The sequence below is a fragment of the Streptomyces glaucosporus genome, from assembly GCF_039533345.1.
GTDB lineage: Bacteria > Actinomycetota > Actinomycetes > Streptomycetales > Streptomycetaceae > Streptomyces > Streptomyces glaucosporus.
Genome location: NZ_BAAATJ010000016.1, coordinates 55,976 through 151,263, shown reverse-complemented (window position 1 = coordinate 151,263; position 95,288 = coordinate 55,976). Strand labels below are relative to the sequence as shown.

85 protein-coding genes and 6 pseudogenes (1 of these 91 cut by a window edge) are annotated in these 95,288 nt (G+C 73.8%); 47 read left to right on the top strand and 44 right to left on the bottom strand.

The features are described from left to right. Positions 1-47: 47 nt before the first annotated feature. The 3 genes from ABD358_RS17985 to ABD358_RS17975 all read right to left on the bottom strand — a co-directional run bounded on the left by ABD358_RS17985 (position 48) and on the right by ABD358_RS17975 (position 4,249). A complete protein-coding gene (locus ABD358_RS17985; RefSeq protein ID WP_344632066.1) occupies positions 48-1,421 on the bottom strand; it encodes an MFS transporter in 1,374 nt (457 codons plus the stop codon). A gap of 55 nt (positions 1,422-1,476) precedes the next feature. Next, positions 1,477-2,937, bottom strand: coding sequence for an aldehyde dehydrogenase family protein (locus ABD358_RS17980; RefSeq protein WP_344632065.1), 1,461 nt, complete (start codon positions 2,935-2,937; stop codon positions 1,477-1,479). Positions 2,938-3,232: 295 nt separating this feature from the next. Further along, positions 3,233-4,249: a LacI family DNA-binding transcriptional regulator gene (locus tag ABD358_RS17975; protein ID WP_344632078.1), complete on the bottom strand. Its 1,017-nt coding sequence runs from the start codon at positions 4,247-4,249 to the stop codon at positions 3,233-3,235. 286 nt (positions 4,250-4,535) lie between these two features. On the opposite strand from ABD358_RS17975, the gene ABD358_RS17970 reads away from it, so the two are divergent. The 4 genes from ABD358_RS17970 (at position 4,536) to ABD358_RS17955 (ending at position 9,433) form a co-directional block, all read left to right on the top strand. After that, entirely contained in the window at positions 4,536-5,840 is a 1,305-nt protein-coding gene (locus ABD358_RS17970) for an ABC transporter substrate-binding protein (RefSeq protein ID WP_344632064.1), read from the top strand. Positions 5,841-5,938: 98 nt separating this feature from the next. Next, positions 5,939-6,955 (top strand): carbohydrate ABC transporter permease, encoded by a 1,017-nt coding sequence (locus tag ABD358_RS17965; RefSeq protein WP_344632063.1) that lies wholly within the window; start codon positions 5,939-5,941, stop codon positions 6,953-6,955. A gap of 18 nt (positions 6,956-6,973) precedes the next feature. Further along, positions 6,974-7,900 (top strand): carbohydrate ABC transporter permease, encoded by a 927-nt coding sequence (locus tag ABD358_RS17960; RefSeq protein ID WP_344632062.1) that lies wholly within the window; start codon positions 6,974-6,976, stop codon positions 7,898-7,900. Positions 7,901-7,978: 78 nt separating this feature from the next. Further along, a complete protein-coding gene (locus ABD358_RS17955) occupies positions 7,979-9,433 on the top strand; it encodes a GH1 family beta-glucosidase (RefSeq protein ID WP_344632061.1) in 1,455 nt (484 codons plus the stop codon). Between the two features lie 612 nt (positions 9,434-10,045). Here the strand turns inward: ABD358_RS17955 and ABD358_RS17950 are convergent. Then, a pseudogene (locus tag ABD358_RS17950) lies at positions 10,046-10,438 on the bottom strand (DnaJ family domain-containing protein); the annotation flags it as partial. 200 nt (positions 10,439-10,638) lie between these two features. Here ABD358_RS17950 and ABD358_RS17945 point away from each other — a divergent pair. Together ABD358_RS17945 and ABD358_RS17940 are read left to right on the top strand one after the other, a co-directional pair. Continuing rightward, positions 10,639-11,253: a dihydrofolate reductase family protein gene (locus ABD358_RS17945; RefSeq protein WP_344632060.1), complete on the top strand. Its 615-nt coding sequence runs from the start codon at positions 10,639-10,641 to the stop codon at positions 11,251-11,253. A gap of 404 nt (positions 11,254-11,657) precedes the next feature. Continuing rightward, positions 11,658-12,227 (top strand): maleylpyruvate isomerase N-terminal domain-containing protein, encoded by a 570-nt coding sequence (locus ABD358_RS17940; protein WP_344632059.1) that lies wholly within the window; start codon positions 11,658-11,660, stop codon positions 12,225-12,227. A gap of 36 nt (positions 12,228-12,263) precedes the next feature. Here ABD358_RS17940 and ABD358_RS17935 read toward each other — a convergent pair whose 3' ends face one another. Next, the gene (locus tag ABD358_RS17935) at positions 12,264-12,686 is read right to left on the bottom strand and encodes an ACT domain-containing protein (RefSeq protein WP_344632058.1); all 423 of its coding nucleotides are present in this window, start codon (positions 12,684-12,686) and stop codon (positions 12,264-12,266) included. 269 nt (positions 12,687-12,955) lie between these two features. On the opposite strand from ABD358_RS17935, the gene ABD358_RS17930 reads away from it, so the two are divergent. From ABD358_RS17930 to ABD358_RS17920, 3 genes are all read left to right on the top strand, one after another. Beyond that, entirely contained in the window at positions 12,956-16,984 is a 4,029-nt protein-coding gene (locus ABD358_RS17930) for a HAMP domain-containing protein (protein WP_344632057.1), read from the top strand. 56 nt (positions 16,985-17,040) lie between these two features. Next, on the top strand, positions 17,041-19,587 hold the full coding sequence (locus tag ABD358_RS17925) for a SpoIIE family protein phosphatase (protein ID WP_425576360.1): 2,547 nt from the start codon (positions 17,041-17,043) through the stop codon (positions 19,585-19,587). A 120-nt stretch (positions 19,588-19,707) separates the two neighbouring features. Next, positions 19,708-20,016, top strand: coding sequence for a hypothetical protein (locus tag ABD358_RS17920; protein WP_344632056.1), 309 nt, complete (start codon positions 19,708-19,710; stop codon positions 20,014-20,016). Positions 20,017-20,090: 74 nt separating this feature from the next. Here ABD358_RS17920 and ABD358_RS17915 read toward each other — a convergent pair whose 3' ends face one another. Genes ABD358_RS17915 through ABD358_RS17905 form a run of 3 tightly spaced genes read right to left on the bottom strand, consistent with a single transcriptional unit; the run spans position 20,091 to position 22,350 of the window. Further along, positions 20,091-20,990 carry a 5-oxoprolinase subunit C family protein gene (locus ABD358_RS17915; RefSeq protein WP_344632055.1) on the bottom strand — a complete coding sequence of 300 codons (900 nt, stop codon included), beginning with the start codon at positions 20,988-20,990 and terminating at the stop codon, positions 20,091-20,093. Beyond that, on the bottom strand, positions 20,987-21,601 hold the full coding sequence (gene pxpB, locus ABD358_RS17910) for a 5-oxoprolinase subunit PxpB (RefSeq protein WP_344632054.1): 615 nt from the start codon (positions 21,599-21,601) through the stop codon (positions 20,987-20,989). The genes ABD358_RS17915 and pxpB overlap by 4 nt, the downstream gene beginning before the upstream one ends. Then, the gene (locus ABD358_RS17905) at positions 21,598-22,350 is read right to left on the bottom strand and encodes a LamB/YcsF family protein (protein WP_344632076.1); all 753 of its coding nucleotides are present in this window, start codon (positions 22,348-22,350) and stop codon (positions 21,598-21,600) included. Before ABD358_RS17905 ends, pxpB begins: the two co-directional genes overlap by 4 nt. Before the next feature lie 214 nt (positions 22,351-22,564). Between ABD358_RS17905 and ABD358_RS28460 the strand changes: the two are divergent. From ABD358_RS28460 to ABD358_RS17895, 4 genes and pseudogenes are all read left to right on the top strand, one after another. Beyond that, positions 22,565-22,747: pseudogene (locus ABD358_RS28460) on the top strand (DUF5958 family protein); the annotation flags it as partial. Positions 22,748-22,769: 22 nt separating this feature from the next. After that, positions 22,770-22,919, top strand: coding sequence for a DUF5958 family protein (locus tag ABD358_RS28455; RefSeq protein ID WP_425576359.1), 150 nt, complete (start codon positions 22,770-22,772; stop codon positions 22,917-22,919). Positions 22,920-23,003: 84 nt separating this feature from the next. Beyond that, complete coding sequence (locus tag ABD358_RS17900; RefSeq protein WP_344632053.1) at positions 23,004-24,005, top strand: hypothetical protein; 1,002 nt, start codon at positions 23,004-23,006, stop codon at positions 24,003-24,005. Continuing rightward, positions 24,002-24,799 carry a hypothetical protein gene (locus tag ABD358_RS17895; protein WP_344632052.1) on the top strand — a complete coding sequence of 266 codons (798 nt, stop codon included), beginning with the start codon at positions 24,002-24,004 and terminating at the stop codon, positions 24,797-24,799. The genes ABD358_RS17900 and ABD358_RS17895 overlap by 4 nt, the downstream gene beginning before the upstream one ends. 61 nt (positions 24,800-24,860) lie before the next feature. Here the strand turns inward: ABD358_RS17895 and ABD358_RS17890 are convergent. Next, positions 24,861-25,244 (bottom strand): annotated as a pseudogene (locus ABD358_RS17890) (transposase family protein); the annotation flags it as partial. 10 nt (positions 25,245-25,254) lie between these two features. On the opposite strand from ABD358_RS17890, the pseudogene ABD358_RS17885 reads away from it, so the two are divergent. Beyond that, positions 25,255-25,467: pseudogene (locus ABD358_RS17885) on the top strand (hypothetical protein); the annotation flags it as partial. Between the two features lie 21 nt (positions 25,468-25,488). Beyond that, entirely contained in the window at positions 25,489-25,926 is a 438-nt protein-coding gene (locus ABD358_RS17880) for a cytidine deaminase family protein (RefSeq protein ID WP_344632051.1), read from the top strand. 67 nt (positions 25,927-25,993) lie between these two features. Here the strand turns inward: ABD358_RS17880 and ABD358_RS17875 are convergent, their stop codons facing one another. The 3 genes from ABD358_RS17875 to ABD358_RS17865 all read right to left on the bottom strand — a co-directional run bounded on the left by ABD358_RS17875 (position 25,994) and on the right by ABD358_RS17865 (position 27,917). After that, positions 25,994-26,308, bottom strand: a complete 315-nt coding sequence (locus ABD358_RS17875) for a DUF1232 domain-containing protein (RefSeq protein ID WP_344632050.1) — start codon at positions 26,306-26,308, stop codon at positions 25,994-25,996. A gap of 107 nt (positions 26,309-26,415) precedes the next feature. Then, the gene (locus ABD358_RS17870; RefSeq protein ID WP_344632049.1) at positions 26,416-26,931 is read right to left on the bottom strand and encodes a metallophosphoesterase family protein; all 516 of its coding nucleotides are present in this window, start codon (positions 26,929-26,931) and stop codon (positions 26,416-26,418) included. A 23-nt stretch (positions 26,932-26,954) separates the two neighbouring features. Beyond that, on the bottom strand, positions 26,955-27,917 hold the full coding sequence (locus ABD358_RS17865) for a fibronectin type III domain-containing protein (RefSeq protein WP_344632048.1): 963 nt from the start codon (positions 27,915-27,917) through the stop codon (positions 26,955-26,957). A 216-nt stretch (positions 27,918-28,133) separates the two neighbouring features. Here ABD358_RS17865 and ABD358_RS17860 point away from each other — a divergent pair, with 216 nt between their 5' ends. The 3 genes from ABD358_RS17860 to ABD358_RS17850 all read left to right on the top strand — a co-directional run bounded on the left by ABD358_RS17860 (position 28,134) and on the right by ABD358_RS17850 (position 33,114). Further along, positions 28,134-29,132, top strand: coding sequence for a Gfo/Idh/MocA family protein (locus ABD358_RS17860; RefSeq protein WP_344632047.1), 999 nt, complete (start codon positions 28,134-28,136; stop codon positions 29,130-29,132). A gap of 39 nt (positions 29,133-29,171) precedes the next feature. Further along, entirely contained in the window at positions 29,172-29,678 is a 507-nt protein-coding gene (locus ABD358_RS17855) for a cupin domain-containing protein (RefSeq protein ID WP_344632046.1), read from the top strand. A 265-nt stretch (positions 29,679-29,943) separates the two neighbouring features. Further along, complete coding sequence (locus ABD358_RS17850) at positions 29,944-33,114, top strand: glycoside hydrolase family 3 N-terminal domain-containing protein (protein WP_344632045.1); 3,171 nt, start codon at positions 29,944-29,946, stop codon at positions 33,112-33,114. Positions 33,115-33,299: 185 nt separating this feature from the next. On the opposite strand, the gene ABD358_RS17845 is transcribed toward ABD358_RS17850, so the two are convergent. Continuing rightward, positions 33,300-33,539 (bottom strand): hypothetical protein, encoded by a 240-nt coding sequence (locus tag ABD358_RS17845; protein ID WP_344632044.1) that lies wholly within the window; start codon positions 33,537-33,539, stop codon positions 33,300-33,302. A 445-nt stretch (positions 33,540-33,984) separates the two neighbouring features. Here ABD358_RS17845 and ABD358_RS17840 point away from each other — a divergent pair, with 445 nt between their 5' ends. The 3 genes from ABD358_RS17840 (at position 33,985) to ABD358_RS17830 (ending at position 37,397) form a co-directional block, all read left to right on the top strand. Further along, complete coding sequence (locus tag ABD358_RS17840; protein ID WP_344632043.1) at positions 33,985-34,896, top strand: hypothetical protein; 912 nt, start codon at positions 33,985-33,987, stop codon at positions 34,894-34,896. A gap of 369 nt (positions 34,897-35,265) precedes the next feature. Continuing rightward, positions 35,266-35,754 (top strand): hypothetical protein, encoded by a 489-nt coding sequence (locus tag ABD358_RS17835; RefSeq protein ID WP_344632042.1) that lies wholly within the window; start codon positions 35,266-35,268, stop codon positions 35,752-35,754. A gap of 527 nt (positions 35,755-36,281) precedes the next feature. Beyond that, positions 36,282-37,397, top strand: a complete 1,116-nt coding sequence (locus ABD358_RS17830) for a hypothetical protein (protein WP_344632041.1) — start codon at positions 36,282-36,284, stop codon at positions 37,395-37,397. Between the two features lie 107 nt (positions 37,398-37,504). Here the strand turns inward: ABD358_RS17830 and ABD358_RS17825 are convergent, their stop codons facing one another. Both ABD358_RS17825 and ABD358_RS17820 read right to left on the bottom strand, forming a co-directional pair. Continuing rightward, positions 37,505-38,362, bottom strand: coding sequence for a hypothetical protein (locus ABD358_RS17825; protein ID WP_344632040.1), 858 nt, complete (start codon positions 38,360-38,362; stop codon positions 37,505-37,507). Positions 38,363-38,502: 140 nt separating this feature from the next. Next, a complete protein-coding gene (locus tag ABD358_RS17820; RefSeq protein WP_344632039.1) occupies positions 38,503-38,640 on the bottom strand; it encodes a hypothetical protein in 138 nt (45 codons plus the stop codon). 140 nt (positions 38,641-38,780) lie between these two features. Here ABD358_RS17820 and ABD358_RS17815 point away from each other — a divergent pair. After that, positions 38,781-39,970: pseudogene (locus tag ABD358_RS17815) on the top strand (transposase); the annotation flags it as partial. Positions 39,971-40,000: 30 nt separating this feature from the next. Here ABD358_RS17815 and ABD358_RS17810 read toward each other — a convergent pair. Together ABD358_RS17810 and ABD358_RS17805 are read right to left on the bottom strand one after the other, a co-directional pair. Continuing rightward, entirely contained in the window at positions 40,001-40,660 is a 660-nt protein-coding gene (locus ABD358_RS17810) for a response regulator (protein WP_344632038.1), read from the bottom strand. Then, on the bottom strand, positions 40,657-41,952 hold the full coding sequence (locus ABD358_RS17805) for a sensor histidine kinase (protein ID WP_344632037.1): 1,296 nt from the start codon (positions 41,950-41,952) through the stop codon (positions 40,657-40,659). Before ABD358_RS17805 ends, ABD358_RS17810 begins: the two co-directional genes overlap by 4 nt. A 133-nt stretch (positions 41,953-42,085) precedes the next feature. On the opposite strand from ABD358_RS17805, the gene ABD358_RS17800 reads away from it, so the two are divergent. From ABD358_RS17800 to ABD358_RS17785, 4 genes are all read left to right on the top strand, one after another. Continuing rightward, positions 42,086-42,994, top strand: a complete 909-nt coding sequence (locus tag ABD358_RS17800) for an ATP-binding cassette domain-containing protein (RefSeq protein ID WP_344632036.1) — start codon at positions 42,086-42,088, stop codon at positions 42,992-42,994. Further along, entirely contained in the window at positions 42,991-43,851 is an 861-nt protein-coding gene (locus ABD358_RS17795) for an ABC transporter permease (protein WP_344632035.1), read from the top strand. The genes ABD358_RS17800 and ABD358_RS17795 overlap by 4 nt, the downstream gene beginning before the upstream one ends. 45 nt (positions 43,852-43,896) lie before the next feature. Beyond that, positions 43,897-44,019, top strand: coding sequence for a PmrA (locus tag ABD358_RS17790; RefSeq protein WP_344632034.1), 123 nt, complete (start codon positions 43,897-43,899; stop codon positions 44,017-44,019). A 386-nt stretch (positions 44,020-44,405) separates the two neighbouring features. Next, positions 44,406-44,801 (top strand): Imm7 family immunity protein, encoded by a 396-nt coding sequence (locus tag ABD358_RS17785; RefSeq protein ID WP_344632033.1) that lies wholly within the window; start codon positions 44,406-44,408, stop codon positions 44,799-44,801. 14 nt (positions 44,802-44,815) lie between these two features. Here ABD358_RS17785 and ABD358_RS17780 read toward each other — a convergent pair. Next, a protein-coding gene (locus ABD358_RS17780) for an IS5 family transposase (protein ID WP_344632075.1) occupies positions 44,816-45,696 on the bottom strand; the annotation gives its coding sequence in 2 pieces (ribosomal slippage) (positions 44,816-45,336 and positions 45,336-45,696; 882 coding nt in all). 272 nt (positions 45,697-45,968) lie between these two features. On the opposite strand from ABD358_RS17780, the gene ABD358_RS17775 reads away from it, so the two are divergent. Further along, positions 45,969-47,144 (top strand): lactonase family protein, encoded by a 1,176-nt coding sequence (locus ABD358_RS17775; RefSeq protein ID WP_344632032.1) that lies wholly within the window; start codon positions 45,969-45,971, stop codon positions 47,142-47,144. A gap of 201 nt (positions 47,145-47,345) precedes the next feature. Further along, complete coding sequence (locus ABD358_RS17770) at positions 47,346-48,710, top strand: MBL fold metallo-hydrolase (RefSeq protein WP_344632031.1); 1,365 nt, start codon at positions 47,346-47,348, stop codon at positions 48,708-48,710. A 145-nt stretch (positions 48,711-48,855) separates the two neighbouring features. Here ABD358_RS17770 and ABD358_RS17765 read toward each other — a convergent pair whose 3' ends face one another. Continuing rightward, complete coding sequence (locus ABD358_RS17765; protein ID WP_344632074.1) at positions 48,856-49,134, bottom strand: metal-sensitive transcriptional regulator; 279 nt, start codon at positions 49,132-49,134, stop codon at positions 48,856-48,858. A 160-nt stretch (positions 49,135-49,294) separates the two neighbouring features. On the opposite strand from ABD358_RS17765, the gene ABD358_RS17760 reads away from it, so the two are divergent. The 3 genes from ABD358_RS17760 to ABD358_RS17750 all read left to right on the top strand — a co-directional run bounded on the left by ABD358_RS17760 (position 49,295) and on the right by ABD358_RS17750 (position 51,791). Then, positions 49,295-50,341 carry an NAD(P)-dependent alcohol dehydrogenase gene (locus tag ABD358_RS17760; RefSeq protein ID WP_344632073.1) on the top strand — a complete coding sequence of 349 codons (1,047 nt, stop codon included), beginning with the start codon at positions 49,295-49,297 and terminating at the stop codon, positions 50,339-50,341. 117 nt (positions 50,342-50,458) lie between these two features. Then, the gene (locus tag ABD358_RS17755; protein WP_425576358.1) at positions 50,459-51,124 is read left to right on the top strand and encodes a helix-turn-helix domain-containing protein; all 666 of its coding nucleotides are present in this window, start codon (positions 50,459-50,461) and stop codon (positions 51,122-51,124) included. A gap of 49 nt (positions 51,125-51,173) precedes the next feature. Next, positions 51,174-51,791, top strand: a complete 618-nt coding sequence (locus ABD358_RS17750) for a tyrosine-type recombinase/integrase (RefSeq protein WP_344632030.1) — start codon at positions 51,174-51,176, stop codon at positions 51,789-51,791. A 40-nt stretch (positions 51,792-51,831) separates the two neighbouring features. Here the strand turns inward: ABD358_RS17750 and ABD358_RS17745 are convergent, their stop codons facing one another. Continuing rightward, on the bottom strand, positions 51,832-53,040 hold the full coding sequence (locus ABD358_RS17745) for a cytochrome P450 family protein (RefSeq protein ID WP_344632029.1): 1,209 nt from the start codon (positions 53,038-53,040) through the stop codon (positions 51,832-51,834). Positions 53,041-53,183: 143 nt separating this feature from the next. Between ABD358_RS17745 and ABD358_RS17740 the strand changes: the two genes are divergently transcribed. Continuing rightward, entirely contained in the window at positions 53,184-53,864 is a 681-nt protein-coding gene (locus ABD358_RS17740; protein ID WP_344632028.1) for a TetR/AcrR family transcriptional regulator, read from the top strand. Positions 53,865-54,045: 181 nt separating this feature from the next. Here ABD358_RS17740 and ABD358_RS17735 read toward each other — a convergent pair whose 3' ends face one another. The 4 genes from ABD358_RS17735 to ABD358_RS17720 all read right to left on the bottom strand — a co-directional run bounded on the left by ABD358_RS17735 (position 54,046) and on the right by ABD358_RS17720 (position 56,766). After that, the gene (locus tag ABD358_RS17735) at positions 54,046-54,921 is read right to left on the bottom strand and encodes a cytochrome c biogenesis CcdA family protein (RefSeq protein ID WP_344632027.1); all 876 of its coding nucleotides are present in this window, start codon (positions 54,919-54,921) and stop codon (positions 54,046-54,048) included. Next, positions 54,918-55,679: a DsbA family protein gene (locus ABD358_RS17730; RefSeq protein WP_344632026.1), complete on the bottom strand. Its 762-nt coding sequence runs from the start codon at positions 55,677-55,679 to the stop codon at positions 54,918-54,920. The genes ABD358_RS17735 and ABD358_RS17730 overlap by 4 nt, the downstream gene beginning before the upstream one ends. Before the next feature lie 70 nt (positions 55,680-55,749). Next, entirely contained in the window at positions 55,750-56,241 is a 492-nt protein-coding gene (locus ABD358_RS17725; protein ID WP_344632025.1) for a hypothetical protein, read from the bottom strand. Between the two features lie 111 nt (positions 56,242-56,352). Then, entirely contained in the window at positions 56,353-56,766 is a 414-nt protein-coding gene (locus ABD358_RS17720; RefSeq protein WP_344632024.1) for a hypothetical protein, read from the bottom strand. Between the two features lie 297 nt (positions 56,767-57,063). Here ABD358_RS17720 and ABD358_RS17715 point away from each other — a divergent pair, with 297 nt between their 5' ends. Further along, entirely contained in the window at positions 57,064-57,699 is a 636-nt protein-coding gene (locus ABD358_RS17715) for a class I SAM-dependent methyltransferase (RefSeq protein ID WP_344632023.1), read from the top strand. Positions 57,700-57,735: 36 nt separating this feature from the next. Here the strand turns inward: ABD358_RS17715 and ABD358_RS17710 are convergent, their stop codons facing one another. Further along, a complete protein-coding gene (locus ABD358_RS17710) occupies positions 57,736-58,206 on the bottom strand; it encodes a VOC family protein (RefSeq protein WP_344632022.1) in 471 nt (156 codons plus the stop codon). A 579-nt stretch (positions 58,207-58,785) separates the two neighbouring features. On the opposite strand from ABD358_RS17710, the gene ABD358_RS17705 reads away from it, so the two are divergent. Further along, the gene (locus tag ABD358_RS17705; RefSeq protein WP_344632021.1) at positions 58,786-59,241 is read left to right on the top strand and encodes a tellurite resistance TerB family protein; all 456 of its coding nucleotides are present in this window, start codon (positions 58,786-58,788) and stop codon (positions 59,239-59,241) included. 130 nt (positions 59,242-59,371) lie between these two features. Beyond that, positions 59,372-60,349: a TIGR03557 family F420-dependent LLM class oxidoreductase gene (locus ABD358_RS17700; RefSeq protein ID WP_344632020.1), complete on the top strand. Its 978-nt coding sequence runs from the start codon at positions 59,372-59,374 to the stop codon at positions 60,347-60,349. Positions 60,350-60,463: 114 nt separating this feature from the next. Here the strand turns inward: ABD358_RS17700 and ABD358_RS17695 are convergent, their stop codons facing one another. Both ABD358_RS17695 and ABD358_RS17690 read right to left on the bottom strand, forming a co-directional pair. Continuing rightward, the gene (locus tag ABD358_RS17695) at positions 60,464-61,954 is read right to left on the bottom strand and encodes an MFS transporter (protein WP_344632019.1); all 1,491 of its coding nucleotides are present in this window, start codon (positions 61,952-61,954) and stop codon (positions 60,464-60,466) included. A gap of 150 nt (positions 61,955-62,104) precedes the next feature. Beyond that, positions 62,105-62,284 carry a hypothetical protein gene (locus tag ABD358_RS17690; protein ID WP_344632018.1) on the bottom strand — a complete coding sequence of 60 codons (180 nt, stop codon included), beginning with the start codon at positions 62,282-62,284 and terminating at the stop codon, positions 62,105-62,107. Positions 62,285-62,606: 322 nt separating this feature from the next. Between ABD358_RS17690 and thiI the strand changes: the two genes are divergently transcribed. Then, a complete protein-coding gene (thiI, locus tag ABD358_RS17685) occupies positions 62,607-63,857 on the top strand; it encodes a tRNA uracil 4-sulfurtransferase ThiI (RefSeq protein ID WP_344632017.1) in 1,251 nt (416 codons plus the stop codon). 29 nt (positions 63,858-63,886) lie between these two features. Here thiI and ABD358_RS17680 read toward each other — a convergent pair. The 3 genes and pseudogenes from ABD358_RS17680 to ABD358_RS17670 form a co-directional block, all read right to left on the bottom strand. Continuing rightward, a pseudogene (locus ABD358_RS17680) lies at positions 63,887-64,003 on the bottom strand (SDR family NAD(P)-dependent oxidoreductase); the annotation flags it as partial. Further along, entirely contained in the window at positions 64,000-64,482 is a 483-nt protein-coding gene (locus ABD358_RS17675; RefSeq protein ID WP_344632016.1) for an SDR family NAD(P)-dependent oxidoreductase, read from the bottom strand. The pseudogene ABD358_RS17680 and the gene ABD358_RS17675, both read right to left, overlap by 4 nt. A gap of 56 nt (positions 64,483-64,538) precedes the next feature. Further along, a complete protein-coding gene (locus ABD358_RS17670; protein WP_344632015.1) occupies positions 64,539-65,330 on the bottom strand; it encodes a phosphotransferase enzyme family protein in 792 nt (263 codons plus the stop codon). A 90-nt stretch (positions 65,331-65,420) separates the two neighbouring features. On the opposite strand from ABD358_RS17670, the gene ABD358_RS17665 reads away from it, so the two are divergent. After that, on the top strand, positions 65,421-66,224 hold the full coding sequence (locus ABD358_RS17665) for an SDR family NAD(P)-dependent oxidoreductase (protein ID WP_344632014.1): 804 nt from the start codon (positions 65,421-65,423) through the stop codon (positions 66,222-66,224). An 87-nt stretch (positions 66,225-66,311) separates the two neighbouring features. Here ABD358_RS17665 and ABD358_RS17660 read toward each other — a convergent pair whose 3' ends face one another. The 3 genes from ABD358_RS17660 to ABD358_RS17650 all read right to left on the bottom strand — a co-directional run bounded on the left by ABD358_RS17660 (position 66,312) and on the right by ABD358_RS17650 (position 70,399). Then, on the bottom strand, positions 66,312-67,652 hold the full coding sequence (locus ABD358_RS17660; protein WP_344632013.1) for a GDSL-type esterase/lipase family protein: 1,341 nt from the start codon (positions 67,650-67,652) through the stop codon (positions 66,312-66,314). Between the two features lie 237 nt (positions 67,653-67,889). Continuing rightward, complete coding sequence (locus ABD358_RS17655) at positions 67,890-69,014, bottom strand: amidohydrolase family protein (RefSeq protein ID WP_344632012.1); 1,125 nt, start codon at positions 69,012-69,014, stop codon at positions 67,890-67,892. Further along, positions 69,014-70,399 carry a type I glutamate--ammonia ligase gene (locus ABD358_RS17650; RefSeq protein WP_344632011.1) on the bottom strand — a complete coding sequence of 462 codons (1,386 nt, stop codon included), beginning with the start codon at positions 70,397-70,399 and terminating at the stop codon, positions 69,014-69,016. Before ABD358_RS17650 ends, ABD358_RS17655 begins: the two co-directional genes overlap by 1 nt. 233 nt (positions 70,400-70,632) lie before the next feature. Between ABD358_RS17650 and ABD358_RS17645 the strand changes: the two genes are divergently transcribed. After that, positions 70,633-71,931, top strand: coding sequence for an alpha/beta fold hydrolase (locus ABD358_RS17645; protein ID WP_344632010.1), 1,299 nt, complete (start codon positions 70,633-70,635; stop codon positions 71,929-71,931). A 211-nt stretch (positions 71,932-72,142) separates the two neighbouring features. After that, positions 72,143-74,050: a calcineurin-like phosphoesterase C-terminal domain-containing protein gene (locus ABD358_RS17640; protein ID WP_344632009.1), complete on the top strand. Its 1,908-nt coding sequence runs from the start codon at positions 72,143-72,145 to the stop codon at positions 74,048-74,050. Positions 74,051-74,127: 77 nt separating this feature from the next. Here ABD358_RS17640 and ABD358_RS17635 read toward each other — a convergent pair whose 3' ends face one another. The 5 genes from ABD358_RS17635 to ABD358_RS17615 form a co-directional block, all read right to left on the bottom strand. Continuing rightward, positions 74,128-76,194 (bottom strand): RICIN domain-containing protein, encoded by a 2,067-nt coding sequence (locus ABD358_RS17635; protein WP_344632008.1) that lies wholly within the window; start codon positions 76,192-76,194, stop codon positions 74,128-74,130. Between the two features lie 99 nt (positions 76,195-76,293). After that, positions 76,294-78,411, bottom strand: coding sequence for a beta-galactosidase (locus ABD358_RS17630; RefSeq protein ID WP_344632007.1), 2,118 nt, complete (start codon positions 78,409-78,411; stop codon positions 76,294-76,296). Between the two features lie 67 nt (positions 78,412-78,478). Continuing rightward, complete coding sequence (locus tag ABD358_RS17625; RefSeq protein ID WP_344632006.1) at positions 78,479-79,819, bottom strand: ABC transporter substrate-binding protein; 1,341 nt, start codon at positions 79,817-79,819, stop codon at positions 78,479-78,481. A 58-nt stretch (positions 79,820-79,877) separates the two neighbouring features. Beyond that, positions 79,878-80,819, bottom strand: coding sequence for a carbohydrate ABC transporter permease (locus ABD358_RS17620; protein WP_344632005.1), 942 nt, complete (start codon positions 80,817-80,819; stop codon positions 79,878-79,880). Positions 80,820-80,825: 6 nt separating this feature from the next. After that, on the bottom strand, positions 80,826-81,749 hold the full coding sequence (locus ABD358_RS17615) for a carbohydrate ABC transporter permease (RefSeq protein ID WP_344632004.1): 924 nt from the start codon (positions 81,747-81,749) through the stop codon (positions 80,826-80,828). 201 nt (positions 81,750-81,950) lie between these two features. Between ABD358_RS17615 and ABD358_RS17610 the strand changes: the two genes are divergently transcribed. Then, positions 81,951-83,030, top strand: a complete 1,080-nt coding sequence (locus ABD358_RS17610; RefSeq protein WP_425576364.1) for a LacI family DNA-binding transcriptional regulator — start codon at positions 81,951-81,953, stop codon at positions 83,028-83,030. A 21-nt stretch (positions 83,031-83,051) separates the two neighbouring features. On the opposite strand, the gene ABD358_RS17605 is transcribed toward ABD358_RS17610, so the two are convergent. Next, positions 83,052-83,312 carry a Thoeris anti-defense Tad2 family protein gene (locus ABD358_RS17605; RefSeq protein WP_344632003.1) on the bottom strand — a complete coding sequence of 87 codons (261 nt, stop codon included), beginning with the start codon at positions 83,310-83,312 and terminating at the stop codon, positions 83,052-83,054. Positions 83,313-83,522: 210 nt separating this feature from the next. On the opposite strand from ABD358_RS17605, the gene ABD358_RS17600 reads away from it, so the two are divergent. Both ABD358_RS17600 and ABD358_RS17595 read left to right on the top strand, forming a co-directional pair. Continuing rightward, the gene (locus tag ABD358_RS17600; protein WP_344632002.1) at positions 83,523-84,884 is read left to right on the top strand and encodes a hypothetical protein; all 1,362 of its coding nucleotides are present in this window, start codon (positions 83,523-83,525) and stop codon (positions 84,882-84,884) included. A gap of 159 nt (positions 84,885-85,043) precedes the next feature. After that, on the top strand, positions 85,044-85,535 hold the full coding sequence (locus ABD358_RS17595) for a nucleotide triphosphate diphosphatase NUDT15 (protein ID WP_344632001.1): 492 nt from the start codon (positions 85,044-85,046) through the stop codon (positions 85,533-85,535). Here ABD358_RS17595 and ABD358_RS17590 read toward each other — a convergent pair. After that, positions 85,508-86,305, bottom strand: coding sequence for an SAM-dependent methyltransferase (locus tag ABD358_RS17590; protein WP_344632000.1), 798 nt, complete (start codon positions 86,303-86,305; stop codon positions 85,508-85,510). The genes ABD358_RS17595 and ABD358_RS17590 overlap by 28 nt on opposite strands. 422 nt (positions 86,306-86,727) lie before the next feature. Between ABD358_RS17590 and ABD358_RS17585 the strand changes: the two genes are divergently transcribed. The 5 genes from ABD358_RS17585 (at position 86,728) to ABD358_RS17565 (ending at position 92,962) form a co-directional block, all read left to right on the top strand. Further along, a complete protein-coding gene (locus ABD358_RS17585; protein ID WP_344631999.1) occupies positions 86,728-87,861 on the top strand; it encodes a Gfo/Idh/MocA family protein in 1,134 nt (377 codons plus the stop codon). Then, positions 87,858-88,793 (top strand): DUF6807 domain-containing protein, encoded by a 936-nt coding sequence (locus tag ABD358_RS17580; RefSeq protein WP_344631998.1) that lies wholly within the window; start codon positions 87,858-87,860, stop codon positions 88,791-88,793. Before ABD358_RS17585 ends, ABD358_RS17580 begins: the two co-directional genes overlap by 4 nt. Continuing rightward, positions 88,787-89,551 (top strand): cupin domain-containing protein, encoded by a 765-nt coding sequence (locus tag ABD358_RS17575; protein ID WP_344631997.1) that lies wholly within the window; start codon positions 88,787-88,789, stop codon positions 89,549-89,551. Before ABD358_RS17580 ends, ABD358_RS17575 begins: the two co-directional genes overlap by 7 nt. A gap of 190 nt (positions 89,552-89,741) precedes the next feature. Then, entirely contained in the window at positions 89,742-90,956 is a 1,215-nt protein-coding gene (locus ABD358_RS17570; RefSeq protein WP_344631996.1) for an MFS transporter, read from the top strand. A 239-nt stretch (positions 90,957-91,195) separates the two neighbouring features. Beyond that, entirely contained in the window at positions 91,196-92,962 is a 1,767-nt protein-coding gene (locus ABD358_RS17565; RefSeq protein WP_344631995.1) for an ABC transporter ATP-binding protein, read from the top strand. Positions 92,963-92,990: 28 nt separating this feature from the next. Here the strand turns inward: ABD358_RS17565 and ABD358_RS17560 are convergent, their stop codons facing one another. From ABD358_RS17560 to ABD358_RS17545, 4 genes are all read right to left on the bottom strand, one after another. Continuing rightward, positions 92,991-93,782, bottom strand: coding sequence for a class I SAM-dependent methyltransferase (locus tag ABD358_RS17560; protein ID WP_344631994.1), 792 nt, complete (start codon positions 93,780-93,782; stop codon positions 92,991-92,993). A gap of 77 nt (positions 93,783-93,859) precedes the next feature. Beyond that, on the bottom strand, positions 93,860-94,498 hold the full coding sequence (locus ABD358_RS17555) for a peptidoglycan-binding domain-containing protein (RefSeq protein ID WP_344631993.1): 639 nt from the start codon (positions 94,496-94,498) through the stop codon (positions 93,860-93,862). 269 nt (positions 94,499-94,767) lie between these two features. Then, the gene (locus tag ABD358_RS17550) at positions 94,768-95,199 is read right to left on the bottom strand and encodes a YchJ family protein (RefSeq protein ID WP_344631992.1); all 432 of its coding nucleotides are present in this window, start codon (positions 95,197-95,199) and stop codon (positions 94,768-94,770) included. A gap of 63 nt (positions 95,200-95,262) precedes the next feature. Further along, positions 95,263-95,288: the 3' end of an acyl carrier protein gene (locus tag ABD358_RS17545; RefSeq protein WP_344631991.1), read on the bottom strand. The gene runs 217 nt beyond the window's last position; the window shows 26 of its 243 coding nt (coding positions 218-243); its start codon lies off the right edge, out of view — the gene reads right to left on this strand; it ends in the stop codon at positions 95,263-95,265.

The window sequence follows — 95,288 nt, the reverse complement described above, 5'->3', positions numbered from 1 at the left end:
GGCGGGGCCGCCCCGCCGCCCGGTGCGGAAGCCGGGTGGGCCCGGGATCAGGAGGCGGTCGCCGCCTCCGCGTCCGCCCCCTCCGCGGCGGCGGCCGGGCCGGACCGCCCGCTCCGCCCGGCCAGCGGGACCAGGGCGATCATCGCGGCCCCCACCACACCGGCGAGGGCGAACATCGTGAAGCCCCAGCCCTCGGCGCCCTGCGCCAGCAGGACGCCGCCCAGCCAGGGGCCGGCGACCGCTCCGGTGCGGCCGACGCCGGTCACCCAGCCCAGCCCCGCGGCCCGCTCGGCCGGGCCGTAGACGGTGTGGGTGGCCGCGTAGACCATGGTCTGGGCGCTGAACAGCCAGATGCCGGTGACGAACACCACCGCGTAGGTGACCCACAGCGACAGGTGCGCGCCCATCAGCAGGGCGCCGCAGGCCGTCAGCAGGAACCAGACCGCCGAGACCCGCACCGCCCCGAAGCGGTCGGCGGTCCGTCCGGCGATCAGCATGCCGACGATGCCGCCCGCGTTGATGACCATCAGGAAGCTGACCGAGGAGGTCAGGCCCCAGCCCGAGGCCCGCATCATCTGCGGCAGCCAGGTGCTCACGCCGTAGACCAGCAGCAGGCCGCAGAACGAGGCGGCCCACAGCAGCGGAGTGGCCCAGCGCGCCCCCGGCCGGAACAGGGCGAGCACCGCCTCCCAGCGGCCCCTGGCGCCGCCGGGCGGGGCCTGGGCGGGACGCGGCCGTTCCATGCCGTACCGGTCGGCGATCGCCTCGGCCTCGGCCCGCCGTCCCCTGGCGAGCAGTACGCCGGGGGACTCGGGGAACCAGCGCAGCAGCAGGGGCACGGCGACGACGGCCGGCAGCACGCCCGCCCAGAACACCGGACGCCAGCCGTGCTCGGGCGCGATGGCCAGTCCCAGGCCCGTGGCCGCCATGCCGCCCGCGTGGTAGGAGGTCATCAGCACACCGGTGGCCAGGGCCGCCCGGCGGGGCGGGGCGAACTCCAGCACCACGGCCAGGCAGATGGGCATCAGACCGCCCAGGCCCAGGCCGGAGAGGAACCGCCCGGCGCCGAAGAGGGCGACGCCGCCGGCCAGCGCGCACAGCGCGGAACCGGCGGAGAACAGCACGATGCTGGTGATCAGCGTCGCCCTGCGGCCGAGCCAGTCGGTGACGTTGCCGGCCACCAGGGCGCCGATCAGCATGCCGAACGTGGTCCAGCTGCCGATGCTGCCGGCCGAGCCGGGAGTGAGGCCCAGACCGGGGTCGTCGAGCATGTGCGGCATGACCGCGCCGTAGATGTTGACGTCCATGCCGTCGAAGAAGACGGCGAGCCAGCTCAGGCCGAGCACCGCCGCGACCGAGCGGAAGCTGTGGGTGCGGCCGGGTGCGGCCCGGTCCGCGGGGGACGGGGGAGATGCGGACATGGGAATCCTTCGGGGGAGAGAAGCGGCCGGGACGGGGCCGGGGCCCGCCGGGGGATCAGAACGGGTAGTGGGCGTGCCGGCCCGCCAGGGTCACCCAGCGGGTGGAGGAGAAGGCCTCGATGCCCCAGCGGCCGCCGAACCGGCCGTAGCCGGAGGCGCCCACACCGCCGAAGGGCGCCTGCGGCTCGTCCGCCACCGACTGGTCGTTCACATGGACGATGCCGGTCCTGATCCGCCGTGCGACGGCCAGCCCGTGGGTGCCGTTCTCGGTGAGGATGCCGCAGGTCAGCCCGTGGTCGGTGTCGTTGGCGAGGGCCACGGCCCCGTCGTCGTCGGCGAAGGTGTACAGCGAGCAGACCGGGCCGAACGCCTCGCCGCGGTGGAGGTCCATCTCCGGGGTGATCCCGGTGAGCACGGTGGCCGGGTGGACGGCGCCGTCCGGTTCGCCGCCGCCGGTGAGCACGGTGGCGCCCTTGCCGACGGCGTCCTTCACCAGGGCGGCGACGCGCCGGGCGGCGCCGGCGCTGACCAGGGGGCCGACCACGGTGGCGGGGTCGGCGGGGGAGCCGGCCGGCAGCGAGGCGACCTTCGCCGTGAACTTCTCGGTGAACTCCTCGGCCAGGGACTCGTGGACCAGCACCCGGTCGCCCGACATGCAGATCTGCCCGGCGTTCATGAAGACGCCGAAGACGGCCGCGTCCACCGCGTAGTCGACGTCGGCGTCCTCCAGGACGATGATGGCGTTCTTGCCGCCGAGCTCCAGGACCGCGGGCTTGAGGTGCCGGGCGGCGTGGGTGCCGATGATCCGGCCCACGCCGGTGGAGCCGGTGAAGTTCACCGCCCGCACCTGCAGAGCGGCGACCAGCGCCTCGGCCACCTCGGCGGCGTCCTCCCGCGCGTTGCTGACCACGTTGAGCACGCCGTCGGGCAGGCCCGCATCGCGCAGCACCTCGGCGACGAAGTAGCCGCAGGCCAGCGGGGCGTCCTCGCTGGGCTTGCACACCACCGTGTTGCCCGCCGCCAGCGGGGCGGCCACCGCCCGGACGCCGAGGATCAGCGGGGCGTTCCAGGGGGCGAACGCGGCCACGACGCCCAGCGGTTCGCGTACCGCGAGGCCGAGCGCGCCGGGCTCCTGGGAGGCCAGGACCTCGCCGCGGGGCGCGGTGACCGCGGCGGCGGCCTCCCGGAGGATGTCGGAGGCCAGTCGCACGTTGAACATCGCCCACGGCAGCGTGCCGCCCGCCTCGCCCGCCATCAGCTCCACGGCCCGCCGACCGCGGTCCTGGAGCAGGTCGGCCGCCCTGAGCAGGATCGAGCGCCGCTCGAACGGGCTGACCTCGGCCCACGCGGGGAAGGCCGCGTCGGCGGCCGCCACGGCCCGCGCCACGTCCTCGGGCCCGCCGGCGGCGACGGTGGCGTACACCTCCCCGGTGTAGGGGTCGACGTCCTCGGTGGTGCGCCCGGAGGCGGCCGGTACGTCCTTGCCGTCTATCAGCAGGTCGCGGTGCACGGACATGGGCGAGCTCCTTTGCTCGGCACCGGGGTGGCGCCCGGGGCCTCACCGGGCAACACGTTGTTCGCCTGGTGAACTTTAATTCAAAAACATTGGTGCAGGGGAGTCTGCGAGCTGCTGGAAGACGTGTCAAGAGGCCGCGCGCACCGCGGGCCGGCCGCCGAACCCCTGGTGAGGGCGTGGAAGGAGCGCGGGGCCCGCGGCGGGCGGCCGGAGGAACACGGAAGCCGGCCCCGGTGGCGGGGCCGGCTTCCGTGCTCCGGAGAGCGGTGCGGCCGGCCGGGGCCGGCCCGTCCCGTCAGGTGGAGTCGCGGACGACGAGCGAGGTGGGGAGGAGGACGTGGTGCCGGGCGCTCCCGCGTTCGCCGATCTCCTGGAGCAGGAGCTCCGTGATCGTCCGGCCGATCTCCTCCACCGGCTGCCGCACGCTGGTCAGGGGCGGATCGGTGTGCCGGGCGACGATCGAGTCGTCGAAGCCGACCACCGCCACGTCGTCCGGGACCCGCCGCCCCTGCCGGCGCAGCTCGGCGAGCGCGCCGGCGGCCATCACGTCCGAGGCCGCGAAGACCGCGTCCAGGCGGGGGTGGCGCTCCAGGAGGGAGCGCATGGCGGAGCGGCCCCCCTCCTCGGTGAAGTCGGCGGGCGCGACCAGGCTCTCGCCGGCCTCCCGGCCGGCGTCCCGCAAGGCTTCCCGCCAGCCCTGCAGCCGGCTGTCGCCGACGTCCATGTCCTGGGGGCCGGCGATGGTCGCGATCCGGGTCCGCCCCCTCTCCAGCAGATGGCGGACCGCCTCGCGGGCGCCTCCCACGTTGTCCGAGTGGACGTGGTTCAGGGGCTCGGCGGGGGACCGGCGGCCGGCCAGCACGGTCGGCAGCCCGAGTTTCTCCAGCAGACCGGGCAGCGGGTCGTCGCGGTGCACCGAGACCAGCAGGACGCCGTCCACGCGGCGGGCGGTGAGGAAGCGGGTGAGCTGGTCCAGTTCGCGCCGGTCGCGGACGAGGGTGAGCAGCAACTGGATCTGGGTGCCCGCCAGCCCGTTGCTCACCCCCCGGATCACGGCGGAGAAGTAGGGCTCCGACCCCAGCCGGCTCTCCGACTCCGGGATGACCAGGGCGATGGAGTCGGTCCGGCTGGTGACCAGGGAGCGGGCGACCGAGTTGGGCACGTAGCCGAGTTCGGCGATCGCCGCCTGCACCGCCGCCCTGGCCTCGTCGCTGACGAGCGGGGAGCCGTTGAGGACCCGGGAGACCGTGGTGCGTCCCACCCCGGCCCGCGCGGCCACGGTTTTAATAGTTGGCCGCTGAGTGGCCCCCATGGGTTTGCCCGCCTCCCCTCGTCCTGCCGCGCCGAGCACGGCGCTCACCTGCGCATTGTGCCAGAAGGCGGAGCCGCGACCGCCGCGGAGACGGTGCGCCCGACGACGTCCGCCGAAACGGAATCGTCTTCTCTTCTTGACATCGGCCTTCTGGATCGAGAGTCTTCCACAACCTGATGGGAACGCTCCCACCCGCGAATGGAATCGTTCCCACCGTCGTTGTCGGGCAGGGGACGGCCCGACCAGTTCGCATCGCGGCGTTCCGGCGCCGCCGCAGGAGGACTCCATGGGCAGAGCCCGCAAGCTGTTCGGTACAAGAGTCGTAGCCGCCGCCTCGGCCGCGGCCCTCGCGCTCGTCGCGGGCTGCTCCGGCGGCGACGACGGTGAGAGTGGACGGACCAAGGACGGCAAGACCGTCATCACCATGGGCCTGTACGGCGTCATGGGCCTCAAGGAGACCGGGCTCCTCGAGAAGTACATGAAGGAGAACCCGGACATCGTCATCGAGGCCGAGGTGGCCGGCGACGAGCAGACCTACTACACCGCCCTGCAGACCCGGCTGGCGGCCGGCAGCGGCCTGAAGGACATCCAGGGCATAGAGATAGGCCGGGCCAAGGAGCTCGCCGACACCCGCGCGGACAAGTTCGCCGACCTCTCCGACGTGCCGGACACCGACCACTTCCTGCCCTGGAAGCAGAACCAGGTCACCACCGGCGACGGCAAGGTCATCGGCCTGGGCACCGACATCGGCCCGATGGCGGTCTGCTACCGCAAGGACATGTTCGAGAAGGCGGGCCTGCCCACCGACCGCGACGAGGTCGCCAAGCTGTGGGAGGGCGACTGGTCGAAGTACGTCGAGGTCGGCAAGGACTTCAAGTCCGGGTTCAAGGACGACGGCGTCGCCTACATGGACAGCGCCAGCGGCCTGTTCAACGCCATGATCTACGGCGACTCCGAGCAGTTCTACAACAAGGACGGCGAGCTGATCTACCAGGACAACCCGGTCGTCAAGGAGGCCTGGAAACTGGCCTCGGAGGCCTCCACCGGCGGGCTGACGGCCAAGCTGCGCCAGTTCCAGCCCGGCTGGGACCCCGGTCTGGCCAACGGCACCTTCGCCACCGCCGTCTGCCCGGCGTGGATGCTCGCCCACATCAGCGAGAAGGCCGGCGAGGCCAACAAGGGCAAGTGGGACGTCGCCAGGGCCCCCAAGGGCGCCAACTGGGGCGGCTCCTTCCTCGGGGTGATGGAGAGCAGCCCGGTGAAGGAGGAGGCCAAGAAGCTGGTGGCCTGGCTGACCGCACCGGAGCAGCAGGAGCACATCTTCAAGGAGATCGGCAACTTCCCCTCCTCCGAGAAGGCTCTGGAGTCCGAGGTGGTGACGGGGGCGAAGTCCGAGTACTTCAGCGACGCCCCGATCGGGCAGATCTTCGGCGCCGCCGCCAAGGAGATCCCCGACGAGCAGGTGCTCGGCGCCAAGGACGGCACCATCAAGGACACCTTCTCCCAGGGCCTCCAGCTCGTCGAGCAGGGCAAGAGCCCGGAGGAGGCGTGGAAGACCACGGACGAGCGCATCAAGAAGGCGGTCGACTGACCCGGCCCGTCCATCCGTGAGGTCCCCGGCGGCCACCGCCTCCCCGCGCGGTCGCCGGGGGCCTCGTCCCACCCCGCACTCCAGGAAGGAAGCCCTCCGTGGCCACCTCCACCTCGGCATCCGGAGCCGGCGGGCCGCAGAGCGCACCGGCCGCCCCCGTCAAGGAGCACCGCCCCGGCCGTGACCGGCCGAATCCCCGGCGGTCCTGGCGCACCCTCCTCCACCGGTTCGACATCAAGGCCGCGCCCTACGCGTTCGTCGCCCCCTTCTTCGTCGTCTTCGCGGCCTTCAGCTTCTACCCGCTGCTGTACACGGCCTGGATCTCCCTCCACGACGTGGAGCTCGCGACCATGGACATCATGGAGTGGGAGGGCTTCGGCAACTACACGGAGCTCTGGCAGGACGAACGCTTCTGGAACGCGCTGGTGAACACCTTCACCATCGGCGTGATCTCCACCGTCCCGCAGCTGCTGATGGCGCTGGGCCTGGCCCACCTGCTCAACTACAAACTGCGGGGCTCGGCGTTCTTCCGGGTCGCGGCCCTGACGCCCTACGCGACCTCGATCGGCGCCGCCGCGCTGGTGTTCACCATGCTCTTCGAGCGCGACTTCGGAATGATCAACTGGTTCCTCGGCCTGTTCGGGTTCGACAACGTCGACTGGGAGAGCAGCAAGTGGCCCGCCCAGTTCGCGATCTCCTCCATCGTGATCTGGCGGTGGACCGGCTACAACGCCCTGCTGTACCTGGCGGCGATGCAGGCCATCCCCCGGGACCGCTACGAGGCCGCCGCCATCGACGGCGCCTCGCGCTGGCAGCAGTTCACCACGGTCACCATCCCCGGCATCCGCTCCACGATCGTCTTCACCATCGTGCTGTCCACCATCGGGGCCACCCAGATCTTCGGCGAACCGCTGATCTTCGGCCAGGGCCCCAACGGCGTCAGCGGCGGAGCGGACAACCAGTACCAGACGCTCGGCCTGCTGCTCTACGAGGAGGGCTGGAAGAACTACGAGATGGGCCGGGCCGCCACGGTCGCCTGGGCGATGTTCCTCCTGCTCGTCCTCGTCTTCGTCCTGCAGCGCGTCGTCAAGCGCCTCACGTCCCGTCCGTCCTGACCAGGGAGCGGTAAACCCATGACCACCGACACCGTCCCGCCCCGGGCGGACGCACTCGAACCGCTCACGGGGGCCACCCCGCCCCGGAACCGACGACTCCGGCTGTCCATGCGGCCGGGGGCCGGACAGCAGCACAAGGCCGGGCCCGTCGCCTACGTGCTGCTCGCCGTGGCCTCGCTGCTCTCCCTGTTCCCGCTGTACTGGACGATGGTGGCGGCCTCCACCGACAACACCCGCGTCTCCCAGACCCCGCCGCCGTTCCTGCCCGGGCCGAACCTGTTCAAGAACCTCTCGGCCGCGTGGGAGGACGCGGCCATGGGCAAGGCGCTGACCAACAGCTTCATCGTCGCCACGACGATCGCCCTGTCCACCGTGCTCTTCGCGACCCTGGCCGGCTTCGCCTTCGCCAAGCTGCGCTTCCGCGGCCGCAACATCCTGCTGATGCTGGTCATCGGGACGATGATGATCCCGCCGCAGCTCAGCGTCGTCCCGCTGTTCATGATGATGACCGAGCTGGGCTGGGGGCAGAAGCTGCCCGCGGTCATCTTCCCCACCCTGGTGAGCGCCGTCGGCGTGTTCTTCATGCGGCAGTACCTGTCGGAGGCGCTGCCGGACGAGCTCATCGAGGCGGGGCGCGTGGACGGCGCGCACAGCCTGCGGATCTTCTGGAGCATCGTCCTGCCGATCGCCCGGCCCGCGATGGCCGTGCTGTTCATGATCACGTTCGTGCACGCCTGGAACGACTTCTTCTGGCCGTACATCGTGCTCGACATGACCAACCCCACCATCCCGGTCGCCCTGACCCAGCTCAGCTCGGGCTACATCCGCGACCAGTCGCTCATCATGGCCGGCGCCCTGCTCGGCACCCTGCCGCTGCTGGCCATGTTCATCGTCTTCGGCAAGCAGATCGTCGGCGGCATCATGCAGGGCGCGGTCAAGGGCTGACGCCCCGCTCCCGGGCGTTCCCCCGAGCGCCCGCCCGTCGTTATCCATCCGTACCACCGCCGACAGGAAGGACCTTCGTTGGCCACCGAATCCCGCACCCCCCGGACCGGCACGGAGACCCGGGACGCCCTCGCGTTCCCGCCCGGTTTCCTCTGGGGCACCGCGACCGCCGCCTACCAGATCGAGGGCGCGGCCGACGAGGACGGCCGCACCCCCTCCATCTGGGACACCTACTCCCACACGCCCGGCAGGGTGCGCAACGGGGACACCGGCGACACCGCCTGCGACCACTACCACCTCTGGCGCGACGACGTCGGGCTCATGGCCGACCTCGGCGTGGGCGCCTACCGCTTCTCCGTCTCCTGGCCCCGCGTCCAGCCCACCGGCAGCGGCCCCGCCTCGGCCAAGGGCCTGGACTTCTACAGCCGCCTGGTGGACGAACTGCTGGACAAGGGCATCAAGCCGGTCGTCACCCTCTACCACTGGGACCTCCCCCAGGAGCTGGAGGACGCCGGCGGCTGGCCGGAGCGCGACACGGCCCACCGCTTCGCGGAGTACGCGGGACTGGTCGCCGACGCCCTCGGCGACCGCGTCACGATGTGGACGACGCTGAACGAGCCGTGGTGCAGCGCCTTCCTCGGCTACGGTTCCGGCGTCCACGCCCCCGGCCGCACCGACCAGGTGGACGCGCTGCGCGCCGCCCACCACCTCAACCTCGCCCACGGCCTGGGCACCGGCGTCCTCCGCGACCGGCTGCCCGCCGGGGCGCAGACGTCCGTCACGCTCAACATCCACCACGTGCGGTCCCTGACCGACAGCGACGCCGACCGCGACGCCGCGCGCCGCATCGACGGCGTGGCCAACCGGGTCTTCACCGGGCCCATGCTGCGCGGCGAGTACCCGGAGGACGTCCTGCGGGACACCGCGCACCTGACGGACTGGTCGTTCGTGCGCGACGGCGACACCGAGGCCATCCACCAGCCCATCGACTTCCTGGGCGTCAACTACTACAGCCCCACCCTCGTCTCCGCCGCCTCCGGCCCCGGCTCCCACAACGCCGACGGGCACGGCGTGAGCGAGCACAGCCCCTGGCCCGGCGGCGACGACGTGGCGTTCCACCAGTCGCCCGGGAGCACCACGGCCATGGGCTGGGCGGTGGACCCCAGCGGACTGCACGAACTGCTGCTGCGGGTGAAGGGCGACTTCCCCGGCCTGCCGATGGTGATCACCGAGAACGGGGCGGCGTTCGACGACTACGTCAACCCCGAAGGCCGGGTGAACGACCCGGAGCGGATCTCCTACCTCCACGGCCACCTCGCCGCGGTGCACCGGGCCATCGAGGACGGGGCGGACGTCCGCGGCTACTTCCTGTGGTCGCTGCTGGACAACTTCGAATGGGGCTACGGCTACAGCAAGCGGTTCGGCGCGGTGTACGTCGACTACGCCACCCGCAGGCGCATCCCCAAGGAGAGCTTCCGCTGGTACGCCAAGGTGGTCCGCGACGGCGCCCTGCCGCCGGCGCCGTCCGCCTGACCGTCCCTCCCGTGCGGACTCGGCGGGCCCGGCCGTCACCGGCCGGGCCCGCGCCCGTGCGGGACGACGGGGCACGGCACCCGGAAGGAGGCGGCCCGCTGAAGGGCCGTCAGGCACGAGCGGCGGCGGAGTGGGCCGCCGGCCACGTCGCGCACGACCCCGCCCCGGTGGGCGGGTTCCTCAGCGGCCCGACGGTCTGGCTGGACGGCGGGGACGAACTGCCCGCCACCTCGGACGCGGACGTCACGGCCGTGACGGCCACCGGGCCGGCGCCGGCCAGGACGGGCAAGTTCGCCCGCGGCGGTGTCCTGCCGGAGGCCACCCGCCTGCCCGCCTTCACCGACCTCCTCGCCGACCCGGGCGTCGCCTCCCCGGCGGACCCGCGGCGCGGGGTCCGGGAGACCCGGGCCTTCCCGCCCCGGCCGAGGAAGGTCGCGGGGGAGATCGCCGGCTCCCATCCCTCCCATCCGGAGACCGTGGACTGGACCCGGCCGCCCCGCGCTCTCAGCGCCGCCTTCGCCGCAGCCCGAACCGGGACCGCCGGGACGGCTTACCCGCCGGCGGCTCCTCCGCCCGCGGCTCCTCCGTACCGGGGGAACCGCCGGACGGGGCACGCCGCTCGCGCCACTCGCGCACGACCTGCTCGGCGTCGAACGGCGCCAGCCGGAGCGGAGGGCCGGGCGGCGGCATCCTGAGCGCCTTGCGGATCTTCTCGTTGACCTCCGCCACGATCCGCCGCGCCCCGGCCTCCGACGGGGCGCGGAGGGCGGCCTCCAGGGCGTCCTCCGCCTCCTTGCGCAGCGCGAGCGCCGGCGGCAGGAAGGACAGCCCCTCGCGCTCCATCTTCTTCCTGACCCACCACAGGTCGTCGTAGGGCCGGTCCAGTTCGGGCAGGGGCCTGCCGGCCCCCGGCAGGCCGTCGAACCCGCCCTGTTCGGCCGCCACCCGGACCTGCCGGTCCACCCACGTCTCGAAGCTCACTCCGGGCGGTTTGCGTTCGGTCACGGTGAGCTCCTCCCTGGCGCGGCCGCGCCGTGGTCCTCGCCCGACACGGCCATGGTAGGGGCGCGTCCGGCCCGGCCGGGAAACCCGCGGGCGGGAAACACCGGACGCAAACCTTCCGGCGCCGATGAGTTCCGGCCCGCCGGACGGTCTGCCCCTCGAACGCCCCGAGCGGGGAAACAGTGAGAGAGCAGGAGCAGGCCATGGCCAAGGTGACACTGACCGCGTTCACGACACTGGACGGAGTCGTACAGGCCCCCGGCGGCCCGGACGAGGACCGCGACGGCGGATTCGAGCACGGCGGCTGGCTGGCGCCCTACGTCGACGAGGACATGAACCGCTTCGTCCTCGAGGCCTTCCGCACCGCGACCGGCCTCCTGCTGGGCCGCAGGACGTACCAGATCTTCGCCGCCCACTGGCCGCAGGTCACCGACGCGGACTACCCCATCGCGGGCAGGCTCAACGCCCTGCCCAAGTACGTCGCCTCCCGGACCCTGGAGAAGACCGAGTGGCACAACTCGACCCTGCTCACGGGGGACGCCGTGAAGGAGGTCGCCGAGCTGAAGGAGCGGCTGGAGGGGGAGCTGCAGATCCACGGCAGCGGGAACCTCGCGCACAGCCTGATGGCGCACGGGCTGATCGACGAGTACCGCCTGATGGTCTTCCCGGTCCTGCTGGGGACGGGGAAGCGCCTGTTCGCCGACGGGACGGCGCCGGCCGCCCTGGACGTGGTGGACTCCAGGACGACCGGTGCCGGGGGCGCGATCCACGTCTACCGTCCGGCGGGACGGCCGGAGTACGGCCTGGTCGGAAGCTAGCCGCTCCGCCCGCGGGCGCCGCCGGGACCGCGGAACGGGGCCCCGGCGCCCCGCCGCACCCCCGGCCGGTGGCCGGCTGCTCCGGACGAGACGGCCTGGGCCGTGTTTCAGGCGGGTCCCAGGTGGTGCGGGCGGCCGGCCATCCGGTGAGGTCGCCCGCGATCCGGTTGATGCCGGCCCCCGAGGATGATGTCATGCTCACGGCGTTCGCTGTCGCGGCGAACGACCTCGCAGCCGCCGTCGCCCGGCACGGCGACGGCGGCGAACCAGGCGCGATCATCCCGGCCGGGCCGGATGGCGAGGAAGGTGCCGTCCGCTGGGGCGGACGTGCCAGACGCCCGGCGGTATGAGGGATCGACGACCAGCCCGGACCGGTGCACCACACGGACCGTGAGGAGCTCTCCATGGACCATGAGGACGTCGACGCCGCTGTGGCGGAGATGCTGCGGGTGCTCAGCCCCCATACCGCCGAGGACTGGACGGTGCCGGCGGGGGCACTCGAATGGACCTGCCGGCAAACGGCGGCCCACATCGGCCACGACCTGCTGGCCTACGCAGGGCAGCTGGCGGCACGGCCCACCGACGCCTACCTTCCCATCGACCTGAACGTCCGCCCCACCGCCTCACCGGCCGAAGTGCTCCAGGCCGCCGCCGCCTGCGGCGGACTGCTCAGCAGCGCCCTGGCCACGGCCAGTCCGGCCCTGAGGGCCTGGCACTGGGGCCCGTGCGACCCCGGAGGGTTCGCCGCGATGGGCGTCGCCGAAATCCTGCTGCACACCTACGACATCACGCAGGGACTGTCCGTGGACTGGCTGCCGCCGGCGCCGCCGAGCGCGGCAGTGCTCGACCGGCTCCTCCCCGCCGCCCCGCCCGGAGACCCCACTCGGGTACTCCTGTGGTGCACCGGCCGCGGAGAACTCGACGGCCTCCCCCGCCGGACCTCATGGAGGTGGGAAGCGGCACGACCGGACTGACCGAGCCGTCCCCGGCGAACGCTCCCGGCCACAGCGCTAGCCGCGCCCCTCCCCGTCCGTCCGGGCCCGGGCGGCGAGGTCCTCCAGCAGGCGCACCGCCCGGCGGGCGCGGTCGTGGGGCACGAAGAGGTGGTCGTGGTGGAAGCCCGCCACCACGTTGCAGCTCGTCCCCGCCGCGGCCAGCTCGGCGGCGACGGCGGCGGTGAGGCCCACGGCGTCGAGCGCGGAGTGGATCCGCAGCGTGATCCGGCCGGCCACGTAGTCGTAGCCGAGCCCGGCCGCGTCGGCCTCCTCCCGGGGCAGCACCAGGGTGAGGCCCTCCTCCTCGGCCACGGTGACCACCGGGGCGACTCCCGGAGGGATCCGGCCGCCGGGGACGGTGGTGAAGACGTACTCGCCCGGGGTGAGTTCCGGGCGCATCCCGGCCAGCAGCCTCTGAAGGTCCCTCTCTCCCGCCACAGCGGCATCCTACGGCCCCTCCCCGGCGGCCGGCGCCGGGGCGACCGCCGGGCGGCCCGCCCACGGATACCCGCAATCTCCATACCCAAACAGTGAGTTAGAGCACCTCGAAACGGTGGGGTAGCCTCGCTGTGGTCTGCGCGTTCGCCCCATCGGGACCGCGCGGACCCACGAGAGTGGAGCAGCTCCGTCCGCCGTTCGACCTGCGGAACGGGCGGAGCCGGCGTACGGGGCGGGATCTGGTGGCGACGGACGGAACGAGGGCGGAGATGGTTGACACCACGGCCGGCGAGGCTCGCCCCAGAGGGCGTGCCGGGGGCGGCGCACGGAGCGTGGGCAAGGCGGGGGAGGAGGAGCTGCGCCAGCTCCTGGCCGGACTGACCGCCGTCCGGGACGGAGACTTCGGCACCCGGCTGCCGGACGGCGCCGACGGCCTCCTCGGCGAGATCGCCAAGGTCTTCAACGGCATGGTGGACCAGCTCTCGCTGTTCACCTCCGAGGTGACCCGGGTCTCCCGCGAGGTCGGCAGCGAGGGCCGCCTCGGCGGCCAGGCCCACGTGCCGGGCGTCGGCGGGGCCTGGCGGGACCTGACCGACTCGGTCAACTTCATGGCCGGCAACCTCACCACCCAGGTCCGCTCCATCGCCCAGGTGACCACCGCGGTCGCCAAGGGCGACCTGTCGCAGAAGATCACTGTCGACGCGCGCGGCGAGATCCTGGAGCTGAAGAACACCATCAACACGATGGTGGACCAGCTCTCCGGGTTCGCCGACGAGGTGACCCGGGTGGCCCGCGAGGTGGGCACCGAGGGCCGCCTCGGCGGCCAGGCGGACGTCAAGGGCGTCTCCGGCACCTGGCGGGACCTGACCGACTCGGTCAACTCCATGGCCGGCAACCTCACCAACCAGGTCCGCAACATCGCCCAGGTCGCCACCGCGGTCGCCAAGGGCGACCTGTCGCAGAAGATCCGGGTGGACGCGCGCGGCGAGATCCTGGAGCTGAAGGAGACCATCAACACGATGGTGGACCAGCTCTCCGGGTTCGCCGACGAGGTGACCCGGGTGGCCCGCGAGGTGGGCACCGAGGGCAAGCTGGGCGGCCAGGCCACGGTGCGCGGCGCGTCCGGCACCTGGAAGGACCTGACGGACTCCGTCAACGTGATGGCGTCCAACCTCACCAATCAGGTGCGTTCCATCGCCCAGGTCGCCACCGCGGTCGCCAGGGGCGACCTGTCGCAGAAGATCACCGTCGAGGCCAAGGGCGAGGTCGCCGCGCTCGCCGACGTGATCAACAGGATGGTGGACACGCTCTCCGCCTTCGCCGACGAGGTGACCCGGGTGGCCCGCGAGGTGGGCACCGAGGGCATCCTCGGCGGTCAGGCCCGGGTGCCCCACGTCGCGGGCACCTGGAAGGACCTGACCGACAACGTCAACTCGATGGCGAACAACCTGACCGGCCAGGTCCGCAACATCGCCCAGGTGACCACCGCGGTCGCCCAGGGCGACCTCACCCGGAAGATCGACGTCGACGCGCGCGGCGAGATCCTGGAGTTGAAGACCACCATCAACACGATGGTCGACCAGCTCTCCGCCTTCGCCGCGGAGGTCACGCGCGTGGCCCGCGAGGTCGGCAGCGAGGGCCGCCTCGGCGGCCAGGCGGAGGTCGAGGGCGTCTCCGGCACCTGGAAGCGCCTGACGGAGAACGTCAACGAGCTGGCCGGGAACCTCACCCGGCAGGTGCGCGCGATCGCCGAGGTCACCAGCGCCGTCGCCCAGGGCGACCTGACCCGCTCCATCACGGTCGACGCCTCCGGCGAGGTGGCCGACCTGAAGGACAACATCAACTTCATGGTCCAGTCCCTGCGGGAGACCACCCGGGCCAACCAGGAGCAGGACTGGCTCAAGACCAACCTGGCCCGCATCTCCGGCCTGATGCAGGGCCGCCGCGACCTGGCGGTCGTGGCCGAGCTGATCATGGACGAGCTCACCCCGCTGGTCGACGCCCAGTACGGCGCGTTCTACCTCGCCGAGGAGGACCCCTCCGGGGAGACCGAACTGCGTCTCATCGGCTCCTACGGCCACCCGGAGGCGACCGAGGGCGAGGCGCCCCGGTTCCGGATGGGCCAGTCCCTGGTCGGCCAGGCCGCCCGCAGCCACCGCACCATCACCGTCGACGACCTGCCCCCGGGCTACGTCACCGTCTCCTCGGGGCTGGGCGCCACCGACCCGACCAGCCTGATCGTGCTGCCGATCCTCGCGGAGGACCAGGTGCTCGGCGTCATCGAACTGGCGTCGGTCACCCCCTTCACCGCGGTCCACAAGGACTTCCTCGGCCAGCTCATGGAGACCGTGGGCTTCAACGTCAACACCATCATCGCCAACGCCCGCACCGACGAGCTGCTGGCGGAGTCGCAGCGCCTGGCGGCCGAACTCCAGGCCCGCTCCGAGGAGTTGCAGGTCCAGCAGGAGGAACTGCAGCGCTCCAACGCCGAACTGGAGGAGAAGGCCGCCCTCCTGGCCTCCCAGAACCGCGACATCGAGACCAAGAACCTGGAGATCGAGCAGGCCCGGCAGGAACTGGAGGAGCGGGCCCGGCAGCTGGCGCTGGCGTCGAAGTACAAGTCGGAGTTCCTGGCCAACATGAGCCACGAACTGCGCACCCCGCTCAACAGCCTGCTGATCCTCGCCCAGCTCCTGGCGCAGAACCCGACCCGCAACCTCACCCCCAAGCAGGTGGAGTACGCGGGCATCATCCACTCCGCCGGCTCCGACCTGCTGCAGCTGATCAACGACATCCTGGACCTGTCCAAGGTCGAGGCGGGGAAGATGGACATCAACCCCGAACGCGTCCCGCTGCGCCGCCTGCTGGACTACGTCGAGGCCACCTTCCGGCCGCTGACCACCCAGAAGAGCCTCAACTTCACCATCAGCACCGCCCCCGGACTCCCCGTCGACCTGTTCACCGACGACTCCCGCCTGCGGCAGGTGCTGCGCAACCTGCTGTCCAACGCGGTGAAGTTCACCGAGGCCGGCGGAGTCCGCCTGCGGATCGAACCGGTCGACCCGTCCGAGGTGCCCGCCTCGGTCCGCATGCACGGCTCGGCCATCGCCTTCCGGGTGGAGGACACCGGCATCGGCATCCCCGAGCAGCAGCTGGAGAGCATCTTCGGGGCCTTCCAGCAGGCCGACGGCACCACCAGCCGCAAGTACGGTGGCACCGGGCTGGGCCTGTCCATCAGCCGCGAGATCGCCTACCTGCTGGGCGGCGCCATCACCGTCGAGAGCGTCCCGGACCAGGGCAGCACGTTCACCCTCTACCTGCCCGTGGCGCGCCCCGACTTCACCGGCGGGGTCGCCGCGCCCCGGGACGGCGACGCCCCGCAGGAGGAGACCGCCGCGCTCCCCGGCGAGGAGCGGGCCGCCCTCGTCCCGCCCCGCCCGCACAAGCGCCGGCTGCTGGTCATAGAGGACCGCCCCCGCGGCCTGCTCTCCCTGGTCGCGGAGAACGCCGCGGCCGACCTCGCCGAGGGCGGGCACGACCCGGAAGGCTCCGTGGAGATCGTCACCGCCGTCGGGGAGCAGGAGGCGGCCGCCGCGCTCGCCGCCGAGGCGTGCCACTGCGTGGTGCTCCAGCTCGACATGGCCGACGGGACGGCGCTGCGCTTCCTGGAGGCCATGGACGGCGACGCGGCCCTGCGCCGCGTCCCGGTCCTCGCCCACAACAACCGGCGCCTGGACCCGGAGCAGGAGCGCGCCCTGCGGTCGCGCGCCGACAGCCGGCCCATGGAGCTGCTCTCCAGCCTGGACGAGCTCCGCGAGCGCATCGCCCTCCACCTGACCGCGGAGGAGCCGGGCGACGTGCTCCCCCTGGTCCGCTCCGAGGAGGCCGCCGAGCCGTTCGCGCCGAGGGAGATCGACCAGGCGCTGGCGGGCCGCACCGTGCTCGTCGTCGACGACGACGCCCGCAACGTCTACGCCCTCACCGGCATCCTGGAACTCCACGGCATGCACGTGCTCCACGCCGACAACGGCCGCAAGGGCATCGAGACGCTCTCCGCCAACCCCGGCATCGACCTGGTCCTGATGGACGTGATGATGCCGGAGATGGACGGTTACGCCGCGACCGCGGCGATCCGGTCGATGCCGGAGTACGCCGCGCTCCCCATCATCGCGGTGACGGCCAAGGCGATGCCCGGGGACCGGGAGAAGACCCTCGCCGCCGGGGCCAACGACTACGTCACCAAGCCGCTGGACGCCCGTGACCTCATCGCGTGCATCCGGCGCTGCCTGGGCGTGTAGTCCGCGGCCCGGCCATCCCCCCGTCCGTCGAACACCACCTTCCGAGGAGCGCAGCAGTGGAGACCCAGCGGCCGGACGAGTCCGTCCTGGACGACGGGCCGCCGGAGGCAGCCCCGGAAGGGGAGGCGCCCGGCGCGGACACGTCCGCGGCGAGCACCGCCGACCTGGTGCCGCACGGGGGCGCGCGGCAGGGGAAGCGGCTGTACGAGGGCCGGCTCTACGAGGGCCCGCGCGGCGGCGAGACGAGCCTGGGCCGCCTGGCGGCCACGGTCGAGCGACTCCGCCGCGAGGTGCGGGAGGCCCACGCCGCGGCCGAGGGCCGTGCCCTGATCGAGATGGCCAAGGGCATCCTGGTGGAGAGGCTGGGATGCGGGCCGGCACAGGCGGCCAGACAACTGGCCGTCCTCGCCGACCAGGCCGGCGTCTCCCGGCTCGAACTGGCCGCCGACCTCATCGACCAGGCGTCCCGCGACCGCCTCACCGAGGCCGCCCGCGAGTTCCTGACCCGGGCCGGGCAGGACTGGGAGCACACCGGCGGCCGGACGCAGCCGGACAAGGACGCCCCCTCCCTGTCGGTGCGGCTGCGCACCGCGGAGAGCGGCGCGCTGGCCGCGAGCGACACCCAGGCCGTCGCCGAGTCCCTCCTGGAGCACGCGCTGTCCCCGCTGGGCGCCACGGGGGTGGCCATCTGGGCCGCCGGCACCGACTCGTCCCTCACCCTGGCCGGCTGCGCGGGCTTCGCCGCGGAGGAGGCCGCCCGGTGGCACTACGTGCCCCCCGGGGTGGCCACGCTCGCCCGCAAGGCCCTCACCGAACGCCGCACCGTGTGGTTCCCGTCCGCCGCGGAGGCGGGAATGCCCACGCTGGGACGGCGGCAGGCACCCGACGGCTGCCGGGTGACGGCGCCCGCGGGCAACGGCGGACGCATCCTGGGCGTCCTGGAGATCTGCTGGCCCGGCCCCCTGGAGCCGCAGCCCCCGCAGGTGGAGCGGCAGATCGAGGCACTGGCCGAGCTGTGCGCCCACACCCTGGACACCCACGCCCCGGACACCTCCGGGATCCAGCAGACGCGCCCCCCCGGCATCCCGGAACTGGTGGACTTCGCCGACGGCCTGCTGGACTCCGCCCTGGTCCTGGTCCCCCACCTGGACGCCGAGGGACGGCTCGCGGACTTCCGCATCCACCACGTCAGCAGCCACTTCGTCGACCCGGCGGGACGCCCGCGCAGCGCCGTCGCCGGAGCGATGCTGCTGGAGGCGTACCCGCTGGCGATGGGCGAGAGCGGTCTGTTCGAGAAGATCGAGCACGTCCACGCGACCGGCGAGCCCTTCCGCGCCGAACGGATGGTGCTGCGCGCCATGGTCGGCCAGGTGCCGCTGACCGTGGAGGCGAGCGTCAGCATCAGCCGCCACGGGGAGAACGTCCTGCTCATCTGGCGCGTGCAGGACGAGGCGGCCCGGCTGGCGCGCGTGCTCCAGCACGCCCAGCGCCTGGGCCGCATCGGCGGTTTCGAGGAGAACCTCGTGACCGGCGAGATCGTCTGGAACAGCCAGCTCTTCGCCCTCCACGGACTGCCGCAGGGCGCCTCTCCCATCCCCCTGGAGCAGCTCCCGGCCCACACCCACCCCGACGACGAGGCCGCCATCGGGCGCTTCCTGCGCACCCTGCTGCACCACCGCCGCCCCGCCTCCGTGGCCTTCCGCCTCCGGCGGGCCGACGGCATCGTGCGGCACATCCGCGTGGTCGCCGAACCCGCCCTCGACGCGGAGGGGCGGCTCGTCGTGGTGCGCGGCGCCTACCAGGACGTCTCGGCCCAGCACTGGACCGAGGTCGCGCTGGGCGCCACCCGCGACCAGCTCGCCCAGACCGAGCAGCAGGCCGCCGAGCGCAACCGCATGGCGCTGCAGCTGCAGCGCGCCATCATGCCGCCCACCCGGGGGCCGATAGAGGCCGAGGGGCTCCACATCGCCGTCCGCTACCGGCCCGCCGAGGAGGACCACCTGGTCGGCGGCGACTGGTACGACGCCGTCGTGCTGCCCTCCCGGCAGGTCCTGCTGTCCGTGGGCGACGTGGCGGGCCACGGCATCGAGGCGGCCACCGGCATGGTGGTGCTGCGCAACGCCCTGCGCGGCCTGGCCACCACCGGCGCGGGCCCCGCCCAGATCCTGACCTGGCTGAACACCGTCGCCCACCACCTCACGGAGAACGTCACCGCGACCGCGGTCTGCGGCATCTACGACCCCGACACGCGGACCCTGCGCTGGGCCAGGGCCGGGCACCCGCCGCCGGTCCTGCTGCGCGAGGGGGAGGGCGAGGGGAAGGCCACCACGCTGCCCCTGGTCGGCGGCCTCCTCCTCGGCGCCCTCCCGGAGGCCAAGTACGAGGAGGAGCAGCTGAGGCTGGAGACCGGGGACATCCTGCTGATGTACACCGACGGCCTGATCGAGCGCAGGGACCGCTCCCTCCAGGAGTCCCTGGACCAGCTCATGGCCGTCGTCCAGGACCCCGACGCCACCCTCGAACAGCGTCTGGACCGGATGCTGACGTACAGCAACTCCGACACCGACGACGACACCTGCATCGTCGGCGTCCGGATGGGCTGACCGTCCCGAGGGCGCCCGCGCCCCGGCCGGTCCCGGGACGGCCCGCCGCCCGTTTCCGCCGGTTTCCGGCGGGTACCTGCGCCGTGCACCCGAACGCGACACACGGCGAGGAGCACGGTCATGGGGAACCAGGACGACAGGGCCCGGGACGCGCAGGAGGACACCGGCCGGGACACGGCCGGCGAGACGGGCGCGGAGCGCCGCGCCGACCCGGCCGGCCGGGGTCCCGGCGCCCACTCCGGGCGGGAGACGCAGTTCCGGCCCGGCGTCGTCCCCGGCACGGCGAGCGCCGCGGAGGGGTACTCCGGGGGCGGGACCGTCGGGGGCGAACCGCTGAAGGGCGTCGAGGCGCCCGGCACCGGCACCGAGGAGGCCCGGGAGAAGGAGGTGGGACCCGGCGAGGAGTCCCACGGCAAGCGGACGCAGTGACGCGGACGCAGTGACGCGCACGCGGTGACGCCGTCCCCGCGGCCCGGACGCCTCCGGCTCCCGGCCCCGGCCCGTCAGCGCCCCGGCCCCCGGTTCCGCAGGGGGACGAACCGCACCGGCAGGCCGGGGACGGCCTGCGCCGCGGCGCCGAGCGCCTCCCCGGCCACCACCCCGACGACCGGATAGCCGCCGGTGGTCGGATGGTCGGCGAGGAAGACCACGGGCCGGCCGTCCGGCGGCACCTGGACCGCGCCCGCCACCATGCCCTCGCTGGGCAGCTCGCCCTCCCTGGCCCGCTCCAGGGAGGGCCCCTCCGTCCGCAGGCCGACGCGGTTGCTCGCGGCGGACACCCGGAACGTCCCGCGGGCCAGGACGCGCAGCGCGGCGGGGGTGAACCAGTCGTCGCGCGGGCCGAGCAGCAGCGGCAGCACCAGCTCCCGCACGGGAGGCCCCGGCGCGGGGACGGCGTCCGCCCGGGGCACGGCCCCGGCCGGCTCGCCCACCGGCAGCCGCACCCCCTCGGCGAGCGGCTCGGGACCGAGCCCGGAGAGCAGGTCGGTGGAGCGGCTGCCGAGCACCGGCTCGACCGCGATGCCGCCCGCCACGGCCAGGTAGCTGCGCACCCCGTGCCGTGCGGCGCCGACGTCCAGCACGGCCCCGGCCGGCACCCGCACCGCCTGCCCCCAGGGAGCCGGACGGCCGTCGATCCGCACCGCGCACGGGGCGCCCGTCACCGCCGCGGCCAGGGGACGCCCGGCGCGCACCGCGCAGCCGGTGAGCGTCGTCTCCAGGGCGGCGGCGCCGTCGGGGTTGCCCACCAGGCGGTTGGCGAGCCGGTGCGCGGGGGCGTCCAGGGCCCCCGAACGCGGCACCCCCAGATGGGCGTGGCCCACCCGGCCCGCGTCCTGCACGGTGGTCAGCGCCCCGGCCCGCACCACCTCCAGCGCGTCCTCGCGCGTCCGTCCGCCCGTCACGGGACGGCCTCGAAACGCACCCGGGTGCCCGGGGCCAGCAGCGCGGCCGGCTCGCGGGAGACGTCCCACAGCACGGCGTCGGTCCGGCCGATGAGCCGCCAGCCGCCGGGGGAGGTGCGCGGGTAGACGCCCGTGTACGGTCCGGCCAGGCCGACCGAACCGGGCGGCACCGCGGTGCGGGGCGTCGCCCGCCGGGGCACGTGCAGGGCCTCGGGCAGCCCGGTGAGGTAGGCGAAGCCGGGCGCGAACCCGCAGAAGGCGACGTGGAACTCGGTGCGCGCGTGGATCGCGGCCGCCTCCTCCTCGTCCACTCCCCACAGCGCCGCCACCTCGGCCAGGTCGGGCCCGTCGTAGCGCACCGGCAGCACCACCGACGCGGTGTCCCCCGGCGCGGCGGGCGGCACCTCCAGGCGCCGCAGCCGGTCCGCCAGCGCCCGCGGGTCCTCCAGGCCGTCCAGCAGGACGGTGACCGCTGCGGGGACGATCTCCGCCACCCCGGGCAGCTCGCCGGCCTCCCGCATCCGCAGCAGTTCGGCGTGGAGCGCCCGGGCCCGCTCCGTGTCCTCCACCTCCAGCAGCAGGGCGTGCCGCCCCATGGGCAGCGCCCTCACGCGAACGCCCCGATCCGCACCCCGGCCTCCTCCAGTTCCCGGCGCACCCGCCGGGCGAGTTCGACGGCGCCGGGGGTGTCGCCGTGCAGGCACAGCGACCGGGCGGCGGCGGCCACCCGTCCGCCGCCCGCGGCGGCGACCTCCCCGCGCAGCGCGATGTCCAGCGCCTGGGCCACCACGGCACCGGGCTCGTGGAGCACGGCGCCCGGCTCCCGCCGCGGCACCAGCGTGCCGCGGGCGGTGTAGCCGCGGTCGGCGAACGCCTCGGCGACCGCGGGCAGTCCGGCCTCCCCGGCGGCTTCCAGCAGCAGCGATCCGGGCAGCCCCAGCACCGGCAGCCCGCCGCCCGCCAGCAGCGTCCCCGCCACCACCGCCCGCGCCTGGGCCTCGTCGTGCACCGTACGGTTGTAGAGCGCGCCGTGCGGCTTGACGTACGCCACGCGCGTTCCGGCGGCCTCGGCGAAGACCCGCAGCGCGCCGATCTGGTAGGCGACCTCGTCGGCCAGTTCGTCCTCGGGGACGTCCATCGCCCGCCGCCCGAAGCCCGCCAGGTCGCGGTACGAGACCTGCGCGCCGACCGCGACGCCCCGCGCGGCGGCCTCCGCGCACACCCGCCGCATGGTGGAGGGGTCGCCGGCGTGGAAGCCGCACGCGACGTTGGCGCTGCTGACGACGGAGAGCAGCCCCTCGTCGTCGGTGAGCCGCCAGCGTCCGAAGCCCTCGCCGAGGTCGGCGTTGAGGTCGATCACCCTGACTGTGTCCTCCGCTGCCATGCGGCGAGCGTAGTCGGCGGAGGGGGCCGGAGGAGGGCCGCTGCCCGGTCCGCCCCGGTGCCCGAGGGGCCCAGTGCTCCAGTCATACTTCGCGACCTGCTTCGACAGCCTGCAGAGGTGATGGTCTGAGCCGAATCACGGGGTGGGTGGATGGAAGAGCGCACGGTCGGGCTGAACAAGCTCGTGCAGGATCCGCTCGCGCAGGGGCGAGTGCCTTGCCGCCGACGAGCAGTTCGAGGTTCTGCGGGTCCTGAGCGGGTTCTGCATCCAGGCCCGCGCGACGCCGGAGGACGGCATCGAGAGCGTGCGCATGGCCGGCATCCGGTCGACGCATACCCTGGCGGGTCTGATCACGCGCGGGCAGTTGCCCGCGGCGACCGACAAAGATCACCAATTTGCTGCAGGACGAGCGAGTAAAGACATTTCGGCTGCTGATGTCCCTGCTTGGAGTGGCCGACAAGCGCCGCCGGGAGCGGTCCTGTGCCGCTGGGCACACCCATGCCTGCCGCCGGCCGGTCCGGAATCGGCCCGTGAATCCGGGCTGAACCGCAGGGTGTTGAGCCGTAGACTTCGGCAGTGAGCGCCGACGACGTCTGGCCGTTGCGCGCGCCCGCGGGGGAGGAGATCGCATGCAGGACCCTTCGGGCTCGATGGAGATCGCCGAGCCTGAGGAGAACGGCCAGAGCAATACCGCCGACTCACCTGTTGTGGACGATCCGACGTCCGACTCGGACACCGACTCGACGACGGCGTCGACGGTCCTGGTGGAGGTGCTCCCAGGGGTGGCTCTCGTCGCCGGCGAGGTTCCGCCGGAGCTGAAACCCGATCTGATTGACTTCGGGATCGTGCCGGCTGCCGACCGCAAGCAGATCTCAGCGATCCTCGCCTCGATCGGGAACGCGGCGACCGTGGTCGGCAACCTTGGAAACGCGTTCGCCGGCGTGCAGGGGCTCTACAGGATCGGCGACACGGCACAGGCCCTGCTGAAGAGCGGCGCGACGCTCGCCGTCAAGGACGGCGGGAACCTCGGAGCGGTGATGGTTCCTGGCCGCATCCTGCATCAGGCCCGCTTCTACCCTGTGAATGCGGTGAGCAAGGCGCAGACCGCGGCCTCGATCGGGCCGGCGCTGGCCATGGTCGCCCTTCAGGTGATGCTGAGTGAGGTCTCGGACCTTGTCAGGACCAACCTTGCGATGACGAGTCAGGTCCTCACCACCATCCGCAAGGATCAGTGGGCCGAACTGACGGGGCTCGTCGTCGCCATCGACCGCGCGGTGGACCAGGCGCGAGAGATCGAATCGGTCCCCGCGTCCCTGTGGGAGGACGTCGCGGGCAGTGGAGCGCTGTTGCAGAAGCAACTTGAGCTCTACCAGGGAAATGTCCGCGACCATGTCAGGCAGATCGGCCGGGCCGACGCACGCAGCCACCGTGACTATCTGCAGACGAACGCCGAGGCGATCGCCTTCGACGCACACGCCCTCCTGTCCTCCCTCAAGGCATGGACCGGGTACCAGGCGCTGCGCGCCGCGAGGGCGAGAGCCGCTGGACGCGAAGACATGGCCGAGGCGCAGTACGCGGAGGTCATCGGCGTGACACCCGAGCGGAGTTCGACTCCGCTCTCGTCGAGATGACGAGCCTCGTCCACGCGCTGACGCGGGAGCTGCGGGTCATCGCCGAGCTCCCCGGGCGCGACACACTGCCACTGCCGGGGAAGCGGAAGGACGTGAAGGCGGCGCGCGAAACCTCCGCCCGTCTTCTGGAGGCGATCGAGCCTCTTGCCGACGCTCTCCACCCGCCGGTGCCTCCGCTCGAGGCTCCAGGCGTCGTCTGCGCACCCGAGTCGCTGGATCTCGAACCGTATCTTCGCATCCTGCGGTGGTTCCTCGAGGACGGTGAGACCCTACGCGTCCTCGGTTTCCCCGATCAGCTCGATGCCCTCGGTCCGATTTCTGCGATCCTCGGCGCAGCGAAGGAGAAGTTGGCGGCAGCGAGGGACAAAGCCGTGGCAAAGACACTGGTCGCCGTCACGGATCGCCGCATCATCATGGCCAAGACGAACGCCTTCCTCGAGCAAGGCGAGATTCGTCAGGACATCCCGATCGACCGGGTGCGATACGTCCGAGCAGCGACCACACAGGACAGAAGCGGGCGATTGGCGGTCGATCTCATCACGCGGGACGAGAACATCCGGTGGCTCTTCCACGCTGACATCGGCAACGCTCAAGTGGGCGCGCTCGCCGCCGTGCTCGCCGAGTCGATGACGATCCCGGACGTTGAACGCGATGAGCTTCAACGACGATGCCATGTCCCCATCGAGGAGGGCAGGAAGGGCGGGAGTGCGGGCACGAGGTCTATGGAACCGACTGGATCCGAGACCGCGGCCTGCGATACCGAGCAGGCCTCGAACCAGTCGACCAGTTCGTGACCGGGGTCGGCACGGAAGCGGCCGCCGCGTGATCACCAAAGGCTATGAGCGTTCTCCAACCTCAGGCTGACGCGGCGAGGTGGAGGGTGAGGACGGCTTTGACCAGGCCGGTGATGCGGGTGGTGGAGCAGCGGGGCTTGCGCAGCCGCCAGGACTTCGGTGCGGCCACCGCCTGCTCGCCCAGGGCGCGGATGCGGGCGTGGGAGCGGTTGTGGGCCTGCTGCCCGGCCGAGAGTGTCCCCCAGCGGCCCCAGGAGGGCACCCGGACGGCAGGGCGGGCGCCTCGGTAGACCTTGTCCGCCCAGCAGGCGCTCCCTCCTCGGGCAGGGTGTCGATGATGTTCCCAGAGGGACGACAATCTCCAGTGGGTGCGGGCCGCGCAGAGGCCGTGGACCGCGCCGGGCAGCGCCGGGGAGACCCAGAGCAGCTTTCCGGACGGGGAGGCGCCCGGGCCCGCGGCGAACAATGTCGGGATCGCTTGCACCCCGACCGACAGCTCCTGGCTCAACCGTATCGAAGCCCGGTTCACCGCCCTGCGCTACCTCGCCCCCGACAGTACAGACCATAAGGAGCAGGGCAGCATGATCCGCCGCTACATCACCTGGCGAGATCGCTATGTCGACGACCGGCGCCTACGCTCCGTCGCCGACAGGGCCAACGCCGCCTGACCGTGCAAGAGGACAGAGAAGATGACCACACGGACCGACTGTGTCGACCACGAACTGTTCCGGGCAGCGGCGCACGTCGCGGCCACACGCTGCCGGGGCGACAACCACACCATGGCGGTCGCGGCACGCGCCCGGGACGGCCGGATCGTCACCGCGGTGAACGCCTACCACTTCACCGGAGGCCCCTGCGCGGAGCTGGTCCTGATCGGCACCGCTGCCGCCCAGGGCGCCTACGATCTGGACATCATCGTTGCCGTGGGCGACCGCGACCGAGGCGTCGTACCTCCATGTGGCCGCTGCCGCCAGGTCCTTCTCGACTACTTCCCAGATCTCAAGGTCGTCGTCGGGACGAACGACGGTCTCCGGATGGTGCCCGTCACCGACCTGCTTCCCGAAAGCTACATCTGGGCGGACCACCAACTCGACGCCAAGCCGAGCACACCACTCAGCTCGAGCTGACACCTCAGGCGGTTGCAGGGCAGACATTTTCTAATGCGGCACCAGAGCACGAATCTGAACCGAGGCCCTAGCGGTGGAGCCCCGGGGGGTCGGCCTTCCGGGAGTCCCATCCGTAGCGCCGCTCCGCCACCCCGGCGATGTGGCGGACGGCCAGCCACAGCAGGCCGATGTCGTCCAGGTACACCGGGTCCGGCAGCAGGTCGAGGGGGAGGGCGGCATAGGCGAGCGCGCCCCAGAAGACGAACCTGGTGCGCGGCGTGACGTCCTCGCCGCGCACCAGCCGCCAGGTCCGCACCAGCCGCAGGGCCAGGACGGCCGCGGCGACGAGCATCGAGGCCACCGCCACACCGGCGACGGCGAGTACGATCTGCCGGCTGTCCACGGGGCCTCCCTGTCCTTCGCCGGCCCGAGCGAGGACCGGCGGTAGTGAGGATGACCGCGGAACGGCGCCGCAAACCCCGGGACGGCGGCAGCGGTCGAGGCGACCGGTCAGCGGCGGGGCGGCAGCCGGTGCAGCACCACCTCGCGCAGCCGTCCCGCCTCCACCACCGCCGTCATGAAGGTGCGGTACGGCTGGGCGCGGCGGTCGGTGGGCGAGCCGGGGTTGAGCAGCCGGAGGCTCCCGCCGCCGGGCCGCTCGGCCGTGGTGTCCCAGGGGATGTGGCTGTGCCCGAAGACCAGCACGTCCAGGTCGGGGAAGCGTTCCGCGCACCGCTTCTCCCGCCCCTGCCTCGGGCCGGTCTCGTGGACGACGCCGAGCCGCAGCCCGCCCAGTTCCGCGCGGGCCACCTCGGGCAGCCGGGCGCGCAGTCCGGGGCCGTCGTTGTTGCCGTACACGCCGATCAGGCGCTTCGACCGCTCCTGGAGCAGGTCGAGGGTGGCGGTGTCCACCCAGTCCCCGGCGTGGACCACCACGTCGGCCTCCGCCACCCGCGCCATCAGCTCGTCGGGCAGCCGCCGGGCGCGTTTGGGGAGGTGGGTGTCGGAGGTGAGCAGCAGACGCACGTCCCCCACCGTAGCCCCGGCGCTCACTCCCGGCCGAGGGTGACGGTCCGCCGCTCGGAGAAGGCGCCCCAGGTGCCGTCCGGGAGCATGGCCCGGATCCGCACGGTGCGGGTGGCGCCGGGCTCCTTCCCGGCGTGGAGGCTGTGGGAGATCCGGCCGCGGGGCGTGGGGGCGCTCCAGTGCAGGGTGGTGGCGAGCTCGCCGTCGAGGTGGATCTGGTACCGCGTGACCCGTCCGCCCGTCTTCGGCGGCACCCAGGACAGGTCGATGCGGTACCCGTCGCCGGCGGCGCGGCCCACGGCCCGGAAGGAGGACGGCGCCGTGCCGGGGCCGTCCGGCTTCCCGACGGATCCGGCCGTGGCGACCCTCGCGACCGGGCTCGCGGGGGAGGCGTTGCCGGCGGCGTCGCGCGCGACGACCGTGAAGGCGTAGCGGACGCCGGGCCGCAGCCCGGTGAGGAGGGCCGTGGTCTCGTCGCCGGGCACGCGGTGGATCCGGGCGCCGCCCTGGAGGATGTCGTACGAGGCCACGCCGTGGTCGTCGGCGGACTTCTCCCAGGTGAGGGTGGCGGCGCGGGCGCCCTCGGCCCTGCCGCGCAGTCCCCGGGGCCGGGTGGGCGGTGTGCGGTCGCCGGGTGTCCGCGGCGGGGTGGTGACGGAGACCTCCTCGCTGAAGGGCGAGAGGTTGCCCTCGGCGTCCCTGGCGCGGACGGCGAAGGTGTGGGCGGTCGCCGGTTCCAGTCCCTCCACGTCCACCATGTGCCGGCCGCCGGGCACGTCCTCGACCTTCCGCCCCGACCGGTGCACCTCGTACCCGGCGATCCCGGTGTCGTCGGCGGACCGGTTCCACATGACGTGGACCGAGGTGGCGCCGCCGGCCTGGGCGGTGACGCCGGTGGGCGCGGACGGGGGCCGGCCGTCCGCGCCCCCGGGGCCGCAGGCGGCCAGCAGCAGGCAGACGGAGGCCGGCGCGGCGAACCCGGACATCCGTCCCATGGTGAACTCCAGTCAGGGGAAGGGCCGTTCGGGGGGACCGGCCGCGATAATGGTCTGGACATATATGACACAGGGGGAGGCCGGCGGCAAGACTCCCGCCCGCGACCGGACCTGACGGCCCGTCGGAAATGGACGGGGGCGGCGGGACGTGCGGGGACGACCGTAGGGTGAGGTCCGGCACACCGAAGGACCGGACCGGGAGAGCGCATGGCACGCAGGGACGACACGATCCGATGGGGCATCCTCGCCACCGGCGGGATAGCCCGGGCGTTCGCCGGAGACCTCGCCACGCTGCCCGAGGGCGAAATCCTGGCGGTGGGATCGCGGTCGGAGGAGTCCGCCCGCCGCTTCGCCGCCGAACACGGCATCCCCCGGGCGTACGGAAGCTGGACGGACCTCGCGGCCGACCCCGACGTCGACGTCGTCTACGTCGCCACCCCCCACTCGGCCCACCTGGAGGCCGCCACCGTCTGCCTGGAGGCGGGCAAGGCGGTGCTGTGCGAGAAGCCCCTCACCCTCAACCTCGCCCAGGCCCGGCAGATGGTCGAACTGGCGCGCCGCAGAGGGGTCTTCCTGATGGAAGCCATGTGGACCTACTGCAACCCCGTCGTCCGGCGCATGCTCGACCTCATCGCCGACGGGGCGATCGGCGAGGTGCGCTCGGTCCACGCCGACTTCGGCATCGTCGCCCCGGTGGACGCCACGCACCGGCTGCGCGACCCCCGGCTGGGCGGCGGCGCCCTGCTCGACCTGGGGATCTACCCGGTGTCCTTCGCCCACCTGGTCCTCGGCGCGCCCGCCTCCGTCGCCGCCTGGGCGCACCTGACGCCCGAGGGCGTGGACGAGACCACCGGCGTCCTGCTGGGCTACGACAGCGGGGCCGTCGCCACCCTCTCGTGCTCCATCGCCTCCGCCACCCCCACCGTGGCGGCCGTGAGCGGCACCCGGGGGCGCATAGAACTGCCGCACGGCTTCTTCCAGCCGGAGAGCTTCCGCCTCCACCGCGAGGGACGGGAGACCGAGGAGGTCCGCGTGCCCGAGGCGCGGTCCGCCGGCGGCTACACCCACGAGGCGGCGGAGGTGATGCGCTGCCTGCGGGAGAAGGAGACGGAGTCCCCGCTCGTCCCCCTGGACGGAACGCTCGCGGTGATGGAGACGATGGACGCCGTCCGGGAACGCACAGGAGTCCGCTACCCCCACGAGTGACGGCCGCGCCGCGGCGCGGCCGTACGGAAGGAGTCGGCCATGTCCTATCCGGAGCCCCGCTACCTGGGCGAGGGAGGCGAGATCAGCGCGGTGTACAGACCGGCCGCGACCGGACCGGAACTGGTCTCGCCCTCCGGGACCCGCACCCATTACCTGGCCACCCACGCCCTGACCGGGGGCGAGTTCGGCCTGTACCGGGTGGAGATGGGGCCGGGGGCGCCCGGCCCGAGCACGCACTTCCACCGGACGATCTCGGAGGCCTTCTACGTCCTCTCCGGCGAGCTGAGCCTGTTCGACGGGGAGCGGTGGATCACCGGCCGGCAGGGGGACTTCCTGTACGTGCCGCCCGGCGGACTGCACGCCTTCCGCAACGACTCCGACGAGCCGGTGTCGATGCTGATGCTCTTCACGCCGGGTGCGCCGCGCGAGGAGTACTTCGAGAAGGCCGAGGAGACGGCGCGGCGCGGGGGAGGGGAACTGGCGGAGTTCCTCATGCGCCACGACAGCTTCTTCACCGACCTCGGGGGAGGGCCGAGGAAGGCGTGACCCCGTGACGGCTTCCGGCCCCCGGTCCGCCTCCCGCGGCCCGGGGGCCGTTCTCCGCTCCCTCCGGGGAGCGCTCCCAGGATCCGGGTACCGGAACCCTCATCGCACGGTCCGGGTACAAGAAGTTTACGCAGCAAGCATCTTGACCCTGTGTCAGGGTGAATACATGATCGGCGCGGTGCGTACCAAGTCACACGTGCGCCGCGAGTGTGTTCAGACAGTGAAAACAAGACCGTGACATGGACCGCGTCCGACGGGAGCCGCCATGGGACAGCTGTTGCACGGAAGACCTGACCGCCGCCGACGGAAGAGAACAGCCGCGGGAACCCTCGGCGCGCTCCTCGCCCTCCTCGCCTCCGGCCTGGTGCCCGCCGCGACGGCCGCCGAGCAGACCCGCACCCTGGACGACTTCGACACCGCGTTCCCCGGGCCGATCGGCACCTACGGCAGCAACGCCCAGGACACCCCGAAGGTCAGCCAGGTCGCCGCCGAGGCCCGCCCCGGGGCCAACGCCGGCAACAAGGCCATGCGCGTCGAGTACGACGTCTCCGCCTGGGGCGGCTTCGACCACTCCCTGACCACCGCCGAGGACTGGAGCGGGCACGAGGGCCTGTCCTTCTGGGTGAAGGGCACCGGCAGCGGGAAGCGGGTCCAGTTCGAGGTCAAGGACGGCGGCCCCGGCGCCGGACAGGCCGAGCTGTGGGCCGGCTACTTCACCGACGACACCGACGGCTGGAAGCAGGTCCGCACCCCCTTCGAGGACTTCGTCCGCCGCCCCGACCACCAGCCTGCCGGCGCCCCCTCCGACGGGGTGCTGGAGCTGACGGACATGTGGGGCTACGCCGTCAACCTGCCCGCCGCGTCCGGCACCCTGGAGTTCGACCAGGTCGAGCTGTACGGCGTGGGCGGCACCCGGGCCCGCGTCGCCACCGACCGGCCCGTCTACACCGTGGACCACGGCGGCACCGCCACCGTGAAGGTGTCCGTGGGCACCACCGGCGGCAAGCCGCTGGCGGAACCGGTCACCGTCGCCTACGGCACCGGCGAGGGCACCGCACGGCCCGGGAAGGACTACACCCCCGTCGAGGGCACCCTCACCTTCCCCGCCGGCACCCCCTCGGGAGCGGTGAAGACCTTCACCGTCGCCACCAGGCGCGCCGCCGGGGCCGCCACCGCCAAGACCATCCCCATCACCCTCTCCGTCGACGGCGCCCGCGCACCCGACGACCCGCCGGCCGTCGTCATCGACGCCCACGGCCTGCCCTACCAGAACCCCCGGCTGCCGGTGAAGAAGCGGGTCGGGGACCTGCTGTCCCGGATGACCCTGGACGAGAAGATCGGCCAGATGACCCAGGCCGAGCGCGCCGCCCTGGCCACCCAGGACGACATCGCCGCCTACGAACTCGGCTCGCTGCTCTCCGGCGGCGGCTCCAACCCGGCGCCCAACACCCCCGAGGCCTGGGCCGACATGATCGACGGCTTCCAGCTGCGCGCTCAGCAGACCAGGCTCCAGATCCCGCTGATCTACGGCGTCGACGCCGTCCACGGCCACAACAACGTCGTCGGCGCGACGGTCTTCCCGCACAACACCGGCCTCGGCGCCGCCCGGGACCCGGAGCTGGTCGAGGAGGCCGCGCACGTCACCGCCGCCGAAGTCCGCGCCACCGGCGTCCCCTGGAACTTCAGCCCCTGCCTGTGCGTCAGCCGCGACGAGCGCTGGGGCCGCGCCTACGAGGCGTTCTCCGAGGACCCGGCCCTGGTCACCCGGCTGGCCACCGCCGTCGAGGGCTACCAGGGCGACGCCGACGGAAGCGACCTTGGGGACGCCGACCGGGTGCTGGCCACCGCCAAGCACTACGTCGGCGACGGCGGCACCGAGTACGGCTCGTCCACCACCGGCACCTACACCATCGACCAGGGCGTCACCCGGACGACGGAGAAGGAGCTGGCGGCCGTCCACATCGCCCCCTTCACCGAGGCCGTGGACAAGGGCGTGGGCACCGTGATGCCGTCCTTCTCCAGCGTCGACTTCATCGGCGACGGCGAGGGACCGGTCAAGATGCACGCCCACGCCGACCTGATCACCGGCGTCCTCAAGAAGAAGCTCGGCTTCGACGGCTTCGTGATCAGCGACTGGCAGGCCATCGACCAGATCCCCGGCGACTACGCCTCCGACGTGCGGACCTCGGTCAACGCCGGCCTCGACATGATCATGGTCCCGTACGACTACAAGACCTTCACCTCCACCCTGAGGGAGCAGGTCGAATCCGGCGCGGTCCCGATGTCCCGGATCGACGACGCGGTCGCCCGCATCCTCACCAAGAAGTTCCAGCTCGGCCTCTTCGAGAAGCCCTACGCCGACCGCACCCACCTGGACGACGTCGGCTCCGCCCAGCACCGGAAGACGGCCCGCGAGGCCGCCGCCGACTCCCAGGTGCTGCTGAAGAACGACGGCGGCCTGCTGCCGCTGAAGGGCGACGAGAAGCTCTACGTCGCCGGGTCCAACGCCGACGACCTGGGCAACCAGGCGGGCGGCTGGACCATCAGCTGGCAGGGCGGCTCCGGCGACATCACCGAGGGCACCACGATCCTGGACGGCATCCGCCAGGTCGCCCCGGACGCGTCCGTCACCTTCAGCGAGGACGCCTCCGCACCCACCGACGGACACCAGGCCGGCGTCGTCGTGGTCGGCGAGACCCCGTACGCCGAGGGCGTCGGAGACGTCGGCAACGGCCACGACCTGGAGCTGTCCGAGGCCGACAGGAAGGCGATCGACACCGTCTGCGGCGCCATGGACTGCGCGGTGCTGGTCGTCTCCGGCCGCCCGCAGATCGTCACCGACCAGCTCGGCGACATCGACGCCCTGGTGGCCTCCTGGCTGCCGGGCAGCGAGGGCGCGGGCGTGGCCGACACCCTCTTCGGCGAGCGCCCCTTCACCGGACGGCTGCCGGTGAGCTGGCCCCGTTCGGCCGAGCAGGTGCCGGTCAACGTCGGCGACGAGGAGTACGCCCCGCTGTACCCGTACGGCTGGGGTCTGCGCACCGACAGCGCCCGCGACCGCCTGGACGACGTCCGCGACGACCTGCTGGACCGCCGCCGCGACGGCGCGTCCCGCGCGGCGGCCGTCCACCTGGGCCTGGCCCTGAAGCGCTCCAACTTCGGCGCCGACGGCTCGGTGCGGAACGCGGACGCGGTGCTGAAGTCCCTGTCCAGGGCCGCCGCCCTGCTGGAGAAGTCCCGTACGGACACCTACCTCCAGGCGGACGAGGTGGTCTCGGTCGCCCGCGACATCGCCCAGGCCGCCCTGCTGAAGGCCGGCGACCGCGCCCCGGCGCGGGCGGTGGCCCGCACCGCCGACGCCGACCACGCCCTGGCGTCCGGCGAGTACGCCACGGCCGTCCGCCGCCTGGCGGAGGCCCACCGCCTGGCCCGCTGACCCACCGGGCCGCACCCACCCGGTCCGCCGGGCGCCCCTCCTGACGGGGGCGCCCGGCGGACCGCCGTTTTACGGGCACCCCTCTCCGGGCGCCCCTCGGCACGACAGGACTCCGGCGGTGGCGTCCGCAAGGGGTTCCGGATCCCGGGGCCGGTCCCGGCCCGCCGTGCCGCACCACGCGGCGGCTACCCGGATTTCCGCCGCCTGTACCGGCTGACGCCCGTCGTGAAGAGCACCAGGCCGGACACGGCGGTGACCAGACCCACCGCCACGTACGTCATGTCCCCTCTGCCGAGCAGTCCGGACCAGACGGTCAACAGGCCCGCGAAGGGCATCAGGCCGTACAGCAGGAGCTGCCAGAGGCGGACCGGCGGGGCATCGCGGGGGCCGGGGAACGGGTCCCGGGGCGTTCCACGTCCTGGCATGGGCATCCTCGATCTTTCTTTCCCGAGTGGCACGGTGCGGTCGCTTCCCACGGCCCCTGCCGCGGCGACGGCGACCCGGGCGGCACCGATGGCCCGCCCGCCGGTGAGTCCGGCCCGAACGCCGGCTCCCGGGACGATTGCACCACCGGCCGGATTGTTCGGCTCCCCCTCCGCCACGGTGAACAACCCCCGCGAGGGCGGGAGCCGCTCCGGCGGGGCCGGTTCCGTCCGGCGGATCGCCGTGCGCCGGGAGCACCGGCCGCGGCACCGCCCGCGCGGAGGGCTCCGGAGGGAACCCGGCGCGGCGAAGGTGTTTACCGAAACCTCAACTGGTAACAAGCGAAACGCAGTTGCCACGTGCCGCCGGGACCGGGAGACTCGCCCCGCCGACGGACGGACCACGTCGGCAACGAGGAGCACTCCATCTCCACAGGGGGGAAAACCGATGAGACTCAGCATGCCCGGGCGCGTCCTGGCCCGTGCCACAGCCGTCTTCGTACTCGCCCTGGGCATGGCCACCGGTTCGGCCGGCCTGCTGCCCGGTGCCGAGGCGCACGCCGTGCCGGTCACCGAAGGCTCTTTCAGCTTCAGCGGCGACGAGGACGACTGGATCAGCGGCGGCGGTTCGTACTCCTACTCGACGGCGTCCCAGGACCGCCTGAACGTCTCCGCCGACAGCGGCAACAACACGATCTCCCTCTCCGTCGACGGAGCCAACGGCGACTGGTGGTACCTGAACCTCGCGGCGCCGGCCGGCACCTCCCTGGCACCGGGCACCTACACCGGGGCCACCCGCCACCCGTTCAACGGGCCGGGCGAACCGGGGCTGGACCTCAGCGGCAACGGGCGCGGCTGCAACAGGCTCACCGGCGAGTTCACCATCCTCGACGTGAAGTTCGGCCCCCTGGGATACGTGGAGAAGCTCGACGCCACGTTCGAGCAGCACTGCGAGGAGGGCACCGCCGCCGCCCGCGGCGAGGTCCACATCAGCAACCCGGCCCCGCCCGCGCAGCTCGACCTCGGCCTCGCCGTGGCGCTGGAGGGCACCGCGAGCACCCTGAACGGCAAGGCCACCCTGCACGGGACGGTGAGCTGCAACAAGCCGGTACAGGTGGCCGTGGCGGGGAACGTCACACAGGTGAAGCGGCGGGACCTCATCCGGGGCTCCTACTCCACGTCGGTGGCCTGCGTCCCGGGCGACCCGGTCGCCTGGACCGCCACGGCCGTGCCCACCGGATCCGTCCCCTTCCAGCGCGGCGACGTCGAGGTCGAGGCGCGGGCGACGGCGACGGACCCGGACTACACGCAGCCGGTGACCGTCGGCGAGACGGTGGCGGTCCGCCTCAAGCGGGGCTGAGCCCCGCGGGCCGTGGGAGCCACCCGGCCACACCCACCCGGTCCGCCGGGCGCCCCTCCTGACGGGGGCGCCCGGCGGACCGCCGTTTTACGCGTTCGGGCAGCTTGCCGGCGGCCGTACGCGCACTTCCGGCCCCGCCTCCGTGCCGGTCGGCCGTTCGGCACGGAGGCGCAGACGTCCGTCCGTGCGGTCGCTTTGCCGAAGCAGCCGGTGCGCGGGACACTGGTGACGAACGGGGTGATTGCGCGAAATTCCCGCGAGGACGCGCCGAGAATGGGAACACCCCGGTCTACGGCCGCTGCCGGAAAAGGTTCTCGAGTCGCTCGACCGAGATTCCAGCCGTGCGAGGGGGGCCGTGAGGAGGGTGCCGTGCCGACCAAAATAATTGACGTCGCGTTGGCCGCCATGCACAACGCGGGCACCGAGAGCGTGTCCCCGAAGGGGGCCATAAACGCCAGGATTGTTCGTGCGGTCGACGATGAGCAAATATTCCGGTCCGAGATTCTGTATTCGAGGTCGCAAGCCGGGCAGCCGGTGCACCCGAGTGGGGTGACACGCATTCTGCCGGGCCAGATCCTCGAATACGACGTCACGAGGCGGCTCACGGTTTCCAAATTCGAGCAGGAGACCCCGGATCAGCTCAGCCAGATGCTGGTATTCGGCAGGGATCTCAAAGAAGACATAGTGGTGAGCGGCCAGCTCCATCCCGACCGGGTGTACCAGGGCAACTTCAACCGTAAAGTGCGCTTTGACGAGATGGACGGGTTCAACAAGATATCCTGTGACTACAGCGTAATCTTCAACGGTGATGTCGCGGCCAAAATCATCGTCACCTACACGGTGAAGCTCATCTCCTGAGGGCCGCTTCCGGCACTGCCGGATCAGGCCCCGACGCGGTCCGCCGCCAACGCGGAGCCGGAATACCCGGTGCGGTGGCCGGGAAGGCTGACCGGGGCGACCGGCCGGGCTGCCGGCCGTGACGTGGCGGAGTGGGGGGTGAGGACCGCCTGGACGGGGCCGGCATACGGGCGGTGCCGCAGCGGTCGTGGGCCTGCTGCCCGGCCGACGGCTTCTCCGGGCGCCCCGGCGGGGCGCCCGGGCGGAGTCGTCCGGCGGCCCCGTGCGCCGGGCCGGCGTTCCCAGGGCGGATCTGTCCACCGGGCAGGGGTGCCGAAGCGCGTGGCAGTCACCGCCACCGCAGGCACGCAGGTCGTTCCCCCCCGGACGCGTACGGGCGGACCGGCCGCATCCACCGCCGTCGGCGAGAGCCTGCGTCCGTGGAGACCCCCGGCCGGGCCGCGGAACCGATCGCGCCGAACCGCACGAACGGTGAACCGAACCGGTTCGCCGCATCCATGCAGAGCCCTGAGAGAAGGAGGAGCACCATGACAGTCAGCCGACGCGACATCCTGCGGTCCGCTTCCGCCGTCGTACCGGCGATGGTGATCGGAGGTGCGCTGCCGGGCACGGCCTCGGCCGCGGCCCGGGCGGCGCAGTGGCAGGTCTTCCCGGTCACGCCGGGATGGGGCTGGTACTCGTTCAACCGGATCAGCCTCGCCGGGGACGGCACCGCCAAGGCCCTCGGCGCACACCATTCGATGCCGGACGGCGTCTGGGGCCCGGTCCAGACGGACCCGCTCGTCTGGAGCTTCGACGGGACGCAGTGGACAGTGAGCGGGCTCGCCGACGGCACCAGACCGCTGAACGGCGTCACGGCCACCACCGCCGCCGACGCCTGGGCCGTGGGCGAGAGATGGGACAAGGCGCAGATGCTGGACGTGCCCCAGCTCCTGCGGTGGGACGGCACGGCCTGGACCAACCGGACGACCGGAGCCGACGCCTTAAGCAGGCCCCGGCAGGTCTCCGGCACCGGGAGCAACGTCTGGGTGGTCGGCACGGCCAAGCACCCCGCCACGGGGCCGGCCGTGGTGCGCCTGAACGGTTCGGGCTGGGCCCCGGTCGGCCTGCCGGCCACGCTCGGCGCCGACACCGAGCTGCTCACCGTGCAGGTCGTGGCGGCGGACGACGTCTGGGTGGCCGGACGCACCGGCACCGGCACGTCGAGGAGGTCCCTGGTGATGCGCTGGAACGGATCCTCCTGGACCGTGCTGCCCGCGCCGTTCGGCACGGCGGTGGGCCATGTGACCTCGCTGCTGGTCCGGGGCGGCGAGTGCTGGGCCGGGGGAGGAGCCGGCAACCGGGCCGCCGTGGCGGTCTGGAACGGGCGTGCGTGGGCCGCCCGGAACCCGCTCTCCTCCGGAACGTCCGAGGTCGGGCAGCTGGCTGCCCACGGCTCCGTGGAGGTGTGGGCGGCGGGGGCGGGCATGACGTTGCAGCGCTGGAACGGCACTTCCTGGTCCGAGGCGGAGGGCCCCCTGCCGGCTCCGCTGAACGTCGGGGCGCTGGCGACCGGTCCGGACGGCGCGCTGTGGATGGCGGGCGTCCGGGACTCCTCGGACGCCACCCGTCACTTCTTCGCCAAGCTTCCGGTGGCCCCCTGACCTTCCCTTCCGGGCACGCGCACGGACCCCGCCCCCGGCCCCGGGGGCGCGGGGCCGTGCCGGTCGGCCGGTCGCCGGCACCCGCCCGCGGTACGGGCGGGTGCCGGTCAGCGGCCGCAGCCGACGCGCTTCGTGGACAGCGCCAGGTCGTCCAGGAGCAGGTCGTAGGAGTCCGGCGTGGGATCGCCCTGGTAGAGCTGCCAGCCGATGCGGACGGTGTCGAACTCGGGGAAGACGAAGTCGACGGGGTTGCCGCCGTGGCGGGTGGTGGTGACGGTCAGGTCGGGCTTGGGCTTCCCGTCGATCCACACCGAGACGCGGTTGTCGCTCGCGTCCATCTCCCACTCCAGGCAGGTCCACTTCCCGGCCTCGGCCGGGGCGGACTCGCGCCAGTCGGTCCAGTCGCCGGTCGGGCCGCCGTCGGAGCCCACGCCCCACAGCTGCGTCCCGCCGCCGACGGTCGGCACGTACTGGCCGCCGATGGGGCGGACGACGCTGCCGTCGCCGCGCCCGGTGGCCTCCACCAGGGTGAAGTGGGCCCAGTCGGGGGCGGTGGGGAAGGCGTCGACGCGGACCCGCATCCGGCCGAAGAAGCTGTTGCCGGGGGCGTCGAAGTCGTCGACCTCCAGGAAGGCGTACCCGTTGCCCTCGGTGCGCAGGCGGAGCACCTGCCCCGGTCGGTGCTTGCCGCCGTGGCGGCGGTCGCGTTCGACGGCGAGCGTGCCGTGCCGGGTGTCCACGCCCCAGTCCAGGCTGGTGCCGGCGCCGCGCGGTAAGTCCTCGAAGTCCTCGCAGAACAGCAGTGCGTCACCGGCCCGGCAGCCGTGGTGCGGACGGTCGCCGTGGCGGTCGTGCGCGGGCGCGGACGCGGCGCCGCCCGTGGCGGCCAGCGCGGTGACGGCGGCCAGGGCGAGGGCGCCGAGCAGGCGGGACAGGCGCCGGGGCGCGGCGGGGAGAGGGCGCATGGAACCTCCAGGGGTGGACGGGAACGTCTATGGGAGCGCTCCCAGAAGAAGTCGTCCGGCACCCTACGGCAACCCGCGGCGCCCCGCCAGGAGTCGCGGGCGGCCGAATGCGCCCGCCCCGGCCTCCGTCCCGGTCCGGGTCAGGTGTCCGCCCCGACGCGGGCGCGGAGGTTGCGGAACTGACGGGTCTGCATGACGAAGTGCGCGGGCTCGCCCACCAGCAGGTCGAACAGCCGGGTGAGCGGCTTCGGGCGGCTCCGGCCGCGAGCGCGGACCACCAGACGGGTCCTGCCGTCGGCGGTCGGCCGCAGGTGGAAGCCCCGGACCCCGGTCGTGTACGCGCGGGGCAGGGGGTCGATGGTGGCGCCGCTTCGGCCCGCCCTCGGGCAACGACCCGAAGCTCGCCGATCCGTTCGGCCGGTATGTTCTGACGACCTTCGTGAAGGGCGCCAACATGGGCCCGTACGAGGCCGCTCGCCACATCCCCGGGGTCTCGGGCCACGAGCTGTCGTACACGGCGAACCGGCACTTCTCGATCGTGCTGCTGAACGAGGCGATTGCCGACCTGGTCAACGCGCCCGCCCGGACATCTCGCAGGCGTGGGGCGACGGCACCGCAGTGGCCGCCGACGGCACGCACATGGACACCTACCTCGACAACCTGCTCGCCGAGACGAGCGTCCGGTACGGGAAGCCGGGAGGCATCGCCTACCACCACATCCCGGACACGTACGTCGCGCTGTTCACGCACTTCATCCCGTGCGGGGTGTGGGAGGCCGTCTACGTCATCGAGGGCCTGCTCAAGAACGCCTCTGAGATCAAGCCCACCACCGTGCACGCGGACGCCCAAGGCCGGTTCCTGCCTGTCTTCACCCCCACCCGCCTGCTGGGTTTCGACCTGATGCCCAGGATCAGGAACTGGAAGGCCCTGACCTTCCACCGGCCCGGCAGGACCACCGGGTACGTGCACATCGACGCCCTGTTCGGCGAGGAGGGCAAGAACGTCATCGACTGGGACCTGATCGAGTCCCAGTTCCGGCATCTGATGCGGGTGGCCGTCTCCGTGCGCGAGGGCGTCATCTCCTCGGCGGCGCTGCTGAAGAGGCTCCGGTCCGGGTCACACAAGAACGCCACGTACGTCGCCTTCCGCGAGGCCGGCCGCGTCATCCGCACCGTGCAACTACTGCGATACCTGGCGGATGCCCCGCTGCGCCGGCGGGTGAGGGCCGCGACGAACAAGGTCGAGGCGTTCAACCGGTTCTCCCAGTGGGTCGGCTTCGGCAACCAGGGCGTGATCACCGACAACGGCCCCGTCGAGCAGGAGAAGGCGGTGAAGTTCAACCCTCTGCGCACGAACGCGGTGATTTTCCACAACGCCCCGGACATCGCCGAGATCGTCCGCCAGTTGCTGGAGGAGGGATGGGAGACCGACCCCGAGGACCTGGCTCACGTCTCGCCGTACCTGACTGAGCACATCAAACGGTTCGGCGAGTACTCCGCACGCGAGTTCGGCATCGAGCCAGAGGCGTACGACCCGAAGCTCGGCGTCGGCTTCACCCCGCTGCGCGAGCAGGACCTGACCACCGCTGGCCTCGGCCAGGTCGCCTGAGTACCACCGAAGGACTGCAGCGGAGTTCGCTCAGTAGGACGGTGCCACCAGCCCCGCTTCGTAAGCGAGGATCACGAGCTGCACCCGGTCACGTGCGTTGAGCTTGGCGAGCAGCCGGGTCAGATAGGTCTTGGCGGTAGCAACGCTGATGGAGAGCTGGTCGGCGATTTCGGCATTGGACAGGCCTTTGCCGACCAGGGTGAGCACCTCACGTTCCCGGTCGGTGATGCGCTCGAGTTCCGTCCGCCGTGGCGGCGTCGCTGTAGGGCGGCCGGCGAACTCCTTTATCAGTCTGCGGGTGACGCTCGGTGCGATGAGGGCGTCCCCGGCGGCCACGATACGGACTGCGGCGAGGATGTCGTCCAAGGCCATGTCCTTGACCAGGAACCCGGATGCGCCGGCGCGCAGCGCTCCGTAGACGTAGTCGTCGTCATCGAAGGTCGTCAGCACAACAACGCGTGCGGTGCTGGTGCCCGTAGTGATCAGGCGGGTGGCCTCGATGCCGTCCACGCCGGGCATCCGGATGTCCATCACCACCACGTCGGGGTTGACTTGCCCGGTCAGCCGGACCGCTTCGGCGCCGTCCACTGCCTCACCCACGACCTGAACATCCGCAGTGTCGGTGATGACCATCTGCAGGGCGGCGCGGATTAGGGGCTGATCGTCGGCGAGTACCACGCGAATGGTCATCGAGCTCCATCCGTGGCTCGGGATTCGGTTCCTGCCGCTGTCGCCACCGGTAGCCGGGCGGCTACCCGGAAGCCGCCCTCTGGAAGCGACCCTGCGGTGAAGCGTCCGTCCAGTAAGGCGACCCGTTCCCGCATGCCGACGAGGCCGAACCCGGTGCCCAGGCTCTTCGTGCCCGTGCCGCCGCCCTTCCCTCGGTCGACGACCTCGACGACGAGTTCGTCCTCGCGATATTCGACTTTGACCTGGCAGTGATCAACAGCTGCGTGTCGTACGACGTTGGTCACCGCCTCTTGGACGATCCGGAACGCCGCGAGGTCGATGTCCACGGGGAGCTGGCGGCGTTTGCCCTGCCACCACACTTCCACGCGGACACCGGCGGCCGTGGTCGTCGCGGCGAGCCGTTCCAGATCCGCCAGACCGACAGCTGGCCGCAGACGAGCCCGTGTACGGCCCTGGTCGTGGCCGGTTGTCCCGTGATCCCGGGTGGCGGGTTCCTGCTCTTGGTCGGCCTGCCGCAGTGCGCCCAGCATCCGCCGCAGTCCCGCCAGCGTCTCACGCCCTACGTGTTCCACGGTGATCATCGCCTCGCGGGCCCTGGCCGGCTGTGTCTCAACGACGCGGGCTGCGGCTCCGGCTTGCAGGGCGATGATGCCGATGCTGTGGGCGACCGTGTCGTGCATCTCGCGGGCTATGCGAAGCCGTTCGGCGGTTACTGCCTGGGCGGCGGCCCGGGCGTGCAGCTCCGCGGTGTGGGCGCGGGCCTGGTGCACCGAGTTGCCGACGAGCCAGGCGATGATGACCGTCAGGGCGACGAACGGTTCGGAGGCGGTGCCGGATTCCCCTCCCATGACCCACCGCAAGACGATGTAACCGGCCAGCACGCCCAGCGCCCCGGCGGCCGCGGTGGTCGCGGTGCGCCGGGTTTGGGTGGCCGCGACGTAGCAGAGGGCGACATCCACGCCCAGAAACTGCAGGGGCAGAACTTCGTCCTGCCGCCAGGCCACCGACGAGATGACCGTGCCGGCGATTACCAGACCGTAGGCCACTGCGGCCCTACGCCGCAGCAGCGCGCTGCCGGTCAGGACCACCAGGAAGGCAAGGCCTAGCAGCGCCTGAGCCGTGGGCGAGTCAAGGCCGTCCCGGGGATAGCTGAGGGAGTACCCGTGCTGGGGCGGCATCAGGACGTACTCGACGATGGGCTGCACTGCTGCCGCGATCCACACCAGTGCCGCCCACAGGCCCGGCGGTATGCGCTTGAGCAGCGGCAACGGCACAGGTGAGGAGGCGGGCATGCCGAGATCGTAAGCGCATATTCGCAGTCGGGCATCGGCCTGCGGTCGTACAACCGGGGTCGACACCCGTGCCCGGCGATTGTCAGCACCGGTCCGACGACGAGCGGGGGCGGCGGACGGCACCGTGGACGCCGTGATCGAAGTCAACGAACTCACGAAGCGATACGGCGGCACGACAGCCGTCAAAGACCTGACCTTCACCGTGCGCCCCGGTCAGGTGACCGGATTCCTCGGGCCGAACGGCTCCGGCAAGAGCACCACGCTCCGGGTGATCCTCGGCCTGCACGAGCCCACCAGCGGCACGGCCACCATTGATGGCCAGCCCTTCCGTGACCGCCCTCGCGGCCTGCGTCATGTCGGTTCCCTCCTCGACGCGCACGACGTGCACGGTGGGCGCAGTGCGGCGGCGCATCTGTCGGCGCTGGCGCGTAGCAACCGCATCCCCCGACGCCGGGTGGGCGAGGTGCTGCGGGAGGTCGGTCTCGCCGAGGTCGCCAAACGCCGCATCGGCGGATTCTCGCTCGGCATGAAACAACGGCTCGGCATCGCGTCCGCCCTGCTCGGCGACCCGTCTGTGCTGCTCTTCGACGAGCCGCTCAACGGCCTGGACCCCGAGGGGGTGAAGTGGGTGCGTGAGCTGTTCAGGCGGCTCGCCGCCGAAGGTCGCACCGTGTTCGTCTCCAGCCATCTGATGTCGGAGATGGAGCACACCGCCGACCAGCTGATCGTGATCGGCCGTGGCGAACTGCTCGCGGCGGAGAGCCTCGCCGAGTTCTCGGCCCGCGGCACCCGGCACAGCGTCACCGTGACCACGCCCGCCGCGACCGCGCTGAGGGATCTGCTGACCGCCGAGGGCGCGGCCGTCCACGCGGAGGGAGAACAGCTCACCGTGACCGGCCTGACCGCGGTGCGGATCGGCGAGATCGCCCGACGGCGCGGTCTCCCGCTGCACGAGCTGAGCACCCGGTCCGCCTCGCTGGAAGAGGCCTTCATGGAGATCACCGCCGACCGTACCCAGTTCCCCGGAGGAGATCCCCGATGACCGCGACCACCACCACGACCACGGACGTTCCCGGCGGCGAACGCGCCGCCCGAGACCCTGGCGCCCGCTTCCGCGATCTGGTCGCCGCCGAGTGGCTCAAACACCGGTCGCTGCGCTCGACCTGGATCGCCTACGGGACCACCGCCCTGGCCGTCATCGGCTTCAACGCGGGCACTGCCTATGACACGTACAGCCACTGGACGCTGCAGGTGTCGAAGGACCGCGCCGCCTTCGTCAGCGACGGGACCGCGCTGCAGCATGCGTTCACCGCGAATGCGGCCCTGCTCATGGCCCTCGCCATCGGCGCCATCGGCGCCCTGGTGATCGTCGGGGAGTACAGCACGGGCACCATCCGGACGACGTTCGCGGCCGTCCCGGCCCGCCGCTCGGTGATGGCGGCCAAGGCGGTCGTCGTAGTGATGGTCACGACTGTCTTCGGCATGGTCGTCGCCGGTGTCTCGTTCGCTCTGACGCAGGCCATTCTCGATCGCCGGGACGCGGGCGTCTCCATCGGCGACCCGGGAGCCTTCCGTGTCGTCCTGGCCTCCGCCCTCCTCGCGCCGGTGTGCGCGCTCACCGGCCTCGCGCTCGGTGCCGTCATCCGGCACACCGCTTCCACCATGATCACCTCGGCGGCGGTCATCCTCATGCTGCCGCTGTCCCTGACCGACGACCGCCACTGGTCGGCGGTCGTCGGGCACACCCTGCCCTACCGTGCGTGGCTCCGGCTCGTCGATGTCAACTACTCCCCGATCGCCTTCCCGTGGAGCACCGGCGGAGCCTGGACCGTCTACGCGGTGTGGGCGTGCGCCGCATGTGCCATCGCCGTCACCAGCGTCCACCGGCGAGACCAATGACACAGCGCCCTGACACACGGCGCGGAGGACGGCACCTCAGCACCGATGCTGCTGGCCTGCTCCCGCCATGCCTCCGTACGGTCCCTGGAGCGGTACGCCCGCCCCGGGGTGGACGCGGTCGCGGCGCACGTCGTCGCGAGCGACCCGGCCGCCCGGCGCCGTGGCTGACCGTGGTCACGCCGTCCGTGCTGTAGCTGACCCAGTCGTAGGGCTGGCTCTCACGGCTCAGACTCGGAGCGCACAGGCCGTATGGAGGGCCGGGGTCGGTGGTGCGGGCTCCGCAGGCCCAGCAGCGCCCGTGGTCGCGAGCGGTGCACGAGTCGGGACACTCGTCAGGATCGAGCTTCCCGATCACCGGTTTCCGGGTGTCCCGGCCGTCTCGTTCCACGGCACCAGTCTGCGCAGCCCTGCGACCACCCGCACCGTCCCACGGCTTCAGGATCATCCTGCGGTCCCTTTTGGGCTCATCTCGGCGATCTCCCCAGGCAGTGTCCGGAGGATCATGCCGTGGTGGAGGCCGTCGAGCCCCAGCCGCCCCCCAACAGAATCGCGGTGTGTTCGAGTACCACGGCTGGATCGCTGTCAGGGAGACCGCAGTTGGTGACGACGATGACCTCCGACTGCGGCAAGTCGTCGATGAGCTTCGGCTTCGCATCGCTCAGATGGCCAGCCCCTGCCTCCTTGATCTCAGGTGGATGAACGGTGAGCCGTTCATCCACGTGGGAGGCAATTCCAATCACCGCTCGTCGTCAGATGTGGTCGGTCTGTTCGAACATGTCGCGAAGGTCGCTCCCGGCTCCTACGGCCTCCTGCATACGCGCGATGACGAGGACCCGGGCCATGAGCACGAGGTACGCGTACTCAGGCTCGCTCGGGGCACGGTCACGCATCACACGGAGGCGCTGCTGTCTCCTTGCATCCCGACGCTGGAAGACCCCTTCACTGTTTAGTTCTGTCCGGCTGGTCACGGCCGGAGCCACAGACGGATCGCCGCGGCCATGACGGTGCCGTGAAAGACGAAGGCTCTCTTGCCGTAGCGCGTAGCTACGGCTCGGGAGTTCTTGAGCCGATTGATCGCCCGCTCGGCCTCGTTGCGGCGTTTGCAGATGTCGCTGTCGAGGCTGGTGGGCCGGCCGCCCTTGCTGCCGCGTCGTTTGCGGTTGGCCCGCTGGTCCTTCGGCTCGGGGATGGTGTGCTTGATCTGGCCTCTTCGCAGGTGGCGGCGATTGCGGCGTGAGCTGTATGCCTTGCCGCCGCCCAGGTGGTCAGGCCGCGTGCGAGGGTGACCGCCCCGGGGGCGGGGAACGCGGATGCGTTCGAGGACCTCAATCATCCGCGGCGCAGCGCCCCACTGGCCGGGCGTGATCAGGAAGGCCAACGGTTTGCGGCCGCCTTCACCCGCGAGGTGAATCTTCCGGGTCAGGCCGCTCCGGGACCGTCCGAGTCCTTCGCCGGGGCGGTGGTGCCGAGGCGCCGTCCTTTTTTCGGGACACGTGGCTTCTTCCTGCGAGCGCCGGCCGCGTGCTGATGGGCACGGCAGGACGTCGAGTCGACGCCGACCATGCTCCAGTCGATCCGGACGGCGAGGTCGGCGCCGGCCTGGACGGCGCACAGGATCCGGTCCCACGCGCCGTCCGCCGACCAGCGCCGGTGCCGTTCATAAACGGTCTTCCAGCTGTCGAAACGGTCGGGAAGGCCCCGCCACGGTATGCCCGTCAGGACTCGGAACAAGATCCCGTTGATCACTCTGCGGTGGTCGTTCCACCGTCCTCCACGCAGCCCCGGCGCCGGCAAGTGCGGCTCCAGCCGGACCCACTCGGCATTCGACAGATCACCCCGCCCCATGCCAGACACAACGAGTCAGTAATCCGACAGTCGCATGATCCTCCGGGCGCTGCCTAGAGCGCCGATGCCAGGGAGGCCGCGGCGAGGGGGAGGGGAAGGGCGCCCGGCCGGTTTCCGCCCATGCCTCCAGCCTCGCACCGGGACCGGCCCGCCGCCACGCGCCGGGGACCGCGAACCCGGCGGACCGTCCGGATACCCCCTTCCGCCCCCGGAAGCGGGCGGTGATCATGGGCGGGTCGCTCATGGGAGCGATTCCACCCCTGGAGGAACCGATGACGGAGAAGCAGCCGCCGACGCGGCGCACCACCCTCACCCTGCTCGGCGCGACCGCCGGAGCGCTCGCGCTCACCCCGGAGGCCGCCGCGCGGCCGGGCCCGGACGGCAGGCGGATCAGGGTCTACCTGGGCGCCTACACCGGCGACGACACCGCCCACGGCATCGGGGTGGCGAGCGCCGACCGGAACACCGGAGCGCTCCGGGTGGAGGCGGTGGTCCCCACCCCGGACCCGTCCTTCCTGGCGCTGTCGGCGGCGGGCCACGTCCTGTACGCGGTCAACGAGACGGCCGAGGGCCGCGTCTCCGCCTTCGCGCTCAACCGGGACGGCAGCGTCCGCGGACTGCTGGGCGAGGTCCCCAGCGGCGGGGCCCACCCCTGCCACCTGGCCCTCCACCCCGGCGGGCGACACCTGTTCACGGCGAACTACACCTCCGGCACGGTGGCCGTCGTGGCGCTGCGCCCCGACGGCGCCCCGGACGGAGTCGTCCAGGTGGTGCGCTACACCGGGTCCGGACCCGACCCCGAGCGGCAGGACGGGCCGCACGCCCACATGGTGCTGCCCGACCCGACGGGCAGGCGGCTGTTCTCCGTCGACCTGGGCACCGACACCGTCCACGTCCACCGCTTCGACGCCGGCCGCGGCCTGCTGACGGACGGCACCGAGGCCGCCATGCCGCCCGGCTCCGGCCCCCGGCACCTGGCCCTCCACCCGTCCGGGCGCACCGCCTACGTCCTGGGCGAGCTGGACTCCACGCTCACCGTCTGCTCCTACGACGCCTCCCGGGGCGTCCTCACCCCGCTCTCCACCGTCCCGATCCTGCCCGAGGACGCCGACCCGATCCCCAGCACCGCCGCCGAGGTGCTGGTCTCGGCCGACGGGCGGTTCGTGTACGCGTCCAACCGCGGCCACGACACCGTCACCGTCCTCGCCGCCGACGGCCCGGACGGAAGGCGGCTCCGGCCCGTCTCCCACCACCCCTGCGGGGGAAGCTCCCCGCGCCACCTGGCCTTCGACCCCGCCCAGCGCCTGCTGTACGCGGCCAACCAGGACTCCGGGACGGTCACCGCCCTGCGCCGCGACCCGGCCGGCGGCGGACTGTCCCCGGCCGCCGAGCCGCTGCCCTACCCCCGGGCGGTGTGCGTACTGCCCGCCCCGGACGTCCGCCGCTGAGCCCGGACGGGCGGCCGGGATCCCCGGCCCCGAGCGCACGGGGGCCGGGGATCCCCGCGTCCGGCCCGTCGCACGCCCCGGCCGCCCGCCGTCCCGTTTCCCCGCGCCCCGCCGGGTACCCGCCGCAGGGGAAGGGGGGCCGGGGGGACGCGCCGTGCCGCGGCGGAGCGGACCGGCAGACGATCGGGAAGGAGCGGCACCGTGTTCTTCGTCGACACCGTGGCGACACCGGGCCTGGGCAACCACAGCTACCTGACCGGCGGGCGGTCGGCGGCGGTGGCGGTGGACCCGCCGCGGGACATCGACCGGATGCTCGCCCCGGCGGCCCGCCGAGGCGTGCGGATCGCCCGCGTGGTGGAGACCCACGTGCACAACGACTACGTCACCGGCGGCCCGGAACTGGCCCGGGTGACGGGCGCGGAGTACCTGGTGCCGGCCGGCGCGCGGGTGTCCGTCCCCCGGACGCCCGTGACCGACGGCGACACCGTGGACGTCGACGACGGCCTGGCGCTGCACGCCCTGGCCACCCCCGGCCACACCCCGCACCACACCTCCTACGTGCTCCGGGAGGACGGGCGCCCGGTGGCGGCCTTCACCGGCGGCTCCCTGCTGATCGGCACCGTCGGGCGGCCCGACCTGGTCGAGCCGCGGCTGACGCGCGAACTCGCCCTGGCCCAGCACGCCTCCGCCCACCGGCTGGCCGGCGAACTGCCCGACGAGGTGCCCGTCCTGCCCACCCACGGGTTCGGCAGCTTCTGCGCCTCATCCCAGGCCACGGGCGACGCCACCACCGTCGGCGAGGAGCGCGCCGCCAACGACGCGCTGGTGAAGGACGCCGACACCTTCGTCGCCGACCTGCTCGCCGGGCTGGAGGACATCCCCGCCTACTACGCGCACATGGGACCGGTCAACGCCTCCGGCCCGGCGCCGGTGGACCTCACCCCGCCCCGCCGCGCGGACGCGGAGGAGATAGCCGCCCGGCTCGCCGCGGGGGAGTGGGTGGTGGACCTGCGCAGCCGGACGGCGTTCGCCGAGGCGCACGTGGCCGGGGCGTTCAACTTCGAGGCCGACGGGAAGCTCGCCACCTACCTGGCCTGGCTGATCCCCTGGGGCAAGCCCGTCACGCTGCTCGCCGAGAGCCCCGGCCGGATCGCCGGCGCCCAGCGGGAACTGGCCCGGGTCGGCATCGACCGCCCCGCCGCGGCGGCCACCGGGGGCCCCGCCGACTGGCTCCGCGACGGCGAGGCGCCGCGCTCCTACCCCCGGGCGACGTTCGCCGACCTGGCCGCGGTCCGCGGACGCGGCCAGGACGCGGTCGTGCTCGACGTACGCCGGGACTCCGAACGCGCCGGGGGCCATGTCGAGGGATCGGTCCACATCCCCGTCCACCACCTCCGCGAACGCGCCGGGGAGATCCCCGACGGGGTGGTGTGGGTGCACTGCGCGGCCGGGATGCGCGCGGCGATCGCCGCCTCGCTGCTGGACGCGGCCGGACGCGACGTGGTCGCCGTCGACGACTCCTTCGAGGCGGCCGGCCGGGCCGGGCTGACCGTCGTCCGGCCCTGAACCCCGGGCCCGCGAGCCGCGAACCGGACCGGGGCAGGACGGGACGGCACGGGGACGGACGGAACAGGACCCGCAGCGGCGCGGAGGGCCGGAACGGGGACCAGGAAGGCCGGGCCGGGGAGGAAGGCCGGGCCGGGGAGGAAGGTCAGGCCAGGGAGAGGAAGAGCTTCTCCAGCCGGGCCCGCATCTGCTCCCGGTCGGCCGGCCCTGCGCCCTCGTCGGCCAGACAGTGCTGCAGACCGGTGGCGATGACGGCGAAACCGGCCCGGTCCAGAGCCCGGGAGACCGCGGCGAGCTGGGTGACGACCTCCTCGCAGTCCCGGCCCTCCTCGATCATCCGGATGATCCCGGCGATCTGGCCCTGCGCCCGGCGCAGCCGGTTGACCACCCTCTTGAGTTCGTCGGCAGCCATCGACAGCTCCACGGCGGCTCCTCTCATACCCCTCCCGGTACCTTATCCGCCCGGATTCCCCCGCCGCCCGGTGGTGTCGCCCGCGGCCCCCGGGGTACCGCGGAGGCCGTCGACCCCCTCGGCCCACTCGGCCCCACGGCGACACCCGGACGGGAGGACGCGGATGTCCGAGATGACGGCAGTGCGGATGACGGCCTGGCAGGAGCCGCCGGAGGTGGTCCGGATCCCGGTCCCCGAACCCGGCCCCGGCGAGGTCCTCGTCAAGGTGGCCGGAGCCGGCGTGTGCCACTCCGACCTCCACGTGATGGAGTGGCCCGCCGGAACCCTGCCCTACGACCTGCCCTTCACCCTGGGCCACGAGACGGCGGGACGGGTCCACACCCTCGGCCCCGGCACCCGGGACAGCGGACTGCGCGAAGGGGACGCCGTACTGGTCTACGGCCCCTGGGGATGCGGGATCTGCCCCTCCTGCGCCCGCGGCGCGGAGAACTACTGCCACCGCGCCGCCGAACTGAAGGCCGCCGGGGGCGGACTGGGCGCGGACGGCGGAATGGCCGAGTACATGATCGTCCCCTCGCCCCGGCTGCTCACCCCCCTCGGCGACCTCGACCCCGGCACCGCCGCCGCCCTGGCCGACGCCGCGCTCACCCCTTACCACGCCGTCAAGCGCTCCCTCCACCGGCTCGTCCCCGGCACCGCGGCCGTGGTCATCGGCGTCGGCGGCCTCGGACACATGGCCGTCCAGCTCCTCAAGGCCCTGAGCCCCGCCGACGTCATCGCCGTCGACACCTCCCCCGACAAACTGGACCTGGCCGCCGAGGCGGGCGCCGACCACCGCGTCCCCGCCGGGGAGAGCGCCGCCGGACGGATCCGGGACCTCACCGGCGGACTGGGCGCCGCCCTGGTGCTGGACTGCGTCGGCGCCGACGCCACCATGGCCACCGCCGCCGGGGCCGCCGCCGTGGAGGCCGACATCACCGTGGTCGGCCTCGCGGGCGGCACCCTGCCGTTCCGCTACGGCACCCTGCCCTGGGAGGTCTCGGTGTCCATCCCCTACTGGGGCACCCGGCCCGAACTCGCCGAGGTCGCCGCCCTCGCCCGGGCCGGCCGGATCCGCCCCCACCTGGAGACCCACCCGCTCGCGGACGCCGTCGAGGTCTACCGGCGCCTGCGCGAGGGCCGGGTCGCGGGCCGGGCGGTGCTCGTCCCCGAGGACTGACCCGGGCCGCCCCCGGAGAACCGCTCCGGGCGGGGACCCGCCGCCCCCATGGGCGGGCCGCCGGCGGGTACCCGGAGCGGGAGACGATCACGCACCCGACGGAAGGAGGCGGTGGCCGTGTCCGACAGGGCATCCAGCGAACCGTCCGACCCCGGCGACATCGGCCGCCGCGTGGCCCTCCAACGCCAACGGCTCGGCCTCACCCGCGAGGAGGCGGCCTCCCTGGCCGGCATGGCCCCCGGCTACCTGGCGTACCTGGAGGAGCACCCCGCGTCCCCCAGCGGGCCCGCGCTGCTCCGGCTGGCCGCCGCCCTGGAGACCTCCGTCGACTGGCTGCGCGGCGGCGGCGCCGGCCGCCCGCCCGGCCGCGGCGTGCCCGCCCGCCACCCCGAACTCCGCGAACTCGACCCCGACGAGTGCCGCGCCCACCTCACCACCCACGGAGTGGGCCGGATCGCCGTGACGACCCCCGAAGGCCCCGCCATCGTCCCCGTGAACTACCAGGTCGTCGACGACGAGATCGCCTTCCGCACCGCCCCCGACGCCACACCCGCCGCGGCCGTCGGACACGAGGTGGCGTTCGAGGTCGACCACGTGGACGAGGCCTTCCGGCGCGGCTGGAGCGTCCTCGTCGTCGGACCCGCCCGGGCCGCCGCCGAGGACGAGACCGCCCGCCTCGCCGACCGGACCCCCTACGGCCCGTGGGCGGGAGGCGAACGCGACCTGTGGGTCCTCATCCGCCCCGAACGCGTCACCGGCCGCCGCATCCACACCGGCGCCTGACCCGGACACCCGCCCCCGCCGGCCCGTCCCCGCCGCCATAAGAAATAATGTGCCAAGCAGGCGGAAGAACCGGACCGGGGGAGACGGGGAGACGATGGCGGCGAAGGCGACGGGACCGAACGGCGGCGTGGACAGGGGGCGCTATCCGCGGCCGACCGTGTCGCCCGAGGAGGCCGAGTGGGTGTGGCGGACGCTGGCGTCGCAGGCGATGGAGGAGGGCGCCAAGCCGGAGACGGTGCGGCTGGCCGTGGTGGTGGGACTGGCCCGCGCCACCGGCGCCCGCTACGGGGACCTGCTGCGGTGCACCGTGCGGTCGCTGGACCTGGGGGCGGGCCGGGTGGACGTCGAGCACGGCAAGCACCGCGTCCCGCGGCGGCACGGGCTGGACGCGGGCACGGTGCTGGTGCTGCGCCGCTGGATGGACGTCCGGGCCGACCTGTGCGCGGAGCTGGAGGGCTCGCCGCCCGAGGCGCTGCTGCTGACGGTGCACCACACCCACGACAACGGGGTGACGGTCGCGGCCGGGCTGCCCATCACCCGGCAGGGACTGGTGCTGTCCTGGCGCCGTTTCGTGTACCGCACCAATGCCGCCCACGCCGGACGGCGCCCCCCGCTGCCCACCCGCTTCGAGCAGCTCCGCCGGGCCTGGGCCGCCGCCCGGGACTGACCCCGGGACCGAGCCCGGGGCCGGCCCGGCCCGGCCCCTCTCAGCGCTCCCCGGGGTCCCGCGGGGTGTACCGCACGGGCAGCCGCCGGAGGCCGCGGAGCATCCCGGAGCGCCAGACGAGGTCGGCGGGGTCGGCGTCGAGCGCCAGGTCGGGGAAGCGGTCCAGGAGGCACTCCAGCGCGACGGCGGCCTCCAGGCGGGCGAGCGGCGCGCCCGGGCAGTGGTGGATGCCGTGGCCGAAGGCGAGGTGGCCCCGCGCGTCGCGGCGGATGTCGAAGCGGTCGGGCTCGGGGAAGCGCCGGGGGTCGCGGGACGCCGAGGCCAGCACGGCGAGCACGGATTCCCCGGCCGGGACGGTGGTGCCGCCGATGTCCACCGGCTCGGCGGTGAAGCGGTGGGCCGAGGTGACCACCGGGCCGTTGTGGCGCAGGGTCTCCTCGACGGCGCCGCCGATCAGCGAGGGGTCGGCGCGGAGGGCGTCGAGTTGTCCGGGGTGGGTGAGCAGGGCGTGGACGGCGCCGGAGATGAGGTTGACGGTGGTCTCGTGTCCGGCGACGAGCAGCAGGAACGCCATGCCGAGCAGTTCCTCGGGGGAGAGCCGGTCCTCCCCGGAGGCCGCGGTGGCGGCCAGGGCGCTGAGGAGGTCGTCGCCCGGCTCCCGGCGTTTGGCGTCGACGAGGGCGGTGAGGTAGGCCGTCATGGCCTGGGCGGCGGCGTTCCCGGAGGCCGGGTCGGCGGGGTGGACGATCTCGGTGGACCAGCCGTGGAAGGCGTTCCGGTCGGCGGCGGGGACGCCGAGGAGTTCGCAGATCACGGCCACCGGCAGCGGCATGGCGAAGGTCTCGACCAGGTCGGTGCGGCCCAGGGGCGAGACGGCGTCCAGGAGGTCGCCGGTGATCCGCTCGATGCGGGGGCGGAGGGACTCGACGCGGCGGTGGGTGAACTCGCGGGCGACCAGTGCGCGCAGCCGGGTGTGGTGGGGCGGGTCGGTCTGGAGCATGTTCCGGCCGACGGCGTGGCCGCCGTCGTCCGTCCAGCCGGAGGAGTGGCGTATGTCGTTGCGCAGGCGGGGGTCCGTCAGGGCAGCGCGGACCTCGTCGTGGCCGAGGACCAGCCAGACGTTCCTGGAGTCGGTGGTGGGCACGCGGTGGACCGGGCCGCGTTCGCGCAGCAGGGCGTAGACGGGGTACGGGTCGGCGGTGACGTCCGTGCCGTGCGGGGCCAGGTGCTCGAGGTCGGGCGTGGTCACGGCGGTCTCCTCCGTGGTGCGGCGTGGTCGGCCTGGGTGTGACGGAACATCAGACGGGGAGGTATCCCCGGTTTTGGGACCCTAGCAGGCAACCGGGGAGCGGTCCACGTTTTCTTGTCGGGGCGCCTGTTAGGGTGCCGCCCATGAGCACGGCCGGACGAGGCGGAACAGAGAGGCCCGCGCCGCTGCGGCGGGACGCGCGGCGCAACAGGGAGCTGCTGCTGGCCGCCGCCCGAGCGGTCTACGCCGAACAGGGCGTCGACGCCCCGCTGGACGAGATCGCCCGCCGGGCCGGCGTCGGCAACGCCACCCTCTACCGGCACTTCCCCACCCGGGGGGCGCTCATCGAGGCGGTCTTCGGCGACTCCCTGACCGAGACCATGCGGTGGGGGGAGGAGGTCCGGCGCGGCGAGGACCCCTGGGAGAGCCTCACCGTCTACCTGGAACGGGTCTTCGAGGGACTGGCCGCCGACCGGGGCGCCAACGACCTGATGACCACGGGCGTGGAGGGCGTGCCCTCCCTGGAGGCGCTGCGGGCCCACAACCACGAGACGATCGGCGTCCTGATCCGCCGGGCCCAGGAGCAGGGCACGGTGCGGCGGGACGTCACCGCCGAGGACCTGCTGTTCGCCCTGGCCGCGCTGGGCAGGGTGGTGCCGGCCTCCGCCGCCGTCGTGCCCGGCTCCTGGCGCCGGTACCTCGCCCTGCTGCTGGACGGCCTGCGCGCGGAAGCGGCCCGTCCGCTGCCCGCGCCGCCGCTCACCTTCGGCCAACTGGAGGAGGTACTGCGGGAGGTGGGCCCGCTGGGGCCCGGCGGGCGGTAGGCGGCGCCGGTCCCGCCACGGCCGGGGCCGTCGACGGGGCGGGAAGTGCCGGGCGGGCCTTCCGCGCATGTGGAGCACCCTCATGATGACGGTTCCGCGCGCGTCGGCCGGAGGTTCTCGCCCACGCTTCCCACCGGGGTCCGGGGGCGTTCCCCGCCCCCGGACCCCGGTGGGGGCCTCGCTATCCCGACCGGTCGGAGGGGACGTCCCCGCCGTCCGCCTTCCGCGCGTCCGCCTTCCGCGCGTCCGCGCGGCGTGCTCGCACCAGCAGGACGGCGGCCACGGCCACGGCGGTCCCGGTCAGCACCGCCGCGTCCGGCACCCCGCCGATCCAGCGCGTCACCCACTGCTGCAGCGCGAACTCCTGGTCGACATCGAGCAGTGAGGGCAGTGCGGAGGAGCCGTCGAAGAGCAGGAAGACGGCCCCCAGCAGGACGAAGAACAGCCCCGACAGCAGCGAGGTGCTGTGCGTCTCCAACGGCCCGATGCGCAGGGGGCGGCCGCGCAGCCACCGTCTGCGCCCCAGCTCGAAGCGGTCCCAGAACAGGGCCAGGGCGAACAGGGGCAGGGCCATGCCCAGCGCGTAGACGGCCAGCAGGGCACCGCCGTACCAGGGGTTGCCGCCGACGGCGGCGACGGTCAGGACGCCGCCGAGGACGGGACCGGCGCAGAAGCCGGCCAGTCCGTACACCGCCCCCAGGACCAGGACCGACAGGGGTGAGGAGGGCCGGACGCCGGCCGCCGCGGCCTGCATCCGGCGCGAGGCGAACCCCAGGCCCAGGATCTGGGCGACGCCGAGCGCGACGACGGTCCAGCCGGCGACGGTGACCAGCAGGTCGCGGTTGCCGTGGAACAGGCGGCCGGCGAAGGAACCGGCGGCGCCCAGCGGGACGAGGGTGAGGCACAGGCCGGCGTAGAACACCGCGGTGCGGCCGGACAGCCGGGCCGGGCTGTTGAAGGAGTAGGCGAAGAAGGCGGGCAGCAGCAAGGCGCTGCACGGACTGAGCAGGGCGAGCAGCCCGCCGGCGAACGCGGCGAGATATCCGATGTCGCTCACCTGCCGTGCTCCTCCGCGGCCCTCTTCGCCGCCTCGATCGCCTCGACGAAGACCTCGGTGGGCTGGGCGCCCAGGACGGGGCGGTCGTTGACCAGGAAGGCGGGGGTGCTGGTGACCCCGAGACCGTGGCCCTCCCGGACGTCCCGCTCGACCGCCTCGTCGGCGTCCGCGCTCTCCATGTCGGCGCGGAACCTCTCCAGGTCCTCCACACCGGCCTCGCGGGCCAGCTCCACGAGCTTCTCCCCGGCGAAGCGGCCGCTGTTCCTCCTGCGGTCCTCGCCGTAGGCGACCTCGTGGAACTCCCAGAACCGCCCCTGCCGCCCGGCGGCGTATCCGGCCCGCGCGGCGGCCTCGGACTCCTCGCCGAAGACCGGGAAGTCGCGCCACTCGATGCGCAGCACACCCGACTCGACGTACTTCTCGATCAGTTCCGGTGCGGTGTCGCGGGCGAACTTCCCGCAGAACGGGCACTGGAAGTCGGCGTACTCGATCAGCACCACGGGGGCGTCGGCCCGGCCGAGGGCGTTGGGATCGCCGTCCTCGCGACGGGCGAGGGCGAGTAGCGCCTCGTCGGGGGCCTGGGGGCTCTCGGAGGTCTCCGCGGGGGCGGCGGACCCGCCGCCGCTCCCGGAGTCCGGGGCGCCTCCCAGGGCGGACACCAGTCCGAGGACGAGGGCGAGGGCGAGGACGGCGACGGCGGCGGACACACCGCGCCCGCGGCGTGCGGACGCGCCGGCTGTGGTGGATGTGGTGGGCATGGCAAAGCTCCGGAAGGTCTGCGGCAGAACGGTCGTGGTGGGGACCGCGGGGCGAGGGGGGAGGGGGGCGTCAGGCCTCGGGGGCGGCGCCCCGGGCGGGGACCCGGCAGGCCACCTCACCGGCCAGCCGCTTCACCGCCGCCACGGCGAGCAGCGCCACCGAGGCGAGTGCCAGGAACGGCTGGAGGGGAGCCCAGACGGTGAGGGCGCCGGAGGTGCCCAGGGCCATGAGGACGAACTTGTTGCACACCGGGCAGCCGACGGCCAGGAAGGACAGCACGCCGCCGAACGTGCCCGTGCGGCTCGTCCGGGGGAGGGGGGTCCCGACGTAGGTGGCGATGACGATCCCGGCCAGTGCGGCGGTGGCGGCGAGCGCCGGATGGTTCCACCACAGCGTCGGCGTCATGCGGGAGAACAGCGGGTTGGGGATGACGGCGGTGGGCAGGCCCACGAGCAGGGCCGTCACGGTGGCACCGCCGAGGGCGGCGCCCCAGCGCGGCGGGGGCCACCCCGCCAGGGCGGTACCGGCCGTGCGCAGGGTGCGCGGGAGGGAGGAGAGCATGCGAGAGGATCCCGTCCTGTCGGAACGCGGGCCCGGAACGCCGGAGGACCGCGTGCGGATGGTGACGACGGAAAAGGGGAACGGCCGGAGACGGCCGGCCCCGGACGGGATCTAGATCCGCAGAACGGTGTGGGACGGCGGTGCGTGCGCGGGAGGAACGCCCCCCGAGCGCCGGTCCGCATGGACGTCCGGCGTCACGTGCGCGGTGCGGTCACGGGCGACGGAGGGCGTGGTGAGATCGCCGCTGCCGCCGCCCGGCGGGGCCTGCGGCTCGACGCCTCCGTCACGGCCGGAACACAGGGGCGCCCCGTCGTCGTCCCCGGCCGCGACGGCCTGCGCGGGCCCCGCGGAGGCGGGGGCCGAGGAGTGGAGGACGGCGGAGGCCGAGGGGACGGCCGTACCGTCCCCGGGGTCCGGGGACGCCGTGGGCCGGGCGCAGAACAGCGCCAACAAGGCGGTGAGGACCAGCACCAGTCCGCAGGCGGCCCGGGAGGAGGCGGGGACGCGGCGCAGATCCGGCGTCATCGTGCTCCCCTTCCCTGGGCTCCGATGGATGTGGAACACACGGCTCCACGGGCGTTCGACGGCAGCCTACCGGAGGTGCGGGCCACGGGCGGAAGGAGGGCACCGGGACGGGAGCGCCCACGTCCGGGCCGTCGGATGCGGCCCTTGCCGGACGGCGAACGGTCCAGCCCGTCCACGAGCGCGTGGCGGACCGGCACCGGGGCATCGCGTTCGGCAAGGTGGACACCGAGGTCCGGCCCGCGCGGCACGGCGGCGGCCGGCCGGGCACGCACCGAGTACGAGGAGCATGGAGAGACGATGGACAGCCGGGCGTGGGACGAGCGGTACGCGGCGGCCGGGACGGTGTGGGGGGAGGAGCCCAACCGCTGGGTGGTCCGGGAGACCGAGGGGCTCATGCCCGGGCGCGCGCTGGACCTGGCGGCGGGGGAGGGGCGCAACGCCCTCTGGCTGGCGGCCCGGGGATGGCGGGTGACCGCCGTCGACTTCTCCGCCGTCGCCCTCGAACACGGCCGGAGGCTGGCCGAGCGGCAGCCCGAGCAGATCCGCGACCGCCTCACCTGGGTCCTGGCGGACCTGACCGGCCACCGCCCCGAGGCCGGCGCGTTCGACCTGGTGCTGGTCGTCCACCTGCACCTGCCGGCCGGTGAACGGCGCGAGGTGCTGCGGCGCGCGGCGGCGGCCACGGCCCCCGGGGGAGTCCTGCTCGTCGTCGGGCACGACAGCGCGAACCTCACCGAGGGCGTGGGCGGGCCGCAGGACCCCGGCGTCCTGTTCACCCCCGGTGACGTGCTCGCCGACCTGGCCGGCCAGGGGCTGGAGACGGTGCGCGCCGAGAAGCTCCGCCACCCGGTGGCCGGGACCGGCGGAGGGACGGCACACGCGGTCGACGCCCTGGTGCGGCTGCGGCGTCCGGGCGCCGCCCGGCAGGGCTGAGCCGCCGGGCGGCGCGGCGTCCCGCCGCGGGGCGCGTCACCGGCCGACGGCGTCCAGCAGGCCCTGGACGTCGATCTTCTTCATGCCGAGCATGGCCTTCGTGGCCTTCTCCGCCGTCGCCCGGTCGGGGTCGCTCAGCAACTCGGTCAGCTTCCTGGGGACGATCTGCCAGGACAGGCCGTACCTGTCCTTCAGCCAGCCGCACGGCCCCTCCTCGCCGCCGTCGGTGAGCCTGGCCCACAGCTCGTCCACCTCGGCCTGGTCGGCGCAGTCCACCGAGAGCGAGACGGCCTCGGTGAACGTGAACTCCGGCCCGCCGTTGATGGCGACGAACTGCTGCCCGGCCAGCTCGAAGGTGACGGTCACGACCGTTCCCGGCTCGCCGGGGCCGGCCTCGGTGTAGCGCTGGACGTCGGTGATCCGGGAGTCGGGGAACAGGGAGGTGTAGAACTCGGCGGCCTCCTCGGCCTGGCCGTCGAACCACAGGTTGGTGGTGATCTTCTGCATGGTGGGCCTCCTGGCGGCCGGTTCCGAACGGTTCCGATGGGTGGACCGGCCGGGCGGCCGGAACTCATCGCTCCCCGTCCGGTGGACCGGAGCGCCTCACGCGTGCGCCGTCACCGCCCCGGCTCTCCGCGTCCGCCCCCGCCCGGCAGCGTCCCCAGGCCGGCGGCCTCCGCGAGCCCGGGCGGACCGGGCCGGGGGAGCACGGGCGCGTCCCCGTCCGGACAGTGCGAGGCCGCGCCCACGACGAGGGGGAGGGGACATCGCGGCGCGGCCTGCCGTCCGGATGCCCGGGTTCTCGCGCGTCACACCTGCCGGCGGGAAAAAAGACGGCTCCGGGTGCTTCCCGCCACCCGTAGGACGGGACCGCCCGCTCCGCGTCCGGCCGGTGACGGACGCTCACCACCCTGCTCGATCCCCCGCCGGGCCGGGGGCGAGGACGCCGGGGGCGGCGGGGCACTCCTATCCTGCTACGGGCAGGTGGAGAAGCGAGGACGGCCGTGCCCCGGTGCCGCCCCGCCAGGCGGACGGTCCGGACGGCGCGCGCGGTCCGGGCCCCTCGGCGACGTACGGAGTGTGCTCATGGCCCTGTGGGACCGTCTCAAGGAGTCGGCCCGGACGATGCAGACCGGGCTGGGGGCGAGGAGGGACGAGCTCAGGGGCGGCGCCTTCCGGGAAGCGAGCATGGCGATGTGCGCGCTGGTCGCGGCGGCGGACGGCACGGTCGACCCGGCCGAACGGCGGCGCGTCTCGTACCTGATCGAGCACAACGAGGTCCTGGGGAACTTCCCCGCCGACGAACTGGGCCGGCGCTTCGGGGAGTGGCTGGACCGGCTCGCCGCCGACCCCCGGGAGGGGAAGGAGAGCGCCCTGCGGGAGATCGCCAAGGTGCGGAGGAAGCCCGTCGAGGCCCGGGCCGTGATCCAGATCGGCATCGTCGTCGGCGGCTCGGACGGACACTTCGACCTCACCGAGCGGGCCGTGGTCGCCGAGGCGTGCCACGCGCTCGACCTGCCGCCCCACGAGTTCGACCTCTGAGCCGCCCCGCCGCGCGGGACGCTCCCGCGCGGCCGGCGGCCCGCCCGTCCCCCGCATGGTCCACCGCGCCGTTTCGCACCGTCTCTTCCGGGCACCTGGGGCGAACGGAAGAACAGTCAGCGAGGGACACATGCAGATCGGTTACAAGCTGGCGGCCGAGGCGTTCGGGCCCGCCGAACTCGTCCGGCAGGCGGTCCGGGCCGAACAGGCCGGGTTCGACTTCGTGGAGATCAGCGACCACTACCACCCGTGGCTGGACAACCAGGGCCACTCGCCGTTCGCCTGGACGGTCCTGGGCACCATCGCGGCGAAGACCGAGCGCATCGGGCTGGCGACCGGCGTGACCTGCCCGACCGTGCGCTACCACCCGGCGATCATCGCCCAGGCCGCCGCGACGCTCGCCCTGCTCTCGGAGGGCCGCTTCGTCCTCGGCGTCGGCTCCGGCGAGCGGCTCAACGAGCACGTCGTCGGCCGCGGCTTCCCCGATGTGAGGCTGCGCCACGAGATGCTCCGCGAGGCCCTGGAGATCATCCGGCTGCTGTGGCGCGGCGGGTACCAGTCCTACGAGGGCAAGCACCTGCGGCTGGAGGACGCGCGGGTCTTCGACCTCCCCGCCTCTCCGCCGCTGATCGCGGTGGCCGCCAGCGGCGGGCCCTCGGCGCGGATCGCCGCCGAACTCGGCGACGCCCTGTTCGCCACCGAGGACAAGCCGGAGATCGTGCGGCACTACCGGGAGGCGGGGGGTGCCGGCCCCCGCTACGCCGAGGTGCCCATGGCCTGGGCGCCCGACGAGCACACCGCCGCCCAGGCCGTCCTGGAGACCTCCCGGTGGGCCCTGACCGGGTGGAAGGTGATGAGCGAACTGCCCAATCCGGTCAACTTCGAGGCGGCCACCACCACCGTCCGCGAGGAGGACGTGAGGGAGAAGTTCGCCTGCGGCTCCGACCCGGAGCGCTTCGTCGAGGTGGCGCAGCGGTTCGTCGACGCGGGCTTCGACCGGCTGGTGATGCAGAACGCCGGCCCCGATCCCGACGGCTTCATGGAGTTCTACAGCGGCGAGCTGGACCGGCGGATCCGCGCCCTGACCCCGCGCGGCGGCGCGTCCTGAGCGTCCCGGCGTCCTGAGCGTCCCGCGGCGCGGCGGGACACGGCACGAGGAACACGGAAGGGGGCTCCCCGGACGGACCGGGGAGCCCCCTTCGGCCCGGACGGGCCCGGACGGTCAGGCGCGCCGGCCCGGCTCGGGCGCCGGCCGCGCCGACAGCGGCGCCGCGATGTCCTCCAGCGAGCGCCGCTCGGCCGGCACCGCCAGGAAGGCCGCCACCAGCCCGGCCAGGGTCATCAGGCTCGCGCCGATCTGGAAGGCGAGCACGGTGTCGGCGACGACGCCGGACTCGGTGAGCTCGGCGAAGATCAGCGGTCCGCTGATGCCGCCCGCGGCCGTGCCGATCGCGTAGAAGAAGGCGATCGCCATGGCGCGCGTCTCCATGGGGAAGATCTCGCTGACGGTCAGGTAGGCGGAACTGGCGCCGGCCGAGGCGAAGAAGAGCACCACGCACCAGCAGGCGGTGAGCGTGGCGGCGGTCAGCCGGCCGCTGTCGAAGAGCCAGGCGGTGCCGAACAGGAGTAGACCGGAGAGGACGTAGGTGCCGGAGATCATGATGCGGCGGCCCACGGTGTCGAAGAACCGGCCCAGCAGCAGCGGCCCGAAGAAGTTGCCGACGGCGATGACGGCGAAGTAGTAGCCGGTGGAGCCGGTGGGCACGTCGAAGAACCGGTGGAGGATCGCGCCGAATCCGAAGGTGATGGCGTTGTAGAGGAACGCCTGGCCGATGAAGAGGGCGAGCCCCAGTACGGCGCGCTTGCGGTAGTGGGAGAAGACCGTGTGCGCGATCGTCCCGAAGCCGATGCTCCTGCGCGTGTGGATGGTGATCTCGCCGGCGGGCGGGGGCAGCTCGGTGCCCTTCTCGGCGCGGATCTCCTCCTCGACCTCGCCCACCAGCTTCTCGGCCTTGTCGCCCTGCCCGTGGATGAACTGCCAGCGCGGGCTCTCGGGGACGTGGCGGCGCACCAGCAGGATGACCAGGCCGAAGACGACGCCGAGGGCGAAGGTCAGCCGCCAGCCGATGTCGGCGGGGAAGACGGAGGTGTCCAGCATGACGATGGACAGCAGCGAGCCGCCGACCGCGCCCAGCCAGAAGCTGCCGTTGATGATGAGGTCGATGCGGCCGCGGTACTTGGAGGGGATCAGCTCGTCGATCGCGGAGTTGATGGCCGCGTACTCGCCGCCGATGCCGAAGCCGGTCAGGAAGCGGCAGGCGAAGAACCACCAGCTGGAGAAGGACAGGGCGGTCAGCGCGGTGGCGCCCAGGTAGACGGCCAGGGTGATGATGAAGAGCTTCTTGCGGCCGTAGCGGTCGGTCAGCCAGCCGAAGAACAGCGCGCCCGAGCAGGCGCCCGCCACGTACAGGGCCGCCGCGATGCCCGTGACCTGGGCCGAGGTGATGGCGAGGCCGCTGCCCTCCTCCGCCAGCCGTCCGGCGATGTTGCCGACGACCGTGACCTCCAGGCCGTCGAGGATCCACACCGTGCCGAGCCCGATCACGATCATCCAGTGCCAGCGCGACCACGGCAGGCGGTCGAGCCGGGCCGGTACGGACGTCGTGACCACGCCCGTGCCGGCCGTTGCCTCCAGGGGGTCACTCGTCGCCATCGCCCACTCCCTTCAGCCCCTTTCGGCGTGAGGCCGGGGCCTGTGCCCCGGCGCGCGATGGTCAGCAGGTTCCCGGGGCCGGGCGGCCCACACCACCTGAACGGGTACGGGGGCCGGGAGGGGCGGGCGCGGCGGGGGCCGCCGCGGGCGTCACGGTGTCCGGACGGGGCCTCCGCCGGGGAGCGGACGGCTGAAGGCGTCGTGCAGCCGCCGGTGGCGCGCGGAGTCCTGCCACAGGTCGCCCCGCCGGGGGCGCTGGGCGTGCACGGCCCAGGCGACGGCGCACATGCCGGTGATCAACGGGATGAGCAGCCACACCATCGCGGCCACCGAGGTCTCCTTTCCCACAGGACCGGTGATCTTCGGCTTCAACGCTTTTCATATACATCACATAAGGGAAGTTGACAAACCCCGGCTCAAGGTCTAAGGCGGAAGGGGAACGGCCGGGTCCGGTAGCAGCCGGAGGGACACGGAAAGGAGGAGAATGGACAGGCCGCGGGCCCGGGGGCGGCACGGAGACCCGGACGGCCCGCCCGCCACGGTGTGACGCACGGCCGGCGCCGGAAACGGAACCGGAGAGGGAAGCTACGGAGAGCGAACGGTCCGGGAGGGGCCTTCCAGGGGGCGCCCCCGGAGCCGTCTGGAGGATGCCATGGCCCATTCCTGCGTTCTGCTCAAGCACGGCGAGGTGGTCCTCAAGGGCCGCAACCGCGGGCGCTTCGAGGAGCTGCTCCAGCGCAACCTGCGCACGGCGCTCGACGGGCTCGACGGCCCGGTGCGCATACGGACCAGCCGCAGCGTCACGGTGCTGACCGGCCCCGTCCCGGTGGAGCGGATGCTGGAACGGGTGCGGCGCGTGCCGGGGTTCAGCGTGATCCAGCCCGCCGTCGCGGTGGCCAAGGACCCCGAGGCCGTGGCGGACGCCGCCGTCGGCCTGCTGAGGGACCGCCCCGTGGGCGCCGGCTCCTTCGCGGTGCGGGCCAGGCGCCGCGACAAGGACTTCCCGATGCGGTCCGGCGAGCTCGCCGCCCTCGTCGGCGCCCGCGTCCAGCGGGAGCTGGGCCTGCCGGTGGACCTGACCTCCCCGTCGGTGGAGATCGCCGTCGAGGTCGACCGGAACGAGGTCTACCTGTCCGTCGAACGGCTCCCCGGACAGGGCGGCCTGCCCGTCGGCGCCAGCGGCCGCGCCGTGGTGCTCCTCTCCGGCGGCTACGACTCGCCCGTGGCCGCCCACCGCGCCATGCGGCGCGGACTGCGCTGCGACTTCGTGCACTTCACCGGCGCCCCCTACACCGGCCCCTCCTCCGCCTACAAGGCCTACGCCCTGGTGCGGGAGCTCACCCGGTACCAGCCGGACGCCCGGCTGCACATCGTGCCGCTCGGCACCGCGCAGCGGTCCCTGGCCACCGCCGGCGCGGGACGCCTCCAGGTGGTGGCGCAGCGGCGGCTGATGGTCCGGGTGGCCGGGGAACTGGCCCGCCGGACCGGCGCGCGGGCGCTGGTGACCGGCGACAGCCTCGGCCAGGTGGCCAGCCAGACCCTCTCCAACCTGGCCACCGTCGACCAGGCCAGCCCCCTGCCGGTGCTCCGCCCCCTGCTCGGCTGGGACAAGACCGAGATCATGGAGGAGGCCGAGAGGATCGGCACCGCCGGCATCTCGCGCCTCCCCGACGAGGACTGCTGCCGGCTGCTCGCCCCGCCGCGGGTCGCCACCGGCACCACGCCCGGGCAGTTCATACGGCTGGAGAACCGGCTCGACGTGGAGCGCACCGTCGGGGAACTGCTGGACCGCGCCCAGGTGATGCGCCCCGGCCGGGACGAGGGGGAGGACGGACGGGAGAACGCCGGCGCCGAGGACGTCCGGGCCGGGGCCGAGGACGTCCGGGCCGGGGCCGTGGCATGACGCCCCGGCGCCACCGCGTTGACCCTGATCCCGGCAGGGGCCAGGTCCAGGGCGGCGGCCCGGGTGAGCGCCTTCAGCGCCGCCTTGGACGTGCCGTACCCGATCTGGGAGGGGAGGGCGCGTGCGGCGTCGGTGGAGACGTTCACCACGCACGGGACCGCGCCGCCCCCGCCGGTCCGGTCCGGCCCCGTGCGCGGCGGGCGAGTTCGGCCGTCAGCAGGGCCGGGGCGACGGCGTTGACCCGGTGGTGGCGCTCCAGGCCGCCGGCGGTCAGCTCGGTGAGGGTGTCCGGGCTCTCGCAGTGCGCGGCGTTGTTCACCGGCACGTCGACCGGGCCCGGACGCTCCTCCACCTCGTCGAACAACCTCCGCGCCGCGTCCGGCCCGGCCGGGTCGGCGGCGACCGCGATCGCCCCGCCCAGCCCGGCGGTCAGCGCCCCGGCCGTCTCCGCGGCCGGGGCGGAGTGCTCCCACCGCACCCCCGGGGGCGGCGGGCCCTGGGCGGGCAGGTGGTGCACGGCCACGCGCGCGCCCTGGGCGGCGAAGGCGCGGGCGGTCGCCGCGCCGATTCCGGCGGCGGCGCCGGTGACGAGCACGATCCGTCCGGTGAGCCCGGGGTCGATCACGGGCACGGCCTCCGGGGCCGGGACCGTCTCCGTCAACCGGGTGCCGGCCGGTCCGCTCAGCCGAGCAGGGCGCGCAGCCACAGGTGCTCGCGCCGCTCGGTGTACTCGGCGTCGCGCCGCCAGACCTCGCCGTGGCCCTCCCGCCACAGCCGCGTCCACGGCTGGTTGCCCAGGGCGGCCTGGTCCCGCAGGAAGTCGTGCATCGCGCGGGCGCGGCGCCCCAGCAGCGGCACCAGACGGCGGCGCTCGTCCTCGTCCAGCCCGTAGGCGTCGGCCAGGACCCGCAGCCGCCGGCCGGCGTCCGCGCGCTGCCAGGCGGGGTGCGCCGACAGCGGGACGAAGGCGTGGGCGGCGTAGGCGAGGTCCTCCAGACGGGAACCCGGCCCGGCGCCGTCCCAGTCGATGAACACCCACCCCTCCCCGCCGTCGAACACCAGGTTCCACGGCGCCAGATCGTGATGGGCGATGATCCCGTCGCCCTCGGCCGGCAGGAGCCGCTGCCAGCGGGCTCCCGGCGGCGGGACGAAGTCCGCCACGGCGTCGTGGAACTCCCGCACCAGACGCGCGACACGGGCGAGCCGGCCGTCGGGGTCCAGCAGGGAGAAGCGGTCCGGCCACACCGTGGCGCCCGGCGCGAAGGTGAGCACCTCGCGCCCCTGCTCGTCGATGCCCAGCGGCCGGGGCGCCGCCCGGAAACCCGCCTCGTGCAGATGTGTCAGCAGGGCGTGGACGGCGGGCGTCCACGGACCCGCCGGACGGCGCACGGTGTCGCCCACGCGGACCACCCCGGCGCTCACGTTCCCCCCGGACAGCGGCTGCTCGCCGGACTGTTCGTCTGTGTCGCGCATGCCGCCCAGTGTCGCCGGACGACCCCCGCCGGCGCACCCGCATTAGGGTGTGGACGCCCGTGACGCCCCCGTCCGTGAGGAGCCCCCGCCGTGCAGCACCCGGAGCAGGACACGACCGCCGGCACACCCGTCTTCCCCGCCACCGGGCGGCGCGTCCTGGTCACCGGGGCCTCCCGGGGACTGGGCCGCGCGGTGGCCGAGGCGTTCGCCGCGAACGGGGACCGGGTGGCCGTCCACTACGGGAGCCGCAGGCGGGACGCCGAGACCGCCCTGGCCCGGCTGGCGGGCGACGGGCACGTGCTGCTCGGCGCGGACCTCGCCGACCCGCGGCGGACCGCGGAGCTGGCGGACGCGGCGGCCGAGGCGCTGGGCGGCATCGACGTCCTGGTGAACAACGCCGCGGTCAACACCCCGCACCCGCCCGCGAGCACGGGGTACGACGAGTGGTGCGCCGCCTGGCGGGAGCACACGGCCGTCAACCTGCTGGGCACCGCCCACCTCAGCCACGCCGTCGCCCACCGGATGATCGCTCAGGGCACCGGCGGGCGCATCGTCAACATCGGCTCCCGCGGGGCGTTCCGCGGCGAACCCGACCACCCCGCCTACGGCGCGACCAAGGCGGCGGTGCACGCGCTGGGCCAGTCCCTCGCCGTGGCCCTGGCCCCCCACGGCATCGCCGTGACCTCGGTGGCGCCCGGCTTCATCGACACCGACCGGGTCGCCCACCGGCTGACCGGGGCCGAGGGCGAGGCGATCCGCGCCCAGAGCCCCTACGGGCGGGTGGCCTCGCCGGAGGAGATCGCGGCGGCGGTGCTGTGGCTGGCGTCCCCGCAGGCCCAGTGGAGCGCGGGCGCGGTGCTGGACCTCAACGGCGCCTCCCACCTGCGGACCTGAGCCCGCGACCGCCGCGCCCGCCCGCCCGGGAGGTGCCGGACGGGCGGGCGGGCGCGAGGAGACGCGGGGAGCGGCCCCGGCGCGGGGTCAGGCGGCCCTGTCTCCGCGGCGGCCGAGGCCGAACAGGCCCAGGTCGATCGCCTCGGCCATCGCCGCGTGGCCGGCCGCGTTCGGGTGGTAGCAGTCGGCGCGGTAGGCGTCGCGGATCCGGGTCGGATCGGCCGGGTCCCTGACCGCGGCGTCGAAGTCGACGACGCCGTCGAACACCCCGCCGGTGCGGACGAACTCGTTCACCGCGAGCCGGTTGGCCTCCCTGGTGCTGTCCGCCGCGTTGCACATGGGCATCAGGGTCGCGCCGATCACCCTGACGCCGCGGGCGCGGGCCCGGTCGGCGATCTCCCGCATGGCGTCGATGACCTGCGACGCCGGCGCGGGTGGCGCGTGGTCGCCGCCGCCGAGGTCGTTGGTGCCCTCCAGGAGGATCAGATGGCGCACGCCGGCGAGGCCGAGGGCGTCGTGCTCCAGCCGGTCGAGGGCCGGGGGACCGCAGCACTGGCCCGTCGGGTCGTACGGGTTGGGCTGCCGGCTGACGGTGTTGCCGGAGATCCCGGCGTTGGCGACGGCCAGTTGCCTGCCCGGGGGCAGGGCGTTGATCCGCCGCGCCAGCAGGTCGGTCCAGCGGTCGCCGCCGCCCACCGCGTTGTGGCCGGTGGTGTTGGAGTCGCCCAGCGCCACGATGGTGCCCTTCGCGGGCGTGCGGCCGTCGACGACCTCCACCCACCACAACTGGCCCGGGTGGTAGCCCGGTTCGGCGGACAGCCCCCTGTCCTCCTCCGGGTAGGCGGCGTCGCCCGTGTCGCGGGTGTGGTCGCCGCCGAGCGAGAGGAAGCTGGCGGGCGGGTTGGGGGACGGCGGCGGGAAGGTGTGGTCGTTGACCGGCGCGCCCGGCGCGTACAGGCTGATCGCCAGGTTCTGCCGGGCCGCCACGCGCAGTGGCACCGGGTCGCTGTAGACGTGGCCGCCCGGCGGCACGGTGACCCGCGGCCGGCCCTGGAAGGTGAGGGTGCGCAGGGAACCGGGGACCAGATCGGCCTCGCCGACCGCGCGCTGCAGCCCGACCGTCGCCGAGCGGAACACCGCCGGGCGGTCGCCGTACGGGTTGCCGATCCGCACCCGCAGCGAGGAGGCCGCGACCGAGGCCCGGGCGATGTTCCGCACCGTCAGGTCGGGGGAGGTGCCGTGCGCCCCCTGGAGGCTCGCGCTCCAGACGGCGCTGCGGCCGGGCGGCGCGGCGGGACCGCCGCCCCGGGCGGCGGGCTCGGCCGCGGCGGCGGGGACGGCCGCCGCCGAGGCGATCAGCATGACGAGCGGGGCCAACCACGCGCCCGCACGGGCGCGCAACCCGCCGCGCCCCGGTGAAGATCCCACGAGCGTTCCTCCCGTTCGGCTGGTGCCGGTGCCGTGCGTGGACCGGGCGTCGAAGAGCCGGAGTCGTGCTGGTCTCCCCGCGGGTCGGGCAGGCGGGGGCGCGGGACGGGCGCGGGCCCCGGACCGGGTGCGCGCTCGTCCCCGCGGACGGTCCGCCCGTCGGGACGGATCGCGCCCCGCACGCTAGGGAGGGCCCCCGGCGGCGTCAACCCCGCGTCCGCGCGGCCGGGTCCGGGATCAGCCCCCGTCCAGCCCGTACACGCGCCGGGCGTTGTCCGCGCAGACCATGGCGGCCACCCGCTCGGCGTCGTCGTACGACCACAGCCCCTCGCCCGTCCAGCGCGACAGCACCCGGGTCAGGGCGGCGCGGAAGACGGCGGCCCCCACCACGTACAGCTCGGGCAGGCCGTAGGCGTCGGTGGAGAACAGCAGCTTGCCGAACGGGGTCAGCTCCATCGCCTCGGCCAGCACCTCGCCGGCCCGCGCGCCGGTGTGGTTCAGCGCCAGACCCACGTCGGCGTACACGTGCGGGTAGGCGTGCGCCAGATAGGCGGCGTGCCGGTGGTAGGGGTAGCCGTGCAGCAGGACCAGCGTGCAGCCGGTGGGACGGACGGCGCGCACGAAGTCGGTGAGCAGCAGCGGGTCGCAGCGGTCCAGCCGCAGGTCGGTGTCGCCGAACCCGGTGTGCAGCTGCAGCGGCAGCCCGGTCCGCGCGGCGGACCACAGCAGGTGGCGCAGCAGGACGGGGTCGGCGACCCGGCCGCCGGACTCCCGGTCCGCCAGCCAGCGGCCGGCCGCCTCCCGCGCCTCGGCGCCGGTGGGCGGCTCGGGGGCGAGGTCCAGCCCGTGGCGGTAGGCGGCCACCGACTTGAAGCCCACCGCGGTGCGCGCGGCCTCCGCCACCGCGCCGTCCAGGGCGTCCAGGAAGGACGTGACGCCGTCCGCGGCGTCGGCGGAGACCTCGGCCAGCCGCTCCAGCCGCACCACCTCGTGGGCGCGGGCGCCGCCCGCCGCCGCGAGCTCCTCCGGACCGGTCAGGTCGGCGGCCGGGCCGGTGTCCACCAGGTAGTCGCCGATGCCGTCCGAGCCCAGCAGCCGCCGCATGACCTCGTCCGCGCCCAGCTCCCGGCGCCGCTCCAGGTACTCCCCGGGCGGGCAGTGGACCTCCAGGTCCAGCAGCGGCGGGCACCAGCGGCGCACCGCGAAACCCAGCTGGGTGTCGAAGAACGTGGTGCCGGGTGCGGCCGGCTCGTCGGACTCCGTCAGGAACGACGCGAACGTCTCGTCGTCCGGGTCGCCGCGGACCACCCCGTGGCAGTGGTGGTCCACCAGCGGCGGCAGATCGGATGCCCCGGCCGTCATCAGTACCTCCCTCGGACCGCGGCCACGACGTCCTGCGGCGCGGTGTCACGGAACAGCTCGATCTCCGCCCGGCGCACGGCGGCGAACGCCTCGAACAGGGGGTCCCCCATGGCGGCGCGGAGCACCTCGGAGCGCTCGAAGTGCTCCAGCGCCTCGGCCGCCGAGGCGGGCAGCCGGGGCTGGTCGCCCCGCTCGGCGGGATCGCCGGCGACCGGCTCGGGCAGCGTGAGGCCGTCGGCGATCCCGGCCAGTCCGGCGGCGGTGACGCAGCCGGTCACCAGATAGGGGTTGGCCGTGGCGTCGAAGCACTTGACCTCGGCGTTCGCGCCGCCGGGGTCGTCCGGCGCCCCGGTGATGAAGCGGAGGGCGGCCTCGCGGTTCTCCAGCCCCCAGCACCGGAACACCCCCGCCCAGCGGGAGGGCTCCAGCCGCAGGTGGCCGGCGGGGGTGGGGGCTCCGACGGCCAGCAGCGCGGGCAGCTCCCGCAGCACCCCGGCCAGGAACGCCTGGCACTCCGCCGTCATGCCGAAGGGGCCCTCGCCGCCCCGGCACAGGTTCCTCCCCTCCCGCCACAGGCTCAGGTGGAGGTGGCGGCCGTTGCCGACCCTGCCGACCTCGGCGACGGGAGCGAACGAGGGGACCAGCCCGTGCCGCACCGACACCGCCCGGACCGTCTCCCGCACCAGCACGGCCAGGTCGGCGGCCCCGACCGGGTCCGAGGGCGCGGTGGACACCTCGAACTGCCCCGGCGAGTACTCCGGATGGAGCTGGAGGACGTCGACGTGCTCGTCGAGGAGGGCGGCGAGGACGTCGCCGAGGTAGCCGGACAGCTCCACCACGCGGGCCATCCCGTACGCCGGGCCGGAGCCCGGACGGCGGACCTCCCGGACGTCCTCCCCGGGCCCCGCCCCCGAGGCGTCGCGGCGCAGGACGGTCCACTCGGTCTCGAAGCCCATCCGCAGCTCCAGCCCCAGGGCCTCGGCCCGCGCGGCCTCGCGCCGGGCGAAGAGCCGCTGGCAGGCGGGGTACGGCTCGCCGTCCTGGGTGTACCGGTCGACGGGGGCCCACGCCCAGCCGGGCTGCCCGGCCAGCGCCGTCAGCCGGTCCAGGTCGGGGAACAGGCGCAGGTCGCCGCAGGGGCCGCCGATGTGGCGGCTGGTGGTGGCCGAGTCGTCGACGGCGTAGACGTCGAAGACGGGCGACATGCCCACGCCCCAGCGCGCCGCGTGCGCGAGCTGGGAGACGGGCACGGTCTTGGCGCGGGTGATCCCCGCGTTGTCCACCCAGGTGAGGGCGATGCCGCGGACGCCCTCCGACCTCAGCCGGGCGGCCTCGTGCCGGGCGTCCTGCTGCGCCCTCTCGCGCGCCGCCGCCCCCGTCTCCATGGCTCCTCCTTCGCGCCCGTCCCGGACCGGCCGGTCCGGGACGGCCGTGGGGCGATCATGCCGCAGCGGGCGGGCGGCGGGATCCGCCGTCGGCGGCGCGGCCGGGGGAAGGCACCCGATCGGGGGGCGGGCCCGCGCCCCGCGGCGGCACACCGCGTACGGTGCGGGAGGGGCCGCCGCCCGCGGGCCCCGCCGCACACCGTCCGCCGCCGTACGAGGGACCGCCGCCCGCCATGACCGCCGTCCACCGCCACACCGGGCTCGTCTGCACCGACCACACCCTCGAGGTCCCCCTGGACCACGCACGCCCGGACGGGGAGACGATCACCCTGTTCGCCCGCGAGGTGGTCGCCGCCGGGCGGGAGGGGGAGGACCTGCCCCGGCTGCTGTGGCTCCAGGGCGGCCCCGGCCACCGCGCCGAACGCCCCCACGCCCCCGGCGCCTGGCTGCGCGCGGCGCTGCGCGACCACCGCGTGGTCCTGATGGACCAGCGCGGCACGGGACGCAGCACCCCCGCCGACCGCCGCACCCTCGCCGTCCACCCCGACGCCGGAGCCGCCGCCGCCCACCTCGCGCACTTCCGCGCCGACTCGATCGTCCGCGACGCCGAACTGCTGCGCCGGCACCTGGCCGCCGACGGCGAGGAGGACCGCCCCTGGACGGTGCTCGGCCAGAGCTTCGGCGGCTTCTGCGTCCTGACCTACCTCTCCCTGGCGCCCGAGGGGGTGGAGAAGGCGATGATCGCCGGCGGCCTGCCCTCCCTCACCGCGCACGCCGACGACGTCTACCGCGCCGCCTGGGCCCGCGTCCTGGACCACAACGAGCGCTACTTCGCCCGCTACCCCGGCGACCAGCGCCTCGCCGACGCGATCGCCGCCCATCTGGCCGAGCACGAGGTGCGCATGCCCACCGGGGAGCGCCTGACCGTGCGCCGCTTCCAGACCCTGGGCATGCTCCTCGGCGCCACCGCGACGTTCGACGGCCTCCACTACCTGCTGGAGACCGCGTTCGTGCCCGGCCGCCGCGGGCCGGAGCTCTCCGACACCTTCCTGCGCGGCGTGGAGTCCGCCGTCTCCTTCGCCGAGCACCCCCTGTACGCCGTCCTCCACGAGGCCATCTACGCCCAGGGCGGCCGGCCCACCGCCTGGTCCGCGCACCGGACGCGCGAGGAGTTCCCCGCCTTCGACGCCTCATCCGGCGGACCGCTGCGCCTCACCGGCGAGATGGTCTTCCCCTGGCACTTCGAGGAGGACCCGGCGCTGGTGCCGCTGCGGGAGGCCGCCCACCTGCTCGCCGAACGCGCGGACTGGCCCCCGCTGTACGACCCCGACCGGCTGGCGGACAACCGGGTGCCGGTCGTGGCCGCCGTCTACCACGACGACATGTACGTCGACCGGGAGCACTCCCTGCGCACCGCCGCGCACGTCCGAGGACTGCGTCCCTGGATCACCAACGCCCACGCCCACGACGGCATACGGGTGGACGCCGCCGTCTTCGACCGGCTGCTGGCCATGGTGCGGGGAGAGGTCTGAGACCGGACCGGCATCCACCCGGACATCCCTTTCGTCCCTCCCTGCGGACAGCGGAGACGATCGAGCGGCACGGTCCCCCGGCGCTTCGCCTTCTCCTCGCCCGGAGTTCAGCTCCGCCCGCCAGTGTCATGCACGCGGACGGGCGGACCGCCCCGTTCCGCACACCAGTCGACGGAACGTCAGACAAAGACCGACGGAGGTGTCAGGAGCAGTGTCACTCACTCGCCCCACGTCCAGGCCGGTACGCACCGCACTCGCGGCGCTCGGCGCGGCGGCGCTCGCGGGTTCCGCGCTCGCCGCCGCGGCCGTGCCGACGGCGGCGGCCGCCCCCGCGACCGCCGCCGCCCCGGCCGACAGGAACGACTGGAACGCCGACGCCTACCGGGGCGGAGTGGAGGTCGTGCCGGGCGACGGCAAGGGGAAGGACAGGCGGACGCTCACCGGCCGGGTCTTCCTCGACGCCGACCGCGACAGCAGCAGCGACCGCCGCGAGCGCGGTGTGGCCGGAGTGCTGGTCTCCAACGGCCGCGACGTGGTCACCACCGACCGCCAGGGCCGCTACGAGCTGCCGGCCTACGACAACATGACCGTCTTCGTCACCCAGCCGGCCGGCTACCAGGTGCCCGTCGACGAGCACAACATCGCGCAGTTCCACTACAACCACCTGCCCGCCGGATCCCCCGAGCTGCGCTACGGCGGCATCGAGCCCACCGGCCCGCTCCCGGAGGCCGTGAACTTCCCCCTGGTCAAGAGCAGGCTCACCCAGAGCCGCGAGCAGGACTGCGTCATCGCCGGCGACCTCCAGACGTACGACAAGGAGGAGGTCGGCTACGCCCGCGCCGGAGCCATCGCCGACCTGGCGAAGCGCCGCGACTACGCGGGCTGCGGCGCCCTGTTCATCGGCGACGTGGTCGGCGACGACCTCTCCCTCTACCCGGACGTCAAGAACCTGGCCGGGGAACTCAACGGCCCGGTGCGCTTCCTGCCCGGCAACCACGACCTGGACTACGACGCCACGACCCCCGAGCACTCCTTCGACACCTTCCGGGCCCAGCTCGCCCCGGCCTACTACTCCTACGACGTCGGCCGGACCCACGTCATCGCCCTCAACACCGTCCGCTACCCGTGCACCCCGGACGTCGACAACGCCGACGGGCAGCGCCCCAACTGCAACGACCCGCGGAAGAGCCCCTCCTACAACGGCCGCCTCGACGAGAACCAGCTCAAGTGGCTGGAGCGCGACCTGGCGAAGGTCCCCTCGGACAGGCTGATCGTCGTGGCCGGGCACATCCCCCTGCTCACCTTCGCCGACGAGGGCAGCGCCCGGCACCAGGTCGACCAGGTCCGCGAGATCTACGAGCTGCTGGAGGGCCGCAAGGCCGTCTCCGTGGCCGGCCACACCCACTCGATCGAGAACATGAAGACCGGCGACCTGTTCAAGGGCTGGCGCGACATCTTCGGCGTCGAGGGCCTGCCCTTCCCGCACATCACCGCCGGCGCCGTCTCCGGCGACTGGTACTCCGGCAGGCTGACCGACAAGGGCTACCCGGTCGCCGTCGGCCGCGACGGCGCACGCCCGGGCGTCCTGACGCTGGAGATCAAGGGCAACTCCTTCAAGGAGCGCTTCACCGTCACCGGTGAGAAGGACGACGTCCAGATGCAGCTGGGCGTCAACTCGCCCACCTACCGCACGTGGTACGCCGACCGCCAGGCCTGGAACAAGAGCAAGCAGGGCCCGGCCCCCGAACTCGCCGACACCCGTGTGGTCACCAGGGACGACCTGACCGGCACCACCTGGCTGACCGCCAACTTCTGGATGGGCTCCACCGGTTCGAAGGTGAAGGTCTCCCTCGACGGCGGCCGGGCCCGCGAGGCCGTGCGCACCCAGCAGGCCAGGGGCGAGGACCAGCTCGTCGGCCCGGAGTGGTCCGACCCGCACGCGGTCGCCCAGCAGCTCGTCCACGGCGGCAGCGTGGCCGACCGGACGATGCACCTGTGGCGGTTCGAACTGCCCGCCGACCTCGAGCCCGGAACCCACCGCGCCAAGGTGACCGCGACCGACGCCCACGGCCGCACCTTCACCGACACGCTGGAGTTCACGGTGGCCGACGAGCGCTGACCCGCGCCCCGGCCCCTGCCGTCCGCGGCCCCTCCCCGGTGCTCCCCCGGGGAGGGGCCGCGGCACGGTTTCGGGGCTCAGGGCCGGGGAGCCGCGGTGTCCGCAGTGTCCGTGGTGTCCGTGAGGGTCCAGCGCTGGTTCGGGCCGGAGTTCGGCGGCCAGGAGCCGACGGGGGCGCCGTCGTGCGTCGCCTGCCCGCCGACCTCCAGCAGACCGCCCGTGGCGGCGTTGACGAACGTCCAGGACCCGTCGCCGGTCGTGGACATGATCCACTGGGCGGCGGGGTCGCGACGCCGGCCGTCCACCGGCACCACCGAGCCGCCGCGGACGGCCAGGCGCCGGCCGTCCACCGCACCGAAGATCGTGTACCGCCGGCGGCTGTCACCGGCCCCGGCGCTCCCGGGGACCGGCTCCAGGCGCCAGGACTGGCCGGTGCGGGACGGGTCCGCGGCACGGATCACCACACCGTCCCCGCCGTCGGAGACGGTGAGCGCCTTTCCGCTCTGCACGCCCTCCAGCCGGTAGGCGTGCCCCTTCCGCACCGCCGCTGCGTCCTCCGCCGCCCCGGAGACGCCCTCGACGAGGAAGGTGGTCACGGACTCGGCCGGCACGGCGACCGAGGCGCCGCGCCCTTCGACGCGGACGGGGGCGTGCCGCACCAGCGGGCCGTCGGCGCTGGTCACCACCGGGGTCACCGTGGCGTCCCGCGCGACGCGGCCGAACTTCGACAGGTCGAGGACGACCGTCCTGGGCGCCGGGGAGTCGTTGACGTGGACGACCGTCGCGCCCCTTTCGCCGACCGCCGCGACGCTGGAGGTGTCGTCGACCTTCACCAGCCGGTCGCCGGGGCGGATGTGGTGGGTGAAGTTCCTGGCCGTGTCGAACTTGGTGTTGGTGCGGACCGGGCAGGTCTCCAGGGTGTCCTCGGCGGTGCAGTCGAAGGGGACCTGGATGCTTCCCCAGTTGCCGCCCTGCGGGGACTCGCCCCCCGGCTTCATGTTGTCGTAGTCCTCGACGGGCTGCCAGAACACCCAGGCGGAGGGCTCCAGTTCGCGCAGGTCGTCGACGATGTGCCGGGCCAGGCCCAGCCCGGGCGCCATGGACTCGAAGTCCTGTCCGCCGCCCCAGCCGCCCTCCACCTCGCTCATCCACAGCGGCTTGCCGGCGGCCTTGGCCAGGTCGCGGACGGTGGTGCGGCCGGCGGTGCCGTAGGTGTGGACGTTCAGCTGCGCGACCTTCCCGCGCACGTCGGCCGGGTAGGACTCCCAGTTGCGGGCGAAGGTGGCGGGGTTGGTCTCGTCCATCGCGGAGATCACGGCGTCGGTGCGGGCCCCCTCCAGTTCCGCGGCCAGCGCCCGGATGACGCGCTGCTGGAGCCCGGGGCCCATGTGCGCGCCCTCCTGCCGTCCGCCGACGGGTTCCCCGTCGGGCCCCAGGCGCGTGCTCCAGTAGGGGGTGTTGGGCTCGTTGAACGGGTCGAGGGTGTCGACGTCGATGCCGTGCGCCTCCTCCAGCCGCTCGACCGCCCCCACCAGATAGGCGGCGAAGTCGCCGACGGAGTCCTCCCTGAGCTGGTCCGCGTTCGGATCGAAGCCGCCGGAGACGTATCCGCCGGCGGTCATGAACCACGGAGGCGAGTTGGAGAACGCCTCCCAGCGGTCGACCTCGTCCTTGACGCGGTCCACCCACCAGCGCTGGGTGCGGTCCGCGCCGGGGTTCCAGTCGGCCGGGTCGTCGGCGCTCCACCAGCCGGTGTCCTCGCGGGTGGTGCCCTCCGGGGCCCGCCACCAGCCCTCCACGGCGCCCCCGGCGCGCAGGTAGTCCCTCACGTCGGGGGCGTTGCCGCCGCCGATGTTGTAGCGGGCGATGTTCAGGGCCAGACCGTCGTCGCCGAAGACCAGGTCGGCGAGTCTGTCGCGGATCTCGTCCGGGTAGTCGCCGGTGGCGTTGGCGAACCACGCCAGGCTGGTGCCCCAGCCCTCGAACTCCGGCTGCCGGTAGGACGGGTCGGGGGTGACCGTGACGGCCGCGGCCGGCTCGGCCGCGGCCCGGGGCACTGGGCCGGCGGCGAGGGCGGCTCCCGCGGCGAGGGCGCCGGCGCCCAGACAGGCGGTCAGGCGCCGGAGCGTGCCGGGTCTTCTCATGTTCGTCCTCTCGTTCTCGTCGTGCCGGACATGCCGTCGTGCCGGGTGTGCCGGGTGTGCCGGACGTGCCGCCGGGCGGAGCCGGTCACCGGCGGCGGATCACCGGCTCCCCTCCCCGGTCTCCTCGCCTTCCCCGGCCCCCTCGCCCTCCTCGGCTCCTCCGGCCGGGGACGCGGCCCGGCGCAGAACGGCGACGCCGCGCGGGGCGAGGACGAGCACACCGTCCGCGCCGCCCTCCGTCCGGCCCGCCAGCACCTCCCCGGTGACGCCGGGCAACTCGACCGTCTCGTCGGTGCGGTTCACCAGGAACCAGTACGCGGCCCCACCGCCCTCGCGCACCGCCAGCTCCACCCGGCCGCGGACGCCGGAGGGCAGTTCGCCGGCGATCCCCGCGGCGTCCAGCAGCCGGGCCAGGACGCCGGTCAGACCGTCCGCGCCCAGCCGGGTCGACACGTACGCGGCCGAGCCGCCGCCCACCCGGCGGCGGGTGATCGCGGGCCGCCCGGCCTGGTCGCCCGTGCGGTAGGAGGCGAGGACCTCGACGGCGGGGTCGGTGAGGGTGATCCGGTCCGTCCACAGCGTCCCGGTGGCGCCGTCGTCCAGTGCGACGCCCTCGCCGTCGTCCAGGGGGGCGAACTCCTCGACGCGGATGCCCAGCAGGTCCCGCAGCGGCCCCGGGTAGCCGCCGAGCCAGACGTGGTCGTTCTCGTCGACGATGCCCGAGAAGTACGTGGTGACCAGGTGCCCGCCGCCCTCGACGTAACCGGTGAGCTTCCTGGCCAGCTCTCCGGGCACCATGTGGAGCACGGGCGCGACGACGAGCCCGTAGCCGTCCAGTTCCGTGCCGGCGGGGACGACGTCCGCCCGCACGCCCAGGGCGAGGAACGCCGAGTACCAGTCGAGGGCCTCCTGCCGGTAGCGGAGCCGGGAGGTGGGGTGGGAGTCCTGCTCGCAGGCCCACCACGACTCCCAGTCGAAGAGGATCGCCGCCGGCGCGGGGGCGCGCTCCGAGCCCGCCACGGGGGCCAGGTCGCGCAGGACGCGCCCGAGGCCGGTCACGGAGCGGAACACGTCGCTGTCGGGGCCGGCGTGCGGGACCATCGCCGAGTGGTACTTCTCGGCGCCCGCCGCCGACTGCCGCCACTGGAAGAAGCAGACCGCGTCGGCGCCGTGCGCCACGTGCAGCAGCGAGTCGCGGGCCAGCTCCCCGTCGCGCTTGGCGCGGTTGACCGGCTGCCAGTTGACGGCGCTGGTGGAGTGCTCCATGAGGAACCACGGCCGTCCGCCCGCGATGTTGCCCGTGAGGTTCGCCGAGAACGACAGCTCGTCCAGGGCCTGGGGCCCGGGGACCACGTAGTGGTCGTTGGAGACGAAGTCCACCTCGCGGGCCCAGTCGGCGTAGTTCATGCCCCGGGTCCCGCCCATCACCATGAAGTTGGTGGTCACCGGCACGCCGGGGGCGATGCGCCGCAGCACGTCGCGCTCGGCCCGCAGGTGGTCCCTGAGCGCGTCGGAGGAGAAGCGCTTGAAGTCGAGCTGCTGGGTGGGGTTGAGGTGCGAGGCGGCCAGCCGGGGCGGCAGGATCTGCTCCCAGTCGGTGTACCGCTGGGACCAGAACGCCGTCCCCCAGGCGTGGTTGAGCGCCTCCAGGGTGCCGTAGCGGGAGCGCAGCCACGCCCGGAAGGCGCGGGCGGCGTCGTCGGAGTGGTCGTAGACGTTGTGGCAGCCCAGCTCGTTGTTCACGTGCCAGGCCACCAGCGCGGGGTGGTCGCGGTAGCGCTCGGCCAGCGCGGCGACCAGGCGCAGCGCGTACTCGCGGAAGACCGGCGAGGTGGGGCGCCAGTGCTGGCGGGCGCCGGGCCACACGGTCTCGCCCGACCGGGTGACGGGCAGGACCTCGGGGTGGGCCGCGGTCAGCCACGGGGGAGGGGAGGCGGTCGCGGTGGCCAGGTCGACGGCGATGCCGCCCGCGTGGAGGAGGTCCATCACCTCGTCCAGCCAGCCGAAGTCCCACACGTCCTCGGCCGGCTGGATGCGGGCCCAGGAGAAGATCGCCAGCGAGACGACGGTGACGCCCGCCTCGCGCATCAGCCGGACGTCCTCGTCCCACACCTCGCGGGGCCACTGGTCGGGGTTGTAGTCGGCGCCGTAGGCGAGCCCCGGGGTGCCGCCGCCGTCCGTTTGGCGCAGCATCGGGGGCAGTGAGGGGCGGGGCATGGTCGCTCCTTGCGGGGAGGGGGCGGTACGGGGCGCGGCGGGGTCCGGGCGGGAGGGGCGGAGGGGCTCACTCGACGACGGTGAAGCCCTGCTCCCTGCCGTACTCGACGGAGGAGCGCCGCCACTCCTCCAGCCCCTCGGTCAGCGGCCTGCCGGAGACGTAGGACGCGCCGACGGTGTCGTTGAAGACGGAGTTCGCATAGACCTGGTAGGGCAGGTAGTCCCAGCCCTCGGAGACGTTCGCCGAGGACTCGGCGAAGATCCGGTTGGCCTTCTGCCCGCCGAAGTACTCGAACTCGGTGTCCAGGAACTCCTCGGACTCCAGGTCCTCCGTGGTCGCGGGGAAGGCCCCGGCCTCGACGCGGGCCCGTACGCCCTCGCCCGTGGTGGCGTACCGGGCGAAGGCGTAGGCCAGGGCTTCGTTCCCGCCCGCCTTGGGCAGCGCCAGCCCGCTGCCGCCGTTCTCCGCGCTGTCGGAGGCGCCCTCCCGCCACTGGGGGAGGGGCGCCACCCGCCAGGAGCCGGAGGCCTTCGGCACCCCGGACTCGAAGTTGGCGGGCATCCAGGCGCCGGCGGCCAGCGTGGCGATGGTGCCGTCGGCCAGCCCCCGGTACCACTCGTCGCTCCAGGAGGTCACGGGCGCCAGGAGGTCCTCGTCGAGCAGTTCCTGCCAGGTCCGGGCGTAGGCCCGGGACCCCTCGTCGGAGAAGTCGACCGCCACCTCGGTGCCGTCGGTGCGGTAGGGGCGTCCGCCGGCCTGCCAGATGAGGCTGGTGGTCAGCCCGGGGTCCCCGGTGTCGTTGGTGATGTACACGTCCGGGTCGGCCCTGTGCAGGGCGCGTGCCGCGTCCACGTACTCGTCCCAGGTGGTGGGCACGTCGACGCCGTGCTCGTCGAAGACGTCCTTGTTGTAGTACAGCGCCATGGGGCCGGAGTCCATGGGCAGGGCGTGGACGCCGTCGAAGGCCCGGACGGCGTTCCACGGGCCGGGGGCGAAGGTGCCCTCCAGTTCGTCCGCGCCGAGGGGGGAGAGGTCGTGGACCTCCCGGGTGAGGGCGAACTGCCCCAGGGCGAAGTACTCGACCTGCGCCACGTCGGGCGCTCCGGAGCCGGCCGAGACGGCGTTCTGCAGAGCGGTGTAGTGGTCGTTGCCGGAACCGGCGTTGACCAGTTCGACGTCGACCTCCGGGTACTTCTCCTCGAAGTCGGCGACGACCTGCTTCAGGGTGGGCTCCCACGCCCACACGGTGATCGAGCCGCCCTCCTCCAGGGCCGCCCGGACGTCGGAGGCGGAGAGCCCTTCGAGGGACTCGTCCGCGCTGTCCGGGCCTCCGCACGCCGCCGCGCCGAGGACGGCGGCGCACAGCAGTCCCAGACCGCGCGTCAGGCGGCGCGTCCCGATGGTCATGGAGTCGTCCTCACTTCGTCGTGTCGGAGGGGGAACCGGGGAGGGGAGGGCCGGGCGCTCACTCCTTGACGCTCCCGGCGGCCAGTCCCGACCGCCAGTGGCGCTGGAGCAGCAGGAAGGCGGCGATCAGCGGGACGACGGTGAGCAGCGAGCCGGTGATCACCAGGTCGAAGACCGCCTCGCCGCCGGCCGTCGACGCCTGGGCGTTCCAGGTGTCCAGGCCCAGCGTCAGCGGGTACCAGTCGGGATCCTTGATCATGATCAGCGGCAGGAAGTAGTTGTTCCAGGTCGCGACCATGGTGAACAGCGAGACCGTGACGATGCCGGGCCCCAGCAGCGGCAGGGCCACACGGAAGAAGGTGAGCACCTCGCCCGCCCCGTCGATGCGGGCGGCCTCCAGCAGTTCCGCGGGGACCGCCTCGCCGGTGAAGACCCACATCAGGTACAGGCCGAAGGGGGAGACCAGCGAGGGCACGATCACCGCCCAGGGGGTGTTGGTCAGGCCCAGTTCGCTGAACATCAGGAAGGTGGGGACGGCCAGGGCGGTGCCCGGCACCGCGACGGCTCCGACGACCACGGCGAGGACCGCGCGCCTGCCGGGGAAGTCGAACTTCGCCAGCCCGTAGCCGCCCAGGACCGCCAGGAGCGTCGCGCCGCCCGCGCCCAGCACGACGTACAGGACCGTGTTGAGCAGCCAGCGCACGAAGACGCCGTCGTCGTAGGTCAGCGTCCGCGTGATGTTCTCCCAGAGGGCGAAGTCCTCGGCGAACCACAGCCCGAAGGAGTCGAACAGGCCCTCCTGGGTCTTGGTGGCGCTGACGGCCAGCCACACCAGCGGGAGCAGGGAGTAGAGGAGCACCAGGCCGGTGAGCGCCGTGAGGGTGGCGCTGCGGCGCGGATGGCCGGCCGAGTGGCGCCGGCGCGGTGGCCGCGGCCGTGCGGGGGAGCGGCCGCCGGGGGCGGGCCGGCCGGTGGACGGGGTGGTGGCCGGAGCGCTCATCGCGCCTCACGCCTCCTTCCGCATGCCGCGCAGCTGCACGGCGTAGGCGACGGCCATCGTGATCAGGCCCATGACGACCGCGACGGTCGCCGCGTAGCCGTGCTGGAGTCCGGAGAAGGACAGCGAGTAGGTGTAGAGGTTGGGCGTGTAGTCGGTGGTGACGGCGTTGGGCGCCAGGTTCCGCAGGATGTTCGGCTCGTTGAAGAGCTGGAAGCTGCCGATGACCGAGAAGACGGCCGCGATCGCCAGGGCGCCGCGGAGGGCGGGGAGCTTGACGGCGGTGATGACGCGGAACTGCCCGGCCCCGTCGATCTCCGCGGCCTCGTAGAGGGAGCGCGGCACCACCCGCAGCGCGGAGTAGAGGATGAGCATGTTGTAGCCCGTGAACTCCCAAGTCACGATGTTGCCGATCGAGGCCAGGACCAGATCGGGGGAGAGGGGGTCGGGCAGGGAGACGTCCAGGGCCTGGCCGAGGTCGCCGAGCAGTCCGATGCGGGTGCCGTACATGAAGCCCCACATCAGGGCGGCGACCACGGCGGGAACGGCGTACGGCAGGAACACCGCCATCCGGAAGAAGTTCTTCCCGTACAGCCGTCCGCTGTCGACGGCCAGGGCCACCAGAAGCGCGATGCCCAGCATGACCGGCACCTGGACGGCCAGGAACAGCGCCACCCGGCCCAGTCCCTCCCAGAACCGGGGGTCCTCCAGGGCCCGCCGGTAGTTCTCCAGGCCCACGAAGACGGTGCCGCCGATCATCCGCTGCCGGAACAGGCTCAGGTGGAGGGAGTAGGCGATCGGGGCCAGGAACACCAGACCGAAGACGGCGAGGAAGGGCCCGGTGAAGCCCCACCCGGCCCAGGCGCGCCGGTCGCGGCGCCTGCGCGGCGGGGCCGGGGGATCCGCCGTCGGAGGCGGTGACGTCGTCGTCATGCTCGCTCCTCGTCCCTCGTTCCGCTCGGTGCCACGACGGGGTACGGACAGGAATGTTTGCGTAAACATCCCCCGTCGGGAAGAGGGGGAAGCAGAAATGTTTACGCAAACATCGATGGGCGCGATGTCTACACTGCACCGTTGGGAGGGTCAGGGGCCGTGAACGGGTCCCCGGCCCGGGACGAGAGGGCGCAGCGGCACATGGACGGCATCGTGGACACCCCGCACCGGGACGGCGGGCGGGCGACCCCGCCCGGGGCCGCCCCGGCGCGGCCGAAGCGGGGCGCGTCCATGGCGGACGTCGCCCGCCTGGCCGGTGTGTCCGCGCAGACCGTCTCCCGCGTCTCCAACGGCTACCCCGGCGTCACCGAGACGACGCGGCAGCAGGTGCTCGCCGCCATGCGGAAGCTCGGCTACCGGCCCAACAGCGCCGCGCGCGCCCTCAAACGGGGCGAGTTCCGCACCATCGGCGTCATCCTCTTCACCCTCTCGACCACCGGCAACGTGCGCACCCTGGAGGCCATCGCCGCATCGGCGGCCCGGGAGGGGTACGCCGTCACGCTGCTGCCGGTGGCCGTGCCGACCCAGGACGAGGTGCGCGGCGCCTTCACGCGGCTGGGCGAACTCGCGGTGGACGCCGTCATCGTCATCATGGAGGTCCACCTCCTGGACGCCGCCACGGTGTCCCTTCCGCCCAGCACACAGGTCGTCGTGGCCGACTCGGACGCCGGGGACCGCTACAGCGTGGTCGACACCGACCAGGCGGGCGGCACCCGCGCGGCCGTGCGGCACCTCCTCGACCTCGGTCACCGCACCGTGTGGCACCTCGCCGGCCCGGAGGAGTCGTTCGCGGCGCAGCGGCGCGCCGACGCCTGGCGGGCCACCCTGGAGGAGGCCGGACGCGAGGTGCCGGAGGCGGTGCGGGGCGACTGGTCCGCCGAGTCCGGGTACCGCGCCGGACTGCGGATCGCGGAGGAGCCCGGCTGCACCGCCGTCTTCGCGGCCAACGACCAGATGGCACTGGGCCTGCTGCGCGCGCTCCACGAGAAGGGCAGGGCCGTGCCGGACGACGTCAGCGTGATCGGCTTCGACGACATACCGGAGGCGGGGTCGTTCATGCCCCCGCTCACCACCGTCCACCAGGACTTCGCCGAGGTCGGCCGGCTCTGCGTCCAGGGGGTGCTGCGGCAGATCCGCGGCGAGTCGGCCGAGCGGGGGACGACGCTCGTCCCGACGCGCCTGGTGGTGAGGCGCTCCACCGCCCCGCCCCCCACGGGGTGACGCCCGCCCCCGCGCCCGGCGTCAGCCGCCGTCGCCGGCCCCGGCGTCCACGTCGTACCAGTCGTCGGCCAGCAGCCCGGCGTGCGAGGGCTGCACCCCGACCTGCACGGTTCCGTCAGCGGTGACGAACCGCAGATGGGCCGCGAGCGTCCGGCTCCGCCCGTCGGGGGAGACGCAGACCGACTCCGGTTCCAGGTAGACGTACTTGCCCGGCTGGATCCAGCTCCGGCGCGCCATGCGGCGGCCGGCCCTCAGTAACTCCAACGCTGCGGAGAAGTCCATGCCCCGAGCGTAGTGGGCAGCCCGGAAGGGGCTTGAAGAGGCAAAAGCGCATGTGCTATGACCTCCCCCGCCGGACGCTGTGGTGTACCGCTGCGGCGGCGCGGGGAGCGCAGGCGCTACAGGGGGGGGAGCGGACATGGACGCGCGGCACGAGGGCGTGCTGAAGGGACCGGCGCGGAATCCGGCGGCCCGGACGGAGTGCTGCCGCGGATGCTGAACCCCGGCGTCGCGTCGCCCGCGCTCCGGTTCTGGACCGCCGGCCGGCCGAACCTGCCGCCGGACGTGGCCGATGCGATCGTCGCCCACCCCGGGCACCGGGTGCGCGCCGCCCTCGCGGAGCGCTGGAGCGCCGGCGCCGCCCGGCACGACCCCGGCGCGTCCCCCGGACCGGTGAACCGCCCCGGCCGTGCCCCGGATCCGCCGGTGCGCAACGCCGCCGCGGCCGACCCGCGGCTGCCCGCGGAGCGGATCCGCGAACCGCTCGCCGGCCCGGACGCCGCCGGACACGCGGCCGCGAACCCGTCCCCGCCGCCCGGGGACATGCACGCCCTGCTCGACGACGCGGGCGTCCCGTACGGTCCCGCCTCGCCCGGTGTCGCCTTCTTCGCCGAGGTGGTGGTCACCGGCACGGTGCGCGGCGCCCACGCCGACTGCTCACCCGAGGAGGTCGCCGAGCTGCTGGGCGGCGACGCCGTCGAGGTCCGCGACGAGCGGCAGCTGACCCTCGGCTACGACCTGGCCGAGTTCTTCTGGCAGCGGCACGGGCGCGGCGAACCCTGGCAGGGCACGCACTTCACCGTGCAGGCGCACCGGCTCCACACGCCGCTCCACATCGACGAGTTGCGCGCCGCGCTCGACCGGCAGGGCCTCCCCCTGGCGGACCTGGGCCCGGACGGACTGGGGTGCCGGCGGTTCGAACGGGCCGACAGCCGGGTGGTCGTGACGGCCGACGAGGAGACGGGGAGGGTGCTCGCGATCTCGGCCCCCGGCGGACCCGGCGCGGCGGCCGGGGGCGCGGGAGATTCCGCACGGTCGGCCAAGCAGGCGCTGCGGCACCTGCTGCACGCCTCCGAGGAGGAACGGCGGCGCTGGGTCCGGCGCCGCCGTCCCGCCGACGGCACCGCGCCGAACTGGTGGCTCCACCTCTGCCACCAGTGCGAGATCCAGGTCCGGGACCGCGCCGGGGCCCGTGCCGAGTGGGCGCGGCTCCTGGTCCGGCTGATCCGGCACGGGGAGGAGACGGGCGACTTCGACCGCGCGGAGACCGCCTGCCGGCTCGCCCGGAAGGCGACCGAACTGCGGGTCCGGGGCCTGGCGGACGAGGTGGCCGGAGCCCTGCCGTCCGCCGACGACCTCGTCCGGGAGTGCCTGGCGGCCATGCCCGTCCCGCGGGAGGACGTACCGACCCGCGACACCGTCGAATTCGCGCGGGAGAACCTCGGTGCCATGCGGATCTCCCGGCAAGCCCGCAACCTGGTGGCCGCCGCGCTGCCGCACCTGGAGCGGGTCCGCGACCCCGGCCTGCGGGCGGAGCTGACCGCGTGGGCGGAGATCCGGCGGCGGCTGTTCTGAACCCTCCGCACCGCCCGGAGCAGGTGGCCGCGTCCCCGGACGCGGTACGGCCGGCGTCGCTACGGTGGGGGAGTGATCGAGGACCGGGGCCCCCGGTGCGGTGGGGAGCCGGACCGGCCCCGCCGGAACCGGGGGCGCCGCGACGGGGAGGGTACGCCCATGAAGCACCGTGAGCAGGTCGTCGGCGTCGGAGCCGTCCTGGTGCGGTCCGACGGCGCCGTGCTGATCGGCCACCGGATCAAGCGGGGGGAGACGCCCTCCTGGTGCCTGCCCGGCGGGCACGTCGAGGCGGGGGAGACCTTCGAGGCCGCCGCCGTACGGGAGATCGCCGAGGAGAGCGGCATCCGGGAGGTGACGGGGGCGCGGGTGTTCGCCGTCGCGCTCCACACCGGCGCGGACCGGACCCTGCTGACCGCGGGTGTGGTGGCGCGGCCGGCGGACACGGACGCCGAGGCGGCCGTCCTGGAGCCCGAGGTCTTCGACCGCTGGATGTGGGCACGGCCCGGGGCGCTTCCCGCTCCGCTGTTCCCCCCGAGCGCGGCCCTGCTCGCCGCCTGGCGGGCGGAGCCCGCACCCGGCGGCTGGACGGTGTACCCGGTGGCCGGTGCCGGGGGGACGAGCGACTACGGCTTGCGGCCGACCCCGCAGTAGGCGTCCACCGGGCGCGGGGTGCCGGTACCGGGCTCGGGGCGCCAGTGGGTGCAGGGCACGACGCCCGGCTCCAGCACCTCCAGCCCCTCGAAGGCCCGCTCCATCTGCTCCGGGGTCCGCACGTGGTAGGCGTCGGTGTCGCTGTCGTTGTAGCGCTCCTGCGCGTCGACCATCGACGCGCTGGTGCTGGTGCCGTCGTAGTGCACGAGATAGCTCCCGGACGGCAGGGCGCCCATCAGCCTCCGCATGACGGCCAGGGCCTCGCCGTGGTCGGCGATGTGCCCCATGACGCCCATCAGGATCAAAACGACGGGCCGGGTGAAGTCCAGTGTCTCCGCGGCGGCTCGGAGGATCGCGTCCGGGTCGCGGACGTCCGCGTGGAGGTAGTCGGTGGCGCCCTCGGGGGAGCTGGTGAGCAGGGCGCGGGCGTGCGTCAGGACCAGGGGGTCGTTGTCGACGTAGACGATCCGCGACTCGGGGGCGACGCGCTGGGCGATCTCGTGGGTGTTGTCGGCGGTGGGCAGGCCGGTGCCGATGTCGAGGAACTGCCGGACGCCCGCCTCACCGGCCAGGTGGCGGATGGCCCGGCCCAGGAACTCCCGGGAGGTGCGCGCCACGTCGGCCAGCCCCGGCGAGGCCTGGAGGATCGCGTCGCCGAGCTTCCGGTCCACGGGGTAGTTGTCCTTGCCGCCCAGCAGGTAGTTCCACACGCGGGCCGAGTGCGGCACGGTGGAGTCGATCGTGGGTGTGGGCCGGATGCCGTCCGTCATGGGTAATCCTCCTGCCACCTGGGGTGCCCGGTGTCGTCGATCACCGTAGTGCCGCGAGGACGCGCAGTCGGGTTTTCTCTTCAACTGTTTTTGCCATGGCGGACGTACGAGCGGCGGAATTCGGGCCTTCCGGGGAGCAGGCGCGCAGAACGCCCCCGCGACCCGCGGGCTGCCGGAGCCGCCGCGGGCACACCCGCCGCCGGGACCCGCGGGGCCGGGATCCGCTCGCGGGGGACGGATTCCGCCGGCCCGCCGCCCGCCGGCCCGCCGCCCGCCGGCCCGGGGCGCGAGCAGCCGTGCCGTGCGCCGTCGGCGGGGCCGGGTCCCGAAGCCCACCCCCCTTGTCCGGGTGTCCGGACGCCTCGTAGGGTGCCTTTCGGTAAGCGCTTTCTAGAGCCGTCGACCGCCGAGGAGCCCTCTCCATGCCCCCAGCCGCCCCACGCCTCCGCGCCGCCGTCGTCGGAACGGGTGCCATCGTCACCGGCGCCCACCTGCCCGCCCTGAGAGCCCATGCGGAGGAGGTGGAGCTGGTCGCCGCCGTCGACGTCTCCGCCGAGCGGCTCGACGCCTTCCGCGCCGCCGCCGGCGAGGAGGTCGCGGGGTACCCGGAGATGGCCGAGATGCTGGAGAAGGAGCGCCCCGACCTGGTGCTGATCGGCACACCCCCCTCGCTCCACCGCGAGCAGGCGGTGGCCGCGCTGCGGGCGGGAGCCTGGGTGCTGTGCGAGAAGCCGCTGTGCCTCTCCCTCGCCGAGTACGACGAGATGGCCGCCGCGGAGAAGGAGGGCGGCCCGTACACCGCCACCGTCTTCCAGCACCGCTACGGCTCCGGCGCCGCCCACGCCCGCGAACTGCTCGCCTCCGGCGCGCTGGGCAGACCGCTCGTCGCGCACTGCCAGACCACCTGGTACCGCGACGGCGCCTACTACTCCGTTCCCTGGCGCGGCAGATGGGCCACCGAGGGCGGCGGCCCCACCATGGGCCACGGCATCCACCAGATGGACCTGCTGCTCCACCTGCTCGGCGACTGGACCGAGGTGCGCGCCATGGCCGGACGCCTGGTGCACGACGTGGAGAGCGAGGACGTCTCCACCGCGCTGGTGCGCTTCGCGAACGGCGCGCTGGCCACCGTCGTCAACAGCGTCCTCTCCCCGGACGAGGTCAGCCGCATCCGCATCGACTGCTCCGACGCCACCGTCGAGCTCACCCACCTGTACGGCTACGGCAACGACGACTGGGTCTACACCCCCGCCCCCCACGCCGCGGAGGACGCCGAGCGCGTCCGGGCCTGGCGCACCCCCGCCGCCGACCTGCCCAGCTCGCACACCGCCCAGCTCACGGGCGTGCTCGCCGCGATGCGCGAGGGCGTCCGCCCGCCCGGCAGCGGCCACGACGCCCGCCGGACCCTGGAGTTCGCCGCGGCCCTGTACAAGGCGGCCTTCACGGGCCTGCCGGTGCGCGCGGGCGAGATCGTCCCCGGTGACCCGTACTACACCGCCATGCACGGGGACCACCCCGACTGGGCCCCGCGCGCCGCCGTGGAGGAGAGCCGATGAGCGCGCCGATCACCGTCACCCACGTCCACGGCGAGCGGATCTCGGTCGCCTCCGGCGGCGTCGAGCTGCTGGCCTACGTCTACCGGCCCGACCCGGAGGCGTTCGAGTCCCGCAAGCCCTACGCCCACCCGCTGCGCACCCTGGCCGGCAACACCGTCACCGGCTACCGGCCCAACGACCACCGCTGGCACAAGGGCCTGCAGATGACCGCCAGCCACCTCTCGGGGCAGAACTTCTGGGGCGGCAACTCCTATGTCCACGGCCGGGGCTACCTCCCGCTCCGCGACCGCGTCGGCTGGATGCGGCACGACGGCTTCGACACGGTCGACGCCCGCGAGGACCGGCTGTCCTTCACCGAGCACCTGACCTGGATCGAGAACGGCGGCGAGGAGTGGGCCCGCGAGACGCGCACCGTCGAGGTGCACTCCGTGGAACCCCGGGAGGGCGCCTGGGCGCTGGACTGGTCGATCCGACTGACCAACGTCCGCGCCGAACCGCTGCGCTTCGGCTCCCCCACCACCGCCGGGCGGGAGATGGCCGGCTACACCGGACTCCACTGGCGCGGCCCGCGCGACCTCACCGGCGGCGACGTCCTCGGCCCCGGGGGCCGCGGGGGGAAGGGCGAGGCCGGGGCCGCGGACATGATGGGCGTCCGGGCGCCGTGGCTGGCGTTCACCGGCGAGCACGACGGCACGGACGCGCACAGCACCCTGGTCTTCGCCCACGCCCCGGAGAACGACGGCGCCATCCACCCCTCCCACTGGTTCGTGCGCTCCGAGCCCACCCCGACCGTGGCGTTCTCCTGGGCGTTCTTCGAGGAGTTCGAGCTGCCGCCGGGGGAGGGGTTCGCCTACCGCTACCGCGTCGTCGTCGCGGACGGCGCCTGGGACCGCGAGCGGGTGGAGTCCTGGCTCGGGACGCACGGATGGTGAGCGGGGCGCCGAAGCCGCCCCCGGCCGCCCCCCTGCCGGGCGCGGTCGGCCTGTCCCACATCGGCGCCTACGACTGGGAGGCCGCCGACGGGGCGTGCGGCGGCAGCCCGCACGTCCATCTGGCGTGCACCGAGGCGTACGTCGTCACCGCCGGGCGCGGGGCCGTGCAGACGCTGACGCCCGAGGGGTACCGGGAGACGGACCTCGCGCCCGGCTCGCTGGTCTGGTTCACCCCCGGCACCGTGCACCGCATGGTCCAGCGCGACGGGCTGAGGGTCACGGTGCTGATGGAGAACGGCGGCCTCCCCGAGGCCGGGGACGCCGTCCTCACCTTCCCGCCGTCCGTCCTGGCCGACCCCGGGAAGTACGCCGCGGCGGCGGCCCTGCCCGCGGGGGAGGGGCCGGAGGCGGAGGAGGCCGCCCGGCGCCGCCGGGACCTGGCCGTCGAGGGCTACCTGGAGCTGCGGGCCGCCCTCCTGGAGGGCGACGCCCGGCCCCTGCTGGAGTTCCACCGGGCGGCGGCCCGGCTCGTCGCGCCGAGGGTGTCCGGCTGGGAGCGCCTGTGGCGGACCGGGGCCCTCGCCGCGGCCGAGCGCACCGGCGCACGCCTGGCCGCCCTCGCGGCGGGCGACGCCGCGCACCTGGCCGGGGCCCGGGTGGAGGCCGCGGTCCCGGCCCGGCGCGGCGGCTACGGGATGTGCGGACGCCGTGAGGAGTACGAGCTCCCCGGCGCCGCCCCGCCGCACCGCGAGGGGTGACCGGCCGGGTCCGGAGCCGTCCCGGCCGGCCATCCGCCGGACCGAGGCGTTCCGCTTAGGCTCCCCCCGTCTCCGGAAGGCCGCGGCGGTGCACTAATGTCGCGCTGCCGATCGGTTCTCGTGCGAACACGCGAATCTGGGAGCGCTCCCGGACGCTTCGCCGAGACCCTGGTCCGACAAGGAGACACGGATGAGCGAGTCCAGCGCCGAACCGGCCGCCGGCCCGGCCGGGGCCCCCGCCCCCGCGCCCCCGCCCCCACCCAGGGAGGCCGTACGGGCACGGCTGTCGGTCTGCCTGGTCTTCGCCGTCATGGGCTCGACGATGGGCGGCTGGTCGGCGCGCATCCCCGAGGTGCGCCGCGAGGTCGGGCTGGGGGAGGCGGCCTGGGGGCTGGCCACCACCGCCTCCGTCGTCGGCGACTTCATCGCCCTCGCCGTGGTGACCGTGCTGGTCGGACGGGTGAGCCTCCGTCTGCTGAGCCTGGCGGGCGCGGCCCTGATCCTGCTGAACGCCCCCCTGATGGGATCGGCCTCGGCCACGCCCGTGCTCCTGGCCGCCCTGGCGACCTGGGGCTTCGCCGCGAACCTGTTGTCCACGCCGATGAACGCCCAGGCGGCCGAGGTCGAACGCCGCTACGGGCGGCCGCTGCTGTCCACCTTCCACGCCTGCTTCAGCTTCGGCATGCTCGGCGGCGGCGTGCTGGGCACGCTCGCCGCCGCGACGGGGGTGACACCGGGCACCCAGATGGCCGTCAACAGCGCGGTGTTCGGCGCCCTGCTGGTGGTGGCGGGGCGCTGGCTGCCCGAGGAGGCGGACCGCCCGAAGGAGGAGAAGGGACGGCTGGCGGACCGGCTGCGGCGCCGCCTCACCCCGCAGCTCGCCCTGCTGGCCGCCATCGCCTTCCTGGACTCCTTCGCCGAGGGGGCGGCGGGCCAGTGGAGCGCCATCTACGCCGCCGACTTCCTGGGCACCGGGGAGGCCGTCGCCGCCGCGATCTACACCGGTCTCACCGCCGCCGCCGCGTTCACCCGGCTGGTGGGCGACCGGCTGACCGGACGGCTCGGCCACCGCTCGCTCCTGAGGCTGTCCCTGCTGACGACCGCCGCGGGAATGGGGATCGCGCTGGTGTGGCCGCATCCGGTGGTGGCGCTGATCGGTTTCGCGGTCTTCGGGGTGGGAAGCGCCTGCGTCCTGCCCACCGTCTTCGCGCTGGCGGGCCGGCAGCCCGGCCTCTCGTCCGGGGAGGGCGTGTCCGTCGCGGTCATCGGGCAGTGGCCGGGCCTGCTGCTGGCCGGTCCGCTCGTCGGCCTGCTCGCCGGGGCGTGGGACCTGCGGACCGCCCTGCTGACCCTGGTCGTCGCGGTGCTGGCGGCGGCCCTGCTGTCGGGCCGGGTCCGGCAGTGACCCGGCCGCCGGAGCCGTCGCGGCGGTCCCGGGCGGTCACGGGGGCGCCCGCGGCGGAGCACCCGCCGGAAACGTCTCCGCCACGCCCCCTCCACACCGCCGATCTACGCTGAGTGCCCGCCGGACACGGTGCGCCGCCCGCCGGCCGCGCCGCGGCGCGCGCCGCGGGACGGCCCCGGAAGCGGCGCACCACCGCGCCCGCCCCCGTGACCCCCCCTCCTCCCGCACAGGAGTCCGACATGGCCGCGCCCCAGGGCCCCCTCGACCACCGCTACCGCGGCGAGCACCCGGTCCGCACCCTCGCCTACCTCCTCCGCCCCGACCGGGGCCGTCTGGCGCTCGGTGTGCTCGCGTTCCTCGTCAAGCACAGCCCGACCTGGCTGATGCCCCTGATCACCGCGAACATCGTCGACATCGTCGTCCGGCACCGGCCGGTCTCCGGCCTGTGGCTCAACGCCGGCCTGCTGCTGCTCACCCTCGCCCTCAACTACCCCTTCCACCTGCTCTACGTCCGCTGCTGGTACGGCAGCGCGCGCCGGATGGGGAACCGGATGCGCTCCGCGCTCTGCCACCGCATGCAGCAGCTCTCCATCGGCTACCACTCGAAGGTCAGTGCCGGAGCGCTGCAGACCAAGGTGATCCGGGACGCGGAGAACGTCGAGACGTCCCTCCAGCAGACCGGCGACCAGGGCCTGTCGGCGCTGGCGATGCTCATCGGGGCGCTGACGGTGATCGGCGTGCGCACGCCCGCCTTCCTCCCGGTCTTCCTGCTGGTCGTCCCGGCCGCCTCCGCCCTGGTGATGTGGCTGCGGGGACGGCTGCGCGCGTACAACGAGTCGTTCCGGCAGGAGGTGGAGCACCTCTCCTCGCGGGTCAGCGAGATGACCACCCTGATCCCCATCACCCGCGCCCACGGCCTGGAGCACACCGCGCTGCGGCGGATGGACGGCACCCTGCGCCAGGTGCTGGCGGCCGGCCTGCGGCTGGACCGGCTCAACGGCCGGTTCGGCGCACTGGCCTGGATCCTGCTCAACGCCCTGGGCGTGGGCTGCCTGGCCGGCGCCGCGCTGGCCGCCTACCACGGATGGCTGGCCGTCACCCCCGGCGACGTGGTGATGCTCAGCGCCTACTTCTCCTCCCTCACCGCCGCCGTCACCACCCTGATGGGGCTCACCCCGCTGATCAGCAAGGGCCTGGAGTCGGTCCGCTCCGCCGGTGAGGTGCTCCAGGCCCCGGACCTGGAGCAGAACGCGGGCAAGACCGAGGTGACCGCCGTCCGCGGCCGGTTCGACTTCCAGGACGTCCGCCACGTCTACGACGACGCCGACCGCCACTCGGTGCGCGACTTCACCCTCACCGTCCACCCCGGCGAGACCGTCGCCCTGGTCGGCGCCTCGGGCGCGGGCAAGTCCACCGTCCTCGGCCTGGTGATCGGCTTCCTCAGACCCGCCTCGGGGCGCATCCTGCTGGACGGCGTCGACATGCAGGCCCTGGACCTGCGCAGCTACCGCCGCTTCCTGTCCGTCGTGCCGCAGGAGTCGATCCTCTTCGAGGGCACCGTCCGCGACAACGTCGCCTACGGCCTGACCGGCGTCGGCGACGAGGAGATCCGCGCCGCGCTCCGCGACGCCAACGCCCTGGAGTTCGTCGACCGGCTCCCGGCCGGCCTGGACACCGTCGTCGGGGAGCGCGGGGCGCGGCTGTCCGGGGGCCAGAAGCAGCGCCTGGCCATCGCCCGGGCCCTGATCCGCGACCCGCGGGTGCTGGTGCTGGACGAGGCGACCTCCGCGCTGGACTCCCACTCCGAGGCGATGATCCAGCAGGCCCTGGCCCGGCTGGTGCGGGGCCGCACCGTCTTCGTGGTGGCCCACCGGCTGTCCACCGTCCGCGGCGCCGACCGCATCGTGGTGATGGACGAGGGCCGGATCGCCGAGGTCGGCAGCCACGGGGAGCTGCTCCGCCGCGGCGGCCTCTACGCGCGGATGCAGGCCGTCCAGTCGGCCTGACGCCCCCCGGCCGGCCGGGCTCCCGGGCTCAGCGGGACCGGGCGCGGCGGACGCGCAGGACGTCGTGCGTGTGGGTGACGGTGATCCCGCCTTGGGGGTCGGAGCACTCGGCCAGGAGGTAGTCCGCCAGGTCCTGCCTGCTGGGCAGGGGGTCCCGGTCCCTCAGGGAGGGCACGTTCACCATGAGTTCGGCCACGTCGACGGCCTCGGCGAGGCCGGTGGCGCGGTAGCGGACGGGCAGGGTCTCCAGCAGGACGTCCCCGGCCGTGCCGCCGCCGTCCTCCGCCAGCCGCCCGGCCAGGCCGGAGAGGTCGAACCGGGCGGGGGTGAAGTGCCGCACCATCCGCATGCAGTCGTTCTCGGGGTTCTGGAGCACGACGACGAGTTCGCCGCCGGGCGCCACCCACCCCAGGAGGCGCCGCACGGTGGGCTCCCACTCCTCCTCCGGCAGGTAGTAGAGGACGTGCGAGCACAGCACCAGGTCGGGGCGCAGATCGAGGTCCAGCCGGTCGACGGGCTCGGGCAGCACGACGGCGTCGGGGCACCTTCGCCGGAGCGCCCGCCTCATGTGCCCGCTCGGCTCGACGGCGACGACGCGCTCGAAGTACCGGCCCACATGCCGGGTGGTCACGCCGTTCCCGGCGCCGACGTCGAGGAACAGGCCGCGCCGGGGGAGTCGTTCGACCAGTTCCGTCAGGTACTCGTGGGTCACGGCCTTCTCGTCCGTGCCGGCCAGGAACAGTTCGAAGGCCCTGCGGTAGTCCTCCCCGGACACCTCCATGATCCGGACCGGGGCCGAGGCGTTCGGCAGCGGTGCCATACCGGGACCTGCCCTTCCACTGGGAGACGTGAGCGGCCGCTGGGAGACGTGAGCGGCGCGGTGTGCGCGGCCCGGAGCTATCCGTGGCCGGGAGCCGGGGACGGCGACCCCCCGGGGGCCGTTCTGCGGAGCACCTCCTCCAGCCGGCGGCGCGTGTCGTCGCCGTACACGCCCTCCTCGTCGCCGCGGACGCCGTACCACTCCTGGAAACGGGCGACGGCCCGGGCGAGTTCGCCGCCGTAGCGGCCGTCGACGGCCCCGCCGGGGTAGATGTGCGGGATTCCCCGCAGCCGCTCCTGCAGCCTCGACACCTCCGGACCGCTGTCGCCCGGCCGCAGGACCCCTGGTTCGCCCGGCCGCGACGGCCCGGACGGGGAGCCGGACGCCTCCGGGGCGGGCGCCGCGGACGTGGCGGCCGCCCCGGAGGCGTCCGGGGACGGGACGTCCGGGGCCGGGGGAGTCTTCGCCGGCGGCTCCGGGGTGCGGGACGGGACCGGCGAGGAGGAGCCCGGGGAGGGCGCGGGCAGCCCGGCGGGCCTGCGGGGATCGACGGGCGTCAGGACGCCGGAGGCCAGCAGCAGGGCGGCCAGGGCGGTGCCGATCGCCCCCGTGGTCAGCAGCAGGACGCCGGTGCGCGGGCCGCGCCGCCCGTTCAGGAAGCCCGTGCCCGGGGCCGGTGGGCGGAACGTCGCCGCCGGATCGGGGCGGACCGCCATCTCCACCTCCTGTCTCCGTCCTCCACCCGCGCGGTCCCCGCGCGGGACGCATGGGCCCGGAAGCCCCGCACGGGCGCTTTCGGACCCGGGCCCGAAGCGCCGCGGACCGCGCCGCTGAGTGCGCGTCCGCTCACGGATCGTCCCCCGGAAGGACGATACTCGCTCACGGCCGTGCCGGAGCCTGTCGTGCGCGCAGCGGAGAAAGCCCTTTCCCGCCCGGCCGCGCCGGGACGGCGGCCGGGCGGGAAAGGGACGGGCGGACGGGGAGGTCAGACCGCGCCGCCGGACGCGTCCAGGTAGACCCACGCGCCGCCGTGCCGGGTGAACCTGCTGTGCTCCTCCAGCACTCCCTCGCGCCCCCGCTCGGTGTAGTGGGCGCGGAAGGCGACGGTGCCCTCGGTGTGGAAGGGGCTGCCGCCGGTGGTGGAGAGGACCTCCAGCCGCCGCCACCGCAGCGCGGGGTCCAGCTCCAGCTCTCCCGGCCGGGTGCCCGGATGCCAGGTGCGCAGCAGGTACTCCCGGTCGCGCACGGCGAAGGCGCTGTAGCGCGAGCGCATCAGCGCCTCGGCGGTGGGCGCGGAGGCCGGCCCCCGGTGGAACCGGGCGCAGCAGTCGGCGTAGGGCGCGGGCAGCCCGCAGGGGCAGGGCGCGGCGGGGCTGGAAGGGGAGGGGGCGGCGGGGCGCGGTCGGCGTCGGGACATGCCCCCATGGTGCCCGCCGCGCGGCGGGCCGCGCGGCGGGGGTGGGGCCGGGCCCCGCGGCCCTTATGCGGCCGCCGGGCCGGCGTCCT

Bases quoted from the DNA above. Each gene is read 5' to 3' on its own strand.
- ABD358_RS17760 (WP_344632073.1), top strand. From the start codon at position 49,295: ATGACGGCAGTGCGGATGACGGCCTGGCAGGAGCCGCCGGAGGTGGTC.
- ABD358_RS17650 (WP_344632011.1), bottom strand. From the start codon at position 70,399: ATGGAGACGGGGGCGGCGGCGCGCGAGAGGGCGCAGCAGGACGCCCGG.
- ABD358_RS17895 (WP_344632052.1), top strand. From the start codon at position 24,002: ATGACGAGCCTCGTCCACGCGCTGACGCGGGAGCTGCGGGTCATCGCC.
- ABD358_RS17725 (WP_344632025.1), bottom strand. From the start codon at position 56,241: ATGCTCTCCTCCCTCCCGCGCACCCTGCGCACGGCCGGTACCGCCCTG.
- ABD358_RS17550 (WP_344631992.1), bottom strand. From the start codon at position 95,199: ATGTCCCGACGCCGACCGCGCCCCGCCGCCCCCTCCCCTTCCAGCCCC.
- ABD358_RS17795 (WP_344632035.1), top strand. From the start codon at position 42,991: ATGACCGCGACCACCACCACGACCACGGACGTTCCCGGCGGCGAACGC.
- ABD358_RS17570 (WP_344631996.1), top strand. From the start codon at position 89,742: ATGAGCGAGTCCAGCGCCGAACCGGCCGCCGGCCCGGCCGGGGCCCCC.
- ABD358_RS17805 (WP_344632037.1), bottom strand. From the start codon at position 41,952: ATGCCCGCCTCCTCACCTGTGCCGTTGCCGCTGCTCAAGCGCATACCG.
- ABD358_RS17590 (WP_344632000.1), bottom strand. From the start codon at position 86,305: ATGACGGACGGCATCCGGCCCACACCCACGATCGACTCCACCGTGCCG.
- ABD358_RS17595 (WP_344632001.1), top strand. From the start codon at position 85,044: ATGAAGCACCGTGAGCAGGTCGTCGGCGTCGGAGCCGTCCTGGTGCGG.
- ABD358_RS17975 (WP_344632078.1), bottom strand. From the start codon at position 4,249: ATGGGGGCCACTCAGCGGCCAACTATTAAAACCGTGGCCGCGCGGGCC.
- ABD358_RS17615 (WP_344632004.1), bottom strand. From the start codon at position 81,749: ATGACGACGACGTCACCGCCTCCGACGGCGGATCCCCCGGCCCCGCCG.
- ABD358_RS17655 (WP_344632012.1), bottom strand. From the start codon at position 69,014: ATGACGGCCGGGGCATCCGATCTGCCGCCGCTGGTGGACCACCACTGC.
- ABD358_RS17940 (WP_344632059.1), top strand. From the start codon at position 11,658: ATGGACCATGAGGACGTCGACGCCGCTGTGGCGGAGATGCTGCGGGTG.
- ABD358_RS17670 (WP_344632015.1), bottom strand. From the start codon at position 65,330: ATGCGCGACACAGACGAACAGTCCGGCGAGCAGCCGCTGTCCGGGGGG.
- ABD358_RS17635 (WP_344632008.1), bottom strand. From the start codon at position 76,194: ATGAGAAGACCCGGCACGCTCCGGCGCCTGACCGCCTGTCTGGGCGCC.
- ABD358_RS17860 (WP_344632047.1), top strand. From the start codon at position 28,134: ATGGCACGCAGGGACGACACGATCCGATGGGGCATCCTCGCCACCGGC.
- ABD358_RS17850 (WP_344632045.1), top strand. From the start codon at position 29,944: ATGGGACAGCTGTTGCACGGAAGACCTGACCGCCGCCGACGGAAGAGA.
- thiI (WP_344632017.1), top strand. From the start codon at position 62,607: ATGGCCCATTCCTGCGTTCTGCTCAAGCACGGCGAGGTGGTCCTCAAG.
- ABD358_RS17710 (WP_344632022.1), bottom strand. From the start codon at position 58,206: ATGCAGAAGATCACCACCAACCTGTGGTTCGACGGCCAGGCCGAGGAG.
- ABD358_RS17705 (WP_344632021.1), top strand. From the start codon at position 58,786: ATGGCCCTGTGGGACCGTCTCAAGGAGTCGGCCCGGACGATGCAGACC.
- ABD358_RS17840 (WP_344632043.1), top strand. From the start codon at position 33,985: ATGAGACTCAGCATGCCCGGGCGCGTCCTGGCCCGTGCCACAGCCGTC.
- ABD358_RS17695 (WP_344632019.1), bottom strand. From the start codon at position 61,954: ATGGCGACGAGTGACCCCCTGGAGGCAACGGCCGGCACGGGCGTGGTC.
- ABD358_RS17945 (WP_344632060.1), top strand. From the start codon at position 10,639: ATGGCCAAGGTGACACTGACCGCGTTCACGACACTGGACGGAGTCGTA.
- ABD358_RS17715 (WP_344632023.1), top strand. From the start codon at position 57,064: ATGGACAGCCGGGCGTGGGACGAGCGGTACGCGGCGGCCGGGACGGTG.
- ABD358_RS17830 (WP_344632041.1), top strand. From the start codon at position 36,282: ATGACAGTCAGCCGACGCGACATCCTGCGGTCCGCTTCCGCCGTCGTA.
- ABD358_RS17970 (WP_344632064.1), top strand. From the start codon at position 4,536: ATGGGCAGAGCCCGCAAGCTGTTCGGTACAAGAGTCGTAGCCGCCGCC.
- ABD358_RS17610 (WP_425576364.1), top strand. From the start codon at position 81,951: ATGGACGGCATCGTGGACACCCCGCACCGGGACGGCGGGCGGGCGACC.
- ABD358_RS17845 (WP_344632044.1), bottom strand. From the start codon at position 33,539: ATGCCAGGACGTGGAACGCCCCGGGACCCGTTCCCCGGCCCCCGCGAT.
- ABD358_RS17605 (WP_344632003.1), bottom strand. From the start codon at position 83,312: ATGGACTTCTCCGCAGCGTTGGAGTTACTGAGGGCCGGCCGCCGCATG.
- ABD358_RS17865 (WP_344632048.1), bottom strand. From the start codon at position 27,917: ATGTCCGGGTTCGCCGCGCCGGCCTCCGTCTGCCTGCTGCTGGCCGCC.
- ABD358_RS17580 (WP_344631998.1), top strand. From the start codon at position 87,858: ATGAGCGCGCCGATCACCGTCACCCACGTCCACGGCGAGCGGATCTCG.
- ABD358_RS17740 (WP_344632028.1), top strand. From the start codon at position 53,184: ATGAGCACGGCCGGACGAGGCGGAACAGAGAGGCCCGCGCCGCTGCGG.
- ABD358_RS17810 (WP_344632038.1), bottom strand. From the start codon at position 40,660: ATGACCATTCGCGTGGTACTCGCCGACGATCAGCCCCTAATCCGCGCC.
- ABD358_RS17730 (WP_344632026.1), bottom strand. From the start codon at position 55,679: ATGCCCACCACATCCACCACAGCCGGCGCGTCCGCACGCCGCGGGCGC.
- ABD358_RS17775 (WP_344632032.1), top strand. From the start codon at position 45,969: ATGACGGAGAAGCAGCCGCCGACGCGGCGCACCACCCTCACCCTGCTC.
- ABD358_RS17880 (WP_344632051.1), top strand. From the start codon at position 25,489: ATGACCACACGGACCGACTGTGTCGACCACGAACTGTTCCGGGCAGCG.
- ABD358_RS17585 (WP_344631999.1), top strand. From the start codon at position 86,728: ATGCCCCCAGCCGCCCCACGCCTCCGCGCCGCCGTCGTCGGAACGGGT.
- ABD358_RS17825 (WP_344632040.1), bottom strand. From the start codon at position 38,362: ATGCGCCCTCTCCCCGCCGCGCCCCGGCGCCTGTCCCGCCTGCTCGGC.
- ABD358_RS17565 (WP_344631995.1), top strand. From the start codon at position 91,196: ATGGCCGCGCCCCAGGGCCCCCTCGACCACCGCTACCGCGGCGAGCAC.
- ABD358_RS17920 (WP_344632056.1), top strand. From the start codon at position 19,708: ATGGGGAACCAGGACGACAGGGCCCGGGACGCGCAGGAGGACACCGGC.
- ABD358_RS17960 (WP_344632062.1), top strand. From the start codon at position 6,974: ATGACCACCGACACCGTCCCGCCCCGGGCGGACGCACTCGAACCGCTC.
- ABD358_RS17555 (WP_344631993.1), bottom strand. From the start codon at position 94,498: ATGGCGGTCCGCCCCGATCCGGCGGCGACGTTCCGCCCACCGGCCCCG.
- ABD358_RS17720 (WP_344632024.1), bottom strand. From the start codon at position 56,766: ATGACGCCGGATCTGCGCCGCGTCCCCGCCTCCTCCCGGGCCGCCTGC.
- ABD358_RS17625 (WP_344632006.1), bottom strand. From the start codon at position 79,819: ATGACCATCGGGACGCGCCGCCTGACGCGCGGTCTGGGACTGCTGTGC.
- ABD358_RS17980 (WP_344632065.1), bottom strand. From the start codon at position 2,937: ATGTCCGTGCACCGCGACCTGCTGATAGACGGCAAGGACGTACCGGCC.
- ABD358_RS17900 (WP_344632053.1), top strand. From the start codon at position 23,004: ATGCAGGACCCTTCGGGCTCGATGGAGATCGCCGAGCCTGAGGAGAAC.
- ABD358_RS17620 (WP_344632005.1), bottom strand. From the start codon at position 80,819: ATGAGCGCTCCGGCCACCACCCCGTCCACCGGCCGGCCCGCCCCCGGC.
- ABD358_RS17600 (WP_344632002.1), top strand. From the start codon at position 83,523: ATGCTGAACCCCGGCGTCGCGTCGCCCGCGCTCCGGTTCTGGACCGCC.
- ABD358_RS17855 (WP_344632046.1), top strand. From the start codon at position 29,172: ATGTCCTATCCGGAGCCCCGCTACCTGGGCGAGGGAGGCGAGATCAGC.
- ABD358_RS17630 (WP_344632007.1), bottom strand. From the start codon at position 78,411: ATGCCCCGCCCCTCACTGCCCCCGATGCTGCGCCAAACGGACGGCGGC.
- ABD358_RS17985 (WP_344632066.1), bottom strand. From the start codon at position 1,421: ATGTCCGCATCTCCCCCGTCCCCCGCGGACCGGGCCGCACCCGGCCGC.
- ABD358_RS17645 (WP_344632010.1), top strand. From the start codon at position 70,633: ATGACCGCCGTCCACCGCCACACCGGGCTCGTCTGCACCGACCACACC.
- ABD358_RS17700 (WP_344632020.1), top strand. From the start codon at position 59,372: ATGCAGATCGGTTACAAGCTGGCGGCCGAGGCGTTCGGGCCCGCCGAA.
- ABD358_RS17560 (WP_344631994.1), bottom strand. From the start codon at position 93,782: ATGGCACCGCTGCCGAACGCCTCGGCCCCGGTCCGGATCATGGAGGTG.
- ABD358_RS17575 (WP_344631997.1), top strand. From the start codon at position 88,787: ATGGTGAGCGGGGCGCCGAAGCCGCCCCCGGCCGCCCCCCTGCCGGGC.
- ABD358_RS17930 (WP_344632057.1), top strand. From the start codon at position 12,956: ATGGTTGACACCACGGCCGGCGAGGCTCGCCCCAGAGGGCGTGCCGGG.
- ABD358_RS17790 (WP_344632034.1), top strand. From the start codon at position 43,897: ATGCTGCTGGCCTGCTCCCGCCATGCCTCCGTACGGTCCCTGGAGCGG.